Annotated in this window: 85 protein-coding genes (1 of these 85 running past the window's edge); 40 read left to right on the top strand and 45 right to left on the bottom strand. The window is 70.7% G+C overall.

Annotated features, from left to right (window positions below):
• The 4 genes from AWX74_RS23350 to AWX74_RS23335 all read right to left on the bottom strand — a co-directional run.
• Window positions 1–637, bottom strand: the 5' portion of a protein-coding gene (locus AWX74_RS23350) for a sulfate ABC transporter permease (RefSeq protein WP_207550396.1). It extends 257 nt beyond the left edge of the window; 637 of the gene's 894 nt are visible here — the first part of the coding sequence; the start codon lies at window positions 635–637; its stop codon lies off the left edge, out of view.
• Entirely contained in the window at window positions 630–1,478 is an 849-nt protein-coding gene (gene cysT, locus AWX74_RS23345; RefSeq protein ID WP_091280863.1) for a sulfate ABC transporter permease subunit CysT, read from the bottom strand. Before cysT ends, AWX74_RS23350 begins: the two co-directional genes overlap by 8 nt.
• Window positions 1,479–1,482: 4 nt before the next feature.
• A complete protein-coding gene (locus tag AWX74_RS23340) occupies window positions 1,483–2,526 on the bottom strand; it encodes a sulfate ABC transporter substrate-binding protein (protein ID WP_165615750.1) in 1,044 nt (347 codons plus the stop codon).
• Between the two features lie 451 nt (window positions 2,527–2,977).
• Window positions 2,978–3,388, bottom strand: coding sequence for an RrF2 family transcriptional regulator (locus tag AWX74_RS23335; RefSeq protein ID WP_091280856.1), 411 nt, complete (start codon window positions 3,386–3,388; stop codon window positions 2,978–2,980).
• A gap of 343 nt (window positions 3,389–3,731) precedes the next feature.
• On the opposite strand from AWX74_RS23335, the gene AWX74_RS23330 reads away from it, so the two are divergent.
• Window positions 3,732–4,679 (top strand): TauD/TfdA dioxygenase family protein, encoded by a 948-nt coding sequence (locus tag AWX74_RS23330; protein ID WP_091280852.1) that lies wholly within the window; start codon window positions 3,732–3,734, stop codon window positions 4,677–4,679.
• Between the two features lie 88 nt (window positions 4,680–4,767).
• Here the strand turns inward: AWX74_RS23330 and AWX74_RS23325 are convergent, their stop codons facing one another.
• Entirely contained in the window at window positions 4,768–5,862 is a 1,095-nt protein-coding gene (locus tag AWX74_RS23325; RefSeq protein ID WP_226931309.1) for a sensor histidine kinase, read from the bottom strand.
• A gap of 47 nt (window positions 5,863–5,909) precedes the next feature.
• The gene (locus AWX74_RS23320; RefSeq protein ID WP_091281017.1) at window positions 5,910–6,572 is read right to left on the bottom strand and encodes a response regulator transcription factor; all 663 of its coding nucleotides are present in this window, start codon (window positions 6,570–6,572) and stop codon (window positions 5,910–5,912) included.
• Between the two features lie 86 nt (window positions 6,573–6,658).
• On the opposite strand from AWX74_RS23320, the gene AWX74_RS23315 reads away from it, so the two are divergent.
• From AWX74_RS23315 to AWX74_RS23295, 5 genes are all read left to right on the top strand, one after another.
• Window positions 6,659–7,594: an ATP-binding cassette domain-containing protein gene (locus AWX74_RS23315; RefSeq protein WP_091280849.1), complete on the top strand. Its 936-nt coding sequence runs from the start codon at window positions 6,659–6,661 to the stop codon at window positions 7,592–7,594.
• Entirely contained in the window at window positions 7,591–9,210 is a 1,620-nt protein-coding gene (locus tag AWX74_RS23310; protein ID WP_091280846.1) for a DUF1349 domain-containing protein, read from the top strand. The genes AWX74_RS23315 and AWX74_RS23310 overlap by 4 nt, the downstream gene beginning before the upstream one ends.
• Window positions 9,207–9,923, top strand: a complete 717-nt coding sequence (locus AWX74_RS23305; RefSeq protein WP_091280843.1) for an ABC transporter permease — start codon at window positions 9,207–9,209, stop codon at window positions 9,921–9,923. Before AWX74_RS23310 ends, AWX74_RS23305 begins: the two co-directional genes overlap by 4 nt.
• A gap of 575 nt (window positions 9,924–10,498) precedes the next feature.
• The gene (locus AWX74_RS23300) at window positions 10,499–11,626 is read left to right on the top strand and encodes a hypothetical protein (RefSeq protein ID WP_193209842.1); all 1,128 of its coding nucleotides are present in this window, start codon (window positions 10,499–10,501) and stop codon (window positions 11,624–11,626) included.
• Window positions 11,607–13,130 (top strand): toll/interleukin-1 receptor domain-containing protein, encoded by a 1,524-nt coding sequence (locus AWX74_RS23295; protein WP_091280837.1) that lies wholly within the window; start codon window positions 11,607–11,609, stop codon window positions 13,128–13,130. Before AWX74_RS23300 ends, AWX74_RS23295 begins: the two co-directional genes overlap by 20 nt.
• Here AWX74_RS23295 and AWX74_RS23290 read toward each other — a convergent pair.
• The 4 genes from AWX74_RS23290 to AWX74_RS23275 all read right to left on the bottom strand — a co-directional run bounded on the left by AWX74_RS23290 (window position 13,058) and on the right by AWX74_RS23275 (window position 16,790).
• Window positions 13,058–13,936: a toll/interleukin-1 receptor domain-containing protein gene (locus tag AWX74_RS23290; protein ID WP_091280833.1), complete on the bottom strand. Its 879-nt coding sequence runs from the start codon at window positions 13,934–13,936 to the stop codon at window positions 13,058–13,060. The two genes, AWX74_RS23295 and AWX74_RS23290, sit on opposite strands and share 73 nt — an antisense overlap.
• A gap of 114 nt (window positions 13,937–14,050) precedes the next feature.
• A complete protein-coding gene (locus tag AWX74_RS23285; RefSeq protein ID WP_091280829.1) occupies window positions 14,051–14,857 on the bottom strand; it encodes a DUF4097 family beta strand repeat-containing protein in 807 nt (268 codons plus the stop codon).
• Between the two features lie 17 nt (window positions 14,858–14,874).
• Entirely contained in the window at window positions 14,875–15,522 is a 648-nt protein-coding gene (locus AWX74_RS23280; protein WP_091280827.1) for a response regulator, read from the bottom strand.
• Complete coding sequence (locus tag AWX74_RS23275) at window positions 15,510–16,790, bottom strand: sensor histidine kinase (RefSeq protein WP_091280823.1); 1,281 nt, start codon at window positions 16,788–16,790, stop codon at window positions 15,510–15,512. Before AWX74_RS23275 ends, AWX74_RS23280 begins: the two co-directional genes overlap by 13 nt.
• Window positions 16,791–16,947: 157 nt before the next feature.
• Here AWX74_RS23275 and AWX74_RS23270 point away from each other — a divergent pair, with 157 nt between their 5' ends.
• A complete protein-coding gene (locus AWX74_RS23270; RefSeq protein WP_091280820.1) occupies window positions 16,948–17,625 on the top strand; it encodes a uracil-DNA glycosylase in 678 nt (225 codons plus the stop codon).
• A 54-nt stretch (window positions 17,626–17,679) separates the two neighbouring features.
• Here AWX74_RS23270 and AWX74_RS23265 read toward each other — a convergent pair whose 3' ends face one another.
• Window positions 17,680–18,993, bottom strand: coding sequence for a GDSL-type esterase/lipase family protein (locus AWX74_RS23265; protein WP_242666373.1), 1,314 nt, complete (start codon window positions 18,991–18,993; stop codon window positions 17,680–17,682).
• A gap of 496 nt (window positions 18,994–19,489) precedes the next feature.
• Between AWX74_RS23265 and AWX74_RS23260 the strand changes: the two genes are divergently transcribed.
• Window positions 19,490–19,915: an ATP-binding protein gene (locus tag AWX74_RS23260; RefSeq protein WP_207550395.1), complete on the top strand. Its 426-nt coding sequence runs from the start codon at window positions 19,490–19,492 to the stop codon at window positions 19,913–19,915.
• A 5-nt stretch (window positions 19,916–19,920) separates the two neighbouring features.
• A complete protein-coding gene (locus AWX74_RS23255; protein ID WP_091280812.1) occupies window positions 19,921–20,256 on the top strand; it encodes an STAS domain-containing protein in 336 nt (111 codons plus the stop codon).
• A 168-nt stretch (window positions 20,257–20,424) separates the two neighbouring features.
• Here AWX74_RS23255 and AWX74_RS23250 read toward each other — a convergent pair whose 3' ends face one another.
• On the bottom strand, window positions 20,425–23,091 hold the full coding sequence (locus AWX74_RS23250; RefSeq protein ID WP_131799521.1) for a polyprenyl synthetase family protein: 2,667 nt from the start codon (window positions 23,089–23,091) through the stop codon (window positions 20,425–20,427).
• 105 nt (window positions 23,092–23,196) lie between these two features.
• Window positions 23,197–24,981, bottom strand: a complete 1,785-nt coding sequence (locus AWX74_RS23245) for a serine/threonine-protein kinase (protein ID WP_091280804.1) — start codon at window positions 24,979–24,981, stop codon at window positions 23,197–23,199.
• A 138-nt stretch (window positions 24,982–25,119) separates the two neighbouring features.
• Between AWX74_RS23245 and AWX74_RS23240 the strand changes: the two genes are divergently transcribed.
• Window positions 25,120–25,539 carry a type II toxin-antitoxin system RelE/ParE family toxin gene (locus AWX74_RS23240; RefSeq protein ID WP_242666372.1) on the top strand — a complete coding sequence of 140 codons (420 nt, stop codon included), beginning with the start codon at window positions 25,120–25,122 and terminating at the stop codon, window positions 25,537–25,539.
• A complete protein-coding gene (locus AWX74_RS23235; RefSeq protein WP_091280797.1) occupies window positions 25,532–25,828 on the top strand; it encodes a helix-turn-helix domain-containing protein in 297 nt (98 codons plus the stop codon). The genes AWX74_RS23240 and AWX74_RS23235 overlap by 8 nt, the downstream gene beginning before the upstream one ends.
• Window positions 25,829–25,953: 125 nt before the next feature.
• Here the strand turns inward: AWX74_RS23235 and AWX74_RS23230 are convergent, their stop codons facing one another.
• The 6 genes from AWX74_RS23230 to AWX74_RS23205 all read right to left on the bottom strand — a co-directional run bounded on the left by AWX74_RS23230 (window position 25,954) and on the right by AWX74_RS23205 (window position 32,163).
• Complete coding sequence (locus tag AWX74_RS23230) at window positions 25,954–27,258, bottom strand: amidohydrolase family protein (protein WP_091280794.1); 1,305 nt, start codon at window positions 27,256–27,258, stop codon at window positions 25,954–25,956.
• A gap of 4 nt (window positions 27,259–27,262) precedes the next feature.
• Window positions 27,263–27,610, bottom strand: a complete 348-nt coding sequence (locus AWX74_RS23225; protein ID WP_091281012.1) for a DUF4286 family protein — start codon at window positions 27,608–27,610, stop codon at window positions 27,263–27,265.
• A 67-nt stretch (window positions 27,611–27,677) separates the two neighbouring features.
• Complete coding sequence (locus AWX74_RS23220; RefSeq protein ID WP_226931310.1) at window positions 27,678–28,421, bottom strand: SDR family oxidoreductase; 744 nt, start codon at window positions 28,419–28,421, stop codon at window positions 27,678–27,680.
• A gap of 143 nt (window positions 28,422–28,564) precedes the next feature.
• Window positions 28,565–29,839, bottom strand: coding sequence for a cytochrome P450 (locus tag AWX74_RS23215; RefSeq protein WP_091281009.1), 1,275 nt, complete (start codon window positions 29,837–29,839; stop codon window positions 28,565–28,567).
• Window positions 29,840–30,062: 223 nt separating this feature from the next.
• The gene (locus tag AWX74_RS23210) at window positions 30,063–31,214 is read right to left on the bottom strand and encodes an MFS transporter (protein ID WP_226931311.1); all 1,152 of its coding nucleotides are present in this window, start codon (window positions 31,212–31,214) and stop codon (window positions 30,063–30,065) included.
• Window positions 31,215–31,326: 112 nt separating this feature from the next.
• Window positions 31,327–32,163: an alpha/beta fold hydrolase gene (locus AWX74_RS23205; RefSeq protein ID WP_091280787.1), complete on the bottom strand. Its 837-nt coding sequence runs from the start codon at window positions 32,161–32,163 to the stop codon at window positions 31,327–31,329.
• A 185-nt stretch (window positions 32,164–32,348) separates the two neighbouring features.
• Here AWX74_RS23205 and AWX74_RS23200 point away from each other — a divergent pair, with 185 nt between their 5' ends.
• The gene (locus AWX74_RS23200) at window positions 32,349–32,561 is read left to right on the top strand and encodes a 2TM domain-containing protein (protein WP_091280784.1); all 213 of its coding nucleotides are present in this window, start codon (window positions 32,349–32,351) and stop codon (window positions 32,559–32,561) included.
• Window positions 32,562–32,671: 110 nt separating this feature from the next.
• Here the strand turns inward: AWX74_RS23200 and AWX74_RS23195 are convergent, their stop codons facing one another.
• Window positions 32,672–36,253 carry an ATP-binding protein gene (locus AWX74_RS23195; RefSeq protein WP_091280781.1) on the bottom strand — a complete coding sequence of 1,194 codons (3,582 nt, stop codon included), beginning with the start codon at window positions 36,251–36,253 and terminating at the stop codon, window positions 32,672–32,674.
• 73 nt (window positions 36,254–36,326) lie between these two features.
• A complete protein-coding gene (locus tag AWX74_RS41485; protein ID WP_226931312.1) occupies window positions 36,327–36,959 on the bottom strand; it encodes a hypothetical protein in 633 nt (210 codons plus the stop codon).
• Between the two features lie 554 nt (window positions 36,960–37,513).
• Between AWX74_RS41485 and AWX74_RS23185 the strand changes: the two genes are divergently transcribed.
• Window positions 37,514–38,212: an alpha/beta fold hydrolase gene (locus AWX74_RS23185; RefSeq protein WP_091280778.1), complete on the top strand. Its 699-nt coding sequence runs from the start codon at window positions 37,514–37,516 to the stop codon at window positions 38,210–38,212.
• 138 nt (window positions 38,213–38,350) lie between these two features.
• Here the strand turns inward: AWX74_RS23185 and AWX74_RS23180 are convergent, their stop codons facing one another.
• Window positions 38,351–38,662 (bottom strand): antibiotic biosynthesis monooxygenase family protein, encoded by a 312-nt coding sequence (locus tag AWX74_RS23180; RefSeq protein WP_193209843.1) that lies wholly within the window; start codon window positions 38,660–38,662, stop codon window positions 38,351–38,353.
• A gap of 313 nt (window positions 38,663–38,975) precedes the next feature.
• Here AWX74_RS23180 and AWX74_RS23175 point away from each other — a divergent pair, with 313 nt between their 5' ends.
• The 3 genes from AWX74_RS23175 to AWX74_RS23165 are packed head-to-tail and all read left to right on the top strand — an operon-like array spanning window position 38,976 to window position 44,733.
• Window positions 38,976–40,451 (top strand): protein kinase family protein, encoded by a 1,476-nt coding sequence (locus tag AWX74_RS23175; RefSeq protein ID WP_242666370.1) that lies wholly within the window; start codon window positions 38,976–38,978, stop codon window positions 40,449–40,451.
• Entirely contained in the window at window positions 40,451–43,456 is a 3,006-nt protein-coding gene (locus AWX74_RS23170) for a DEAD/DEAH box helicase (protein WP_091280772.1), read from the top strand. Before AWX74_RS23175 ends, AWX74_RS23170 begins: the two co-directional genes overlap by 1 nt.
• Complete coding sequence (locus AWX74_RS23165) at window positions 43,453–44,733, top strand: hypothetical protein (protein ID WP_091280768.1); 1,281 nt, start codon at window positions 43,453–43,455, stop codon at window positions 44,731–44,733. Before AWX74_RS23170 ends, AWX74_RS23165 begins: the two co-directional genes overlap by 4 nt.
• A gap of 31 nt (window positions 44,734–44,764) precedes the next feature.
• On the opposite strand, the gene AWX74_RS23160 is transcribed toward AWX74_RS23165, so the two are convergent.
• Together AWX74_RS23160 and AWX74_RS23155 are read right to left on the bottom strand one after the other, a co-directional pair.
• Window positions 44,765–45,481 (bottom strand): response regulator, encoded by a 717-nt coding sequence (locus AWX74_RS23160; protein ID WP_091280764.1) that lies wholly within the window; start codon window positions 45,479–45,481, stop codon window positions 44,765–44,767.
• Window positions 45,469–47,280, bottom strand: coding sequence for a sensor histidine kinase (locus AWX74_RS23155; protein WP_114476411.1), 1,812 nt, complete (start codon window positions 47,278–47,280; stop codon window positions 45,469–45,471). The genes AWX74_RS23160 and AWX74_RS23155 overlap by 13 nt, the downstream gene beginning before the upstream one ends.
• Before the next feature lie 176 nt (window positions 47,281–47,456).
• Here AWX74_RS23155 and AWX74_RS23150 point away from each other — a divergent pair, with 176 nt between their 5' ends.
• Window positions 47,457–47,996, top strand: a complete 540-nt coding sequence (locus tag AWX74_RS23150; protein ID WP_131799520.1) for a hypothetical protein — start codon at window positions 47,457–47,459, stop codon at window positions 47,994–47,996.
• A gap of 432 nt (window positions 47,997–48,428) precedes the next feature.
• Here AWX74_RS23150 and AWX74_RS23145 read toward each other — a convergent pair whose 3' ends face one another.
• From AWX74_RS23145 to AWX74_RS23125, 5 genes are all read right to left on the bottom strand, one after another.
• On the bottom strand, window positions 48,429–49,256 hold the full coding sequence (locus AWX74_RS23145; protein WP_091280755.1) for a TetR/AcrR family transcriptional regulator: 828 nt from the start codon (window positions 49,254–49,256) through the stop codon (window positions 48,429–48,431).
• Between the two features lie 2 nt (window positions 49,257–49,258).
• Window positions 49,259–50,092, bottom strand: a complete 834-nt coding sequence (locus tag AWX74_RS23140) for an ABC transporter ATP-binding protein (protein ID WP_091280752.1) — start codon at window positions 50,090–50,092, stop codon at window positions 49,259–49,261.
• Window positions 50,093–50,494: 402 nt separating this feature from the next.
• Window positions 50,495–51,487, bottom strand: a complete 993-nt coding sequence (locus AWX74_RS23135) for an ABC transporter permease (protein WP_091280749.1) — start codon at window positions 51,485–51,487, stop codon at window positions 50,495–50,497.
• Entirely contained in the window at window positions 51,484–52,419 is a 936-nt protein-coding gene (locus AWX74_RS23130; protein ID WP_193209844.1) for a TauD/TfdA dioxygenase family protein, read from the bottom strand. Before AWX74_RS23130 ends, AWX74_RS23135 begins: the two co-directional genes overlap by 4 nt.
• Entirely contained in the window at window positions 52,416–53,420 is a 1,005-nt protein-coding gene (locus tag AWX74_RS23125) for an aliphatic sulfonate ABC transporter substrate-binding protein (protein ID WP_226931314.1), read from the bottom strand. Before AWX74_RS23125 ends, AWX74_RS23130 begins: the two co-directional genes overlap by 4 nt.
• A gap of 434 nt (window positions 53,421–53,854) precedes the next feature.
• Here AWX74_RS23125 and AWX74_RS23115 point away from each other — a divergent pair, with 434 nt between their 5' ends.
• Window positions 53,855–54,601, top strand: coding sequence for an SDR family oxidoreductase (locus AWX74_RS23115; protein ID WP_091281003.1), 747 nt, complete (start codon window positions 53,855–53,857; stop codon window positions 54,599–54,601).
• Between the two features lie 28 nt (window positions 54,602–54,629).
• Here the strand turns inward: AWX74_RS23115 and AWX74_RS23110 are convergent, their stop codons facing one another.
• Complete coding sequence (locus tag AWX74_RS23110; protein WP_091280744.1) at window positions 54,630–55,829, bottom strand: cytochrome P450; 1,200 nt, start codon at window positions 55,827–55,829, stop codon at window positions 54,630–54,632.
• Window positions 55,830–55,837: 8 nt separating this feature from the next.
• Window positions 55,838–56,440 (bottom strand): TetR/AcrR family transcriptional regulator, encoded by a 603-nt coding sequence (locus AWX74_RS23105; protein ID WP_091280742.1) that lies wholly within the window; start codon window positions 56,438–56,440, stop codon window positions 55,838–55,840.
• 50 nt (window positions 56,441–56,490) lie between these two features.
• Between AWX74_RS23105 and AWX74_RS23100 the strand changes: the two genes are divergently transcribed.
• From AWX74_RS23100 to AWX74_RS23070, 7 genes are all read left to right on the top strand, one after another.
• Window positions 56,491–57,240, top strand: a complete 750-nt coding sequence (locus tag AWX74_RS23100) for an SDR family NAD(P)-dependent oxidoreductase (RefSeq protein ID WP_091280739.1) — start codon at window positions 56,491–56,493, stop codon at window positions 57,238–57,240.
• Between the two features lie 625 nt (window positions 57,241–57,865).
• The gene (locus tag AWX74_RS23095) at window positions 57,866–60,922 is read left to right on the top strand and encodes an ATP-binding protein (RefSeq protein WP_131799519.1); all 3,057 of its coding nucleotides are present in this window, start codon (window positions 57,866–57,868) and stop codon (window positions 60,920–60,922) included.
• Window positions 60,919–62,547, top strand: coding sequence for a ribonuclease domain-containing protein (locus tag AWX74_RS23090; protein WP_091280733.1), 1,629 nt, complete (start codon window positions 60,919–60,921; stop codon window positions 62,545–62,547). The genes AWX74_RS23095 and AWX74_RS23090 overlap by 4 nt, the downstream gene beginning before the upstream one ends.
• Complete coding sequence (locus AWX74_RS23085) at window positions 62,544–63,032, top strand: barstar family protein (protein ID WP_207550394.1); 489 nt, start codon at window positions 62,544–62,546, stop codon at window positions 63,030–63,032. The genes AWX74_RS23090 and AWX74_RS23085 overlap by 4 nt, the downstream gene beginning before the upstream one ends.
• Window positions 63,033–63,276: 244 nt before the next feature.
• Window positions 63,277–63,816, top strand: coding sequence for an NADAR family protein (locus tag AWX74_RS23080; protein ID WP_242666369.1), 540 nt, complete (start codon window positions 63,277–63,279; stop codon window positions 63,814–63,816).
• A gap of 14 nt (window positions 63,817–63,830) precedes the next feature.
• Complete coding sequence (locus AWX74_RS23075; RefSeq protein WP_091280731.1) at window positions 63,831–64,526, top strand: endonuclease V; 696 nt, start codon at window positions 63,831–63,833, stop codon at window positions 64,524–64,526.
• 336 nt (window positions 64,527–64,862) lie between these two features.
• Entirely contained in the window at window positions 64,863–66,836 is a 1,974-nt protein-coding gene (locus AWX74_RS23070; RefSeq protein WP_091280729.1) for a hypothetical protein, read from the top strand.
• Between the two features lie 250 nt (window positions 66,837–67,086).
• On the opposite strand, the gene AWX74_RS23065 is transcribed toward AWX74_RS23070, so the two are convergent.
• Together AWX74_RS23065 and AWX74_RS23060 are read right to left on the bottom strand one after the other, a co-directional pair.
• Window positions 67,087–70,089, bottom strand: a complete 3,003-nt coding sequence (locus AWX74_RS23065) for a GAP1-N2 domain-containing protein (RefSeq protein WP_091280726.1) — start codon at window positions 70,087–70,089, stop codon at window positions 67,087–67,089.
• A gap of 78 nt (window positions 70,090–70,167) precedes the next feature.
• Complete coding sequence (locus tag AWX74_RS23060; protein WP_091280720.1) at window positions 70,168–72,240, bottom strand: tetratricopeptide repeat protein; 2,073 nt, start codon at window positions 72,238–72,240, stop codon at window positions 70,168–70,170.
• A gap of 901 nt (window positions 72,241–73,141) precedes the next feature.
• Between AWX74_RS23060 and fxsT (AWX74_RS23055) the strand changes: the two genes are divergently transcribed.
• The gene (gene fxsT, locus AWX74_RS23055) at window positions 73,142–75,703 is read left to right on the top strand and encodes an FxSxx-COOH system tetratricopeptide repeat protein (protein ID WP_091280717.1); all 2,562 of its coding nucleotides are present in this window, start codon (window positions 73,142–73,144) and stop codon (window positions 75,701–75,703) included.
• 29 nt (window positions 75,704–75,732) lie between these two features.
• Here the strand turns inward: fxsT (AWX74_RS23055) and AWX74_RS23050 are convergent, their stop codons facing one another.
• Genes AWX74_RS23050 through fxsA form a run of 3 tightly spaced genes read right to left on the bottom strand, consistent with a single transcriptional unit; the run spans window position 75,733 to window position 78,988 of the window.
• Complete coding sequence (locus tag AWX74_RS23050) at window positions 75,733–77,553, bottom strand: HEXXH motif domain-containing protein (RefSeq protein WP_091280714.1); 1,821 nt, start codon at window positions 77,551–77,553, stop codon at window positions 75,733–75,735.
• Complete coding sequence (locus tag AWX74_RS23045) at window positions 77,550–78,788, bottom strand: FxsB family cyclophane-forming radical SAM/SPASM peptide maturase (protein WP_091280710.1); 1,239 nt, start codon at window positions 78,786–78,788, stop codon at window positions 77,550–77,552. Before AWX74_RS23045 ends, AWX74_RS23050 begins: the two co-directional genes overlap by 4 nt.
• A 29-nt stretch (window positions 78,789–78,817) precedes the next feature.
• Complete coding sequence (gene fxsA / locus AWX74_RS23040) at window positions 78,818–78,988, bottom strand: FxSxx-COOH cyclophane-containing RiPP peptide (protein WP_063793230.1); 171 nt, start codon at window positions 78,986–78,988, stop codon at window positions 78,818–78,820.
• Window positions 78,989–79,448: 460 nt separating this feature from the next.
• Between fxsA and AWX74_RS23035 the strand changes: the two genes are divergently transcribed.
• Both AWX74_RS23035 and fxsT (AWX74_RS23030) read left to right on the top strand, forming a co-directional pair.
• Window positions 79,449–80,867 carry a TIR-like protein FxsC gene (locus AWX74_RS23035; RefSeq protein ID WP_091280706.1) on the top strand — a complete coding sequence of 473 codons (1,419 nt, stop codon included), beginning with the start codon at window positions 79,449–79,451 and terminating at the stop codon, window positions 80,865–80,867.
• 5 nt (window positions 80,868–80,872) lie between these two features.
• Window positions 80,873–84,826, top strand: a complete 3,954-nt coding sequence (fxsT, locus tag AWX74_RS23030) for an FxSxx-COOH system tetratricopeptide repeat protein (protein WP_242666368.1) — start codon at window positions 80,873–80,875, stop codon at window positions 84,824–84,826.
• An 82-nt stretch (window positions 84,827–84,908) separates the two neighbouring features.
• Here fxsT (AWX74_RS23030) and AWX74_RS23025 read toward each other — a convergent pair whose 3' ends face one another.
• Window positions 84,909–85,094, bottom strand: a complete 186-nt coding sequence (locus AWX74_RS23025) for a hypothetical protein (RefSeq protein ID WP_054569401.1) — start codon at window positions 85,092–85,094, stop codon at window positions 84,909–84,911.
• 415 nt (window positions 85,095–85,509) lie between these two features.
• On the opposite strand from AWX74_RS23025, the gene AWX74_RS23020 reads away from it, so the two are divergent.
• On the top strand, window positions 85,510–87,012 hold the full coding sequence (locus tag AWX74_RS23020) for a catalase (protein ID WP_091280703.1): 1,503 nt from the start codon (window positions 85,510–85,512) through the stop codon (window positions 87,010–87,012).
• 127 nt (window positions 87,013–87,139) lie between these two features.
• Here the strand turns inward: AWX74_RS23020 and AWX74_RS23015 are convergent, their stop codons facing one another.
• Window positions 87,140–87,859 carry an SDR family oxidoreductase gene (locus tag AWX74_RS23015; protein ID WP_242666367.1) on the bottom strand — a complete coding sequence of 240 codons (720 nt, stop codon included), beginning with the start codon at window positions 87,857–87,859 and terminating at the stop codon, window positions 87,140–87,142.
• Between the two features lie 113 nt (window positions 87,860–87,972).
• Between AWX74_RS23015 and AWX74_RS23010 the strand changes: the two genes are divergently transcribed.
• On the top strand, window positions 87,973–88,422 hold the full coding sequence (locus AWX74_RS23010) for a MarR family winged helix-turn-helix transcriptional regulator (protein WP_091280696.1): 450 nt from the start codon (window positions 87,973–87,975) through the stop codon (window positions 88,420–88,422).
• A 195-nt stretch (window positions 88,423–88,617) separates the two neighbouring features.
• The gene (locus tag AWX74_RS23005; protein WP_242666366.1) at window positions 88,618–89,784 is read left to right on the top strand and encodes an LLM class flavin-dependent oxidoreductase; all 1,167 of its coding nucleotides are present in this window, start codon (window positions 88,618–88,620) and stop codon (window positions 89,782–89,784) included.
• On the opposite strand, the gene AWX74_RS23000 is transcribed toward AWX74_RS23005, so the two are convergent.
• Together AWX74_RS23000 and AWX74_RS22995 are read right to left on the bottom strand one after the other, a co-directional pair.
• A complete protein-coding gene (locus AWX74_RS23000) occupies window positions 89,781–90,713 on the bottom strand; it encodes a glutathione S-transferase C-terminal domain-containing protein (protein ID WP_091280692.1) in 933 nt (310 codons plus the stop codon). The genes AWX74_RS23005 and AWX74_RS23000 overlap by 4 nt on opposite strands.
• Window positions 90,714–90,799: 86 nt before the next feature.
• Entirely contained in the window at window positions 90,800–91,579 is a 780-nt protein-coding gene (locus AWX74_RS22995) for an SDR family NAD(P)-dependent oxidoreductase (protein WP_091280689.1), read from the bottom strand.
• 814 nt (window positions 91,580–92,393) lie between these two features.
• On the opposite strand from AWX74_RS22995, the gene AWX74_RS22990 reads away from it, so the two are divergent.
• From AWX74_RS22990 to AWX74_RS22980, 3 genes are read left to right on the top strand one after another with little or no spacing between them, the layout of a single operon-like run.
• Entirely contained in the window at window positions 92,394–93,578 is a 1,185-nt protein-coding gene (locus tag AWX74_RS22990; protein ID WP_091280685.1) for an LLM class flavin-dependent oxidoreductase, read from the top strand.
• Window positions 93,575–94,966 carry an LLM class flavin-dependent oxidoreductase gene (locus tag AWX74_RS22985; protein ID WP_193209846.1) on the top strand — a complete coding sequence of 464 codons (1,392 nt, stop codon included), beginning with the start codon at window positions 93,575–93,577 and terminating at the stop codon, window positions 94,964–94,966. Before AWX74_RS22990 ends, AWX74_RS22985 begins: the two co-directional genes overlap by 4 nt.
• Window positions 94,963–96,312 carry an LLM class flavin-dependent oxidoreductase gene (locus AWX74_RS22980; RefSeq protein ID WP_091280681.1) on the top strand — a complete coding sequence of 450 codons (1,350 nt, stop codon included), beginning with the start codon at window positions 94,963–94,965 and terminating at the stop codon, window positions 96,310–96,312. The genes AWX74_RS22985 and AWX74_RS22980 overlap by 4 nt, the downstream gene beginning before the upstream one ends.
• Window positions 96,313–96,532: 220 nt before the next feature.
• Here AWX74_RS22980 and AWX74_RS22975 read toward each other — a convergent pair whose 3' ends face one another.
• The gene (locus tag AWX74_RS22975; protein ID WP_091280677.1) at window positions 96,533–101,203 is read right to left on the bottom strand and encodes a caspase, EACC1-associated type; all 4,671 of its coding nucleotides are present in this window, start codon (window positions 101,201–101,203) and stop codon (window positions 96,533–96,535) included.
• Window positions 101,204–101,307: 104 nt separating this feature from the next.
• Window positions 101,308–102,036 (bottom strand): effector-associated constant component EACC1, encoded by a 729-nt coding sequence (locus tag AWX74_RS22970; protein WP_131799517.1) that lies wholly within the window; start codon window positions 102,034–102,036, stop codon window positions 101,308–101,310.
• A gap of 83 nt (window positions 102,037–102,119) precedes the next feature.
• Here AWX74_RS22970 and fxsT (AWX74_RS22965) point away from each other — a divergent pair, with 83 nt between their 5' ends.
• From fxsT (AWX74_RS22965) to AWX74_RS22955, 3 genes are all read left to right on the top strand, one after another.
• Complete coding sequence (fxsT, locus tag AWX74_RS22965) at window positions 102,120–104,708, top strand: FxSxx-COOH system tetratricopeptide repeat protein (protein ID WP_091280670.1); 2,589 nt, start codon at window positions 102,120–102,122, stop codon at window positions 104,706–104,708.
• Window positions 104,709–104,890: 182 nt separating this feature from the next.
• Window positions 104,891–106,144, top strand: a complete 1,254-nt coding sequence (locus AWX74_RS22960) for a DUF7802 domain-containing protein (RefSeq protein ID WP_091280666.1) — start codon at window positions 104,891–104,893, stop codon at window positions 106,142–106,144.
• The gene (locus AWX74_RS22955; protein ID WP_091280663.1) at window positions 106,131–107,036 is read left to right on the top strand and encodes a metal-dependent hydrolase; all 906 of its coding nucleotides are present in this window, start codon (window positions 106,131–106,133) and stop codon (window positions 107,034–107,036) included. The genes AWX74_RS22960 and AWX74_RS22955 overlap by 14 nt, the downstream gene beginning before the upstream one ends.
• Here AWX74_RS22955 and AWX74_RS22950 read toward each other — a convergent pair.
• Window positions 107,009–107,731: a TetR/AcrR family transcriptional regulator gene (locus tag AWX74_RS22950; RefSeq protein WP_193209848.1), complete on the bottom strand. Its 723-nt coding sequence runs from the start codon at window positions 107,729–107,731 to the stop codon at window positions 107,009–107,011. The genes AWX74_RS22955 and AWX74_RS22950 overlap by 28 nt on opposite strands.
• Before the next feature lie 262 nt (window positions 107,732–107,993).
• Here AWX74_RS22950 and AWX74_RS22945 point away from each other — a divergent pair, with 262 nt between their 5' ends.
• The gene (locus tag AWX74_RS22945; protein WP_091280656.1) at window positions 107,994–109,142 is read left to right on the top strand and encodes a thiolase family protein; all 1,149 of its coding nucleotides are present in this window, start codon (window positions 107,994–107,996) and stop codon (window positions 109,140–109,142) included.
• 114 nt (window positions 109,143–109,256) lie between these two features.
• Window positions 109,257–110,018 carry a 3-hydroxyacyl-CoA dehydrogenase gene (locus AWX74_RS22940; protein ID WP_091280653.1) on the top strand — a complete coding sequence of 254 codons (762 nt, stop codon included), beginning with the start codon at window positions 109,257–109,259 and terminating at the stop codon, window positions 110,016–110,018.
• 290 nt (window positions 110,019–110,308) lie between these two features.
• On the opposite strand, the gene AWX74_RS22935 is transcribed toward AWX74_RS22940, so the two are convergent.
• Both AWX74_RS22935 and AWX74_RS22930 read right to left on the bottom strand, forming a co-directional pair.
• The gene (locus tag AWX74_RS22935) at window positions 110,309–110,974 is read right to left on the bottom strand and encodes a response regulator (protein WP_091280651.1); all 666 of its coding nucleotides are present in this window, start codon (window positions 110,972–110,974) and stop codon (window positions 110,309–110,311) included.
• Window positions 110,971–112,392: a sensor histidine kinase gene (locus AWX74_RS22930; RefSeq protein ID WP_131799516.1), complete on the bottom strand. Its 1,422-nt coding sequence runs from the start codon at window positions 112,390–112,392 to the stop codon at window positions 110,971–110,973. Before AWX74_RS22930 ends, AWX74_RS22935 begins: the two co-directional genes overlap by 4 nt.
• 165 nt (window positions 112,393–112,557) lie before the next feature.
• Between AWX74_RS22930 and AWX74_RS22925 the strand changes: the two genes are divergently transcribed.
• The gene (locus AWX74_RS22925) at window positions 112,558–114,948 is read left to right on the top strand and encodes an MMPL family transporter (RefSeq protein WP_091280645.1); all 2,391 of its coding nucleotides are present in this window, start codon (window positions 112,558–112,560) and stop codon (window positions 114,946–114,948) included.
• Window positions 114,949–115,343: the final 395 nt, after the last annotated feature.

Below are 115,343 nucleotides of genomic sequence, written 5' to 3'. Positions count from 1 at the left end.
GCAGGGTGATGCGGCGGAACGTCTGGACGGCGTTCGCGCCGAGGCTGCGGGCGGCCTGCTCCTGGTCGTCCCCGATCTCCTCGAGGACGGGGACCACCTCCCGGATCATCAGCGGCAGGGCGATGAAGGTGGTGGCCAGGATCATGCCCGGGGTGGCGAAGATGACCTGGAGACCGGCATCTTCGAGGGTCGGCCCGAACCAGCCGTCCCGGCCGCCGTAGACCAGGATCAGCGCGAGCCCGACCACGATCGGCGACACCGACAGCGGGACGTCCAGCAGGGCGTTGAGCAGCCGCTTGCCTGGGAACCGGTAGCGGACCAGGAGGAACGAGATGCCCACCCCGAACACCGTGTTGATGATCACCGAGACGACCGCGATCGTGAGGGTGAGCCGCAGCGCGTGGACGGTGTCGGGGTCGTCCAGGATGGCGCGCAGGTCGTCGAAGCCGTCGTTGAAGGTGTTCTTCCCGACGAGGTAGAGCGGCCACGCCACGAGCAGGAACAGATAGGCGATCACGACCAGCCGCAGTGCGTACCGGCCCACGGGCGGCCGGCCGCGCCGCCGGGCCCGGCCGGGCCGCGGCGTGTGCTCGGCCGGGTGGTCGGCGGTCGCTTCGATCGTGGGTGTGTCAGCCACGGCGCACCATCCTCCGCTGCAGGACGTCCACCGCGACGATCACGACGAACGAGATCGCCAGCAGGACGACCGCGACCGCCGCCGCGTTCTCGGGATTGTCGTTCTCGATGCTGCTGAGAATGCGCACCGACGCCACCTCGGTATGCATCGGCAGGTTGCCGGACAACAGCACCAGTGAGCCGTATTCGCTGACGCCGCGGGCGAACGACAGCGCGGCTCCGGCCGCGATGGCCGGGGTCAGGCCCGGCAGAATGATCCGTCGGAAGATGGTGAACCGCCGCGCGCCCAGCGAGGCCGCCGCCTCTTCGGCCTCCCGGTCGAGCTCGGCCAGCACCGGCTGCACGGTGCGGACGACGAACGGCAGAGTGACGAACAGGAAGGCGAGGAAAACCGCGGTGCGGGTGTTGGCCACGTTCACACCCAGTGGGCTCTTCGGGCCGTAGAGGGAAAGCAGCACCAGCCCGGCGACGATTGTCGGCAGGGCGAACGGGATGTCGATGAGGATTTCCAGGACACGCTTGCCGGTGAACCTGTCCCGCACCAGCACCCAGGCGATCGCCGTGCCCATCACGATGTTGACCAGGGTGACGAGGAAGGCGGTCCCGACGGTGAGCTCGATCGCGGCGGCGGTCTGTTCCTGGGTGACCGTGCGCCAGAACTGGCTCCAGCCACCTTCCGACGCCGTCACCGCGACCGCCGCCAGCGGGATGAGAACGAGCAGGCTGAACCACAGCATCGCCACACCGAGGCCCACACCGGACACCCGGGTCAGCGGCAGCCCGCCGGGCGCCGACCCGCGGTCTCCCGCGGATCGGCGCCCGGTGACGGTTGTCGATGTCACAGTGCTACTTGGCCTTGCCCGAGGCGGCGATCACCTTGACCACGATGCCGGTGTCCTCGGCGAAGAACTTCTTCGACAGGGCCGACCAGCTCTCGAAGTCGTCCTTGACGGTGAGCAGTTTCTTCGGCGTCGGGAACGGGTTCTTCGGATCGAGCGCGCCTTCGACCTCGTCGACCTTGACTCCGTCGATGACCGGGCGGAAGCCCTTGAGCGCGAACTGGCGCTGGCCCTCCGGGCTCAGCACGAAGTCGTACCACTCCTTGGCCTTCGGGTCGGCCTTGGTGAGGACGGCGCCGGGGTTCTCGATGAGGATGGTGGTGTCAGGGACGACCCAGTCGAGTTCCTCGCCGCTCTGGCGGGCCAGGATGGCCTCGTTCTCGTAGGCGAGCAGCACGTCGCCGGTGCCGCCCAGGAAGGCGGTGGTGGCGTCACGGCCGCTGCTGGGCAGCGAAACCACGTTCGCGAAGAGCTTGGTCAGGTACTCCTCGGCCTGGGCGTCGGTTCCGCCGTTCGCGGCGATGTGCCCCCAGGCGGCCAGCGCGTTCCACCGGGCGGAGCCGGAGGAGGCCGGGTTGGGGGTGACGATGCCGATGCCCGGCTTGATCAGGTCATCCCAGCCCTTGATGTTCTTCGGGTTGCCCTTGCGCACGGCGAGCACGACGACCGACGACGACACGATGCCCTTGGTGGGGCCGTCGTCCCAGGTGTCGGCGACGAGCCCGGCGTCCACCAGCCGGGTGACGTCACTGGCGACGGAGAAGTGGACGTAGTCGGCCTTCAGGCCTGACACCACCGCGCGGCTCTGGTCGCCGGAGGCACCGTAGGACGTCTCGAACTTCACGCCCTTGCCGGCCTCGGTCTTGTTCCACTCGGTGGCGATGGCCTTGTTCGCCGCCTCCGGCACCGCGAAGCCGACGATGTGCAGCGTCGTGGACGAGCCCGAACCGCCGCCGCTGCCTGCTTCGTCGTCATCGCCTCCTCCGCAGGCGGAGATCGCCAGGCTGGCGACTAGGGCCAGAGCCGCCACCGCTCTGAACCGGTTCTTCATGGGAAACCTGGCCTCCTCTGGCGCCTGCTGTGGCACCTGTCTGCGCGCGTGCGAATCTCCGAGCCCGAGGCTCGGCAGAAACTGGATCATGATGGTGTGGATGGACACGGGGAGCTGTCCGTAGGGCCGCGTTGCCGCGGCCCGCGCTGGTGGAGCGACAGGCGAGATGACGGTGCCGCGCAGGTGCACCTCGCGGTGTACCTGCGTGACAGATCGGCTCGCGTGCGCTGACCAGGACTACATATCCCACTTAATCGACCGACTTTCAAGAGTTGGTCGGTAAGGATGTGAAGCTAGGTTTCCAGTGGTGGCGAGTCGGGTGCTGTGGGTGATGCAACCCCGCCATTTGATGGGGCGAGATCGTGTTCGGTAGTGATTAGACCACCATGGCGGCGATCCGACCCCGTTCGGGTGGCCTTGGCGCCAGGTGTCTGGCGTGCGGCGACTTCGCCTAGATGGAGACCTTGTCGGCCAGCACGTCGGCGAGGGTGGCTCGATCGAGAACGTCGTGGATGGCGGCATCCACGGCCAGCCAGACCCGGCTGAGCCCGCGGGCGGCCCCGTCGTAGGTGGCTCGCTCGGCCGGCTCGCCGCGAACGCTCGTCAGGGCTCCGCCGGTGGCCCGCAGGATGTCACCCACGGTGATGCTGTCGGTCGGGCGGGCCAGGCTGTATCCGCCGTCCACTCCCCGTCGGTTGAACAGCAGCCCGGCTCGACGTAGATCCAGCAGGATCGCCTGCAGGTAGGCGAGCGAGATCTCCTCGCTCGCGGCCAGTGCGGGGGCGGCGACCCGGTCCGGGTGCGCGACAGCGAGGGCCAGCATCGCCCTGATGGCGTACTCGGCGCGAGCGGAGATGTACACGGCTGTACTCCTCGCGTGGGTTGTTCATGATCACCGGTGATCAGGCTGGCATGGCCGCCAGCCTTGTCTACTTATTCGATGCATATACTAAATATTGCTGACCCGTCGGTGTCCCGCCTGTCAACCCGCAGGTTGCTGCAGTCCTGTGACGGCCAGGGGTCCGTGACCTCCCGGACCTCGTCGTCGACGGTGTCGGCCCGGTGCGCACGGGTATGGCCCATCGGTGCCGGTGTGGACGGCTCGCGGCCCGTCGACGGTGGTGGCGCAATCTTGACTAATCCGATCGAGATAGCGGAATATTTTCCGACCCGGTCCCCGGCCGGCCGACCAAGGAGATCAAGCCATGACTCTCACAGCTGACACAGGCACCGGCGCAGGCACGGACACCGCGGGCCAGGAGCAGGCCGCGGCCGCGACCGCGGTGGCCGAGCCGCTGTTCGAGATCGTCCCGCTCTCGGGCAACATCGGCGCCGAGATCCGGGGCCTCGACGTCCGCGCGCTCGACGAGCGGGAGGTCGCCGCGGTGCGGGCGGCCTGGCTGCACTACAAGGTCGTGTTCTTCCCGGGCCAGCACCTGACGCCGGCGGAGCACCTCGCGTTCGCGCGGCGCTTCGGTGAGCCGACCGAGGGCCACCCGGTCATCCCCGGTCTGGACGGGCAGCCCGAGGTGTTCGAGATCGACTACAGCAAGGCCAGGGAGCTGGCCGCGGCCTACGGCAGGGTCGGCACCGTCTCGCGCGGACTGGACTGGCACACCGACGTCACCTTTGTGAAGCGCCCGCCGCTCGGCTCGATCCTGCGGGCGGTCGTGGTGCCCCCGGCCGGCGGCGACACGCTGTTCTCCAACCAGGAAGCCGCCTTCGCCGCCCTCAGCCCCGCGCTGCAGGAGTTCCTGGGCACGCTGACCGCCGTGCACAATGGCGAGGCCCAGTTCAAGGGCATCCTCGACCTCGTCGGCGAAGGGCGCTGGGAAGGCGAGACCTTCGTCAGGCTCGAGCCGGCCACGCACCCCGTCGTGCGCACGCATCCGGAGACCGGGAAGAAGTCGCTGTTCGTGAACCCGGGCTTCACCTCGCACATCGCCGAGCTCGACCGCGCGGAGAGCGATGCCCTGCTCGCGTTCCTCTACCAGCACTCGGTGCGTCCGGAGTTCACGGTGCGCTACCACTGGCAGGAGGGGACCATCGGCTTCTGGGACAACCGGGCGACCCAGCACGCCGTCGCCGGCGACTTCGGCGACGCGCACCGCGTGATCCAGCGCGTCACGCTGCGCGGCGACGAACCTCGTTGATCCCCGCGCGACGATGCCGGCCGGGCGAGATACCGGGCGGCAGCGGGCGGACCCGGCGGGTCAACAGCAACCGGCGGGTCAACAGCAGCTAGTCGTTCCGCGCGACGTCCTCGCCGCCGGCCCCGCGGTCGGGGAACGTGGTCTCGATGTCCAGCCCGCCGGTCGGCCGGGCCGTCGCGACCAGGGTCGCTCCGTGCGCGTCGGCGACGGCCCGCACGATCGCGAGGCCCAGGCCGTGCCCGTCGCCGTGCCGGATCCGCCGGCCGTCCAGCTGCTGGAACGGCTCGAAGAGCCGGCCCACCTCCGTCGGCGGCACGACCGGCCCCGAGTTGCGGACGATCAGGCTGGCCCCGCCCGCGGTGGTGGACGTCCTCACCTCGACCAGGCCGCCCGGCCGGTTGTAGCGGATCGCGTTGTCGACGAGGTTCGCCAGCAGGCTCTCCACGAGCCTCGGGTCGCCCGAGACCAGTGCCGAGCCCAGGGACGCGGTGACAGTCAGCTCGGCGGGCCGGATCGCCGGCCGGCGGGAGAGCACCTGCCGGGCGAGGTCGGCCAGGTCGAACGACTCCGGCCGCTCCACGCCCTGCTGACCGCTGGCCAGGGTGAGCAGCGAGCCGATCAGCTGCTCCTGGACGGTGCCCAGTCCCAGCACCTCCTCGCAGGTGGCGCGCAGCGAGTCGACGGTCGTGCCGGGGTCGGCGAGGGCGACCTGGAGCACGGTACGTTGCGCTGCCAGCGGCGTGCGCAGCTCGTGCGACGCGTGCGCGACGAAGCGCCGCTGTGACGCGAACGAGGCCTCCAGGCGTGCGAAGAGGTCGTCGAGGGTCGCGGCGAGCTCCGCGAACTCGTCGGTGCGGCCGGTGGGCCCCAGCCGGCGATGCAGGTTGCTCGCCGAGATGTCCCTTGCGGCCGTGGTGATCGCGCGCAGGGGCCGCAGGAACCGTGCCGACACCAGCCAGCCCACCCCGATGGAGGCCACGGCCAGCACGATCATGATCACCAGCCAGACGAGGAACGGGAACTGTGTCGTCGTGTCCGGCCGCGCCGCGGGCCCGACCCCGACCGGCTCACCCGCCGCGGGCGCGGGCACCGACACCCTCGTCCCGACCAGCGCCGCGGTCAGCAACGTCGCCCCGGACACGAAGAAAGGGACGGCGTAGAGCAGCATCAGCTGTGTCCGCAACCGCTGTGTCCGTATCAACGGTGCCCACAGCCGCCGGCGCCGGGTCATCAGGGCTCGCCGATCCGGTAGCCGCCCTCGCGCACCGTGTGGACCACCGGCGGATCACCGAGTTTCGCCCGCAGCCGGCGGACCGTCGTCTTCACCGCCGTCGTGAACGGGTCCGCCGCCTCGTCCCACACCCGTTCCAGCAGCTCCTCGGCAGGCACCGGACGTCCCGCCGCGGCGAGCAGGCACTCCAGCAGCGCGAGCTCCTTGGGGCTGAGGTCGAGGCGCCGCCCTGCTCGCGACGCGACCCGCCGGCCCGGGTCGAGGGTCAGATCCCCGTGTTCCAGCACCGGCGGAACCAGTGCGGTCGGCCGGCGGGCCAGCGCGCGGACCCGGGCCACCAGCTCCGCGAAGTCGAACGGCTTCGTCAGGTAGTCGTCGGCACCCAGACCGAGCCCGTCGACCCGGTCCCGGACCGTGCTCGACGCGGTCAGCATGAGGACCCGGCTGGCCGGGCACGTGACGACGATCCGCCGACACACGTCATCGCCGTGCGTACCGGGAAGGTCGCGGTCGAGCACCACCACGTCGTACCGGGTGGACGCGAGGCGCGCCAGCGCGTCGTCGCCGTCGGGCGCGACGTCGACCGCCATCCCCTCGCGCCGCAGCCCGCTCTGGATCGCACGGGCCAGGATCTCGAAGTCCTCCACCACCAGGACGCGCATCGCACCACCATCCCAGGCGGGCGGTGTCAGCCCGGTGTCGTCCGGCGGCACCGGCCTGACACCGCGGGGTGGCTAGAACTCCCTCTATGATCAACGTGAACGGCCTACGGAAACGGTTCGGTGCGGTCACCGCGCTCGACGGGATGACCTTCACCGTCCCGGCGGGGCAGGTCACCGGCTTCGTCGGGCCCAACGGCGCAGGTAAGTCGACCACGATGCGGGTCATCCTCGGCCTCGACACCGCCGACTCCGGCGAGGCCCTCATCGGCGGGCGCCCCTACCGCGAGCTGCGCAACCCGCTGCGGCACGTCGGCGCGCTCCTCGACGCCTCCGCCGTCGGCCCCAGCCGCACCGCTCGCAACCACCTGCTGTGGCTCGCGCACTCCCAGGGGCTCGGCGCGCGCCGCGTCGACGAGGTTCTCCAGGAGGCGGGGCTGACATCAGTCGCCCGTCGCCGGGTCGGCGGATTCTCCCTCGGCATGCGGCAGCGGCTCGGCATCGCCGCCGCGCTGATCGGCGACCCGCCCGCGCTCATGCTCGACGAGCCGTTCAACGGCATGGACCCCGAAGGAATCATCTGGATGCGCCGCTTCACCCGGGCACTCGCCGACGCCGGGCGTGCGGTCCTGGTCTCCAGCCATCTGATGAACGAGCTGGAGGACATCGCCGACCGGGTGGTCGTCGTCGGCCGCGGCAAGGTGTTCGCGGACGCCGGCGTCGCGGAGCTGCTGGCCGCGGTGTCGGACGGCCGGGTCACGGTGCGGACGACCGCGGGCGGCCCGGCGGCTGCGGTCCTGGAGGCGGCGGTCCTGGCGGCCGGCGGCGGCTCCGTCACGCCGGCCGGGCCAGACGCCCTTGTGGTGGCCGGTCTGTCGGCCGAGGAGATCGCCGGGCTGCTCGGCCGGCACGACGTGCCGTTCTCCGAGCTCACCGCCCACCGGGCGACGCTGGAGGACGCCTACCTGAACCTCACCCGGGACGCGGTCGAGTACCGGGCCACCGTGGCGGGGGAGGGACGGTGAACGGCTTCGCGAACACGCTGCGCGCCGAGTGGACGAAGTTCCGGACCGTCCGTGGCTGGGTACTCGCCACCGTCGCCGCCGCCGGGCTCATCGTGGCGCTCGGGGTGATGCCCGGGATGGAGGGGACGTGTGGAAGACACGGCCCCGGCTCCGGGTGCGAGCTTCCGCTGGGTCCCGGCGGCGAGGAGGTGACGGACAGCTTCACGTTCCTTCACCAGGCACTCGCCGGGGACGGCAGCATCACCGTCCGGGTGACCGGCATGACGGGCATCCTCCCCGGCGGTGGCCCGAACGGCCGCGATGACAGGGGGGATCCGAACAGCGGGAACGGCACCGGGGACCCGGGCAGCCCCAGCGGCCGAGGCGGCGCGGACGGGCCGAGGCACGGGGTCGCGCCGTGGGCCAAGGCCGGCCTGATCGTCAGGGCGGACACCGGCCAGGGCTCGACCTACGCCGCGGTCATGATGACCGGTGCCCATGGCGCCCGGATGCAGTACGACTACACCCACGACCTCGCCGGCGGGCCGGATGCCGCCACCGCTGACCACCCGCGCTGGCTGCGGCTGAGCCGGGCCGGGGACACCGTCACGGGTTCCGAGTCGGCCGACGGCGTCCGGTGGGTCACCATCGGCACCGCCCGGCTGCCCGGCCTGCCGGCGACCGCCCAGGTGGGGCTGTTCGTCACGTCGCCGCAGTACACCGAGGCGGTCCACGCGGGGCTGGCGTCCGGTGCCATGGGCGGGCCGAGCCAGGCGACGGGAACCTTCGACCACCTCTCGACCGGGGACGGCTGGACCGGCACCGCCTGGCAGCCGGACGTCATCGGTGCGGCCGGCGACCCTGGCGGTGCTGGCGACCCCGGTGACGGGCCGACGAGCGGTGCCGAGGGCTTCGAACGCGACGGCGACACCCTGCGCCTGAGAGGCTCCGGCGACATCGCCCCCGCCGTCGCGGGTGCGGCGGGGCTCGGCGTGTCGATCAGCCAGACCCTGGTCGGCACGTTCGTCGGGCTGATCGTGGCGGTTGTCGTGGGCTGCGTCTTCGTCACCGCCGAGTACCGCCGCGGGCTGCTGCGGACGACGTTCCTGGCCAGTCCCGGCCGGGGGCGGGTGCTGGCCGCGAAGGCGGCTGTCGTCAGCGGGGCCATGTTCGTGACGGGCCTCGCCGCCGCCGCGGCCGTCGTCACCCTCGGGCAGCGGGTGCTGCGGGGCAACGGCGTGTACGTCCACCCGGTGCCGATGCTGACGGAGCTGCGCGTCGTGGCCGGCACCGCCGCCCTGCTCGCCCTCGCCGCGATCCTGGCGCTCGGCCTCGGCACGTTGCTGCGACGCGGCGTCACGGCCATCACGGCGGCGGTGGTCCTCGTCGTGCTGCCGTACCTGCTCGCCGTGACGATCCTGCCCGTCGACGCGGCGCGGTGGCTGCTGCGGGTCACCCCGGCCGCGGGGTTCGCGCTGCAGCAGTCGGCACCGGAGTACCCGCAGGTCGCGAATCTCTACACGCCGGCGGACGGGTACTTCCCACTCGCGCCGTGGGCGGGTCTGGCGGTTCTCGCCGGTTGGGCGGTGGTGGCACTCGCCGTGGCCGCGGTCGCGCTGCGCTGGCGGGACGCATGAGGTACGCGCTGCGCGCCGAGTGGACCAAGGCGTGCACATCACCCGGCCTGCCCGCGCTGCTCGTCACGATGGTCGTGAGCATGGTCGCGCTCAGCGCGGCGGTGGCCGCGGCCACCGACCCGCTGCCCGGCACCGACCTGCCGAAGCTGGGCCTCACCGGGGTGCTGCTCGGCCAGGCACTGGTGGCGGTCTTCGGGGTGCTGGTGATGGGCGACGAGTACGCCACCGGCCTGGTCACGGTGACGTTGACGGCTGTTCCCCGGCGCAGCTGTGTGCTGGCCGCCAAGGCGGTGGTCGTCGCCGGCGTGCTGGCAGCCGCGGCGACCATCGCGGTGGCCGGTTGCCTCCTGGCCGCCCGGCTGGCGCTGCCCGCGGACGCCGTCGCCGCGCGCCCGGCCGTCGGCTCGGTGCTCTACCTGGTTCTCATCGGACTGCTGAGCCTCGGCATCGTGACCTGCGTACGCAGCTCCGCCGCCGGGGTGGGCTCCGTCCTCGCGCTCCTGTACGTGCTGCCGGTCGTCACCGCCGCGGTCGCCGACCCGGCCTGGCAACGGCACCTGCGCCAGATCGGCCCGGCGAGCGCCGGGCTCGCGGTGCAGGCGACCGGCGCCGACCTCGACATCGGCCCCTGGACGGGCCTCGGGGTCCTGGCACTGTGGGCCGCCGGCGCACTGCTCGCCGGCGCGGCGCTCCTGGAACGCCGCGATGTCTGACGGGCCCTGCAGCTGTCGGCGGGGCCCTGCACCTGTCTGCCGGCGGAGTATCCGTCGTGGCGTACCCACCCGGAGGCCGGCGAGAATATCCTGCGAACTCCACCGGAAACCCTCGCGGCGGCCTACCGGTAGCTACTCGGCAAACGTGGTGCGCTCTGCCCCGGTCAGGTGTTGCTGTGCGGCGTCATCGGATCGGCTCGGGTGTCGGCTCGGCGTGGGTGCGTAGGGCCTTGATGGTTACCGGGCCTGCGACCTGCGGGCATGCGTTCGACGGACGGAAGCCGCCGATCGGGGCCGCCGCGTGGGGCTTCGGGCATTCGGGTCCGCCGCCGGCAACGCGCGGGTGTATTTGGTGGTGGCCTCGACCGTGCTCGGTCTGACAATTTCCGGCGGTGCGAATCCGCTCACCCGGCCCTCGTGGCGAGTGTGTTCAGAAAGGGACGTAAGGTCGCGACATCGGCGATCGGTCCGTCAGCGGCCGGATCGCCTGATCGCAGGTGGAGCGACTGACGTGGAACGGGGCCACAATGGTCGATCAGCAGGGTTCGCAGTCGGATGTGCCGCCACGGTGGGCGGTGCCGGTCCCAGGCTGGGACGGCGGCAATTCTGACGTCGCATATCTCGACAAGACGCTCAGGTATGGCGATGTCGAAACCGCTCTGGACGAGAGCGTGAGCGTTCGGGTGCTGGTATGGATGGGGCTGAACGCCGCCGTCGCGAGCGCAATTATCTACCTGATCTTCCTTGCTTTCGCGGTGTTCGTGGCGGTTGCTGGCAGCGAGAGCACGGCCGCGGGCCTCATGCTCTTCGGAGCGCTGGTTTCCGTTGTCAGCTTCGCTGTGGTGCTGCTGGGAATGCGTGTTCCCGAGCCGGTCGCGGAATGGCGGGTTCTTCTCGCTGACCGGGCCGACAGCGCGGCGTCCACCTACAGTCAGATCGCCGGCGCGCTTCGGATGCGCAGGATGCCGATCGGTCTTGAGGTGAGGCCGTTCGAAACCGGTTCGCCGCGTGACGGTGTGCGCTACCGTCTCGTGCTGCAGGAGAACTTCTACGTCACATACGTCTCGGTCTTCGCCTACGGCACGAGCCTGTATCTCGGCTGGATGATGTGGCGCTCGCGCCGCGGCGGGCAGTTGATCTGGCAGTTCTATTCCGATCTCCTCGCTGGCGTGCTCGGGCGCATCAGTCCCGAACTGCGCATGCTGCGCACCGAGCGCCCACGGGCCATGCGGGAGGCTGTGCACGCCGCCTGCCGGGAAGGGCTGTTCGTCGCCTACGAGCAGCGCGACGTGCCGCTCGAGTTCGGCTTCCCGCACCCGCAGGAACGCAGCGGCATTCCGACGGCGCCGAGCATGGCACCGTCGCCCTTCCAGCCGCCTCTCGTCCAGCCGCCTCTGGTCCAGCCGGCGCCTCGACCGTCACAGCAGGCCCACCAGTCGGGGCCGAGCTGGCCGGGCACATCACACCAGGCGGCGACGTACGCTCCGCTGCCGCAGCATGATCCCGTCACGGCTGACCAGCAGGCCTTCCCACCGCCGCCGTTCCCGCCGCCTCCGTCCCAGCCTCCGAGCGAGGTACCGGAAGGCGGGCCCGGGTGGGCTTTCGAGCGTGCCTCCAGCTGGCCGCCGAGCGCCCCGGCCGGGCCGGATACCGGCAACGTGTTCGGTCGCGGGAACGACGGCGATGACTACCGGACGAGATGACGGCGTCCACGTGGTCTCCGGCGCCGCGGGTGGCCACTGGGCCTGGGCCGCCGCGGAGGTCGAGCCGGTCAGGCCGGTGGGGGTCGGCGCCGCAGAGGCGGCTGCGGCGGAACAGGTGTGGCTGGCCGGGCTGTGGGATGTCGCCGGCCCCATGCGTTTCGAGGTCCGGTACATAGCCTTCCCGGGCTCGGAGTGGCTGACCTGTGTTCTGCTCGCGCAGACCTACGACCTTGACCGGCGCTCCGCCGTCCGCCGGGCACTGACGCTGCGGGACCGGCTGGCCGGCGCGCCGGCCCATGTCCGCGTCACGCCGGTGCTCGACCCGGCCGCGGTCGCGTACCTGCTTGCTCCACTGCACCCGTGCGGCGAGGGAATGGTCGAGATCCGCAAGGCTGTCGCCTGGTCCTGGTCGCGGCGGGCGGAGCGCAGGGTGTGTGTCGCCGTCTCGCCCTACACCGGCGGCGGCGACTGGCAGGCGGTCTGGGAACAGCTGCTGGCCAGGCCGGAAGGCACGCTGCTGGGCGTCTGTATCGAGCCGTACCGGCTGAAGCCGGGCGAGAAGGCGGCGTTGACGACACTGGCCGGCCAGTACGCCGCCCTCTCCCGGGACGCCACGTCGCCGGTGAGTCCGCGGCCGTTCCCCGCGGACCAGTTCGCCGTGGCGGCGCGGCCGCTGTACGAAGCGGCGGTGCGCCGCTACGTGGACCAGGTCTTTCGCGTCCGGATCTCACTGGCGTCCGCCGCGCCGATCGGCTCGGACCTGGGCGAGCGGGCTGCCGCGGCCATCACTCCGGCGGTGGCGGGCACCGGTTTCGCCGGCGGGGCGGCGGTCGCCCGCCCGCTGGGCGACGAGCTGCACACAGCATGGACCAACATCACGACTATGAGCCTCGACTGGCTGAACCGCACCTATGACCTGGGTGTCCCGCCGGGCACCATGGCCTCGGGGGAGCGCTTCCTCACGGAGATCGCCGACCTGACCGAGACCGCGGCCGTGTTCCGGTTGCCGCACGAGGCCGCTGGCCGCCGCCCGCTGTTCGACGGGCCGCTTCGGCGCCGGGCGGCGGCCGAAGGCGTCGGCGCTCCCTTCACCGTGGTCATCGCCCACGACGAGTCCGACGAGCGGGCGGCCAGTCTCGTCGAAGGGCACCTGACGCTGGCGGGTCTCCACCCGTGGCGGGCGAACGTCGATCTGCTCGCAGGGGCGGATCGCCGGCTCGAGATGCGGCGGACGATCCGGCAGAGCGGCTTCGTCCTGGTGTGCCTGTCCACGAGATCCGTCGACCGGGCCGGGGATCTGCATCGGCAGCTCCGCCTGGCACTCGACGTGGCCGAGGAGATGCCGGAAGGCCGGATCTTCGTCATACCGGTCCTGCTGGACGAGCACTGCGCGCTGCCCGTCCGGCTCGACCATCTCGAACCGGTTCGGTTCTACCGGCCCGACGGCCCGGAACGCCTGTTGCGGGCGCTCGGTGTCGGCGCGCGCAGTGCCCGGGTCAGTTGACGGAACCCATCCGCCGTGAACAGGTCGACCCACCGGTACTCCTGTAGAGCCGATGGGGGGTCGCACTCGTCGAGCCGTGCGGGCACGATGAACACCTCGTGGTCGGGGAGTTCGTCCGCGTGATCGAGCGCGATCCTGATCTCCCGGTGGAGCTGGCTGGGCCGGGCCAGCGCGGTGGCTGACAGGCACGGCACGAAGAAGTCGCAGTCCAGCACCGCCCGGCGAACGGCCAGATCCCGCCGAGAGCCTCCGGTCACCTGCTCGGACCCGAGCCACGGGGTGAGGCCTGCGTCCGTCAGCAGGTTGGCCAACGCCTGGACCTTGCCCTGGTCCGCCCGGTCATGCGACAGGAACACCGTCGGCGGGGACGGCGTCGGCGCTGGCAGCGGTGTGGACGCCCCGGCCGGGACGGGTCGTGACCCGGTGGCGTCCGCTCGCCGCCCGGCCACATGGCGGTCGTGAAGATCGAGGAAGACGCGATTGGCCGGGTAGCGGACGAGGACAGCCGCCAGCAGGCGCCGGCAGGGCTGGGCGACCACTCCGGCCTCAAGCGTCTGGAAAACCTCGAACCAGGCGTGCTCCGGGGTGCTGTGGAACGACGGCAGGCGTGTCCGCGGGACGTCGATCTCGCCGAGCAGCATCTCCGCCGACGTCCGGTCCGGCGCCACGGCTGCCAGCGCCGTCCGGAACCGTTGCAGGTCCTCCCGGCTCAGCGGGAGATCGTCAGCTGGCCAACCAGCGGGCGGCGCCAGGGGCGGGGGAGCCGTCTGCGGGAAGTCCGGCGTGCCCGGCAGGTTCGTCGTCACGATCTCACCGTTCTCCCGTCAGCCTCGCGCAGGCAGCCCGGCGCCTGATGCCAGTATCGGGTGAGAACGGGACGGATCTCCGACGGCAGCCTCGTTTCGCCTCCCGGCAGGTCGTCAGTCGCGCGCGTCGTCCGGGTAGCGCACGGTCACGCCACCACCGCTCGAACCGACGTCGATCCGGCTCGGGCTGGACGGATCATGGCGAACCTCGCTGGTGCGCACCGATCCACCGCTCGACGAGGCGCGGATGTTGTACGGCTCGCCGGTGTCGGGCACCACCACGGTGACCCCTCCGCCCGACGACCGCACCACCGCGTCGCTCGGGGCCGAGGCGAAGGTGAGGCGCACACCGCCGCCGCTCGACGACACGTCGACCATCTCGGACCGCAGGCGCTGGCCGGTGATCCCGCCGCCACTGGAGCGTAGGCGCAACGGCCCACCCACATCGTCGACCCGCACCCCACCGCCGGACGACGACACGTCGATCGCGGAGTCGATCCCCTCGACACGTACCCCACCACCAGAGCCGCGGACGTGGACCGCGACGTCGGCGGGCACCCGGATCGTGTAGTCGACGCCGCACCACTGGCTGAGGAAAGGGTGACACGAGGCCTGGACCACGAGCTTCTCACCGTCGACCCACGACTCGTTCCTCGGTTTCCGCAGGCCGTAGGTGACCTTCGCCTCGACCACGATCTCATCGGCGTCGGTTGCCACGATGCGCGTGCTTCCCGCGCCGTTGTGCACGTCGAGCGAGCGGACATCCTGAGTGAACACGCCACGCGTGTTCGAGCGGTCGAAGGCCCACAGCTGCATGAACGAGACGGCGCCGTAGACGAGCGTCGTGACGGCGACGACGCTGCCGAACGCGATCCACGCCGCGCGTGCACCGGAGCGATGCGGAGGTCGCGGCGCCGGCACTGGTCGTGTTTCTGTGATCACGGGGCCCCCAGCCACTGGAGTACGGCGAGCACACGGCGATGGTCGTGGTCGGTGGGTGCGAGGTCGAGCTTCGCGAAGATGCCGCGAACGTGCTTCTCGACCGCACCGTCGCTGACGACGAGGTGATGAGCGATGGCGCTGTTGGTGCGGCCCTCGGCCATGAGCTGCAGCACCTCGCGCTCGCGGGCGGTGAGCCGGTCGAGCGGATCGCGGCGGCGGCTGCGCGCCAGCAGCTGCGCGACGACCTCGGGGTCGAGGACCGTGTCGCCGTCACCGACCCGCCGCACCGCTTCGACGAAGTCGCCCACGTCGGCCACCCGATCCTTCAGGAGATAGCCGAGCTTCCCGTTGTCGCCCGTGAGCAGGTCGGTGGCGTAGCGCTCCTCGACGTACTGCGACAGCAGGAGGATGCCCACGCCGGGCCAGCGGCGACGGACCTCGATCGCGGCACGAACGCCTTCGTCGGCGAACGTCGGCGGCATGCGCACATCGACGATGGCCAGATCGGGGGCGTGCCGCTCGACCGCCTCGATCAGCTGCGCGGCGTCTCCCACCGCGGCGATCACGTCCTCGCCGGCGTCTGCCAGCAGGCGGACGAGACCGGCGCGCAGCAGCACCGAGTCCTCCGCGATCACGATCCGCATGGCAGCTCGACCAGAACCGAGGTCGGCCCGCCTGGCGGGCTCAGCACCTGCATCCATCCGCCGAGCCCGCGCACCCGTTCGTCGAGGCCCTGCAGGCCGGTTCCCCCGGCCAGGGTGGCGCCACCGCGGCCGTTGTCGCTGATGTCGATCACGAGCAGGTCGCCGCGCCGGGCTATGGAAACCTTCGCCGCCGAGGCCTGCGAGTGTTTCGTGACGTTGGTGAGTGCTTCGGCGACGATGAAGTACGCCGCGCTCTCGACGGTGGACGGTGGTCGGGGGTCGACCGTGATGTCGAGTTGAACGGGGATCGGGCAGCGGGCCACCACCGCGGACAGTGCCGCGTCGAGGCCGCGGTCCTCAAGGATCGCCGGGTGGAAGCCCCGGACGAGATCACGCAGCTCGGCCAGCGCGGCCTTGGCTTCCTGGTGTGCGTTGGTGACGAGCTGGCGGGCGCGTTCGGGGTCCCGGTCGAACTTCTCCCGGACCATGCCGAGGTCCATCGCCAGCGCGACGAGTCGTTGCTGCGCCCCGTCGTGCAGGTCACGCTCGATGCGTCGCCGTTCGGCCTCGGCGCTGTCAACCGCGGCGGACCGCCCGGCCTCGGCCGAGGTGCGGCTGGCCTCGAGCCGGGTGACCTGCTCGCGCAGCTCGGTCTCGGGAGAGGGACCGAGGAGCGCGCGAACGATCAGACCACTGGCCGTCGTGAGCGCGACGGTTGCCCAGGGTGCGGCGACGAGCAGCCCGATGGCCCCGGTGACGCTGCCGGCGAGCGCACCACTGACACCAGACAGCTCGAACAGGCCGAACTCGGCGCTGTCACCCGGCAACGCACCGAGGTAGAGCGGCAGGATCAGCAGCGCGAAGGATCCGCTCCACACCGTGGTCAGCACCGCGAGCCTGATCACTCCGATGGGCATCAGCAACAGGCAGTAGGCGATCTCGCGCCAGCGGCTGGCGGACCTGGATCGCTGACCGAGGCGACTCAACCAGTTGCGGCTGGTGAACGGCGCGTGCGGTGACGGTAGATGGATGTCGAGCAGGGCGGCGGCCCGCGACCGCTCCAGTGCTCCGATGACGCTGGCGCTGACGAACAGCGACCAGATGAACGGCAGTGCCACCGGAAAAATGATCAGCAGCGAGGCGGAGACCGCCAGAAGCGTGATCACAAGGACGAACGAGACCGTGCCGATGAACAGGTCGAGCACGCCGTGCACGACGCCGTACCACGTACGCACCGTTCGCCACGGCGAGAGCAGCTTCCTGACCATGTGCTCACCGTAGGGAAAACGCTCACCACCACGCCATCCCGCCTGCCGCCGTCATGGGAGTAGGGATTTCCCTACTCGCGGATGCCGGCCCGGCCCCGCCCGGCCCCGCCCGGCCCGGTCCCGTGACGGGAGGCGGTGCGACGTAGGCTGATCAGCCATGTCGGCGCAACCACTGCAGGAACTTGTCGAACCAGGCTGGGCCCAGGCTCTCGAACCGGTCGCCGACCAGATCGCGGCCATGGGTGACTTCCTACGCGCCGAGATCGCCGCGGGCCGCACCTACCTGCCGGCCGGACCACATGTGCTGCGGGCCTTCCAGCAGCCGTTCGACGAGGTGCGGGTGCTGATCGTCGGGCAGGATCCCTACCCGACGCCGGGGATGGCCATCGGCTACAGCTTCGCGGTGTCCCCCGAGGTGCGCAGGCTTCCCGGCAGCCTGCAGAACATCTTCCAGGAGCTGAGCGCGGATCTCGATCTGCCCAGGCCCGCCAACGGCGACCTGACCCCCTGGACGAGTCAGGGCGTCCTGCTGCTGAACAGGGCGCTGACGACCGCGCCGCGCCAGCCCGGCTCGCACCGGGGCAAGGGCTGGGAGCAGGTCACCGAGCAGGCGATCCGGGCGCTGGCCGGGCGGGGCAAGCCGCTCGTCGCGATCCTGTGGGGTCAGGACGCACGTAGCCTGCGGCCGTTCCTGGACGGTGCGGCGGTGATCGAGTCCACGCACCCGTCGCCCCGCTCGGCTGACCGTGGCTTCTTCGGGTCCCGGCCGTTCAGCCGGGCCAACGACCTGCTGCTCCGGCAGGGCGCACAGCCCGTCGACTGGCGCCTGCCGTAATCCTGGCCTGCCTCGGTGGATCCGAGGCAGGCCAGGCTGTCAGGTCAGACCAGGTCAGCAGCTGGTCGCGGCGAGCAGGTCGAGCGAGACGGCTTCCGCCATCTCCTGGTAGCCGGCGAGGCTGGGGTGCAGGTTGTCCGGCGAGGCGTAGGCGGGCAGCAGCTGGGACGGCTTCGCCGGGTCGCGCACGGCGGCGTCGAAGTCGACCACGCCGTCCGCCAGGGTCTGGGTCCGGACCCAGGTGTTGATCTGCTGCCGGTAGTTCTCGCTGTTCGGCGCGAGGAACGTGCCGTCGACGATCGCGTTGGCCGCGGGCGTGATCGTGCCCAGCCAGATCTTGAGGCCGGCGGCGTGCGCCTTTGTGATCAGCTCGGTGTAGGCGTCCGTGATCTGCTGGGGGGTGACGCCGTTGCCGAGCCCGAGGTCGTTGATGCCCTCCAGCACCAGGACTCCGGCGACACCGGGGATGTCCAGTGCGTCGGCCTGGAAACGTGACAGTCCGCTGGGCCCGGCGAAGGAGATCAGGGTGCCGAGGAGCTGGTTGGAGCCGATTCCGGCGTTGACGACCGAGACGGGCAGGCCGGCCGCGTTCACCCGGCGCTGCAGATAGTCGGGGTAACGGCCGTTCTTGTCGGCCACGCTCTTGTCCGCCGGAATGCTCACCGGGCTTCCGCCGACGAAGCCGTCCGTGATGGAGTCACCGAACGCCACGACCGACCGGGCGCTGGCCTGCACGTCGAGCCCACTGACGTAGAACCAGCTGAGCGTCTTCTCGGTGAAACGCGAGTCGCTGGTCTGGATCGTGAGGTCGCCAGCACCCGCCCTTGTGTAATAGGAGGTCGCGTTCGCGTTCCAGTGCCGGGTCGGCGGGCTGGTGGTGGCGGGCAGGTACATGCTGATCGTCAGCGGTGTGAACGTCTCGACCGCCAACGCGACCGGGTCGCTGACGATCTCCTGGCCCGCGGGCACGGTCACCGAGGCCGCGCCACCGAACGTGACCTCCACCGGAGTCCCGATCGCGGCGCCGCTCTGCTGCCGCGCGGCTGTCACGTGCGCGAAGGTCAGCGGACTGGTGCCGAACCGGTTGCTCAGGTGGATCCGGGCCGATGACCCGCTCAGGTGCGGTGTGATCACCGTCCGCAGCGTCTGCCTGGTCAGTCGCTCGGGAATGATCCCGAGGGACGGGTCGACGAACGACGAGGCGTCGGTGGGGCTGGCGGCCCAGCTGGCCACCCACTGCTCGGCCCCGCAGGTGCCGGCGGGGGCAGCGGAGACCGACGTGGCGCCGGCACCGGTGGCCGCCAGTCCGGTTCCCGCTACGGCTAATCCGAGGGCCGCCACGACGATGGCGGCCTTTCGTGACCTCATGCGCATGCTCACTGTCTCCTTCTCGCGCCTGCCGTCTGATGGGCGAAGGCTGTTTGATGGCCGCCAGCCGCGTCCGGAGCGCAAGGGCTAGTGGGCCGAACAACCATGCCAACGGCCGGGGATGCTCCGTTTCACCATCCCCGCGTCCGGCATGGAAGCTATTACCGCCGAAATTTTATCGTCAACACCAACTACCCGTTGGTGCCTGAATTCTTGCAAGCATGGCGGAGCTTGCTGCATGTCTACTTCGGTGCGAACAGGCGGTAGTGCGTCCCATCGGGAAGAAAAGTGGGACGTGAGCATCCGGAAAGTCTCACAATTAAATCGAGCCTCGGTCATCTCGATTTCGACCGCGGTCAATATGGAAGGATATCGAGCGGCATGAAGGGACAGGGCGGTCCCGGACTTCGAGTGATCACGTTGGATGCCGGTCGTCATGCGCGGTGGCGCATCGGTTACTAGTCTCGCGCCCGTGGGATGGCCGGCGGCGGGTGCGGTGCTGGGCGGGGAGAGCGATGTGCTGCGGCTGCCGTCCGTCGTAACCAGTGCTGACGTTGCCGAGCGATGGGTGTGCCGGCTGGCGGTGGAGTCCGGCCTGGCTGCCGACGACTGCGAGTGGCTGGCGCTGGCGGTGCGCGAGGCCGTGGTCAACGCGGTGATCCACGGGAATCGTCTCGATCCGGACCTGCCGGTTCGTCTGCTCCTCGACCGCGCCGAACGCCGGATCACCGTGACTGTCAGCGACCGGGGCTCGGGTTTCACCCCTTGCGTGGCGAGTGATCGCGAGGTGAACCTCACGCCTTCGGGCCGGGGGATGATCCTCATCGCCCACGGCGTCGATGCCCTGGACGTCATTCGCCGCACCGATCCACCGGGATGCGACGTGGTCCTGGTGAAACATCTACCGGAAGGGCAGCCCTGATACCCATGAAGATCAACCGTCGCCAGCAGAACGGCGTCACGATCCTCGACCTGTCCGGCGCGATCACTATCGGGGAGGGGGACATTGTGCTTCGTGAGGCCGTCAACGACGAGATGGAGAACGGCACCCGCAACCTCCTGCTCAACTGTGCCAGCGTGACCGGCATCGACAGCTCCGGTATCGGCGGGCTCGTCAGCTCGTACACCACGGCCCAGAAACATGGCGGGAGTCTCAAACTGCTCAACCTGACCCAGAAGGCCGGTGATCTTCTGGTCATCACCAAGCTGATGACCGTGTTCGAGATCCACGACGACGAGAAGGAGGCCGTCGCCAGCTTCTGAGCCTGGCGGGTCTGCTTCCTCGGACTTTGGTTGCGGCAGAGCAAGAGTGGAGGATTTTGGTCGTTCCGACAGCCGAAATCCTCCACTCTTGCGGGTCGTCAAATGACTCGGCGCCCCGTTTGTCCCTCTTGAGCTGTATTGCCGGTGCGGCGCGACGGTGCCGGACCGTCAGCGGCGGCGGGTGGCGAAGTGGTGGGCCATGGCCTCGAGCAGGCGGGTGTCGAACCGCAGGTCGGCGCAGGCCCCGACGGCCTCGGTGAGGTGGTGGTGCATGAGCCGCTCCGCCTCCGCCCGGCCGAAGGCGCGTACGGCGTTGACCTTGTCGGTGTCGTGGCCGGTGTCCTTGCCGAGCAGGGCGTCGGTGGCGGTGAGGTCGAGCAGGTCGTCGCGGATCTGGAAGACGATGCCGGCGTGGCGGGCGTACCGCTCGACCAGGCCGATCTCCCGATCCGACCGGCCCAGCAGCATCATCAGCGGGACCAGCGCCGCCTCGATCGACGTCGAGCTCTTCAGCCGGTACATCTCCAGGATGTCCGTGCCGGTGATCGGGCGGTCGTCGGCACGGCGGGCGAGATGCAGATCCAGGTTCTGGCCGCGGCACAGGCGCTCGGGGCCGAGGGTGGAGCCGGCGTAGGCGACGACCTCGACGACCCGCACCGGCGGGAAGTGCTCGTGAAGGCGGGCGAGCTGACCGAACCCCGAGGAGATCATCGACACGGCGGCGAGCTGCACGCTGCCCTCGTCGAAGACCCGGTGCGCGGTGGGCCGTCCGCGCCGGGTCGTCGCGTCGTCCTGGGCGGGCAGGTCGTCGAGCAGGAGGCTGGCGGTGTGGAACAGCTCCGACGCCACCAGGAGAGGCTCGATGGCGCCGGTCGGCACCCGCAGCCCCTCGGCCAGCATGAGGGTGAGCACGGGGCGTAGCCGCTTGGCATGCCCGCCGAGCGCGTAGGCCCGGATGGCGTCCAGGTCGTGGGGTGGCGCCTCGGCGGGCTGGCCGGTGTCGGTGGGCTCGCGTGTGTCGGTGGGCTCGCGTGTGTCGGAGGGTTGGCTGGTATCGCCTGGCTGACTGGTACCGCTCGGCTGGCTGGTAACGCTCGGCTGGCTGGTAACGCTCGGCTGGCTGGTACCGCCTGGCTGACCTGGGCCGCCGGGCTGACCGGTGCTCGCGGGCTGGTTGGCTCGGCGCACGATGCGGTTGATGTGGCCGAGCCGGTCGGCGGTGAAGGTACGGACGTCGACAGCCGAAGGATCCCGCCGGCTCAGGATCTGCTCGCTGCGTAGCCGCAGCCGGGTGTCGCTCGTCTCCAGCGCACGCACAGCGGAGGCCCGCAGGCCGGTCGCGGTGCGCAGGAACCGGGCGATCTCGGCGGTGACGTCGTAGCGGCGCAGGAGCCGGGCGGCACGAGCCGGATCGGCGGCGAAGTACTCGGCGAACTTGCCGGCGCCGAAATGCTCGAGCGCGTCGCAAACCCCCGGATCGGCCTGGAACACCTCGGCGGCGACATAGGCCCGGTAGGCGAAAAGGTCGTACAACGGATCGCTGTCGGTCACCTCCGGCGGCGCGGTGAACGGGGTCAGCCGGCCGGCCGCCGTGTCCTGTTCGACGTCCCGCAGGTCGTCGCTGAACTGGCTGAGGAACTTCAGGAGCAGGGCCCGCGTGTAGAAACCGTCCGGCAGCTCGCGGCGGCCCAGAATGTTCGCCACGATCCGGCTCATGCCAGCCTTGATGAAGATGTCCGGATACAGGACGCGTATCCCCTGGGCGCGGACGTCGTCCGCGGTGCGGGCGGCGTCGCGGTCCTGGGCCAGATACATGGCCTGGGCGGCGCGGTAGAGATTCCGGTGTCGGTCGAAGGGATAGTGCGTACGCATCAGGTCGTAGAGGCCGCACAGTTCCTCAGCGAGCGGATGGTCGGGCAGGGTGGCGCTGTCGACGTCCTCCCCGGTGGCCAGGGCGTGGGTCAGCAGCCGGTGGTAGCGCTCGCGGTCGGACGAGGGGAGCCGGTCGTGTGGCACGTCGTGGAACGAGTCGTCGACGATCGCGTACGCCGCACCGTAGGCGTAGCCGGCGGCCAGCAGCCGGGTCAGGTGGGCGACGCGGACAGGCTGGTCCGCGTCCAGGGTGTCGTAGGCGCCGATGGCCAGCACCCCTGCGAGCGTCCGCACCACCTTGCCCATCGCCCCGGCCGCGACGACATCCTCGGGCAGCGCGTGCTGAAGCCGGTTCAGCCGTTCGGTGAGCCAGTCGACCTCCGGGACCCGGTCGAGCTCGGGCAGGTGGCGTACGAGTGACCGGGCCACGCCGTGAACTCCATGCCGCTCGTCGATGTCCGCGACGATGCGGCGCGCACTGGGCAGGCGGACGTGCGTCCCGTTGACGATGCATGCCATGACCTCGGCGGAGGGCACCTCGGCGAGGTTGTAGACGGCGAAGTAGTTCACCTCGTGGGTCAGCCGCTCCCGTTCGTCGGCGCGCCGGCGCGCGGACGGCCGCGTCGACCACCGCTCCGGCACCAGGGCCTGCGGTGCGCGGACGAGGTGGTGGCGGCGGTGGCGGTCGGCGACGCGTTCCAGCTCACGGGTGCAGGCGTTCACATGTTCGGCGACCCGGTCCGGGTTGCGGTCACGCCAGCGGTAGTAGTCGTCCAGAGTCCGGCGGACCCCGGTGTCCAGCCGCGGCGCCGCCAGGTCGTCCGGGCCGAACAGGTACGGCGCGACGATCCCCGGCGACGCCCCGCCCGACCGGGCCGCCGCCGGTTCCGGCTTCGGTTGCGGTGCCGGTGCCGGTGCCGGTGCCGGTGCCGGTTCCGGTTCCGGTTCCGCCTGTTTGTCCACACAGCCCATGCTGGGGACCTCGCGGCCTCCGGTCCCCGGTTTACCGAACCTGGCGGCCGTCACCCGCGGCGACCGTCGCGAAGCCCGGGTTCATGCCGGGCCGGGTCAGCCGGTGAGGACGTAGCCCTGCGCGCCCTCGACGGTCTGGCCTTCGCAGGCGGCGTCCGGGGAGACGAAGTGCTCTCCGGCGGACGTCCTGCAGCGGATGATCGCCCTCGTGGCCGGTGCCGGCGGCTGGGAACCGAGGACCCAGCCGAGGACGCCCACGACCTGCTGTCCCTCGCAGTTCGCGCTGCCCGAGGTGAACGAGTCGCTGCCGATCAGGCAGGCGTACAGCGGGGAGGTGCCAGGAACGTCACCCGACTGGTAGATGGATCCGAGGGTGCTCTCAGCCCAGTAGCCGGCTGGCGCGGGCCCGGTCAGCACGGTGTGATCCGCGCCGTTGTAGTAGCGGACGAGGGCGACCGTCGCAGGGGCGGGAGCGGCGGTGGGAGCGGGGTCGGGCGACGGCGCCGTGGTGGCGGCCGGTGACCCGCCGGCCTGGTTCGTCGCGGTGGCCGATCCGGGGGGCTCCGACGGAGTGGCCGCGCTCTCGGTGCCTGTCGGCGACGCGGCCGCGTCGGACGTCGTCGCTGTCGGTGGGGTGGCCGTCCCGGGCTGTGGCGAGCTGAGGGCGGCACTCTCCGCCTGCTGGTCCGCGCCGTCGCGGTTCGCGGCGACCGTGCCGGCGGCGATCGCGCCGGCGAGGAGTACCGCGGCCAGGGCGGCCCCGGCGGTGATGGCGGGCCGGCGGGCTCGGCGCCGGCCGGCCGGCTGACCGGGATCGACCTGGGTCGGGTCCAGCGGTCCGGCGGCTGGGTCAGCGGCCTCCACACCGGTGCGCGCCATCGCCGGGACGCCATCGGCGGACCAGCGCGGAGGCATGGGCGAGGACGTCCGTACGGGCGCGGGCGGCTGCGGCGGTGCGGGCGGCTGCTGTGGTGGGCCGGGCAGCGGCGATGTGCGGAGCAGCGCGGATGTGGCCGGCGACCAGAGCCGGTCCACGGTGTGCTGGGTGAGGTCCTCGGCCGCCGCGAGGCTGGTGATCTCGGCGCCGAGGATCGCGGTGAGTGCCTCGTCCGCGCTGGGCCGGCGGGACGGATCCTTGTCGAGCGCGCGGGTGAGCAGCCCGAGGAGACGAGTCGGCACACCCGTCAGGTCGGGGGAGTCCCGCAGCATCCTGATGGCCGTCGCGGCGGGTGCCTCGGCGGGGAACGGATGCCGGCCGCGTGCCGCGTAGACCAGGCACATGGCCCAGGCGAAGATGTCCGCCGCGGGCCCGGCCCGCTCGCCCAGCAGCTGCTCGGGAGCCATCCAGGCGACGGTGCCGAGTACCGCGCCGGTGCCGGTGTGGGCGGTGCCGTCGAGCGCCCGCGCGATGCCGAAATCGATGATCTTGGGTCCGGTCGGGCCGAGCAGGATGTTCGACGGTTTGAGGTCACGGTGCACCAGGCCGGCGGAATGGGCTGAGAGCAGGGCGGCCGCCAGGCCGCTGCCGATGGCGACGAGCCGGGCCTCCGCCAGGCTGCCATGGGCGCCGATCTCGGCGGCGAGGCTCACCCCCGGGACGTACTCCATCGCCAGCCACGGGGATGCGGCATCGACGTCGGCGTCCAGGAACTCGGCGACGAACGGGCCGCGCAGCCGGCGGGCGGCGGTGACCTCGCGCCGGAACCGCTCGCGGAGCTCGGCGTCGCTGACCAGGTCGGGCCGGATCACCTTGACCGCGGCCGGCCGCCCGCCCGCGTCGCGCCCCAGGTAGACGGTTCCCATGCCGCCGGAGCCGAGCCGTGCCTCGAGTCGGTACCGCCCGACGACGGCTGGGTCGGAAGCGACGAGCGCCGCCAGCATCCGGGCTCCTCACACGACGGACAATCAGGGCGGTATGCAGCCTAACCGCCCGATCCGCGGTGGACCCTCCGCAGGTAGACGGGGCTCGTGGCGCGGTCGAGTCGCTCCGGATGCTCGCGACATGTAGTGGTCTGACCGGTGGCCGCGTCGCGCGGGACCGCCTGGTCGCGACTGGCGGAATATAGCGTCAACGCTATGATCTGGGGTACCGTCGAGCTGGAACCGGAAGTCCGGGACTGGCTGGGGCGGCTGCCGACCGCGCAGTTCGCGACGGTCGCCTTCTATGTCGATCTGCTCGCGGAGCAGGGTCCGTTGTTGGGCGAGCCCTACACGCGGCAGCTCGATGGCAAGCTGCGGGAGCTGCGCTTTCACCTGGACAGCCAGGCGGTCCGGGTGACTTACTGGATCGCGCCGGGGCGGCGGGTGGTGCTGTTGACGGTGTTCGCCAAGACGCGGATGAGGGAGGTCGCCGAGGTGTCCCGGGCGCGGCGTGCCTTGGCGCGTTGCATGGCCGAGTCGCACACGGTGGCAGGAGGGGAAGGGGGCGGCGATGGATGAGCGGGAGGGCTGGGCGGAGCTGCGGGACCGGCGGATGGGCGAGCCGGGTGCGCGTGAGGCGTATCAGGCGGCAAGGTTGGCGTTCGAGCTGGGCCGGTCGGTGCGGGAGCTACGCCAGCGGCGCGGCTGGAGCCAGGAAGAGCTCGCTCGCGCGGCGGGCATGACACAGTCGGCGGTGGCGCGCTTCGAGGCCGGGGGCACCGTACCGACGCTGCCGGTGCTGGAACGGCTTGCCGAGGCTCTTGACGCCGACCTTGACGTGCGGGTCGTCCCGCGTTCCGCCGCATAGGAGACGGGCGGGTACCGACCTCGTCCGCCTGGGCGGTGGGCGCGAGATCGGTAGGCCAGCGGTCGGGTGCGCTCAGACGAGGGCGGCAGGCCTGAGCACACCCGCGTTGGCGGGACCAGGTAGGTCTACCGACCCGTGGTGGCTCCGGCGACGGCGGCCCGGGCGCGCTGGCGGAACTGCTCGAGCTTGTCCTGCGGCTGGACGATCTGATGGCTGCGCGGCTGGACGCTGATGTCGTGCCCCTCGGCCGCCCGGCGCAGCGCGCCGACGGTCGCGTCCTCCTTCCTGATATGCGCGAAGGGATCGAACGAGTACCAGCGCATGGCGTTCTCGTACGTGATCTTGTTGATCTCGTCGGCCGGGACGTTCCACTTCTGGAAATCGGCCCACAGCCCCTCGGGAGCGGTCGGCCAGGCCGAGTCGCTGTGCGGGTAGTCGCACTCCCAGGTGATGTTGTCGATGCCGATCTCGTGCCGCAGCCCGACCCCCAGCGAGTCGGTGATGAAGCAGGTCAGGAAATGCTCACGGAAGACCTCCGACGGTTTCCTGCCGCCGAAGTCCTGCATGGTCCAGGTGGCGTGCGTCTCGAACGTCCTGTCGGCCCGCTCCAGGAAGTACGGGATCCAGCCCGTGCCGCCCTCGGACAGCGCGATCCGCAGCCCCGGAAAGTCCTTGAGGACCCGGGACCACAGAAGGTCCGCCGCGGCCGAGACGATGTTCATCGGCTGCAGCGTGATCATGACGTCGGGCGGTGAGTCGACCGCTGGCACGGCGATCCGCCCGGACGAGCCGATGTGGATCGACAGCACTGTGTTCGTGTCGCACAGTGCCTCCCACAGCGGGTTCCAGAACTCGTCGTGAAAGCTCGGCATGCCCATGACGGCGGGGTTCTCGCTGAACGTCAGCGAGTGGACGCCGCGCGCGGCGTTGCGGCGGACCTCGGCCGCGCACAGCTGGGCGTCCCAGATCACCGGGATCGTCATCGGGATGAACCGGCCCGGATAGGCGGCGCACCAGCCTTCGACGTGCCAGTCGTTGTACGCCCGCACCAGCGCCAGCGAGAAGTCGACGTCCTCGGTGACGAACAGTCGGCCGGCGAAGCCCGGGAATGACGGGAAGTTCATCTGGGCCAGCAGGCCGCCAGCGTTCATGTCCTTCACTCGTTCGTGCACGTCGTAGCAGCCGGGGCGGATTTCGTCGAGGCCCTGCGGCTCGAGGCCGTACTCCTCCTTGGGTCGACCGGCGATCGCATTGAGCGCGGCGTTCGGGATCACCGTGTCACGGAACTTCCAGACATCGGTCCCGTCGTCACGGTGCACCAGCTGGGGTGCGTCTTCCTCATACTTCTTCGGGAGCCGGCCGACGAACATGTCCGGCGGCTCTATGACGTGGTCGTCGACACTGACCAGAATCATGTCGTCGAGATTCATGGCACTATCTCCTCGGCTTCTCGTATTCGAACGAGACCCGCATGAGGCGCATCTTCGGGGTCGGGTTCATCTGCAGGGTCTCGGACATCTTCAGCTCACCGGCGGCCGAGGCGGCCTTCACCCGATCGAGGATCACCTCCGGATCTCCCTCGATCACGTACTGCGCGATGTACGGGCCGTCGTCGCCGACCGGCTCAAGCCGTCGACCCGAGAGATAGCCCTCGAACGCGACCATCTCCGGAACGTGCTCCTCGTCGTACCAGCGGTTGAACTCGGCCAATGTCTCCGGATCCCGGTTCACCGGACTCGACTCGATGTGCAGGATCCAGCGGGGGAGCTGCTCGGTCGCCACGATCTCCTCGTTTCTCGGCTCGGCTGCGGACACGGGTGCGGGTGTGGGTGTGGGTGTGGGTGATGCGTCAGGTGCGGGGGATCCAGCCGCCGTCGATGTTGAGGGTGTGGCCGGTCACCCAGTCGCTGCCGGGACCGACCAGGTAGAGCAGGCCGGGGACCAGCTCCTCGGGGTCGCCGAACGGGAACGGGATCGACTTCTCGATCACCGCCCGCACGGCCGGCGGTGCGACGATCGCGCCGGCCTCGGTGTTGACATAGCCCGGCGCGATGGCGTTCACCCGGATGCCGAACGGCGCGAGCTCACGGGCCAACGACAGGGTCATACTGACCACGCCCAGCTTGGAGATGCCGTAGGCGTTCGCACCCATGAACGCACCGCCCGACGACTGGTTCACGATCTTCCCGTAGCCCCGTTCCTTCATGTGGGGCAGCACCGCGCGGACGCACAGCAGCGGGCCGGTGAGGTTCACCGCCATCGTGCGCTCCCACAGGTCCAGCGGCATCGTGGTGAGCGTTCCCCGTCCGACGACCTCGGCCATCAGCGCCGCGTTGTTCACCAGGATGTCCACGGACCCGAAGCGTTCCGCCGCCGCGGACGCCATGGCGTTCACGCTCGCCTCGTCGGCGACGTCGGCCCGCACCGCGAACGCCTGGTGCCCGGCCGCGGTCAGTTCCTTCGCGGCGGTATCGGCGTTGTCGAGGTTGATGTCGGCCAGGACCACCGCGGCACCGGCCTCGGCCAGTCCCTTCGCGTAGGCCTTGCCGATACCACCGCCCGCGCCGGTGACGATCGCGACCTTTCCCTGCAATGCGGCGCCCTCGGAAATGGTGAATCCTCCTCACAGCCAGTACCGGGAGAGTTTCGGACGGCGGCGCCGTCCTCGGCGAGCCTTTTCCGTCGCACGTCTGTCGAGCGCTGTGGCCACGGGCCGGGGTCGACGGCGGAAAGGGCTCAGTCGTCGCCCTTTCCCAGCAGCATGGGGAAGGAGCCGATGGACCGGACACCCGGCGTGAAATCGAGCCGGGTTCCCGGCCTGATCCGGTAGTGCGGGATACGTGCATGCCATTCACGGAGCGCGACGCGCAGCTCCATGCGGGCCAGATGGGAGCCGAGGCAGCGGTGTACCCCGCCACCGAAGGCGATGTGGCGGTTGGCCGTGCGGTCGAAACGGACCTCGCCGGCGTCGGCGAGCTCCTCCTCGTCGAGGTTCGCCGAGCCGATGTACACGTAGATCTCGTCGCCCCGGTGCACCGGGCAGCCGACGAGATCGGTGTCAGCCATGGCGACCCGGGAGACGAGCATGACCGGCGACTCCCACCGGAGCAGCTCCTCGACGACGTTGTCGATGTTGCCGGGGTCTGCGACGACCTCGGCGCGGCGCTCGGGGTTCTCCGCGAGGTAGGCCATGAACGTGTCGAGGGACGCGGAGACGGTGTCGAGGCCGGCGGTCAGGAACAGGAAGCAGATGTCGAGGAGCTCCTCGCGGGTCAGCGTCTCCCCGTCGACCTCGGTCGAGAGCAGATGGCTCAGGAGGTCGTCCCGAGGTTCCCGCTCCCGCTCGTCGAGCACCTTGTCGTAGTAGGCGTAGATCTCCTGCGCGGTCCTCGTCTTGAGCGCGGCGACGTCCGGATGGTTCACCGGCAGGTCGAGCAGCACGGACGGGCGGACGATGCCGTCCTTGAGCCGGAGGAACGTGGGGAGGTCGTCGAGCGGCAGCCCCAGCAGGGTGAGGAAGATCTGGGACGGCAGCGGAATCGAGAACTGCCGGGAGAAGTCGATCTCCTCGGCGCCGGCGAAACCGTCGATGAGGTCGTGGACGAGTTTCCGGACCGGCTCCTCCCACCGTTCGATCGCCTGCGGGGTGAAGATCGGATTGATGAGCTTGCGGTACTTGCGCTGCTCCGGCGGGTCGTACTCGATCGGGATGAGGGGCCGCACATTGCCGAGGCGGCCGGCATGCGCCGCGGAGGAGTAGACCTCCGGATACCTGAAGATCTCGTCGACCGCCTGCCGCCCGGAGGCGATGACCGCCGAGCCGAACATGCCGACCGTCCGTCGGGCCCGACCGGCGTCCCGCAGAGCCTGGTAGGTCGGCTTCGGATCCCTCGCGACGTCGATGGTCATCAGTTCGACGATGCTTCCGCCATAGGCGCCACCCGAGGCCGCGGTGCCGCCGACGGTGCCGCCTTCGACGGACCCACCGTCGCGGGCTAAGTCGTCAACCATTCTCCGCTCCTTGTCCGTCAGACCGATCGGCCCGGCGGCCTGTGGCCCGGTGGGGCCGAAGAATCCCGGCGGCGTGATGCCGGCCGCCGTCGGACGGAACAATATAGTTGACCCAGTCGTCTGTCTACGCGAGCGGTCGCGGGAGCACGCGGAAGCGCCCCGGCTGCCGACAGCCGGGGCGCAGGGTGCGCAGGGCGCAGGGGTGAGTCGAGGCGGAGCAGGCTCAGGCGGAACGCGGGACCGGTACCGGCTTCGCCCGAGCGACGGTCGCGGCGTACAGGAACAGCCCGGCCGTGGTGAGCGCGAAACCGGCCCAGACCGTGGAGAGGGTTCCCCAGCCGGCGTCGAGGGCTACCGCGCCGCCGATCGCGCCGAGCGAGTTGGCCAGGTTGAGGGCGGCCAGGTTGAGCGCGCCCATCAGCGTCGGCGCGTCCGGCGCGAAGCTGGTCAGCCGGACCTGGATGGTGGGGATCGCGGCCATCATGGTGGCACCGACGCCGAACAGGCACGGCAGCAGGACCACCAGGTCGTCGCCGGCCACGCCGATCAGGGTCAGGAAGACCAGAACGCCGCCGTAGCCCCAGAGCAGGCCGCGGTTCTCATAACGGTCCGCGATGCGTCCGCCGAGGTGGTTGCCGACGGCCATGCCGAGACCGAAGATCGCCAGTGCGACCGGGATGAGGGACTCGTCGCGTCGCGCCGCGTCGGTGATGAACGGGCCGATGAACGTGTAGACCGCGAAGATGCTGGAGATACCCAGCGCCGCGACGGTGACCATCACCCAGACGCCCCGTCGGCGCAGGCCGGCCAGCTCGTCCGCGACGGAACCGCCGCGCAGGTCGTCCGTGCGGGGCAGCCAGGCGACCAGGGCGGTGCCGGCGAGCAGGCCGACGGCAACCACCGTCCAGTACAGGGCCCGCCAGCCGGCGTGCTGGCCGATGAGGGTGCCCAGCGGCGACCCGGCGATGGTCGCGACGGTGAGCCCACCCATCACGGTCGCGAACGCCAAGCCGGCGCGCCCCGGGCCGTACACGTAGGCGGCGACGACCGCCCCGGCACCGAAGAACGCACCCTGCACGCTGCCGGCGACGAACCGGAAGAGGACGAGCAGCGCGATGTTCGGTGCGACCGCGGAAAGCCCGTTACCGATCAGGAAAAGCCCGATCAGGCCGAGCAGGAGAGTGCGCCGGTTGGCCCGGGCGGCGAACAGGGTGATCATCGGCGAACCGATGATCACCCCGACGGCGTAGGCGGTGATCGCATAGGTCGCGACCGGAATCGACACGTTCAGGTCGGCGGCGAACAACTGGATGACGCCATTGCTGCCGAACTCGCCGGTGCCGATCGCGAAGGTGCCCAGCGCCAGCGCGAACAATGCCAGCCTCGGATTGCCGACAGATGGGCTCTCGGGGGTGCGCCGATTCTCCTCGGCAGTGCACTGAGCTTTGTAGGCGCGTCTATGCATGGGATCGGGCTCGGCGGGCGCGTCAGCGCGCGGCGGCGCGTCTGATGAGGTCGGCCGTCGCGGCGGGCTGCGCGATCATCGCAACGTGCGAGGCACCGACCTCGACGGTGCGCGCACCGGCCCGCTGGGCCATGAACCGCTGCGCCGCGGCGGGCAGCACCCTGTCGTCGCGGGCGACGAGGTACCAGGAGGGAATGCTCCGCCAGGCCGGGGCGCCGGACGGCTCCTGCAGCGTGCGCACGTCACCGGGCCGCTGGCCGGCCCACATCAGATCGGTGGTCGCCTTCGGCACGTCGCCGGCGAACACGTCCCGGAAGACCTCCTTCCTGATGTACCCGTCGACGCCGTCACCGTGGGGACGGAAGTCCAGGGCGGACTCGTCGAGCCGGCTTCCGGGGTACTTCGTCTGCAGGCCCAGCAGCGTCTCGCCCTGGTCGGGGGCGAACGCGGCTACGTAGACCAGTGCTTTCACGTTCGCGTTGCCGGTCGCGGCGTTCGTGGCGAGGATCCCGCCGTAGGAGTGCGCGGCGACGACGAGCGGACCCTCGAGGGTGGCCAGGATGCTGGCCAGGTAGGCGGAGTCGGCGGCCACGCCGCGCAGCGGGTTCGGCGGGGCGATGACCGGGTAGCCGTCGCGAATCAGCCGGGTGGCGACGTCGTTCCAGCCGGAGGCGTCGGCGAACGCGCCGTGCACGAGGACCACGGTGGGCTTCTGCCCGCCGTCGCCGCGGGTGTGTGCCTGCGCGGCGGACGCTGCGAGCGCCGCGCTGGCAGTGAGGACCGAGCCGGCCGCGAATGCGGAGCCGGTCGCGACAGCGGCCGATCCGGCCAGCAGCGTCCGGCGAGTTGCCGTCGTCAATGAAGATCCTTCGATCTGGAACCGTCGATGTATGTCAATCTCGACCGCGTCCTCTTTGCCTGGTCGCGACCGACGGCCAGCCTAGGGTGGGATACTTGACGGGCACTGAACAGGATCGGGTGTTTTTGGCGCGGGTATGAGCGACTGTCAACTTCTCATCAAGTACATTGACCTAGTCTGCTTCAATGAAGGCGAACAAGAGCGCGGCGGCCGTTAAGTGGGGCCTTTGGAGCCATGTCATCTCCTATGTCGTGATTGTTCTGGTGCAGATTGTGCTGTGGGCGCTGCTGACTCCCGACATCTTTTTCTGGCCGCTGTGGTCGATAGTGGCCTGGGGAATCGGGCTGGGATTTCACGTCTGGGCCGTGCGCTCTCGGTTGCTGCCTGGCAGGACCTGAGGTCCGTGGTCGCCGGAACGACCGAAATCCTCGGATCCTCGGATCCTCGGATCTTCAGGCCGCCGCCGCTGCCGCCGCTGCCGAGTAGGACCTGGGGTCCGCGGTGTCGATCAGGTTCCGGCTGGCGTCCGCGGCAGGTCGGCGAGCAGTTCGTCGGCGCGGCGGGCGAACAGATGGGCCTCGCGTTCGATGGCCAGCGCGCGAGCACGCTCGGCGATGGCCCGGACGTCGGCCGCGGGCTCGTCGCATGCCTGCATCAGCTGTGCTCGCACCAGCAGGATCAGGCTCTCGGGGTAGCGCTGGCCGTAGGCGTCGAGAACCTGCTCGGCCCGGTCGAGGGCGGTGGTGGTCTCGGCCAGCAGCCCGGCCGCCAGCCACATCTCGGCGAGCAGCCCGTACCAGGTGGCCAGGCCCGAGCGCGGGGGGTCGAGCAGCGCCGCGTCGATGATCCGCTGAGCCTCGCGTGCCTCGCTCGCCGCGCCGACCGGGTCATGGCCGGTCACGGCCCGTGCCCAGCAGCGAGCCAGCCGCTGGTAGCTGCCGAGGAAGAGGTAGGAGAACTCCGGGTCCACCGCGATTCCCCGCTCTGCCGCGCGCAGTGCCCAGGGCGGGTCGCCGGCAAGTGCCGCCGCGGTGACGGCGAAGGCGGCCCAGACCGTGATCGCGTAGGGGTCGTCGCCCGCGGCTGCCTCCAGCTTGTCGAACAGGTGCCGTGCCTGCTCGATGTCCCCGTGCAGCGCGGTGTTCAGCGCGAACATCACCGGCGAGAGCAGCTGCAGGTCGTGCCGGAGCGGATCCTCCTCGCGCACGGGCGAAGCGGCGCCATCGGCGGCGGCGCAACCGGCGGCCGCGCCATCGGCGGCGGCGCCGTCGGAGCTGGTCGAGCTGGACTGGCCCAGGTACCGCACCGCCTCGCCGATGTTGCCCACGTCCCACTGGTGGATGCCCCACGCGTGCCGACCGTAGGCGCGGATGACGGGGTCGGTGGACATCTCGCCCTCCTCGAGCAGCTGGCGGGCCAGCCGGCCGCCGCGGTCGAGCTGAATGCCCTGCGAGTTCGCGGCCCATCGGGAGAAGAGGAAGTCGGCCGCCTCCCGCTCCCGGCCGAGCAGGCGCGCCAGGTACTCGGCGCGCTCCAGCAGGTCCGCCGCGGAGCCGACGTACCCGGACTGCATCCCCACCGCCGCGGTGAGCTGCGACAACGCGGACAGTTCCAGCTCCGCCAGACTCGCCGTCCGCGCCACCCGGGCGGCTGACACCAGCTGTCGCGCGGCGGCGTCGAACGCGGACTTGGCCGCGGCGCGTCGACCGGCGCGTTCCAGCGCGTCGGCGGTACGCGCCGGATCGGCGAGCGGGCCGGCGGCCCACAGGTGATGGGCGAGACGTTCGGCGATGGACTCGCTGTCCGCGCCGGAGCATTCCAGTGCGTCGGCGATGCGCAGGTGCAGCCGGGTGGCCCGTGACGGGGTCGTCGTCCGGACGACCGACTCGCGGACCAGGTCGTGGGCGAAGCGGTACGAGAACGGGTCCGCGGGCTGGTGTTCGAGCAGGCCGAGTGCCTCCAGGGGTTCGAGCCGGTCGATGCAGGTCTGGACGTCGAGGTCGGCCGCGCGGGTGAGCAGGCCGAAGTCGACGTCCCGTCCGATCAGCGCGGCGAGCTGCAGCAGGTCCCGGGTGCCGGTGTCGAGGCCGGCCATCCGGTCCCGGACGATGTCGCGGACGCTGGACGGCACCGCGGCCCGGGCCGCGGCCTCCTCGGTGAGATCCCCGCCGTCGGCGAGCAGCCGGGACAGTTCCCGAACGAAGAACGGGTTGCCCGCGGTACGGGTGTGGATGCTGTGGGTGACATCGGTGCCTGGGGTCTGGCCGGTCTCGATCCGGACGAGCTCGGCGACCTCGGCCGGGTTGAACGGGCCGAGGCGGATGCGGCGGTGCTGGGGGAGTCGGCTGGCCGCGGCCAGCAACCGGGCCAGCTCGGAGCCGGGTACGGGCGCGCGGTCCCGCAGCGCCCCCAGGATCGCGCTGCCGTGCGGCATCCGGGCGGCGAGGTGGCTGAACATCTGCAGCGAGGCGAGGTCGGCCCACTGCAGGTCGTCGACGACGATCACCACCGGCCGCCGCGCCGCGGCCTGGCTGACGAGCGCGACAGCTCGCTCGAACAGCCGGAACTGGGCGCCGCTGTTGGGCAGCACCACGGTGTCCGACATGGCCGGCGCATCAGGTGGGAACGTCGTATCCGGTGCGAACGGTGCATCAGGTGAGTGCGGTGCGTCCGGTGGGAGCGGCACCGCGGGGGTGGCACTGCGGCGTTCCACCAGACGGCCCAGCTCGCTCGCCAGCCATTCGTCCCGGGCCGTGGGCGGCAGCTCGTCGAGCAGTGTGCCGACCGCCTGTACCCACGGCCACATGGAAGGCGTCCCGTCGCCTTCGAGGCAGCGGCCCCAGACGACGAGCGCACCACGCCGACTCGCCTCGGAGCTGCCGTGCTCCAGCAGACAGGTCTTGCCCGCGCCCGGCTCACCTTCGACGAGGACGAGCCCCGCGTCCCCGGTGAACGCCGAGTCGACCGCGTGGCGCAGCACCGTGAGTTCCTCGGCCCGACCGATCAGACCGTCGGAGGACGGCATCCCGAGTGCTCCGACGGCAGGCGGCCGTGGCTGCTCGACGAATGCCGGCACGGTGCGACCGATCAGCGCGGGCGGCTCGGTCGATGCCGGCGCCGCCGAATCCGCCGCCGCCGCTTGCAGTGCCGTAGGTGCCGTCGGTGCCGCATCCGCTGCCGATGGCTGTGCTGCCGCCGCTCGGCCCGCCGCCGGCGCCGCGGGACCGTCGCCGCCCGCGCTGGTGGCGGCGCCTGCGCTGGTGGCGGCGCCTGCGCTGGACGCGGCGGCGACCGGCAGCGGCTGGCCCAGGACCTCCAGCTGCGCGGCCCGCAAGGCCGGTCCCGGATCGATGCCGAGATCCTCGGCGAGCCGGGACCGGACCGTCTCGAACACGGACAGTGCCGCAGCCTGCTGGCCGGCGGCAGCCAGCGCACGGATGAGACTCGCCTGGACGGGTTCGTGCAGTGGCGCCATCCCCGCCGCCAGCCGCAGCGGCGGCAGGACCCGCGCGGGCTGGTCGCGGGCCACCGCGAGCTCGGCCGCCGCCACGCACGCGTCGAAGAACTCGCCGTCCAGCGCCGCGAACACGGGCATGGCGCCCGAACCGTGCGCCAGCCCGCCACCCGCGGGGCCGTGCCAGAGCGCCAGCGCCTCCAGGTAGCGGTCGAGCGCCACGTCGTGGTGCTGCTGGGCGAGGCCTGCCCGCGCCGTCTCGACGAGCTCCCGGAACGCGGCGGCGTCCAGCATGCCGGGGCCGGCCGCGAACAGGTAGCCGCCACCGTGGCGCAGCAGGTACGACCCGGCTCCGCGGGTGGGTAGCGCGGGTTCCAGCAGGCGCCGCAGCGTACCGACGTACTTCTGGAGGATGTTCACGGCCGATGCCGGGATGTCGTCGCCCCAGATCAGGTCGATCAGCTCGCTGGTGCTGATCGGCCGGCCGGCGCGGACGAGGAGCAGCGCGAGCAGGTACGCCTGCTGCCGGGGGCCGGCGTCCAGCTCGACGCCACCGCGCCAGATCCGCAGCGGGCCGAGGATCTGAAGACACAGCTGCCCACCGGAGGACGGCCGTACTGCCACGCCTGTTCCCATTCCCGAAGGGATGAACGCCGCGCCCGGCGTCCTCCGCGAAATCCTAATATTTCGGTCCCCGATGTTCGGGTGGTTACGCCGCGCTGTCGGATTGTGTGCCGGTCGTCGGCGCGGGACGCGGATCGGGCGGGTCGGGCGGATCAGGCGATGGGTACGGGCCGTTCGGTGCTTCCGGCGCCTCCGGCGTCTCGTGGAGGCCGTGCCGGGCGTGGAAACGCCGCAGCGGCGCCGGTGCCCACCAGTTCGTGTTGCCGAGCAGGCGCATGGTGGCCGGTACGAGCAGTGCCCGGACGATCGTCGCGTCCACCACGATCGCGATGATCATCGCCACGCCGATCAGCTTGATGAACGTGATGCCGGAGATCGAGAACAGTCCGATCACGACCCAGTAGGTGATCGTCCTGGTCACGACGTCGTGGGGGAGCGCGTCCAGCCTCTCGGTCACGGCCTGCTCGTAGGCCGGGTCGTCGACCGTCATGCTCGTGCTGCGGTAGAGCACGACGAGGTCGTTGCCGGTTCGCCCGAGCGCCGCCTCGGCGCGTTCGAGGGCCCGGGAGCTCTCACTGGCCGGGTCGTCGAAGCCGCTCGTGGTCAGCTCGCCGAACACCTGGGTGCCCCAGACACCGCCGAACACGAAGAACGCCCCGGCCAGGCCGAGCACCCACCACCGGCGACGGAACACCGTCCGCCCCAGCCGCTCGAACATCACTGCTCCCTCGGGCATTCCGCGTGGCGCCTGACCCATGGCACATGGCTCATGGCCGGTTACCTGTCGCTGGTGACTCGTGACCGCGATGCGGAGCGCGAAAATGCGCTCGCCCGGTCTTCGTGGGTGCGTCTGCCGGCCGCTGGCTGTTGGCCGTCGGCCGTTTCCGGCTGCCACGGAGCCGTTGGCAGGACGGATCCGCGGCGGCGAACCACACCCGGGTGCGCCCGCTTGCTTCGGGCCACATTAGGGCCACGTTCTTGACGGGAAGTGGACGTCCAGTGGATCGAGCCTTCTCCGTCGTCGGCTCAGACGTGCGGATCCCTGACCGATGGCCCTTGAGACGGAAAGGGCTCGCACGTCGCCGGCCGTCTGCCCGGCGGATTCCCAACCGGGGGGGGCCGGGGCGCGGCGGCCACGGAAAGCGGACCGAGACGGCGGCGCCTGACGTGCGACGTAAGGCCCGGCCACGGGAACAGTGGTACTACACAGATCGTCAACTAGCCGGTGATGTACTCGGCCCTCACACCACCGATCAGGGGAGCCCGAAGAGCATGCCGCAGCCCACTGTCGTCCTCGTCCACGGTGCGTTCGCCGACGCGTCCAGCTTCGCCCGGGTGATTCCCGAGCTGCTCGCCGACGGCCTGCGTGTGGTGGCGCCGGCAGTGCCGAACCGCTCGCTGGTCGGTGACGCCGAGTACGTTGGGTCGGTCCTCGCGGCGATCGACGGCCCCGTGGTCCTCGTCGGCCATTCGTACGGCTGCGCGGTGGCCACGGTGGTCGGAGCGGCCCCGAATGTTCAGGCGCTGGTCTATCTCGCTGGTTTCGTTCCCGCGCAGGGTGAGGACCTCGGCGAGCTCCAGGGCCGGTTCCCCGACTCCGACCTGGGTCCGGCGCTGATCGCCACACCGTTCCCCGGCGGCGTCGATCTGACGGTCGACGTCGAGCGGTTCCCGGCGGTCTTCGCGCACGACGTCGACCCGGCCGCCGCCGCGGTGCTCGCCGTAACGCAACGGCCGCTGTCCGCGGCGGCCTTCGGGGAGAAGGCACCCGCGGCCGGTTGGCAGACCACCCCGGCGTGGGGTCTCGTCGCCACCGCGGACCACACCATCAACCCGGAGGTGCAGCGTTTCGGCTACCAGCGGGCGGGAGCCGACACGATCGAGGTCGACTCCTCGCACCTGGTGATGTTCTCGCGTCCGGCCGAGGTGGCCGACCTGATCAGGAAGGCCGTGGCGGCGGTGTCCGCCTGATCCGACGGTGGTGCCTGCCTGATCGGACGGCGGGTGCGTGCCGCGCCCTGTGCGCGGCGCCCCGCCGCCCGGATGCGTGTTCTGCCCTGACCTGGCTCCGGCCGGCGGGGCAGGCCGGGCCAGCGGTGGTCAGGTCGGTCAGGAGCCGCCGGCGACCGAACGGTGGACGACCTCGAACTCCAGCAGGGACGCGCCGGAGGCCACGGGACGGGCACGCTCCCCGGCGTGTGCCTCCATGGCCGGGCCCTTGAGCCATGCCTGGAAGGACTCCTCGCTGTCCCAGTGCGTCACGACGAAGTACCGGTTGTCGCCGGCCACCGGGCGCAGCAGCTCGAACGACTCGAAGCCGGGCTGGCCGTCCACGGCGTGCAGCCGGTTGGCGAACCGCTTCTCCAGCTCGGGGCCGGCGCCCTCGGGAACCTCGATGGCATTGATCTTCACGACGCTCACGCCGTTCAGCGTATGACCAACCGGAGGCCGGGCGGAAGGACAGCAGCCATCCGGGCGGGTGACGAGGGCCGCGTGTGGTCGGAGCAGGGTGGGCGGCGGTTTCCGTGTCGCAGGTGCCTTTGCGGCCCCAGGCGCGCGTCAGGCTGAGCCACTGGCATCTCTTTCGGCGCGCCTGGTCGCAAAGGGGAACGCGGGCGCCTCCGGTCTGGGCAGCCCGAACGGTGCTCTGGCGCGTGGTTGATTCCCGCCAGGGGGATGATGTGTACGATTTATCGCGGCATCCTGCTCCCTGGCCCGAGGAGGAGCGACCGGCGTGTCAGGACCGCGTGAGAACCTTGTGGTCAACTTTCGTGCGCATGAGCTGAACACCGGCAGCGCGGCGGGCGCCCGGGCTGACTTCGAGCAGATGGTCGCCCAGCTGGTGGACGTTTTTTACCCCGGTGCCCGGCAGGTGAGTGCCAACCCGGGGGACGGCGGCATCGATGTCTTCCACGGTCGGCTCGACGGCCGGATCATCGTCTGGCAGTCCAAATACTTCATGCCGCAGGTGGTGCGGTCGCATCGCGACCAGATCAGGGAGTCATTTGCTTCCGCGCAGAAGAATGCTCGCGCGCACGGCTATGTGATCGACGAGTGGATACTGTGCGTCCCCAGCTCCATGGATCATCCGACTACGCTGTGGTGGGATGGATGGCGCCGCGCGCAGGAGGCCGAGACGTCGACCAGGATCGATATCTGGGACGAGACCGGTCTGCGGAGCAGGCTCGCCCGGCCCGCGGCGGGTGCGGTGCTCGCGGCGTACTACCCGGCGTACACCAGGTCGCGCACATCGCCTCCGGGCACGGAGGCAGGAGAAGGCATCCCGGCTTCCGTCCGCGGGGCTTGCGACGCGCCGGAAGCCCCGCTCACGACGGACCCCTTCTCGGCCGACCGGCGTCCACGCGCCGGCGAGACAGCTCGGATCGCCGGATGCGACTGCCTTCTCCAGGGCGACCCGCAGGAGTCGCGGGGCGACGGCTGGGTGCTGCGAACAGGCGCGGCGGTGGTGATGTCCGCACGGCCCGGCCCGGCCTGGTTCCGTCAGGTGCTGATCCGCCGGCACGACCCGCAGGCGGACGAGCAGGCCGCGGCGATCGAGATCCAGCTGCGCCTGCTCGACCGGATCGGCGGCCGTAACGGCCTGCCACGGAAGGCCGCGGGCCGGGTGGGTCCAGGCGAGGCCGCGGTCGTCTCGGCTCGGCCGGCTGGCCGGACCTGGCGGGACGTGTTCGGCCCGGTGGCTCCGGCCCGAGCGCGGCCGCTGGACCGGGTGACCGCCGCCGCGCTTCTCGCTGTCGCCGCGGCGGCGGCGGACGTCCTGACCAGGCTGCACGACACGGGGCACAGCCATCGCGCGCTCACCCCGGACGCGGTGGTGCTCCCCGGACCCGGGGGTGGCGCCGCGCTGCGTGACCTCGGACTGGCCGCCGTCGCGCGCCAGCCGGACGAGGGCCCTGCCGAGTACCGTGCGCCCGAGCAGGAGCGGCTCGGGTTCCACGGAGCCGAGGTCGGTTTCCGCACCGACGCCTGTCGCCTCGCCGCCATGACGTACCACTGTCTGACCGGACGACCTCCGGCTCTCGGGAGCCCGCTGCCGTTGCGCGCCTTCGGTCTCGACCTGCCGGATGACCTGGAGGAGATCCTGAGCGCGGCGCTGGATCCGGATCCGGGCCGGCGGCCCGCCGTGGCGGGCCCGCTCGTCACGGCGTTGCGGGCCGGTTCCGACCACCTCGGCCGGGTCGGGCGCTGATGGCGACCGGTGCGGTCACGCTGCCCGCAGGGATCGCCCTCGTGCCGAGCGCGCGAATGGTCGAGAAGATGGCGAGTGCCCGCGTCCGGGGCGAGGACGACCTCGATCCCGAAGGTTTCGTCGACCAGCTCCGGAGAATGTCCGCCGGCGTCCCCGCCCGGCTGGAGACGAAAACCGGGCAGGCCACAGCCACGCTGCGGCTGTACACCGATACCCATATCGCTCTGCTGCGCCCCACGAACCGCAACGACGGTTATTTTCTGAATCATGTCGGCCGGTGGTCGTTCCAGGACCACCGAAGCCTCGCCCAGGGTTTCCTGAGTGTCCGCTGCCCGCGATGGACCGTTCATTCACAGGTCAGGAACATCCCGGCGGGCAGCAGCAGCCATATCGGGGTGCTGACCGATGCCTGGACGACGCTTCGGACGTCCGGATCGCCGGCCGGCCGAATACCCGGGCGGCACCAGGAATACCTCGACACGGTCGAACGTATAATCCTGCGGACCAGGGATCTCGAACGGGACCGGCTCGCCGTCACGCCGATTCTCTACCGCGCCCGCCGGGCAACCCGGGAACAGCGCTTCTCCGCCCGCGGGGTCTACGAGTTCCGGCTGGTCGAGAGATGTCAGATCGCCGAAGGGACGCAGGTTCAGGTCAACGGCGACCGAGGCCTGCGCGGTGTGGTTCTGCGGAGCGAGAACCTGGACATGACGATCCGGTTCGACGACGTTCCGGACTTCGCCCGCATCCCGGCACAGGGTGCGCTGACGGTGCTGCCGAGCGACGTCGTCTACCGGGCTCAGCTGGGGGCGGTGGCGGCCCTGCGCGCGGGCGAGGCGGTCAGCCCCCGTCTGCTGGCGACGCTGGCCGAGCACCGCATCCAGCGCTCCGCTCCGCCGGACCGGTCGGCGGTCCCGGGCCGTGACCTGGAGCGCAGTCAGCTTGACGCGTTCCAGCGCGCACGGGGCGAGCCCGATCTGCTGCTCGTGCTGGGGCCCCCGGGAACCGGCAAGACCTGGACGATCACCGAGATGGCCATTGCCGAGGCGGCGGCTGGCCGGGCGGGCGAGGGCCGGGCGGGTGAGGTCCGGGCACGCCGTGTCCTGGTCACGTCACAGAGCAACCGGGCCGTGGACAACGTCCTGCGGGGCCTGGCCGGCCAGCTGCGGTGCGTTCGCGTCGGCAACCCGGAGGCGCTGACCGGGCCAGCGCGCGAACTCACCGCCGAGGTCCAGGTAGAGGCGCTGAAGGATGACGTCCTGCGCAACACCGAGCCGATCATGTCGGCCCTGGCACCGTTCGCCGACGTCGGCGCCACCCAGGACGACGCCGGAGCCCGGCTTGGGCTGCTGGGCGCGCATCTCGCCGAGGCGCGGCAGGCAGACCGGGACGTCCGAGCCCGGGACGCCGAGCTGGACGACATCACCCGGCGGCTTCGGGCGCCGCTCGAACCGGAGATCGCCCAGGCCCAGGCCGAGATCGATCGGCTGAACGTGGTGGCGGAGCGGCAGCGGGATCGTCACGCCCGGGCCCGGGACCGGTACGAGAAGGCAGCGGCTCGGCGTGTTCCCAGATGGTGGGCAGGGATCCGCCGCCGCGGCCTCGACCGGCGCGACCGGGCGGTACGGGCTGCCGCCGAACGGGTCGACGCCGCGGAGCAGGAACTCGCCACCGCTCGGGCGTGGCATGGCGGCCTGCTGGAACAGGTCGCACTGCTCGTGACCCAGGACAGCGTCGGCGGGCGGCTCCTGGCGGAACGGGAGCACGCGTGGGGACGCCGTGAACGGGCGCTCACCCACACCGCGCGGACCGCGGAGCCGCTGTACGCCGAGCTTGAGCTGGCCGGGTGCGGCCTCACCCGTCCGGACGGCGAGACCGACGACGTCGCGGGGTGGGAGCAGCGGGAGCGGAAGCTGCTCGACGCGGTCGGTCTCGCGCGCACCCGTGCGGCCCTGCTGGACGACTGGCGTGGCCGGATCCCCAGCGCGGACGAGGAGCTCAAACACGAACTGGTCAGCTACGCCGATGTCATCGCCGCGACCTGTATCGGGGTCTCGACGAAGAAGCTGGTCGGTGGGCTGGACTTCGATCTCGCCATCGTCGACGAAGCGGGCCAGATCGCCCTGCCCGACCTGCTGGTGCCGCTCGTCCGGGCACGCCGCGCGGTGCTCGTCGGCGATCACAAACAGCTGCCGCCCTATCTGGACAACGACGTCGCCCAGTGGTCGCGGGAGCTCGTCCCGGGAACGGAGATCTCCGCCTCGGCCGTGGCCGAGACCCGGGACATCGTCGGGCGCAGCGAGTTCGAGCGGCTCTTCGAGCGGATCGGGGCGGAACACGGGGTGACGTTGACGACGCAGCGCCGAATGCCGGAAACGGTCGCAACGTTCATCTCGAACGCCTTCTACGGCGGGGTGCTCGCCACGATCCATCCCGGCTCCGGGCCCGACCCGCTGTTCACCAGCCCGCTGGCGTTCGTCGACACCTCCGATCAGCCGCCGGCACGGCGCGGCGAAAGCCGTGCCGGCGCGAACGGGGGAATCAGCAACCGGCTGGAGGCGGATCTCATCGCGGCGCTGCTCGCCAGCTACGGCGGCCACCATCGTGACTGGGCGGTGATCGTCCCCTATCGGGAGCAGGTCCAGCTCCTGCGGCAGACGCTCGTCCGGCGGCTGGGTGGCCCCGTGAGTGTCGAGGACAACATCGGCACGGTGGACGCCTTCCAGGGCAACGAACGCGACCTGATCATCTATGGCTTCACGCGAAGCAACCGCAACGGCACGGTCGGATTCCTCAGCGAGCTACGCCGCCTCAACGTCGCGATGACGCGGACTCGCAGGCAGCTCGTACTCGTCGGCGATCTCGAAACCCTCGGGAGATCTCAGGATGAGGGCTTCCGCGCCCTCATCGGCGAGCTGCGGGTCACCCTGTCGAGGGTGGGTGACCTGCGTGGTTCCCGGGAGATCGAGACGTGGCTGCATGACACCGCCGGGCGCACGCAGTGAGCCGCCCGTCCACCGGCGCGTCGGCCCGCATACCCGGCGCCCGCACCCCCGGCGCGGGCGGAGCAGGCCTGGGCGGAGCCGGCCTGGGCGGGGCCGGCCTGGGCGGGGCCGGCGAGTGGCTGGTGTTCCCCGACTACCGGGCCCTCGAGCTGGTCATGGCGATGCCGGAGATCCGCCCGCTGCGTGTCTTCTCGGTGCGCTGGCCGCTGTGGCAGGTCGAGGCACAGGCGACCTTCGAGGACAGCCAGCCCTTCGACGTCGTCGACCACTTTCTGCTGCGAGGCATCGTCGACGGCCTGCTACGCACGACGGACGAGCTTGCCCGTTTCCTCGGGCTGTCCCGGTCGCTCGTGACCCGAGGGGTCGAACATCTCGTTCACATCGGCCATCTCGTGGCGGACGGCCCGGAGCCGGGTGTTCTGCGGCCCACGGAGCTGGGCAGCGCTTCGGTCCGGGACGGGGTGCGCTACGTCCTGAAGGAGAGCCGTCAGCTGCTGATGTTCGACGCCTTCACCCATCGCCCGTTCCCCCGGGTCCACTACGACCCGGCGGTGCGCGTCGTCGCCGACGCGGAACCGAATGCGGGAGACCGGCGTGCCTGGTTCAGGCCGCTGACCTCCGTGCGCCCGTTCGAGTTCGACGCGGTGTGGGCGTTGGGGTCACGGCCGGACCGGGAGCGGTTCAACGTGCCGAGCAGGTTGCGGAACCTGCATCCGGTCGGCGCCGCGGCGGCCTGGCTGCCGGCCCACCTCGTCCTCGTGGAAGGTGGCGCGGTGCTGGCCTTCACCCAGGCGGCCCAGGAGCGCGACCGGTTCGTCGAGGAGCTGTGTGGTCAGACGCCCCAGGTCGTGCACACCCTCCTGGGCGAGCGTGGCGTCGACGCACGCCAGACCTGGGTGGAATGGCTACGGGCCCACGGTCTGGGGCAGGGCATGCTGGCCGAGCTTCCCAACGGCGTCTGGCGGGCGACGCTCCCGGCCCGTATGTTCGGCCAGCCGCCCCTGCAGCCTCTGCACCGGCTCGGCTCCTTCCAGGTGAAGGACACCCGTTTCCTGCAGCTGTGGTGCGACGACGAGCAGACTCGGGCGAACGCGGTACGCCGTCGCGCCCTGGCGATCTCCCGCCGGTACGGGATCACCCGCACGGAGTTCGACGACTCGGTCGCCGCCGTGGCGAACCTGCTGGAGGTCCTGGTTCCCACCTTCGACGAGCTGCTCGAACATGCCGCGGAGTCGGGCGCCACCGCGCAGCTGCGGTCCTTGGAAGCCTTGCGGTAGGCGCGTTGGCGCCCGCCGGCCGGCCGGAAGGTCAGACCGTTGTCGGCGGCGGGACGCGTTGACCCTGGCCTGGGCGGGCCTCGGTGGTGGTGTTGCGCAGGTAGGTCAGCACGGCGAGAACACGCAGGTTGAGATGGCCCGGGTCGTCCGCGCCGCGCAGCTGCAGCTTCGCGGTGATCGCCGAGAGATGCTTCTCCACGGTGGCGACGCTGCATCCGAGGGCGGCGGCGACGCCCCGGTTCGCTCGTCCTTCGGCGACGAGGGACAGGACCCGCTGCTCGTGGGGGGTGAGCCGGTCGAGAGGGTTGTCGCGGCGGCGGCGGTCCAGCAGCCGGCGGACCACCGCGGGATCGATGACGATGCCACCCTGATGTACCTGCTCCAGGGCGTCGACCAGGCCGGACAGTGTCGCGACCCGGGCTTTCAGGAGATAGCCGATCGCCTGGGTGTCGTCCTGCAGGCCCAGCAGGCGTTCGGCGTAGACCGCCTCTGCGTGTTCGGACAGGACAAGAAGGCCGATGCCCGGATGCGCGGCGCGGATCTGTTCCGCGGCACGGATTCCCTCGTCGGTGAGCGTCGGCGGCAGGTGGATGTCGAGCACCACCACGTCCGGCCGGCGCCGGTCAACGGCCTGGAGCACCTCGGGCAGGCTGCCCGCGAGACCGACGACGTCGACTCCGCGTTGCCGCAGGGCCGTGCTGAGGGTGTCGAGAAGCAGCCCGTTGTCCTCGGCGATCACGACGCGCACGGTTTCTCCAATGGGTACGGCTTCTCCGGGGGGTACGGCTTTTTCAGGGGGAGTCGAACGCGTACCCGGGTGCCTGCTCCGGCCGGGCTGTCCATCTGGACGTCCCCGTCGACGGTCGCCACCCGGTCCTGCAGATTGCGCAGGCCCGAGCCGCCCCCGGGACGGGCGCCGCCGCGGCCGTCGTCCGCGATGAGCAGGCACAGGGATCCGTCCAGGCCGTCCACAGTGACCTGGACCTCCGCGTGCGTGGCCTGCGCGTGTTTCCCGACGTTCGTCAGCGCCTCGGCAATGACGAAGTACGCGTTGACCTCGACGTCGCGGTTCCACCGGTCGGGCGGGATCCGCGCGGTGACGGGCAGCGGTGCGTGGTCGACCAGCGCCTCCACGGCAGCGGCGAGCCCGTGCTCGACGAGGATGCTCGGGTAGATGCCCCGCGCGAGGTCACGGAGCTGTGTGACCGCCGTCGAGGTCTGCCGGTGTGCCCTGGTCACCAGTTCCGTGGCCAGGCTCGTCGCCGGGCAGCGGGCGTCCGCCCTGGACAGCGCGTGGTGGGCGCTGTCGAGCAGGACCAGCCCGGCGAGCAGCTGCTGTTGCGCACCGTCGTGGAGATCACGTTGTATTCGGCGGCGTTCGTCGAACGCCGCCTGCGAGAGCCGTCGGCGAGAAGCACGGATATGTGTGATCTGCGCCTGCACACTGGCATGCAGGCGGGCGTTGTCCAGCGCCAGGCCGGCGGCGGCCAGGACGGCGTCGAGCAGCGGCCGTTGCCGGGAGAGCGCGGGGTCGTGCGTGAGGATGGCCAGGTCCTGGCCTCGCCGGTGCACGACGGTGCGGTGCCGGTGCCCGTCGGTGGCGACGCAGGTGGGAGACGGGAGCGGCCGGCCGGTGATGTCCACCCAGCCGGGTGCGTCCGGGAGCCGGTAGGCGACCTCGAGTGTGGGGTCGCCGAGAACCTCGGCCATGGCGTCCCGCAGCCGGTGCGGGTCCGGATCTCGCTCCAGCTCGACGATGAGGCGGGCGACGCGGCCACGTGCCACCAGCACTCGCCCGAGGCCGACCAGTGCCGCCGCCGGCAACGTGGCAGCGGCGAGGGCGGCCACGCCGACAAGACCGAGCCGCAGTTCGGGTGAGCCGTCGACCAGGCTGGTGATGCCGCTGCCGACAGCGAAGGCCGTGCCCAGCAGCAGCACGATCCACAGCGCGGCGGTCATCCGGCGCAGCGGCCTGCTGGCGCGGGCCCACCGCACGGCGAGCCGCGCCGCGACCGTCGACGCGAGTACGCAGTAGGTCAGGCTTGACGCCCGTGCGAGCGGTGAGTTGCGCGGTCCGTCTTCCAGCCAGGGCCTGCCGGCGTGGTCGACCAGGTAGCACGCGATCTGGGTGCCCACGCAGGCGGCGTAGGAGAGGCCGACGAGGATCCGGTCGAGGCGGCCGTGGAGCTGGCCGGTCGGCAGGGCGAGCGCCAGATGGGCGATCAGCCCCGCGTAGAGGTAGGCGAGACAGGCACCCACCGCGAACACGGCCGGGTTCTCGCTGTAGGTCAGGTCCCCGAGGAACATGCTGAGGCCGCTGGCGACCAGGAGCCGGGCGACCGCGGGCGTGACGGTGGGCCTGCGGGCGAGCAGGCCGGCCAACAGCAGTGAGAGGCCGCCGGCGCGCAGCGGCAGGCTGGTCACCCCGGGGGAGCCGGACAACCCGAGCATGGTCGCGAGCAGCAGCGCGGCGCCGAGCGGGGCGACAGCCCGGCGCCACCGTGCCCGGACGGGACACGGCCGTGGCCGTGGCATCAGCTCGCTCATCGGCGGCTCCGCGCCCAGAACTGCGCCGATCCCGGAGCACGCCGTCATCCTGCTACCCCTACGACCGCCTAGAAGGTTCCCCTCCCGAGAGGGTCCGGAGATCCCGGATGTTGCCCAGTGTGATCGATCAGAGACTTGTTGTCGTTGGTTGATCGCAGTCAAGGAGAGGACATCCCATGATCTTGATCAGGGCTTCCCGGTTCCGTCGGTGCGTGCGGGCCGCCACCGGTGTGCCGCTGCTCGCGGCGGCTCTCGCGCTCGCGGGCTCGTCACCCGCGCTCGCAAGGCCGATCGGCGAGTGCGCACCGTTGCGCTCGTTCCAGGCCGACCTCGGCTCGGGCGAGGACGACCTCCGGGGCAACTCGGAGGTGATCATCTCGCTGGTCACGAGGTCCCGCGGCGGTGTCGACCTCGCGCACATCACCGGTGGTGTCCCCAGTTACGAGCACCGCCTGATCACACTCGACTACGGCAGCCCGACGATCCCCGTCGACTCCTGCGACGTCGCCGGCGTCACTGTGCGCATGATCTCCCACAACGGCGTGTTCGAGACCACCGACAACTGGGATCTGGACCGGTTCACCCTGAAGGGATTCGACGGCCCATCGTTCTGGGGGTTCCCGCTCGGCAGAACAGGCCTGTCGATCTCGGATCAGTCGTTCCCCCTGCTGCACCGGTTCACCGGGCATGATCCCTTCTGGCAGTTCCTCGACTAGGGGATCCGGTGCGAAATCGCGCCGACCGGGATCGGTAATCGGGAGAGCGCGGTTGAGATCGCCGCTGACGGGTGAACGCGGGTTGTTCGGTCAACTCGGAAGATCTGAGGATTATGGTCGTGCTGGAGCGTGTGGCAAAATCCCGAGAAGCGGTGGATTCGGAGCCCCTGAAACTGGCCTGGCGGTCCGTGCCCGCCCACCCGCCGGGAATCCCGCACCGTCGTCCAGCATCAAAAATACACATTAAGAAGGACAAAAGGGGTGCAGGGTCACCCGGCAATCCGCAAGAAGGAAGGATTTTGGCTGTTGGGACGACCAAAATCCTTCGCTCCTCGGACTCGCCAGTCGATGATCCGGCCGGAGCCGGAGCCGGAGCCGGAGCCGGAGCCGGAGCCGGAGCCGGAGCCGGAGCCGGAGCCGGAGCCGGAGACGTCAGGCGTGGCCGGATGCGCTCCGGGTGGTGGTGGAGGAGGTGGAGATGGTGGATGCGGGTGCGGTGAGCGCCGCGGCCGCCAGATCGAACAGATCGGCGACGTAGATCTCGTAGGAGACGTTGACGCCGGCGCCCGGGTATGGATTCCCCGGGCCTTTCGGGTCCTCGGCGAGTCCGGAGTTCTGCGCGGGGAACTGGCCGTACTCGGCCAGGGCGGTCAGGCACAGGCGGACGAGGTGCGACAGCCGCAGTGGCCGCAGCGATTCGGGAACCCTCGACAGCAGCTCCAGAATCGCCAGGGACACCTTGTGCCCGACCGCTCCCGCCGGCCGTCCGCCGGCCCACCACGGGTGCAGCTGCGGTGGATGGGCGCTGAACCGGCTGAGGAAGCCCACGTACCGGCTGTCCGGCCGGCGTGCCTCCTCCGCGAGCGGGCGCATCAGGACGTCGAACAGCCCCCGCACGGTCTGGTCCTCGCCGCGGGATCGGGCCGTGGCCAGCAGTTCCGCTCGGCGCCGGTCGAGCGGCGGGACCCGGTGGGCGACGATCGCGGCGAGCAGGCCCCGCTCACCGCCGAAGTGGTACTGCACGGCGTTGTTGTTGCCGTTGCCGGCGGCCCGGCAGATGTGCCGCAGCGAAACCGCTTCCAGCCCCTGCTCGGCGTAGAGCCGCTCCGCCGCGAGCAGGAGCCTCAGCCGCGCGTCCTGGGCCCGCGGCGCAGCGGTGACCGTCCGTGGGTCGACCTCCACCGCGGTCGGCGACGAGGGGAGCGCCGTCGGCCCTGCCGGCGTGGCCGGGGGCGGAGCCGACGGCGATGTCGGCGGCACGGCTACCGGCCTTCGACCCGCTCGATGTCGCCCCGCCCAGAGCCGTCCTGCTGCTCGGTGTCGACCTGCTCGGCCTCGTCGTCGGCCACACCGAGCTCGGCCAGCAGGCGGGCCCGCAGGGCGGCGAACTCGGGGTTGGCGCGGGTGCGCACGTCCCCGAGCCGGACCGGCTCGTCCAGCGACAGCCGACCGTCGGTGAGGACGGCGACCCGGTCGGCGAGCAGGATCGCCTCGTCGACGTCGTGCGTCACCAGCAGCACTGCCGGCCGGTGGCGCCGGCACAGGTCGCGCAACAGGCTGTGCATCCGGATGCGGGTGAGCGCGTCGAGCGCGCCGAACGGCTCGTCGAGCAGCAGCAGGCCGGGGGAGCGGACCAGGGCCCGGGCCAGCGCCGCCCGCTGGGCCTCGCCGCCGGACAGCGTCGCCGGCCAGGCCCGCTCCTTGCCGGCGAGGCCGACCTCGGCCAGTGCCGCGGTGGCCTGGGCACGTGCGTCACGGGCCCGCAGGCCCAGGACCACGTTGTCCAGCACCCGAGCCCACGGCAGCAGCCGCGGGTCCTGGAAGACGACGGCGCCCCGCTCGGGGACGATCGCCTTCCCGGTGGCGTCCGTGTCGAGACCGGCGAGGATGCGCAGCAGGGTGCTCTTGCCCGAGCCGGACCGGCCGAGCAGCGCGACGAACTCACCCGCCGCGATGTCCAGATCGACGCCGGCCAGCACCTGCCTGCCGGCGAACTCGCGACGCACCCCGCGAACCCAGACCGCCGGACCGGACGGACCGTTGCTCCTGGGCGTGACGGCAGCTGTGCCGGTGCTGGTGGCGACCGCAGTGGTCATCGAAACCCCTGGGAGATGCCCTGGCTTTCAGGCCGGGGAGGAAGCAGGTCTCCCGCGGAGTGGGGGAGGGAAAGCCGATCCGCCCGGATCGCCTTTGCGGAGAGCGTGCCCGGTGGGGAAACACTTAGGACACGGGGAGGCACAGTTTTCCTGGCAGGCATGCAGGCATCCCTTCGGTAGGGTGTGGCTTCGGAGCTGCGCGAGAGCCAAGCGTGGTTCCGGTGTATTGACTGCGAGTACACGCGCCGACGTGGGCGTGAGTGTTACAGCGAACATCGCCGCGGGGCGCGCGGTGACTGCGCGGGGAGGCATTGGGTTGCCGGTGCTGGTGAACCGTGAACCTCGACTACGCGAAGCAACTTTCGTGTAGCGAAATCCTCCGTGTTCACACGGAGGAGGACGTCAAGTCGCCTCCAGGCCGCGGCGCCAGGCCAGCGCGCGGCGTTCGAGTAGCCGGACAAGGGCGTCGGAGAGCAGACCGAGGACGCCGTAGACCGCGAGACCGACGACGATGACGTCGGTCTGGCCGAACGTGCGCGCCTGGTCCATGAGGTAGCCGATCCCGCTGGAGGCGTTGATCTGCTCGCTCACCACGAGGATCAGCCAGGAGATCGTGAACGCGAACCGCAGGCCGACGAGGAACCCGGGCAGCGCGCCGGGCAGCACCACCCGGCGGATCAGTCCCAGGCGGCCGAGCCGGACGGTGCGGGCCAGCTCCACGAACCGGCTGTCCACGCCGCGGATCGCCGCGAAGGTGTTGATGTACACCGGGAACGCGGTGCCGAGCGCGACCAGGAACACCTTCACCTGCTCGCCGATGCCGAACCAGACGATCGCCAGCGGCACCAGGCCGAGGATGGGAACCGCCCGCAGGATCTGCACGGGTGCGTCCACCAGGTCCTCGCCGAGCTGGAACAGCCCGGACACCAGGGCGAGCACCACGGCGACACCCACCCCGAGCGCGAGCCCGAGCGCGACCCGGCGCAGGGAGATCACCAGGTTCTCGCCCAGGGTGCCGTCCGCCGCCAGGTCGTAGCCGGTGTGCAGCACGGTCCACGGCCCGGCGAGGATGTCAGCCTGGATCAGCCCGGTCGACGAGCCGATCTGCCAGAAGACGACCAGGAGCACCGGCCCGAGCATCCGGCGCAGCCATTTCGGTACCGGCCTGCGGCGGGCGCGGTCCGGGTCGGCGAGCGCGAGCGCGACACGGCCCGGCCCCGCCGCACCGGGAGCCGGAGCGGCGACGACCACCCCGGACGTCGCCACAGCGTCACCGGCTCCGCCGGCCGTGTCTCCGCCGGCCGTGGCCCGGCCGGTCCCTGTCCCGGCGGCCCCGGTCCCGCTCCCGGCCTCGGCGTTGCCGCCGCGGCCACCGAGGACGAGCGAGGTGCTCACGCGAAGGACTCGCCTTCACGCGACTCGGACCGGCTGCCGTCCACACCGACCGGGACGTCGCCGGCGATCGTGATCCGGTGCATCACCCGGTCGAAGCCGAGGTGGCCGTAGTCGGTCGGAACCAGGTGGGCGGTGGCACGGTTGTCCCAGAAGGCGATGCTGTCGGGCTGCCACCGGAACCGGACGGTGAACGCCGGTGTCGCCAGGTGGCTGAACAGCAGGTCGAGGACCTGCTGGCTTTCGGTGTTGGAAAGCTCGACGATCCGCTGGGTGAAGTTCGGGCTGACGAAAAGGACCCGCTCGCCGGTCTCCGGATGAACGCGCACCACCGGGTGCACCGTCTCGTAGGACGTCCTGGTGAACATTTTCTGCAGTTTGCTGCCGTCACCACGCTCCAGAATGATCTGGTTGACGTGCACCGCGTGCAGACCGTCGATGAGGTCCCGGATCGGCTTCGACAGCGTCTCGTAGGCGACGGCCAGGTTCGTCCACTGTGTGTCGCCACCGTAGGGCGGGATGACCACGCCGCGCAGGATGGAGCCCATCGGCGGGTTGTGCACGAACGTCACGTCGGTGTGCCAAAGGCTGCGGACCTGGTATTCGGACGAGACGTCCGCGTAGGCCCGGGAGTCCAGCGGGAAGACCTCCGGGTGGCCTTCGAGCGTCGGCAGGGTCGGGTGCCCCGGGGTGACCTGGCCGAAGAGCCGGCCGAAGGCGATCTGCTGGGCGGGGGTGATGTGCTGGTCGCGGAAGAACACCACCTTCCACTTCAGCAGGGCGGCCCGGACCTCGGCGACGACCTGGGGCTCGATCGGCCCGGTCAGGTCGATTCCGAAGATCTCGGCGCCGATGTAGCCGGACATCGGGCGGATGTCCAGGCCGACCTCCGACCGGGATTCGTCCACGTTCGCGGTTTCGCTGGTGATGGTCACTTCTGGGCCTCCTTGACCGCCGAGTTGTAACGGGCGTCGAAAACCTTCGAGATGTCGACCTTCTTGGGCAGGACGCCGCTGCTGTAGAAGAGGTCGGCGAGCTTCTGCGCGCCGCTGATGCTGGTCGCGTCGATCGGGACGAAGGTGGAGGGGACGCCCGTTCCCACCAGCACCTTCGCAGTGCTGACCGGCACCTTCAGCTGCTCCACGTAGTACTTGTCGATGTATTCCTCGGTGTGGCTGTCACGCCAGTCGACGGCCTTCATCCAGCGCTGGATGAAATCACCGAGCGCGGCCTGCTTCGCCGGGTCGGACAGCACCCTGCGGGTGGTGATCAGGTACTGCACCATCGGCGAGGCATCGGCGCCGTCGATCTTGTGCGCGGTCGGGTTGGCCTGCAGGTAGGCCGTGGAGAGCGGCTCGACCGTCACACCTGCGTCGGCGTCGCCGCGGGCCAGCGCGGCCGAGATGTCGGTGATCGCCAGATTGACGATGCTGACGTCCTTCTGCTCCAGGCCCACGGAGTCCAGCGACCGCAACAGGTAGGCCTGCAGGATTGTCCCGGTCGTGATCGCGACCTTCTTGCCCTTCAGGTCCGCGACCGAGCGGATGGGGCTGCCGGGCTTGGTGGTGAGGGCCAGCTGCCCGGGCGGGTTGTTCCAGGCGGCGATCACCGCGAGGTCCTGCCCGGAGGCCGCGGCGATCACCGGCGGCGTGTCGGCGACGACGCCGATGTCCACCGCGCTCGCCCGGAACGCCTCCAGCAGCAGCGGTCCGGAGGCGAACGTCGACCAGTCGACCTTGTACGGCGTGCCGGTGCTCTGGCCGGCCAGGTCGAGGGTGGCCTTGAGCTGGTTCTGGTCGCCGACGCGCAGCGTGGTGTTGGCCGGGATCGTGGTCGGGTAGCTGGTCACGGCCGTCGTCGGTGCGTCCGCCGAGCCGGCTGAGTCGGCGTCCGAGCCGCAGGCGGCCAGCGCGAGGACGGCGAAAAAGGTGGACATCACTGTCAGAACCGCAGTGCGGCGTGGCCGGCCTCGGCCAGCCCGGAGGGCAGGCGGGAACACGGGACTCCTCGTGAACGTGGATGGCCGCGCGCGGCGCCCTGCGCGACGGAGAAGGGAGAAGGGGAGGGGGAGTGGCGGCCCCGAGGGGGCCGGGCTGGCGCCGTGACCTGCTCACTGAAGCATTTAAGTCAGCTGTTTGTCAACTTAGTTGGTGGAAAAGCTGTACTTGGTCGGCGGTCCGCGCGCGCGCCCGCGTCAGACTCCGCCGGTCGCCGGTCGCCGGTCGCCGGTCGCCGGTCGCCGGTCGCCGGTCAGTGATGAGTGGTCCGCGGTCCGCGGTCTGTCGGTCGCCGCAGACGGGTAGTCCTGCCGTGACGGGCGCCGCCCGCGTGGCGGCCGAACGTCGTCCCTCGACCAGGGAGGCACGGGAGATGAAGATCGCTGTCTTCGGCGGCACCGGGCTCATCGGTTCCCAGGTGGTCCGGATCCTGGCGGCGGGCGGGCACGAGGCCAGGTCGCTCTCGCGCTCCACCGGCGTGGATCTGACTACCGGGCAGGGCCTGCCCGAGGCCTTGGAAGGCGCCGACGTCGCGGTGAACCTGACCAACTCGCCGACGTTCGACGATGCCTCGCCCGCGTTCTTCCGGCGGACGATGGACACCATGCTGACGGCCGCCGAGGCGGGCGGCGTCGGCCACGCGGCCATCCTGTCGATCGTGGGAGTCGACCAGGTGCCGGAGGTGGCCCACTACCGCGCGAAGGTGCTGCAGGAGGACATCCTCAAGGCGGGGCCTGTCCCGTACTCCATCGTCCGCGCCACGCAGTTCTTCGAGTTCGTCGACACGGTGCTGTCCTGGACCGCGGACGAGAGCGTCGTGCGGCTGCCGGCAACACCCGTCCAGCCCATCGCCGCGGCGGACGTCGCCGATGCGGTGGCCGACGTCTGTGTCGGCGCTCCGTTGCGGGGCACTCGCGACATCGCCGGCCCCGAGGTCTTCGCGCTCGATGAGCTCGGCCGGATCACCCTGGCGGCGCACGGCGACCACCGCGCGGTCATCACCGATGACCGCGCGGGCCTGTTCTCCGCGGTGCCGGGGGACGCCCTCATCGCCAGGGAGGGTGCGATCCTCGCGAAGACCACCTACCGCGAGTGGCTTGAGCACCGAGCCGGGTGCTGAGCCGGGTGCTGAGCCCGGTGCGCAGCCGCTACTTCCGCAGGACGATCGGAAGCTTCTCCCAGCCGCGCACCGTCGAGGTGCTCGCGAGCCTGGCGCCGTCCCAGTCGACGTCCCACCCCTTCGGGAAACGCTTCACCAGCTCCTCGAGAACGATGCGTCCCTCCATGCGGGCGAGGTTCGCGCCGAGGCAGTAGTGCAGGCCGTAGCCGAAGCTGCGCTGCTGCGTGATGTCCCGGTGGATGTCGAGGTCGTCGGCGTTGGCGAACTTGGTCTCGTCCCGTCCGGCGGATCCGACGATGAACAGCGCCGTGCTGCCCTCGGGGATAGTCTGGCCGTGGAACTCGACGTCCTTCGTCACGTAGCGGCCCACGGCCTGGCCGACCGGCTCCAGGCGGAGGATCTCCTCCACTGCCTGGCCTGCCAGTGACGGGTCGGCGACTACCTCCTGGTACTGGGCGTGGTTCCTCTCCTCGCCGAAGATCTTGCCGATCCATCCCATGAGCTGGCCGGTGGTCTCGTTCCCCGCACCGGCGATGACGGCGCAGTAGACCAGGATCTCGTCGCGGGTGAGCTTTCGGGTGGTGCCGTCGTGGTCCTCGAACTCCACGTTGAGGAGTTTGGTCATGATGTCGTCGGAGGGGTTGGCGATGCGCCAGTCGAGGTAGCTCTCGAAGATGTCGGTGGAGATCTGCGACGCCTCCGCGTCCAGCTTGCCGCCCTCCTCGGTCTTGAGGTGGGCGACGGTCTGGTCACGGACCGACTGCTGCATCTCCTCGGGAATCCCGACGAGCATGCCGATGACGCGCATCGGCACCTTGTCCGAGAGAATGTCGATGACATCGAAGCCGTCGCCGCCCTGCACCGGGTCGAGCCGGCCTGCGACATATTCACGGATCTTCGGTTCCAGGGCCTTGACGGCGCCCGGCGAGAACAGGCGTGAGACCAGACGGCGGTGGATGCCGTGGCTCGGCGGGTCCTCGAAGATCACACTGCCCGGGGGCATCTCGATACCGGACTTGATGAACTCGTAGATGTTGCCGCGGGCGTTGCTGAAATGCTCGACGTCAGGCAGGCCGCGGTCGACGTCGTCCCAACGCGCGAAGGCGTAGAAGTCGTGCTCCTCGTTGTAGTAGACCGGGGCCTCGTTACGCAGGCGCTTGTAGACGGGGTACGGGTCCACCCAGATGTCGTGGCGGAACGGGTCCCAGTAGAGGTCGGTGGCGGTCATGCGTCGTCTCATTCCTTTACCGGGGTGGTGTTGGCGGCGAGCCAGTTCTCGATCCAGGTACGGGTCTCGTCGTGCCCGTCGGTCAGACCGATCAGACGGTCGTGCGCCTCGAGCTGCGCCAGGCCGGTGGTGAGCAGGAGGATGACCACCGGCGGTATGTGGTCGGCAGCGAGCGACTCGCGGGCGAGGGCGGCGCGTGCGAACTCGAGCTGGGCTGCGCGGAAACGTCGCGCGTAGGTCGCGATCTCGAGTCGCAGTGCGGGGTGACGCTGGGCCAGAGCGACGAACTCCACCATGACTCTACTGGCACCGGCGTCGGAGTTGACCTTCCAGAACCTGCGTAGTGATGCCTCGCCGTCAGTGATTTCGGCCAGGCGCGCGAGGTTTTCCTCGGCCCCGCGCCGGAACGCATCGATGAAGAGATCCTCCATCGATGCGAAGTAGTAGTGGACGAGCTGGTACTTCACGCCGGCGACCTCTCCGATGCGCCGTGTCGTGATGCTGCCATACCCCTCTCGGGCCAGGAGCTGGATCGTGGCATCGACAATCCGGTCACGTGTCTCGTGCGCGCGGGAGCCCCGCGCCCGGATCTCTTGCCCCGCCCCGCTCATGGACGTACTTTTACACGCGTCAAAACTCGGTGTCCAGTAGGGAGAAACGCATGGCTCGGGTCGCAGTCGTCACAGGCGCCGCCGAGGGCATCGGCTCTGGGATCGCCACCCGGCTGGTGGCGGACGGTCACCAGGTCGCGATGCTCGACTGGCAGGGGGACAAGGTCGAGAAGCTCGCCGCCGAGCTCACCGCGGCCGGTGGCACCGCCCTCCCGCTTACCGTCGACGTCTCCGACCGTGCCTCGATCGAGGCCGCCTACGCGACGGTGCGGGAGACGTTCGGGCCGATCCACATCGTCGTCGCGAACGCCGGCATCTCGAACATGGTCCCGTTCGTGCAGCTCGACCAGCAGACCTGGGACAGGATGATCGCGGTGAACCTCACCGGCGTCTTCCACACGATCCAGGCCGCGGTGACGGACATGATCGAGGCGAAGTACGGCCGGGTCGTCACGATCTCGTCCTCGAGCGCGCAGTCGGGCGCGCCGGCGATGGCCCACTACGTCTCGAGCAAGGGTGGGGTCATCGGCCTCACCAAGGCGTTGGCCCGGGAGCTCGCCGAGCACCGCATCACCGTCAACACGATTCCGCCGACGCTTGTCGATACCCCGATGTCGCACCGCGAGGCGGGTCAGGCCGGCGGTGCGGAACAGTTCCTCGCGGCGGTCAGCAACATGGTCCCGCTCGGCCGGGCCGGCACGCCCGCCGACATCGCCGGCGCCGTCTCGTTCCTCGTCTCCGACGACGCTGCCTACATCACCGGCCAGATCATCGGCGTCAACGGTGGCATGTACATCTAGTACGCCGCCTCAGCGCCTATGGCGATCACTCGCCTCCCGGGGCCGAGTCCGTCCAGAGAGCCGAGGATCTGGATTGTTCTGGATCATGTAGCAGGCTAATGCGGACAATTGCGGCACGGAGTCGCTTGGCAATCCGCAAGAAGGGAGGATTTCGGTTGCTGTAGCAGCCAGAATCCTCTCTTCTTGCTCGGCGACAACCGTCGCGGCGGCGGCGGGAGACATGGTGCCGCAGCCTGGCAGCCTGTGACCAGGTCCAGCCCGATTTCCCGGGATCACTCTGTGGAACAATCTGGATGCATCGGCCGTTGTCTCCCGTGCTTGCCAGAGTCCACAGTGAGGATGCAGGTCGGGCTGCAGATGAGGCGCCACGGTGGCGCTTCGGGCGCGAAGGCCAGGATTGCGGGGGCATCATGGTCGTCAGACAGGTACGCAGGTCACGCCACTGCAGGGGCGGTGGCCTGGCGTGTCCGGCCGGCTGATTCCGGGCCGGGCGGGGGGCCGGCCCAGCGCCGGAGGTGTTCTCGGTGGCGTCCGGGCCTACCGCCTGGTCTCCGCACCTCGGCCGCCTGAGGATCCGCAGGTTCGCGATCCGGCCCCCGCGCAGCTTTTCGCCGCGGTTACCTCCATGCACGCCACATTCCAGAGCCTGACCACGTCCGGGGCCGACGTCGTCGACGTCATCGACGGCCCTGATGACCCCGCCGGCCTGGACGAGTTCGCCGGTTCCGATGAGTTCGGTGCCGGTGTGCCGGGGGCGCGCAGTCCGCTGTTCTTCGCCGCGTGGTTACGCCTGCCGGAGAAGCCGACGAAGCCGGCGGAACCGACGGTGCGGACGGCGCAGGCCGCCAGGTCTGGTCAGGAACGGTTCGTCTTTCTGCTGGGAGGCCGGCCGTTCCTGCCGGGAGCGGCACCCGGCCCGGCCCGGGTGGACGGCACCCGCGGGCTGCTCTTCCCGCCGGGCGCGAGCGGCGTCGAGGCCACCGGCGGCGAGGTCGACCGGCTGCTCGCCGAGTTCCCGGTGTGGCTGCCCTGCCTGGGCGCACCCGACGCCCTCTGGTCACTGTCCGACGAGGAGGTCTGGCAGCATCGCCGCGGCTCGTTCGACGAACATGCCGCACATCTCGCGCACCCGTTCGCCTGGATGGTGCTCGCGCAGCCACGGCCCGCCGACCTCGTCCAGGCGGACAAGGACCGGCTTGAGATCGGCATTCCCATGCTGCGCGAGGCGGCGCAGGGGTCCCGGTGGGCGGAGCTGGAACGCGCCGAGGCCCGCTACCGCGAGCTCGCCCGCTACGGCGGCGCGGGGATGTGGGACGTCCGGGTGCTGGTCGGGTCCGACACGGCCGCTGGTGCGGGGGCCGCCGCGTCACTGTTGTGCGGTGCCGCGGAGCTCGGTGGCCTGCCGTACACCCTGGTCCCCTCGGGCCGTCCCGGCAGCCTGGCCGAGGCCGCTGCCGAGCCACCGGGGCATGACAGACCGCCGTACGCCGCACAGGGCGGCTGGCAGCCCGGGCCGCCGGACCCGTTCGACCTCGCGGACATCTTCGTCCCCACCGCACCGTTCGCCGCCTCCAGCGAGCTGCTCGCCGCACTCGCCCGCCCGCCGGCCCGCGAGCTCCCGGGCGTCCGCCTGCTCACGCCGCACCGGTTCGACGTCACCCGCGACCGCACCGACGACGACGGCTTCCCGATCGGCACGGTCCTCGACCCGGCCTACGCCGACGCCGGAACGTTCGTCGTGACCCGCCCGACGCTGAACCGGCATGCCTTCCTCTGCGGCGCGACGGGCTCGGGCAAGTCCCAGACCGCCCGCACGCTGCTGACCGAGCTGTCCGCTCCCGAGCGGCCCGGTGACCGGGTGCCGTGGCTGGTCATCGAGCCGGCGAAGGCCGAGTACGCGCGGATGGCCGGCCGGATCCGCGCCGACGACACGGTGACCGTCCTGCGCCCCGGGGTGCCGGACGATCCGCCGGGCTGCCTGAACCCGCTCGAACCCGAGCCCGGCTACCCGCTGCAGAGCCACGCCGACCTGGTCCGCGAGCTGTTCCTGGCCGCGTTCAACGCCGACAACCCGGTGCCGCAGATCCTTTCGATCGCCCTCGCCGAGGTCTACGCGAACACCGGCTGGGACATGGTCACCGGCGAGCCGCGCCCCGGGCGGCGCCCGAAGCTGTTCGTCGACGAGGTGCCCCGCGACGTCCGTGCCCGCTACCCGACCCTCGGTGAGCTGCGTGTCGTCGCGCAGCGGGTCGTCGACGACATCGGTTACGGCCGGGAGGTCCGCGACAACGTCCGCGGCCTGGTCGACGTGCGCCTGCGCGGGCTGCGTGAGGGCACGCCGGGCCGCTTCTTCGAAGGCGGGCATCCACTGGACGTCGGTGCGCTGCTGCGCGGCAACGTCGTGCTGGAGCTGGACCGCGTCACCAGCGACCAGGACAAGGCGTTCCTCATGGGCGTCGTCCTGATCCGCATCGTCGAGTATCTGCGGACGAACCCGCCGTCGCCGGGCGACGACCGGCTCCGGCACGTCCTGGTGATCGAGGAGGCGCACCGGCTGCTGCGCCGCGACGCCGACGGCCCGGCCGGCAACGCGGTCGAGCTGTTCGCCGGCCTGCTCGCCGAGATCCGCGCCTACGGCGAAGGCGTCGTGGTCGTCGAGCAGATCCCCTCGAAGATCATTCCGGACGTCCTGAAGAACACGGCGCTGAAGGTGATGCACCGGCTGCCCGCCGCCGACGACCGGGCCAGCGTCGGGGCGACCATGAACCTGCGCGAGGAACAGTCCGAGCATGTGGTCGCGCTGCCGCCCGGCCAGGCGGCGGTCGCCCTGGACGGCATGGACCGGCCGCTGCTGGTGCGGATGGGCCACGGGGAGCGGTCGGAGTCCACCGAACGGGCGAGCCACCTGCCACCGCTGCGGGCGGCGCGCAGCGACCTGTGCCCACCGGACTGCCGGACGGCCCCCTGCACACTGCGCGCGATGAACGAGGCCCGGCACGACTCGACGTCCCCGCTGCTCGTCCTGTGGGTGGAGGCGGTCGTCGCCGCGACCGTCGCCGGGGTGCATCCTGTCGACCCGGCCCCGGCGCTGTCGGACTGGCTGCTGCGGCTGCCGCCGCGCCAGCGTGACTGCGCGTTGGCCCATGCGGTCGAACGGGCCGTCGACGCCCGCCGCCCGCTGCTGCGCCGCTGGCTCGACCCCGCCGACCTCGCCGACCACATCCTGGCCGACCTCACCGCCCGGCTGGGCCTGCGCCCACCCCCCACAGAGGACCATCGCCGCTTCCAGGCCGGCGTCTACCGGTGGCATGACGTCCGAGGCCATCTGGACGCCGCTGTCGCACAGGCCGAGCCTGGATCCCCCGGGGGCCCGCATCCACACACCGAGCGGTGGGCTCGGCGTGGGCTGATCCTCGACGGCGCGGACGTCGTCGAACAGATGCGGGTCTTCCGGGAGCATCCGGCGAATGCCACCGGCAGCCACCGGGTGGCGGTAGGTGATCCCGACGCGAGCGGGCTCACGGCGGCGCAGGTCGAGGTGGCCGGCGCGACCGGCAGGCTGTACCTGCGCCGGGCCTTCGCCCGCGCCTGCGTCGGCAAGCTCGACCCGATCGTCCGGCTCTTCGAGAAACCGCCGGCTGGCCGCGGGCGAAAGGGCCCGCAGGCGGAGGCGGAGACATGACTGTCGAAGGTGTCGGTGACCTGGCGGGCCTCAGTGACTCGGCGGGCCTCGTCGAGGAAGGGTGGGCTGGTCCGGAGGGCGATTTCGGCACCGACGAGGATTCCGTCGGGCCGGAGGAGAGCGATTCGCAGGCGCTTGCCGACCTGCTCGCCGGGGATTCCCGCGACCTGAACGTTCCTCCGGAGGACACCGAGTCCCCGGCAGTTCGGACCGATGCGGGCACCACCGAAGCATTCATCGACGCACAGCCCACCGAGGCATCGCAGCTCACTGAGACACCACAGCCCACCGAGACGCCGCAGCGGACGGAGACGCAGCACCTCGCCGAAGGACCGCCCACCGGGGCGCACGGCGGCGAGACGGACGCCACCGACACATCGCAGGACGGCGAGTACGACGAATCCGTCGATGGTGAGGCCGACAGCTCTGTCGTGATGAGCGACTCGGAGGCGTTGGCCGAGTCGATCGCCGGCGACGCGCGCGGATTCCTCGACGACCCGGACGACCCGGACGGCCCGGGAGCGGACGGTCCGATCTCCGCTGACACCGCCACCGTCACCTCCACCGGCACCGGCACCGGCGAGATCGAGGACGCGGCGACGCCCGAGAGTGTTTTCGACGACGCCCCGGTACCTGAGGCAACCCCGACCGAGGGACCCGCCGAGCCGACCGACGGACCCACCGAAACGCGCACCGGCGAGACCCTCGACAACGCTGCCGACGACTCAGCCGCCATGAGCGACTCCGAGGCGTTGGCCGAATCGATCGCCGGCGACGCACGCGCATTCCTCGACAGCCCGGACGACCCGGGAGCGGATGACCCGGTGGGCACGGAGACTCCCACAGGCGAAGATGATCCCGTCGGTGACGGCGGGGTCGGGGACGAGTCGACATCCGACGGTGATGCGAGCGACGTTTCAGCGCAGGAGAGGGCACTGCCCGAACGACCCGCCGAAACACGCACTGGCGATTTCGGCGACGGTCAGCCCGACGGTGCTGCTGTGATGAGTGACTCTGAATCGTCGGCGGAGGGAAACGCCGGCGAGGCGCGTGGGTTGTCTGAAAGCCCCGACGGTCGGATGACCGACGGTCCGGCGGACGGAGACACTCCCACCGCTCAGAGCACGGGTGATCAGGAGATCCGTCCTGAAGTGACCGACGACCTCGGCCGGCAGACCGACACTTCCGAGGCACCGGCCGAGCCTTCCACCACTCAGGACATGGCTGATGCTCTCGACCGCACCCCGGGAGCCGCCGACCAGGACAGCCATGACGCGCCCACCACCACGGACACCGAGGGCGACGGTGGGGACATCCCCTGGGGTGGGGTACCTGACGTCACCGGCCCGGCCGGCGACGTGGCGGGTGTCAGGCGGGAGGCGGTTCCCAGAAAGCCGTACTCCGGCCTGCAGCCCGGTGAGTACTCCGGTGGTACCGAGTACAAGAACAGGTCCGAGCCGCGGCTTCCCGAGACGACCGAGGACGGTACACCCATCGCGTACACCGAGTACGACCGCGACCCATACGACGGTGTGCAGCGTAACGACCGAAGATTCGTCGTCGGGGACGATGGATCGCACTACCGCACCGACGACCACTACCAGAGCTGGAAGAGGTTCCGTTGACACAGAACCCCATAGAAGTGATCGCAGGCGGCGTGTTTGGTGGTGTTTATGCGGTACCAGTCGATGGGCTGGCAGCCGCTGGCCGGCTGGTTGCCGAGCTTTACCACAAACTGGATCTCGCCGCAGCCCCGCCGCGTGTGCGGACGCTGCACGTGCGCGGTTCCCGCTGCCGTACCTCGGCTGGTCTCTTCGATGAACTCGCCGCCGTCCTCCAGTTCCCCGCCTACTTCGGCGGAAACTGGGATGCCCTGCACGACAGCCTGTACGACTTCCAGGTGCCGGCTGACGCCGTCATCCTGGTTTTTTCCGATTTCTCCCAGGTGTTGTCCCAGGCCAGGCAGGAGGAGCTCGGCTGGCTCGTCGAAGAGCTGACCGAGCTGTGTGGCAGCGCTCATACACCGGCGCAGGGTGAGCGGACCGTGACAGCTCTTCTCACCGACCATGCGGAGGCACTGTCCGCCTTCTCGGGCCTGCTGGCGGTCTGAACTGTCCACGCCGGAACTCGTACGTTCCGGGACTTGATGTCGTTCCGGGAGCTGCCGCCGTTGCACCGTTGGTAGGCGTGAGCGCCCCTCGTACCCGACGGATCGGCCCATCCCGGTAGGTTTTCCGCTCGGTTGGTTGGAATGGGGGAGTAGCGCCATGTCGATGTCGGGGGTTCCGTCCGCAGCCGAGCCGAGAAATCCTCCTCGGTCGGTGGCCGAACTGGTGGCGGCCGAGGAGGCTGGTGTGCCACTGGCGTTCCGGTACTTCTGGGGGCATCGGCGCCCGGCGGGCGGTGGGGTCGGGCCGGGTTGTCTGAGCCAGTGGTGGGCGGTCGAGTTCACCGTGGAGGGCCGCCGGTACGCCAGCGCCGAGCATTTCATGATGGAACGCAAGGCCAGGCTGTTCGGGGACGACGAGACGGCGGAGGAGATCCTGGCCGCGCCGGACCCGGGGCGCGCGAAGGCGCTCGGCCGTCGTGTTCGGGGATATGACGATGCCCGTTGGGAGCGGCACCGCCACGACGTCGTCGTCGCCGGCAACACGGCCAAGTTCGGCCAGCACGACGACCTTCGCGGGTACCTCCTGAGTACCGGGTCCGACATCCTCGTCGAGGCCAGCCCGCTTGACGCGATCTGGGGTATCGGCCTGGCCGCCTCCGATGAGCGGGCCGGTCACCCGGCGCAGTGGCCCGGCCTGAACCTGCTCGGCTTCGCGCTGATGGACGTCCGCGGCGTGCTCGCCAACCCCGGCCGGCCAGCCGTCACCCGGCAGCCCGGGCGCTGAGGGAGACCGGGCCGGTGAGCTCCCGTCATGCGTCGGTCGAGACGGTCGAGGACGCCGAGGCACTGCAGGCCGAGCTGCGGCGGCTGGTGGAGGCCGACGTGCCCGGGCCGGAGCAGGTCGCGACGGTGGCCGGGTTCGACGTCGCGTACGACACCGACACGGATCTGCTCGCGGGAGCGGTGGTGGTCCTCGCCGCGCCGCGCTGGGAGCTGATCGCCTCGGCGACGGCAGCGGGGCGGGTGACGTTTCCGTACGTTCCGGGGCTGCTGTCGTTCCGGGAGCTGCCGCCGTTGCTCGAGGCGTGGGAAGCGGTCCTGCCTCAGCTGGCGGCGCCGCCGGACCTGCTGGTGTGTGACGGGCATGGCATCGCGCACCCGCGGCGGTTCGGTCTGGCCTGCCATCTCGGCGTGACCGTGGGTCTGCCGACGATCGGCGTGGCGAAGACCCCGTTCGTGGGCGAGCACTCCGCCCCCGGGCCGCACCGGGGCGAACGGGCGCCGATCATCCTTGGCGGTGAGGCGGTGGGTGCCGCGTTGCGGACACAGGACGGTGTGCGGGAGGTGTACCTCTCGGTCGGTCATCGGACCAACCTCGACTCCGCCTGCCGGTGGGTGCTTGATCTTTGCCCCCGCTACCGGCTGCCGGAGACGACCCGTACGGCGGACCAGCTCAGCCGCGCGGCACTCGCCGAAGCCCGCCTCACGGTTTGATCAGCCCAGCCCAGCCCAGCTCGGCTCGGCCCAGCTCAGCCCAGCTCGGCCCAGCTCGGCCGGCCTGACCGTCAGGCGGGTGGTGCCGCCCGGGGGGACTGTCAGCGCGAGAGCCTGCGATGCCTTTTCTGGAACGGGGCAGTCACGCGCATCCGTGGCGTTGAAAAGATATTGCTTGCCGCCAAATATCCCGCGGGGACGGGGATGTGTTTCGCGGATTGATCGCGGCGTGGCCGCATGGCAGGAAATTGTCGGGATGTTTTCTCTTGCGTCGGTCAGAATGTCAATGGTACCCAGAAGGCAGCCGGGAATGAATCCTGTCATCGGAGGTGGCGCGTGACGGCGCTCGTACCTGGCAAGGCCGGCGAACTCGCGCAGATGCGGCGGCGCGAGCTGGCCCAGCGGCTGCTGACGCAGAGCGTGGACAGGTTCCAGTGGGGATGGGAGTTCGTCCCCGCCGAGCGGCCGGTGCCGGATCCGCTCGGCCGGCCGGTGCTGGCGCCCGAGCATTTCGGGGGCGCGGCAGACGCGGCGGCGCTGGGCGCGACGGCCAGGGCGTGCGCGGTCGGCGGTGTCGTTCTGGGCGGTGCGCTGGGTGTCCTCGGCCTGGCGACGGGCGCGTCGCTGGCCGTCCCGGCGTTCGCCACGGCCGGTGTGGCCGTTGCCGGTGGTGGGCTGACGTCGATGTACGCGCGCTGGCGCGAAGGCGTCGGGCGTGAGCGGGAAGGCGCGTGGATGGACGCGCACGACCAGCAGCGCCACGGCGGCTCCACCGAGGCCGAATCCCGGGATCAGTGGCGCCCGGTGCAGGGACCTCCCGATGCGACCCGGGTGGATGTCGTCTGCGGCACATGGGATGGCTGGGCGGCGATGATCGCGACAACCGCGGGTTCGCTGATGCGTGCTGACCGCAGCGTGGTCGTGCTCGACCTCACCAGTCACGAGGTCGCCGAGGATCTGATCCAGCTGGTGTACAGCACGGGGCAGCCGGTGCCGTACGGCCGGTTCCCGACCGACCTCAGCCTGGTCGACCTGTTCCAGGAGCTCAGCCCGGAGGCCGTCGGTCGGGTGATCGCCGACGCGTTCGCCGTGCTGCCGGGTCGTAGCGGCGCCGCCGAGATCCGCCGGCGCGACGAGGCGATCGTGCGGACTGTCGCCCGCCTCATCGAACCGCCCTGGACGTTCCGCCGGCTCGCCGCGGGTGTGCGGGTGCTGCAGCGGCTCAGCGAGACGAGTGCCGGCAGCGGCCAGGCCGGCGGTGTGCTGAGCCTGCGCGAGCAGAAGGACCTCATGAAGGTGAGCCACGAGTTCGGCCAGACGCCGCAGGAGAAAACCGAGCTGACCTATCTCGTCGACACCTTCGAGATGCTGGCCGGCAACGACGATCGGCGGCACGTCGACCGCGCGGCACCCGACGACGCGGCACCCGACGACGCGGCACCCGATGACGCGGCATCCGAAGATGCGGCGCCGGACGGCACGACGCCGGACGGTGCCGACGAGTCCGTCGCGAGCCCGGGTCGCGGGCTGTGGCGGCCCGGTCTGACGGTGCTCGCCGCTCCCACCTTCAACAATGATCAGGGTGCTTCGGCGCGCATCCTGCTGTACCGCTTCATGGAGGATCTGCGCCACGGCGAGCCGCACCGCAGTGATGACCTGATCGTCGTCGTCGGTGTCGACCGGCTGGGCCGGGATGTGCTCGACGAGTTCAGCCAGCATGCCCGCAACGCCCGGGTCCGGACGATGTTCCTGCACCAGCATGTCCCGGCGCGCGAGGACGCGCAGCGGATGCTGAACACGTCGGGCAGCGTCACGCTGCTGATGCGCACCCACAACGCCCTCGAGGCGCAGGCCGCGGTGGAGCTGGTCGGTGCCGAGTACCGTTTCGTGCTCAGCCAGGAGACGCAGAGCACCAGCGAGTCCCTCGGCTGGAGCCGTGACGAGACCACCGGCGCCGCCACCAGCACCTCGACGGACAGTTCGCACGGCTGGAACATCCAGGTCGGGGTGCGGCGGGGTGAGCGCCTGCCGGTGTTCAACCGCAGCAGGAACGGGTCGCGGGGCACGGCGCGGACCGTCCAGTGGTCACGCTCGCGCGGCCAGTCGGGGTCGACGGAGAAGGCCACATCGTCGGCCACGAGCCGGGTGTTCGAGCCGGCGGTGGAGCCGGTCGAGGTCGAGACCCTGCCGGAGACCGCGTTCATCGTCCTCAACAAGGTCCACTTCCGGCAGCCGGTGCTGGGCGACTGCGACCCGGGGCTCTGCCAGCATCCACTGGCCACCGTTGCCCTGCGCAAGGCGACGGGCTAGCGCAACCCGCCGGCCGCCTGGTGGACCACTCACCCGAGGACGAGGAGGGCCACCAGGCCGCAGGGGACGGCGATCAGGGCGAACACCGCCACGACGTGGAGGCCCAGCAGCACCCTGCGCTGCCGGCGCACATGCGCCGGAACCGGTTCGCCGGCAGGCGCGGGCGCGGGCGCGGGCGCGGGCGCCGGGGCGGGGGCAGAAGCGGGACCGGGACCGGGTTGAGCGGCGGGCGCCGCGCGGCGGAACATCCTCATCGTTCGAGACCCGCGTAGTGCGCCCGGTGCGTCGGATCCCGCAGCGCGGGATGCCGACTGGACTGTCGCGCCTTCTGCTGCCGGATGATCAGGCGCCGGAACCCGCGTGCGCTCGCGCCCAGCATCCACAGCACCGGTTCGGCCGCGGCAATGCGTTCGGCCGGGTTCACCGTCCCGTTTCGGCCGCGGAGACAGTCCGCGGCGCTCAGCGCCCAGTAGCGGGTCTCGGTGAACTCCTTCGACGGTTCCTGGCCGAGCTCCGGCAGCCGTGCGGGCTGGTTGAGCCAGTAGCGCACGAGGCCGTCCTGCTGCTCCGGAGTGAGCTCTGGCAGGCGTAGGACCGATGGGAGCCCGCGCAGCCAGTCGGTCTTGCTGACCACCACGGCGAGCCGCAGGGCGAGGCGGCCACCCCGCCGAGGCAGCGACCTGTCCGCGTGCAGCACCCGGATCAGCCGCCGCATCGTGTCGTAGGTCGGCTCGGCCGCGGGGTGGGCCGCCGAGTTCGCCGCCGCCTGCTGTTTCGGGGTGAGCTGGTCGAGCAGCGCCGGCTGCGCCGACGGGTCGACGACGAGCAGCGCGTTGTGGGTCCGCTCCAGGTAACGGTGCGTGGTGCGCAGGGTCTGCTGGTCGGTGTAGAGGTCGCCGTCCGGGTCGAAGAAGAACACGATGCGCCGGGGCCCGCGGGGAATGCCGACGGTGACGACGAGCGCCCGGGGATTCGGGGTGGCGGTCGACTCCAGCCACCCGCCGTCCGCGACCATCTGCATGCTGCGCCGGTACCAGGCCTCGTCCGGCCGGAACGCGAACGACAAGGTGAGATCACGCTGGTATGCGAGGTCCTGCAGGCCGGCCAGGGTGGCGACCAGCATGGTCGTCTTGCCGGACGCAGGTGGGCCGATCAGCGCGATGTGGACGATCGGCAGGTGCCCGATCCCGTCGGGCAGCCGGCCTTCGCACGAGCCGCAGTAGCTGGCGAGGCGGCCGCGCCGGCCGGGCGCCCAGGTCCGCAGCCGTGTCCCGCAGGCGCACACCCGGTACAGCAGGCCGCCGCGGCCCGGCCGCAGGTCGTCGTGCCGGCGGTGGCAGTCCGTGTTGGGGCACTCGTAGAACGGCCGGCCCAGTGGGCGGGCGCAGTCCGGGTACGGGCAGTCGGCCCCCAGTTCGCCGAGGCGGCGGAACATCGCCAGGGTCGGCCTGGCCGGGCGTGTCTCGCGGAGCAGCCAACGCGCCGCCTCCGCGAACCGTAACGCCGCACCCGCCAACCGCAGCACCGCGATCGTGGTGATGACAAGCGTCCTGTGCACGGCGTACGCCGTCCGGGCGAGCCCCCCGGCCACGGCGACGCCGATCGCCGTCCCCGCCCTCCACATGCGCCAGCAGCGCCGCGCCGACGCGCTCTGCCCCAGGAACGGGCCGGGCCAGCGGGCCGGACCGGCCGCGGCGAACTCCGGTCCGGCGGTGCGCAGCGCCTCGGCCAGGGCATCCCCGATCGCGCCGAGGTCGACGATCGCCTGGCCGGCCGGAGTGAAGTACCCGGGGTAGGCGGCCTCGTCGCCGGCCGGGCGCAGCACCGGCGGACCGGCCGCCAGCGTGCGTGCCGGCAGTGCGAGCAACCGTGCGCCGAGCTGACCAAACGCGATCGCCGCACCGGCGCCGAACAGCGCCGCCCCGCGTGCGTATCCACCGGGCCGCAGAGCCTTCACCACAGCTCTGCGCCGCACCCGTCCCCAGCCCTCGGCACCCGGCGGCAGCGGTGCTGGCGCCGGGCCCACAGCCGGGGACTGCGCGCTGCCGGGCGCCGGATCACTGGGCGGTGACGCCAGCGGCACGCCGGCGCCCGCAGCCACGGCGGCGAGGCGCTGGGCGGCGTCGGCGTCGGCGAACGACGTGCTGGCGGCCGCGAGCGCGAGCACATCGGGTCTCCCCGCGGCCCACACCCGCGCGGCCACCTCCCCCCAGGACACGTCCGCCCGGTGCTCGTCCGCCCGGTGCTCGTCCGCCCGGGCGCCGTCGGTACCGGCCGGAGCACCGACGTCCCGCGGCGCGGTGCCGCCGCCCGCGCTGCCGCCGTCGCCGGCTCCGGGCTCAGGGCCAGCCCCGCCGTGCAGGCGATGAGTCTCGAACCGGACGCCGAACGGGATGGCCGCGGGGTCGAGGTCGGCGCCCACCGGCACGCCCACCAGCACGTGGCGGGACTGCTCCGGATGCCCCACCGGGACACCGAAGGTCATCGCCAGGGCCGATGCCCGCGGCAGCGAGCCGGTGACCAGCCGGATCGTTCGCACCGTGGCCGCCGGCCCCTGCTCCACCAGAACGATCCGCACGGCACCGCCGCCGCGCGCGGCGCTGCGCACACTCGCCAGCAGGGCTGCCAGCCGACCGTCGCCGTACAGTTCCTGCGCCCGGGCGATCGCTTCGTGCCAGGGCATCGGCGAGTCGACGACGAGACGCCCGACAGCTGGAAGATCACCGTCGGCTGGCCGGTCGGCCCAGCCCGGCCACCACCACAGGTCGGCGGGAAGCAGGCCGCCGAGATCACGGTCCGGCTCGGTGAGCAGCAACGCGTGCTGAAAGACGTTTCCCGGGCGGCCGGCGAAGTCGACGCCGGTGCCCACGGTCCGGCAGATCACCGCGGCACCGTCCGCCAGCAGCGAGTAGCTCAGGCTCAGCCCGGCCTCGCGCTGCCCGGCGGAGGTCCAGGGCCCCTGCGTTGAACCGGCGTCGGATCCGGGTAAGGGCCCGAAGCCGGACTCGCCGCCGCGCCGCTGTGGTCCGCTGTGCGGCTGCGGTCTGCTAAGCGGCTGCGGTCTGCTAAGCGGTTGTGGTCCGCTGTGCGGCTGTGGTCCGCTGCGGCGTGCGTCCACGGCGAGTTCGGACGTCAGCAGACCGACGATCTGCTGACGTCTCCCGTCGCCGAGCCCCGGCGTGTACGCGGTGACCTGCCAGCCGGGCCGGTCCGACGCCGCCGCCGACGTGCGATGAAGCTGGTGGATGGTCAACGGACGTCTGCCTCCGCACCCCGTGGCTGCCCTCCGTGCTCAGCATGGCAGACCTCAATGCACTGGGGCGCAGTACTTTCAGGCCATCGCGCCGGACCGTCGCAGCAGACGCAGGACCTGGGACTGCTGGTGCGGCAGCAGTGCGGGTTCGGCCGCGTCCAGGGCACGCCGCAGCAGGCCGTCAGCTCCCTCGTCGTCGCCGCGTGCGCGGATGACCTCGGCCGCGTGCCACAGTACCGGGCCGCTGTCCGGTGCCTCGCGCAGCGCCACAGAGGACTCGTTCGCGGCCTCGGCCACCTGCCCCCGCCGAGCCAGGGCCACCGCCCGGGCCGCGCGCATCGACGGCTGGGCCACGACCTGCGCCGCCGACCGGGCTAGACGCTCGAAGTCCTGCATCGCGGCGGCGTCGTCACCCAGCTCCACCCGCAGGCGCGCCCGCCCGGCCAGCGCGGCCCCGGAGTCCGGCGCGAACGTCAGGACGGCCGAGAAGATGGCCGCCGCCGCCCACGGCTGGCCTGTGCGCCACAGCGCGTGCGCCAGCGCGGCCTGCACCTCGGCGTCACCCGGCAGCCGTTCGCTGGCGGCCTGGAGGTCCTCGATCGCCCGGGTGGTCTGGCCGGACTCGAGCAGCACCCGGCCCAGGGCGGCGAGCATCCGCCCGGAGGACTCGGTGTCCGACAGCGACTCGTAGATCTCCGCGGCCTCCCGGTAGCAGGCCTCGGCGTCCTGCCAGCGCCCCTGCATCTCGCACATCTGCGCGCGCAGCGTCTGCGCGCCGGCCCGGGTGAGGGAGCGCCCCGGGTCACGGCGCAGGGCCTCCTCCACGTGGGTGCGGGCCGTCGGCAGGTCGTGGTCCGCGAAGCTCACCTGGGCCGCGCGAAGATGGTCGTCCGCATTCGCCTCGGCGGCGGTTCCGCTGACGGCCCATTCGGGGAAGCCACGCTGGAGCGGCTCGATGAGCCGGTCGTCGAAGAGCTCGAAACGACGCGAGCCCGACCGGTGCTCGCAGCGCAGGACGTAGCGTGCCGTCAGCGACTCCAACACGGCGGTCGGCAGACCAGCCGTGGTGGTGAGCCCCTCATCCGCGACACCGCGTCGACCGCGTTCGGTCACGAACGTACGGGTGAGCCAGGCCCGCAGCTCACCCTCGTCGAGATCGTGCTCGCGTGCCACCGTGACCAGCACCAGGGTCAGGTACTCGGCCAGCACCGCGGTGACGTTCCCGGCCGGGCCGAGACGGGACGTGATGACGGCATCCGCGCCGGGACGGGCCCGCCACATCGCGGTTGCCACCAGCTGCAGGAACACCGGCTGGATGGCGTTCGCCACCAGCAGCGACTCGGCGCCGGTCGCGTCGACGAACCGGCTGGTGGCGAGGTCGTCGACACAGGCCTCGGCCGCGCCGGAGGCGAAGTGCGTACCCGTCGCACGCAACGGCTCGACGAGCGCGGCCTGGGCGGAGCGTGGCTCCAGCGCGGCGACGGGCACCTCGGCGACCGACGGGGTGGCGGGGCCGCCGCCGGAGCCGGCCAGCAGAAGCCGCAGGTAGGGCTCGAGCGTGGCACGGTGATCGGAACGGACCACCAGCAGGATACGCAGCGTCGGCAGCGCGGCTGCCGCCTGCGCGAGCAGGTCGAAACACTGCGTCCGTAGCTGGTCCAGTTGGGCCAGCTGGGCCGATCGGGCTGCGAAAAACTCCTCGACCTGGTCGATCGCCACCAGGATTGGCCGGGTCGAGCTGTGCGGCCGGCGCCGGGCGGGGTGGTCACGGATCGCGTCGAGCAGCGTCGGCGTGTCGGTTGGGGAGGACCAGCACCGCAGGAGGGCCTGAACGAACGGATTGCCGGCACCGAAGGACGCCTGGGAGCCAGCCGGCTCATGCTCCTCCTCGGAGGACTGCCCGGTCGGCCCCGAGGGCCGTGCCACCGGCAGGACGTCGGCGTCCGTCGACGGTGCGCTCGGCAGCACGCCCGCCCGCAGCAGCGAGGTCTTGCCCACACCGGTCAGCCCGTGCGCGACCACCACACGACAGCGCAACCACTCGGCCAGCAGCGCGTGGGCGGCGGCATCCCGGCCGAAGAACAGCTCGGAGTCCTCCTCGGTGAACGGGCGGAGGCCGACGTACGGGCTGGTCGCCTCGGCCTCGATCACCGTTCTGCTCCGCCCAGGGCCGGGCGCGTCGAGAGCGGACACGTCCGCACCGGGGGGGCCGAGATGTCGAGTAGTGATTTGGTGTCCCTGGTTGGGAGTTCGTCGAAAATTACTGGACGGTATGCCTTCAACGGAACCGGAAGCCTTTCGGCGTTGACGCGACCGGGCCCGAGAATCGTATCCGCCGGCCATGGCCCCACCTCCGGTGGCACACGGTTCTGGACCGCCCAAGATTTTCCGTCAGATTTTACGGCCAATGCGGGCCGACCGCGGCAAAGTAACAGGATTTTTGCGAGACCGGTGCTCTTCGTGTGGCCGCCCTCGCGGGCGGAGGGTGGTGGGGCACTGGCGATGGCTCCGTGGGCATGCCTGCCCGTGCGGGCCACGGTCTGTGCCGGGGCGCACTGCCCGGCCGTCAGGCGCGGTGCGTGGTGCGAGGTGCGAGGTGCGAGGTGCGCGAGAGTGGTATCCACGGTGTCCGTGGCGCGACGCGCGGGCGGGGTGGGTGCCGACTCCACGGTCGAAATCGCGAAACTGCAGGTCACGAGTTATGGGCGGGTTGGTTGGCGGATGTGTCGGCGGGCCGGTCGCGGAACCTGCTTCAGAAAACGCCGACAATACAGGGGCATCCCGGTGCAGGTTCGCGGCGCCCTCACGAGAGTGGGTGCCACAACTCGTGCCACAATCCGGACTTGTGTCGTCCTCGCTCGCCCGAGTCCGCGCGAGTGGCTAACGTGCAATGGCAAGTGTGTCGACGCGAGTGTTACGATCAGTGGAACGGTATGATTACGCGGCGCGCCGGCGACGCGTGCACTCCGCGCCGTCGGACGCTGCACTACCGTCGGTTGGTCCGTGCCGTCGCGCCGATGTCCGTACTTGACGAGCGGCGGGGGTTGTTATCGTGGCTTCGGTGGTGGAGTTCGATCCGGTGAGCGGCCCGGGTCGGGGGGTTCCGACGATCTGGGGTGGAGTGCCCCAACGGAACAAGAACTTCACCGGGCGGGAAAGCCAACTGACCGAACTGCGTCGTCGGATCGCCTCCGACGAGGGCGAGGTCACGGCGGTCCTCCCGCATGCCCTGCAGGGGCTGGGCGGTGTCGGGAAGACGCACCTCGCCATCGAGTACGCGTACCGCTATCAGGCGCATTATGACCTGATCTGGTGGATTCCCGCGGACCAGCCGGTCCTGGTCCGATCCACGCTGGCGTCACTGGCGCCGCGGCTGGGCCTGTCGGAGGGCGGCCTGCTGCGGATCGACGACTCGGTGGCCGCCGTCCTCGAGGCGCTGCGCCGTGGGACGCCCTACCGTCGCTGGTTGTTGATCTTCGACAACGCCGACCAGCCTGAGCTGATTCGCGGCCTGATGCCGCACGGGCCGGGCCATGTCCTGGTCACCTCGCGCAACCGTCGGTGGCAGAGCATCGTCGACACGATCGAGGTGGATGTCTTCGACCGGCGGGAGAGCCTGGAGTTCCTGCACCGCCGCGTGCCGGGTATCGCCGAGGTCGACGCCAACAGCCTGGCCGAGGCGTTGGGGGACCTTCCGCTGGCGCTTGAGCAGGCCGGAGCGCTGCAGTTCGAAACTGGTATGGACGTGCGTGAGTACCTTCAGCTGCTGAAGGACGCCTCCAGCAAGCTACTCGCCGAAAACCCGCCCGCCGACTACTCCCGGCCGGTGGCAGCCGCGTGGAGTCTTTCCGTGGCGCAGCTGCGGGAGCAGGCTCCATTTGCGCTCGAGCTGCTCCGTCGATGTGCATTCTTCGGCCCAGAGCCGATCTCCCTGGAAATGTTGGACCGCGGAAAGTACACCCTGGACTCGGATTTCGGTCTGTCCATGCAGGACCGGCTGATGGTGAGCCGCGCGATGCGGGAGCTCGGCCGCTACGCGCTCGCCCGGATCGACAACAGCCGCAAGACGGTGCAGGTACACCGGCTGGTCCAGATGCTCATTCGGGACGAGCTGCTGCCCGAGGAACAGGAACGGATGCGGGACGAGGTCCACGCCCTGCTCGTCGCCGCGGACCCAGGGGATTCCGAGACGCAGAACCGGGCCGGCTTCGAGAACCTTCTCCCGCACATCGTGCCGTCCGGTGTGTACGCGTCCACAGCGGTCCGGGCACGTCAGCTCATCGAACACCTCATCGGCTATCTGTACAACGCCGGTGACCTCACGACGGCGTTGAGCGAGGCGGACCGCGCACTGGACCGTTGGCGGGCGGATTCCGGCGATCGTGACCCGGACGTTCTCGTCCTCCAGGGAATCAAGGCGAACGTCCTCTGGGCCCTGGGCAGGTACCGGGAGGCCTATGAGCTCCGGCGCGGCACCCTCGACGCGATCACGGAGGTCCTCGGTGCGGACCACGAGGAAACCCTCATCATTCTGAACGGCCACGGCGCGGACCTGCGGGCCCGCGGTGAATTCCGGGCCGCGCTCGAGCTGGACGAGGACGCGCTGCCCCGCCATGAGCGGGTCTTCGGACGGGACAACGCTCAGACTCATCACGTCGTGAACAATCTCGCGCTCGACTGCAGCCTCAACAGCGCTTATAAGCGGGCATTCGAGCTCGACCAGGACAACCTCACCAACCGGCGGGACATGTGGGGCGGTGACATCAATCCCTGGGTCGCCGCCTCGCTCGCCGCCGTCGCCCGCGACCAGCGGCAGGAGGGTCACTACCTGAAGGCGCGGGAGTCGGCCGAGTACGCCTACCGGGTGTTCGAGGAACTCGTGAACAGGCGGGAGCTCGCGGTCGACCATCCCTTCGTGCTCGCGCAGGCCAAGGATCTCTCGGTGGCCCGGCGCAAGGCCGGGTTCTTCCGCGAGGCGCTGGAGCTCGCCGAGCAGGTGTACGAGCGCTACACGTCGAGCCGCCAGTTCGGCAACGAGCACCCCGACGCCCTGGCCGCCGCGATCAACCTGGGGAACGCCCAGCGGGTGGCCGGCGATCCGAACGAGGCCGCGGAGCGCATCGAGAAGACCGTGAACCGGTACCGGGACATCTTCGGGGCTGACCATCCATACACCTACGGCTGCCACCTGAACCTGGCGCTAGTCCATCGCCAGCTCGGCCGGGTCGACGAGGCGGAGCGCCTGCTGAAGGACGCGCTCGCCGGGCTCGAGGGCAGGGTCGGCGCCGACCACCACTTCACCCTCACCTGCCTGGCGAACCTGGCGACCGCCAGGTCCGCGCAGGGGCTGGTGGCGGAGGCGTTGGAGATCGGTGAGAAGGCGCTCGCCCGCTTCGGTGAGCTCCTTGGCCCCGATCACCCGCATGCGCTGGTGTGCGCGACGAACGTGGCCCTGGACCTCTCCCAGACCGCCGGTCGGGAGGAGGAAGGCCGCAGGCTCGCGACGGAGACCTCGCAGCGTTATCGCCGGGTGCTCGGTCCGGACCATCCCGATGTGCAGGCAGGCGAGCGGGGCGAGCGCCTAGACTTCGACTTCGAGCCGCCGCCGCTGTAGGAGCGTCGCCGTAGGGCATCGCTGCGCTGTCAGCGGGTGGTCTGCGACATCCAGGCTGCGAGTGCGTCGGGGTCGACCTGGTCGCTGCTGAGTTCCTGTACCTGCCGGCGCAGGTGCAGGACCACCTCGGGGCGTGCGGTCAGGACGTCGGCCCCGGGCTCGCCGCTGCCGCGTCGGCAGAGGACGAGCCCGGCCCAGGCGTCGAGCCGGTCAGGCTCGCGAGCCAGCTCCTCCTTGTAGCCGTCGGCTGCGGACCTGACGTCGCCGAAGGCGAGAGCCTGGTCCGCAGCCGTCACGGAGCCGTCGAGGACATGGGGAACGCCCTGCCGAGCGGCCTCGAAACGCTTCGGGTCCGTCAGACGCAGCAGGGTGAGGGCGAGCCGCTGGTTGTACACAAGCCCGCGGTGGCCTGGAAGGGGGCGGGAGCCCGCCTCGCTCGGTGGTGCGATGTCCTTGTCCATCCAGGCCCGCGCCAGCGCGGTGATCCATGTTGGCGCCGGTTGCAGGTTCCGTAGCCGCCAGGTGATCCAGGCATCGGCCGTGGTCAGCTCCGCCAGCGCCTGGGGGCCGGTGGGGACGGCGGCCTGCCGATGCCGTGCGACGACGCTGCGCATGCCGTCGAGGAAGCGCAGGCCCAGCGGAGTCATCGCGCCTGAGAGCCGCAGCGTGCTCAGCGCCCGCCACACCTCCTCTCGCCACCGGGCGAACTCGAAATGCGCGTATTCGCCGCCGTCCTGGTGAAGCCGCCGGAAATCCCAGAACGTGGTCAGGCCGAGGTAGGCGTAGGCACCCTGAAGAAGGCCGGCGACCGGCCGCGGGTCGCTGCGCCACGGAGCGTAGTAAAGACGGTCGTGAGCGGTATCGGTCAACGCAACGAGGTCGATCAGCGCGGAGAGCTTCGTGTGTTGGAACTCGTGCACCAGGCCGGCCGCGAAGGAGACGCCGTCCTTGGGAAGGGTCAGCGCCACGGCACCGAACGCCTCCCCGGACGATGCGCTCAGCTCCGCCGCCCGCTCCGTCGAACGCAGTGGGTAGACCCAGCCCAGCCCGGCTGCCACCGCAGCGGCTGCCGAAAGATCGTAGTGGCAGAGAATGCGCCAGCCCTCGTCGAGGCGGTGCTGCCAGGTATCGATCTCCTCATCCGCGACGCCGGGTGACATCGGAAGATCCAGCAGCGTGCGCGCGGGATCCGTGTCGTCCAGCGCAAGTTCGATCTCCTGGCCCCACCTCGAACTCGACAGGGTGCGCAGTGGGAGCCATTGACGCGCCCGGTCTCCTCGCCCGAAGCTGGCAGCCGCGATCACATTCACTCGCGGGGTCGTCTGCGGGTCAGCGGCGGCGTGAACTGTCACTGCTCCGCCTTGGACCCGAGCGACGGCCCACCCTGGGTTTCCGGTCCGGATACGGCCCAGCGAAGGCACGACGAGGTCGCCACCCCGCAGGAAAACCCTGATCTCCGCGTCCAGGCCGGTCCGCAGGGCGGCCGCGACCGCGAAGGCCGCGAGCATGTTCAGATCCTCCGCGAGTGGCACAGCCGGCTTGACGGTGCCGCGGATCCGGCGCATGCAGTGCATCGCCCACAGGCCGAGCCCAGGCGTGAGCAGGAGGCTCTCGACCGGGCCGGGATCCTGACGTTGGGCGGTGGACAACACACGGAAGGCCTCGGCGAGCCCGCTGCGGGCGAAGTCGTCCGGAGCCTGCTGTGCGGCGTCCTCCAGCACCGCGCGCAGCGCGAGCAGCCGCTTGCTGAGCTGGGTTCGCCGGAGATAACGGACGAGATCAGCGTGGCCGCCACCGGAGGCCAGTTCATCGAAATCGGCCAGTGCGAGCCGATGAAAGCCCACGTTCACTTCGAGCGCCGCACCTTGTCGATATCCGGTTGGATCCGCCGGTGGATCCGGTTTATCAGAGCAAGCAGATCCGGACAGTACACGGATCGGTTCTGGAAGCCGCTGCCGGCCCGGTAACGATGGGGGTAGTACCCGCCACCGCAGACCCGATGAACCGGGCAGGCGGCACAGTCGGCACCGAGCGCCGCGGCACCGATTTGACGGGCCAGGATGCCGGGATGGTGGAACGCCTCGTCGAAGTCGTCCCGCAGGACGGTGAGCCCGGTGGCCGCTGCCCCGGGGTAGGCCGACTTGAGCGCGTCGACCTGTTCGACCGTGCCATCCGTCTCGATGACGAGAACACTCGACGGCGAAAGCCCCACGGTCTCCACCTGGCTGTCTCCACCGAGAAGAAGAACGATGATCTCCAGGAACAGGCGGATGTCGGTCTCGTCCTCGGGCGCGGAGTACCAGCGCTCGAAGAGGGCGCCGAGCCAGTCGCCGTAGGGCGTCAGTCCTTCGTCCTCATCCCGGCCGGGCGGTCGGGATGTCCAGTTCCCGTGGGGAAGGAGAAAGTCCATCGCCGGAGGTTGCCAGGCCAGCAGGTTCTCGTAGACCGTGACCGGATCACTGTGCAGGTCAACCACGCACAGCAGGCCTGACAGCAGCGGCCGGAACCGTTCGGAGGTGAGCAGGCGCAGACCTGCCTCGACGCTGGCGTGGCTCCCACCGCCGTCGTGACGGACCCGCCGCCGGTCATTGTCTGCCGGGCCGCCGTCCACGCTCACACCGATCTTCATCCCGACGTCCGCGCATAGCGCCAGGAAGGAAGGTGTCAGAAGTGTGCCGTTTGTCTGAACCGTGAGCTCGACGTCCGTGGTGGGGGCGACCGCGGAACGGATCTGCCGGGCCACGTGATCGAGGAAGGCGGCGCCCGCCAGCAGGGGCTCACCGCCATGGAGGATCACCTCCACCCGGGTGAGCTGGTGGCGTGCCGCGTGCGCCGCGATCCTGCCGGCCGTGGCCGCCACGACCTCCCGGCTCATCGTCACCGGCTGCCGACGCCAGCTCTGGTCCGCCAGGTGATACACGTAGCAGTAGGTGCAGGAGAGATTGCACCTGCTGTTCACCTTGAGGACGAACTGGCGAAAGGGCACCGGCTGCCATCCTCGGCCGGTCAGCCGTGTGAGCGTGAGCTCGTCGCCCGGCCATTCGCCCGCGCGCCCGCCGACACCCTGGGCGGAGGTGGTATTCAATTCGCTTGCACCATCCGGTCTGGCGAGGATCAGGCAGAGGATGTAAACCCGGCCGTGGCCGAACCCAGCCTCGTGGCCTCCCGCGCCAGCCGGTGCCGCACCTGCCGCAGGATCCTGTTCTCGTGGCCGGCCAGCTCGTCGAGGTAGCAACCTCCGACATCAGGCAGGAGCGTCTCGATCTCGGGCGACGATCGGTCCATCTGGTACCGCCTCCTCCACCTTGGATCCTCCAATCTAGTCGGTTAGGGCGGCAGGCGCCGCTACCGCGCATGAATCCGTCGTCGCCGCGCCGTACCCGCAGCTTGTGGGCTGGTGGCGATCCCATCGTTTGCTGGTTTTGTCTGCCTCTTCGCTGTATTTGCGGCCGCCGGGATCGAGCCAGCCGTTTCTTGCGAACTCCGGGGGTGCGCCAACATCCTCCGCACGTGTGCGGAGGACGTCGTAGAATCTGTTGCCACCCCCCTCGGGGCGGTTCAACTCGGCTCAGGCAGACCGATCTGGGCCTGTGTACGCAGTGCGGTGGCCCGACACCGCGGGAGAGGGGCCAATCGATGCCGGGCAAGAGCGTCGGTCGGCAGGGCGTCCTGCATGCACCCGGAGCGGCACCAATGCCCGTGCGGCCTGGTCACCCGGGCAGCCACGACGGGCCGGGAAACACTGGTGCCCGCAGGAGTGCCTGAGGAGGAGGAACCCGAGGCCTGGCCGCTTTACTTCTTCCTCAGCTATGCGCGGGCGGACGGCGGCGACGGGCCCTATCTCGAGCGGTTCCACCAGGATCTCAGGGCCGAGGTGCGCCTTCGGGTCGGGGCCTCGGACGCCAGCACGGTGGGGTTCTTCGACCGGCGTTCCATCGAGCCGGGCCAGGACTGGTCGGCGGAGCTCGGTGCGGCTCTCGCGCGATGCCGCACCTTCGTCGCGATGTGTTCTCCTACGTTCTTCGCGAGTGTGTACTGCGGCCGTGAATGGACGGTGTTCGACGGGCGCCTTCGCGCCGCGGCTGCTGGTGGGCAGGGCAGCCCCGCCGTACTGCTACCGGTCATCTGGACGCCCTTGCGTGATCCGCCCAAAGTGTTCCTCCGGTTGCAGTACGATCACCAGGAGTTGGGCACGACGTACGCGCAGAGGGGTCTTCGGTACCTTCTGCAGCTGGATCGCAACCATGACATGTACCAGGAGTTCCTGGTGGCGCTGGCTACCCGAATCGTCCGGCTCGCCCACGAGTCACCGTTACCCCCGCATCCGGAAGTCATCGACTTCGACCAGGTTCCCAACATGTTCCAGGTCCGGCCTCTGGCGGGCGACGGCGGGGAACCTTCCGGGGCCTCGAAGGAGATTGGGCCATCGGGGTCGCCGGGATCCGCTGAGCCGCAGCAGCCTCCAGTCGATCCGGAGCCGAAGCGGGAGCTGACGCCGGATCCGCACCAGGAGCCGCACCGGCACCGGCACCGGCAGCCGCAACCGCGTCCGGAGACGCAGGGGGGTGGCCCCAGCCGCGTGACCTTCGTTCTGGCCTCCACCTCGCGCGACGAGATCGCCGTGCTGCGGGAGCACCTGGACTTCTATGGAAGTGATTTCGACGAATGGACGCCCTACCGCCCGCTGCACGACGACCGGGTGTGTGTGCTGGCTCAGATGGTCGCCGCGCGGCAGGGGATGACCTCGGCAGTGACCCGGTTGGACGACGGTGTGGCGGATCTGCTGGAGCGCTCCACGGCCCGCAACGAGATCGTGATTCTACTGGTCGACATGTGGGCGGCCAAGCTTGACGAATTCCGCCTTGCGCTGACCCAATACGACCGGCGCAACGAGCCGACGTCGGGCGTGCTGGTTCCCTTTAATCCCGACGATCTCGAGACGCATGAGAACCTTCAGCACCTGAAGGAGACGCTGGCGAGCGCGCTTCGGAACAACGTGATGCGGCGGGACAGGTTGTTTCGCGAGGAGATTCGTTCCCGGGAGGAGTTCGATCGGGCCCTGATCCAGATCATCGTCGACTCCCAGGCGCGGATCTTCGAGCACAGGCGGATCTTCAGAGCGCCGAAGACCGCGCGTGGCCTACCGCGTCTGGCCGGGCCGTGATGAGGGTGTCCGAAGAGGGGGTCTCCGAAGAACAGGTGCCCGCGGAGGCGTCCGGTACGGTCGTCACCTTCTACTCGTACAAGGGGGGTACGGGGCGCTCCATGGCTCTTGCCAACACCGCCTGGCTGTTGGCAAGCAACGGATCCCGCGTCCTCGTCGTGGACTGGGATCTCGAAGCACCTGGGCTGCACCGCTACTTCCATCCGTTTCTGCATGATCCCGATCTTCGTTCCACCCGCGGAGTCATGGACATGATCTGGGATTTCGCGATCGCGGTGATGTCACCGCAGGGCCCGGGAGAGGAGGAATGGTTCGCGAGGTCCACCGAGGTCATGCAGTATGCGGTGTCGCTGACCTGGCCCTTCGCCTCGGGCGGAACCATCGACTTCGTCTGTTCGGGCCGCCACGATGCCGCCTACGCGCAGCGGGTCAACACCTTCGACTGGAACACCTTCTACGAGCAGCAGGGAGGGGGTGATTTCATTGACGCGCTGCGGGCCGACATGCGCTCGTCCTACGACTGGATTCTCATCGACAGCAGGACGGGTCTGAGTGACACCGCGGGAATCTGCACGGTGCAGCTACCCGACGTCGTGGTGAACTGTTTCACCCTGAGTAGCCAGAGCATCGATGGTGCCGTATCGGTCGCGCGTTCCATCGACGCGCAGGGGGACGGCCGGACCATCCGCCTGCTCCCAGTTCTCATGCGGGCGGACGACGGTGAGCAACGCCGGCTGGAGCTGGGGCGTGACGTGGCGCGGGCCGCGTTCAACTCCTTTCTCCGGGATATGGACGACCTGGAGAAGGAACGGTACTGGGGCGACGTGGAAGTTCCATACAAGCCGTATTACGCCTATGAGGAGATACTGGCCGTCTTCGGTGACCGGCCCCGTCAGGAGGGCACCCTGCTCGCCGCCTACGAGCGGCTGACCTCGCATCTCACCCGCGGGGTGGTGAGCGAACTGCCCCCGCAGGACGAGCTGCGGCGACGCGAGACTCTGGAGGTCTTCGAGCGGGCCCGGGTGACGATTCCCACCGAGGTCGTGCTCAGTTACTCGTCCGCCGACCGTCCGTGGGCGGACTGGGCCGCTGCCGAGCTGGAGGAGGCGGGCTTCCGCGTCATCGCGGATCCGATCGACTCGACTACCAAGGTCACCGGCGGCCCGCTGGAGGGGGCGGTCGGGCGCCGCCGCCTGGTGGCGATCTTCTCCCGGACCTACCTGCAGCTGCCCGCGGCGCTCGAGCGGTGGCGGCGCATGGTCGTGCTCGATCCCGACGGTGCACAACGCCTGCTCGTTCCGGTGCGGGTTGAGGAGATCCGGCTGTCGCCGGAGATCGCGGGCCGGGATGTGGCTGACCTCGTCGGCCTCGACGGCGCACGCGCGCGCCGAGCACTTGCGGCGGCTGCGGGCAAGCCGTCGCAACCGGCGCCGGCGACCATCCTGACGTCCAGGTTCGGGGAGGAGGTCCGCTTTCCCGGGGCGCCGCCGCGCGTCTGGGAGGGAGTGCCGGTGCGTAACCCGGCCTTTGTCGGCCGCGAGGAACTGCTCGCGAGCCTGCGTGACAGTTTCCTCGGTCTGGACGGGCCGCCGGTGCACTGCCAGGTGCTGCAGGGGCTCGGTGGAGTCGGAAAGACCCAGCTGGCGGCCGAGTACGTCTTCCGGTTCGGTGCCAGCTACGACCTCGTCTACTGGTTCGGGTGTGACCAGATGGCGCTCGTCCGCACTGGGCTGAACCGCCTGGCCGTCGATCTGGGCCTGACCACCCGGAACGGTCGGGAGGGCGGCGCGGATGTCGTTGACGCGCTTCGCCGCGGAGTGCCCTACCGGCGGTGGCTGTTGGTCTTCGACAACGCCGAGGTCCCCGGCGAGATCCTTCCGCTGATTCCGCCCGGGCCCGGCCATGTGATCGTCACCTCGCGCAGCCGCGACTGGGGCCAGCAGTCTCTGCTGGAGATAGACCTGTTCAGCCGTCGGGAAAGCATCGGCCTGCTGCTGCTGCGTGCTCCCGGGCTGACGGAGGAGACCGCGACTCGGCTCGCCGAAGCGCTGGGAGACCTGCCGTTGGCTCTTGATCACGCTGGGGCGTGGCATTCCAGGACCGGCATGCCGGCTGAGCGGTACCTGCAGCTCCTTGAGGACAGCCCTGGGCCGTTGCTGTTGGACGAGGAGGCTCCTGTCTATCCGCCGCGGGTTTTCCGCACCTGGTTGCTGTCGATGCAGCGCCTGCGTGACCGGGCACCCGCGGCGGCGCGGCTGGCACAGCTCTGCGCCTTCTTCGGCCCCGAACCGATCAGCCTCGATCTTTTCGCAAGCGTCGGGCTTGCGGTTCTGGCGGATGCCGACGACCAGCGCTTCCGTGACGACATCATGCTGGGGGAGGCCGTCCGGCAGCTGGTTGACCACGCGCTTGCGAGGCTCGATCCGCAGCGGCGGACCCTGGTGATGCACCGCCTCGTCCAGACGGTCATCCGGGAGGATCTCGCATCCGAGCAACGAACGCTGACTCGTGCACGGGTACATGCGCTCCTCGGCGCAGCGGATCCGGGTAACGCCGACGACCCGGCCAACTGGCCGCGTTATGACCAGATCAGGCCGCATCTGGAGCCCTCGGGTCTGATCTCGTCCCGGGACGAGACCGCGGCCCGAGTGGTCCGCAACCAGGTCCGCTATCTCTACATGCAGCGCGACCACGGCGGTTGCCGTGATCTGGCGCAGCGGACTCTGGAGGTCTGGCGAGGCCAGTTCGGTGCGGACGACGCGCGGACGCTGGAGCTCTGCCTGGACCTGGCGGACAGCTACCGCGCGCTCGGCGAGGCCGAGCAGGCCCACGAACTGGACCGGCGGGCGCGCGACAGCCTGGACCGTCGCTTCGGCCCGAGCGACCCGCTGGCACTGCGTGCTGCCATGGCGCTGGGCGGCGACCTGCGCGGAACAGGTAACTACCAGGAAGCCCGCGAACTCGACGAGGCCACGTATCACCGCTATCACCAGATCTCGGGCCTCGACAGCAGGGAGAAGATCAAGTCGGCGAACAACCTTGCCGTCTCCCTGCGTTTCGTGGGCGATTTCAAACATGCGCTTGTGACGGGGAAGGAGGCCTACGACAGACAGCGCAGGATGTACGGCGACGACGACATCCTGACGCTGCAGTATGCAGACAGCTATGCCCGTGATCTGCGGGAGCTCGGCCGGTACCGGGAATCAGCCGAGTTGCTGGAACAAACCTTGGGGAACAGCCGCCGCGTCCTTGGCGAAGACCATCCGGATACGCTGCGAACCATGGCCAACCACGCGGTCTCGCTGCGCTGGGTGGGGCAGCTCGGGCGTTCCCTGAGCCTCGCAGGGGAAGCTTTCGGGAAACTTCGTCAGTATGTCGGGGAAAACCAGCCGATCACTCTGGCGTCCGCGGTGGGTCTGGTGAACTCCCGATGCCTCGCGGGAGCGGCTCCGCAGGCCCGTGAGCTGGCGTCGGACACCGTTCGGCGCGCGGACGACAGGCTCGGGGTGCGCGACCTGTCCGCTCTCGCGGCTGCCAACGGCCTCATCATCGCGACCCGGTTGTGTGGGGAGCCACGCTCCGCGCTCGACCTGGCGAACCAGACGAGGCAACGGATTCGCGAATCACTGGCGGAGAACCATCCATTCGCGGTCGCATGCTCGGTGAATCTGGCGAACTGCCTGTTCGACCTTGGCCAGTTCGCCGCGGCGCGACAGATCGACGAGGAAGCGGTGCGGCAGCTCGGTGCCCGGCTGGGCGATGAGGCCCCGGCAGCCCTGCTGGTGTCCATCAATCTCGCTGCGGATCATCAGGCGCTGGGTGACGAGGCCGGTGCCCGCGCGCTGCGCTCGACGGTCCTCGCCGAACTCGCGACGAACTTCGAGGAAGACGACTCTCTGCTGGCAAGCCTGCGATCGAACGGTCGTGCCGACCTCTGCATCGACCCGCCGCCGCCCTGACGGCCCTGGGAGCCTGCCCGGCATCGCAGCACCGCCCGACAGCCGCACCCGCCCGACGGCTTCACACACCCGCCCGACGGCTTCACGCGCTCGACGCGAAGCCGGCTACTGCGCCGTCCGGGTTCAGCGCCGCGGTGCGGAGCCGGCTCAACCCGCGGGCCAGGATGGCGTTGCCGACGGCGTCGCCCGGGGCGGCCTCCAGGGACGCGAGATCGAGATCGGTGAGGTCCGGCAACGTCGACTCGATCTCGAACGCTGCGTCGCCCATGGCCTGCTCGCTTCCATCCGTCCCGGCTTGGTGTGACAGGTGTCCGCGCCGGGACCGTGGTGCCCCCGCACGTCATGTGCAGCCTACGGCCGCCCTCCGGTCGGCCCGTCGCCTGCCCGTTGATTCACCCACGGCGGCCTGGTGTCGCGGGCCGGCGGGTGGCCGCGAATGCCGGTGCTCACGGGTCGCGGCGATGGATCAGCGCGGTGGTGTGTGTGACGGCGGTGGGCGGGTAGGCGCAGGGAGCGGTGCGATCCGCGGTTCCTGGCGGTCTGCTCCGCGGCTCGGTCCGCTCCGAGGCTGGTGACGGGCTGCGGGGCGACTGATCGACTGCGGGACGACAACGTGGAGCCGAGTCGGGCGGGCGGCGAATCGACCCGATCAATGCAGATGTCAGCAGAATGAGGAGTGCGTGGTGACAACACAGAAGCGTCGTCCTACGACCACCGACGCGGGGATACCTGTCGCCAGCGACGAGCATTCGCTGAGCGTAGGGGCGGACGGTCCGCTGCTGCTCCAGGATCATTATCTGATTGAGCAGATGGCGAACTTCAACCGGGAGCGCATTCCGGAGCGTCAGCCACATGCGAAGGGAGGTGGGGCGTTCGGGGTGTTCGACGTCACGAAGGACGTCAGTGCCTTCACCCGGGCGGCGGTTTTCCAGCCCGGGACGAAGACGGACGTGCTGATCCGGTTCTCCACGGTGGCGGGGGAACGGGGCAGCCCGGACACCTGGCGTGACCCCCGTGGGTTCGCGGTGAAGTTCTACACCTCGGAAGGAAACCTGGACATCGTCGGGAACAACACGCCGGTGTTCTTCGTCCGGGATCCGATGAAGTTCCAGCACTTCATCCGGTCGCAGAAGCGCCGCCTGGACAACAACCTGCGCGACCATGACATGCAGTGGGATTTCTGGACCCTTTCGCCGGAGTCCGCCCACCAGGTGACCTGGCTGATGGGTGACCGCGGCATCCCGCGGACCTGGCGGCACATGAACGGCTACTCCAGCCACACCTACATGTGGATCAACGCGGCGGGTGAGCGGTTCTGGGTGAAGTACCACTTCAAGACCGATCAGGGGATCGACTTCCTCGTCCAGGAGGACGCCGACAGGCTGGCCGCGGCCGACGCCGACTACCATCAGCGTGACCTGTACGAGCACATCCGGGACGGGGATTTCCCGAGCTGGACCCTCAAGATGCAGATCATGCCGTTCGACGAGGCGAAGTCCTATCGGTTCAACCCGTTCGACCTGACCAAGGTGTGGCCGCACAAGGACTACCCGCTGCGGGAGGTCGGCCGCCTCACGCTGAACCGCAACGTCACCGACTACCACGCCGAGATGGAACAGGCCGCGTTCGAGCCGAACAATCTTGTCGCCGGTACCGGCCTGTCGCCGGACAAGATGCTGCTGGCCCGCGGGTTCAGCTATGCCGACGCCCATCGCGCCCGGCTCGGAGTGAACTACAAGCAGATTCCGGTGAACACGCCGAAGGTACCCGTCCACAGCTATGCCAAGGACGGGGCGATGCGTATCCAGAACGCCTCCGACCCGGTCTACGCACCGAACTCCTACGGCGGCCCGGTGGCCCAGCCGGAGCTGACCGACGACGGTGGCCACTGGTTCGCCGACGGCGAGATGGTCCGCACCGCCTACACCCTGCGCCGTGACGACGACGACTGGGGCCAGGCCGGCACCATGGTCCGGGAGGTTCTCGACGACGCGGCCCGGACGCGGCTCGTCGACAACATCGTCGGCCACCTCCTCGACGGTGTCAGCGAGCCGGTGCTGGTGCGCGCGTTCGAGTACTGGCGCAACGTCGACAGGACTCTCGGTAATCGGGTCGAGGAGGGCGTGCGCGCGAAGCAGAAGGCCGTGAAGCGGCCGAGCCCAGCGCCTTCGGGCGCACAGGCGTAGGACATCCGGAAATCCGCCAGGCCCGGGGCCCTGTGCGTTTCCGCCCTGACGGGGGATTCTCACCCGGTCCCGGTCCCGGGCGCGGCCTTCGCGGATGATTAGCCCACTACTCAGAATGCACTGTTACTCAGAACGCGCCGCCGCTCGCGGCGATGGACTGGCCGGTGACCCAGCGGCCGCCGGGGGAGGCGAGGAAGGCCACGATCTCGGCGATGTCGTCGGGCGTGCCGAGCCGGCCCAGCGGTACCTCGGAGGCGATTCGCTCCAGCATGGCCGCGGGAGTATTTGCGAGCAGCGCGTCGGTACGAGTCCCGCCGGGGAGCACGCTGTTCACGGTGATCTGCCGCGGCCCGAGCTCCTTCGCCAGGACCCGTACCAGGTGCTCTACCGCGGCTTTGCTCGCGCCGTAGACGCCGGTGCCGGTTCGATGCGTGAGCGTGACCCCGGAGGAGATCACGACGACCCGGCCGTTGTCGCGCAACCGGTTGGCCGCCTCCCGCAGGAGGAAGAATGTGGCTCGGGTGTTGAGGGCGAAGGTCTCCTCGAAATCGTCGTCCGTCGTGGCCGCGATGGGCGCGAACCGGGCCACTCCGGCGTTGCTGACCACGGTGTCCAGCCGGCCGAACCGCTGCTCGGCGCTCTCGAACAGCGCGCATGCCTGCGCCTGGTCGGTGACATCGCCGCGCATCGCCACGGCGACACCGCCGGCGCGGCTGATGGCCTCGACCGTCTCGGTGGCCGCGTCACCGTTCAGGTGGTAGTTGACGACGACGGCACTGCCGGCCGCGGCGAGGCGCTCGGCGATCGCCCGCCCGATTCCCCGCGAGCCGCCGGTTACGAGCGCCACCCTGCGTTCCGATTCCATCGCCTGCTCCAGCGCTTATGGTGAGTACATCGATAGTCGAGATCCTCGACTAAAATAGTAGAGGATCTGGACCATCTGTCGCGTACCCTCGCCGCATGACATCTGTCGGGCGGCCGGATGGCCTCGCCGCCAGCCTGCTTGAGCTGCATCGGGAGATGCGGGTGATCCTCGGATCCGTCGCCCGCGGTGCCGGGCTCACCGTCCAACAGGTCGAGATGCTGTGCCTGCTCCAGCGGCGTGAGCCTTCGTTCGGTGAGCTCGCCGAGCTGCTCGGCTGCGACAAGACCAACATCACCGGCATGGCGGACAGGCTGGTCCGGCGCGGCCTCGTCATCCGGCAGGCCGACTCCGAGGACCGGCGTGTCACCCGTCTGCGGCTCACCGACGATGGCCGGGCCTACGGGCTCAAGCTTCGTGCCGCAGTCACCGATGCGGTCGGCGAGCGGTGGAGCGCCGTGCCGGCCCCGGCTCGTGACGCGCTGGTCGGGCTGCTCGTCGCCCCTGGCGGCCCGCTGTCCGGTGGCCAGGCGAATCGGTCGGGATAGTCGGGGCCGCGCGCCACGATCTGATCCACATCATCTCCGCCCGCGGTAACTATGTGTCGCATGGTGAATGGTGCGGTTTCTTCATTTCTTCTATCGAGATTGACGAAAATGGGCGACCGTGCCTACGGTTGGCCAACAGCCGTCGCCCGCGGACGTGAGCGATCCGCCGCCGCCCCCGACGGGGAGGAGAACCGCGTGCCCGCAACGTGTCGCCTCGCGAGCCGGAACGATGCCATGTACCCGGAACCCACTTCGGAGCGGCCGGGCGGGCTCGCGTCGCTGGCCTTCCTGACCCCGGGGAACTACCCGGACGGCGACCCGTACTCCGGTCTCGAAGCGACCCTGCAACTGTTCGAGCTCGGGGAGCGCCTCGGTTTCGACGGTGCCTGGATCCGCCAGCGGCACCTGGAACACGGCGTGTCGTCGGCCGCGGCGTTTCTCGCCGCGGCGACCCAGCGCACCGCACGGATCGAGCTGGGCACGGCGGTCATTCCGATCGGCTACGAGAGCCCGTTTCGGCTTGCGGAGGACCTCGCGACCGTTGACGTGCTGTCCCGCGGCCGGCTGCAGCCCGGGTTCAGCGCCGGGACTCCGCCGCACGCCGAGCTGCTGGGCGATCTGGTCTTCGACGGCGACTGGCGAAGCCACGACCTGTCGTACGGCCGGATCAGCCGGCTCGTCGAGGTGCTGCGCGGCGCCTTTCTCGGCGACGAGGACACGGTCATCCACTCGCCGGGCAACGTGCAGCGGCCACGCCAGCAGCCGCACGCCGCAGGGCTGGCTGACCGGGTGTGGTACGGCGGTGGGAGTCTGCGGTCGGCCCGGTGGGCGGGTGAGCACGGTCTGAACCTGCTGACGGGAAATGTCATCGACGGGTTCGTCGCGGGCGGCGAGGGCACCGACGACTTCGTCGCCGCGCAGCTCGCGCTGCTGGACGCCTACCGGAAGGCGGCTGGCCCCGGCGGCCCGGCCAGGATCGCGCTGGGCCGCGTCATCGTCCCGACCGACAGCGCTGACGGGGCGACCCGTGCGCGCTACCGCGCCTACGCCGCGAGCCGTCACGAGCGCACACTGCGTGCCCACGGTCCGCGCCGGACGTTGTTCGCTCCCGATCTCATCGGCCCCGCCGAGGAGATCGTCGCCCGGTTGCAGTCCGACGCGGCGGTGGCGGGCGTACGCGAGCTGCGCGTCGAGCTGCCGTATGAGTTCGACCGAGCCGAATACGAGCAGATCCTGCACGATGTCGTCCACCTCGTCGCGCCGGCGCTCGGCTGGCAGCCCGCCACGGTGCGCACCACGTGCCCGGCGCCCGACCCCCGGCGCCCGACCCCCGGCACCCGGCCGGCTAGCCCGGCCGGCTAGGCGTTGCGCGTCGGTGTCACCTCCCAGCCGGGCAGCAGCGTGGACGGATCCGTGAAGGTGGTGAAATCGGTCGTCGCGCGGAAGGCGGGGAGCTGGTAGAGGGCGCGGGCGTAGGACCACAGCTGCGGGAAATCCGACAGCGGTGGCAGGACCGCCGGATCGCCGGCGCGTCCCCGGTAGCGCACCAGGGACACCCACAGCCGCACATCGGCCTCTGTCAGCTGCCCGCCGGCCAGGTAGTCGGTGTCGGCGAGCCGGTCCTCGAGCCGTGCGAAAGCGCTGAGCAGCGTGGCGCGGATGGCTGTGTCCCTGGCCGCCCGGTGCACGCCGTGGTTCACCTGCGGGCCGATCCAGGAGTCGAGCTCGGCGATCTCGGCGCGCAGGTGCTCGGGGTAGGTGTCGGCGCCGTTCGACCAGGCGCCGAACTGGGTCGCGAGGTCGAGCCCGAGCGTGACGAAGTCGTTCGAGACGACCCGGCCGGTCTGCCGGTCCCACAGGGTGGGCACGGAGACGTGACCGTCGAAACCCGGCTCGGTCGCCTCGTAGGCGTCGCGTAGCAGGGTGAACCCGTTCACCGGGTCCGGGCCGTAGGTCTCCCGGAACGCCCAGCCTCGGGCGTCGCGGGTGCCGTCGACGTAGGAGACGCTGATGACGTCCTCGAGGCCGTGCAGGGCACGCTGCAGGAGGACCCGGTGCGCCCAGGGGCAGAACCAGCCGGAGTAGAGGTGGTAGCGGCCGGGTTCGGCCCGGTAGCCGCTGGAGCCGTCCGCGGTGATCCGTCCGGTGAACCGGTAGAGCGGGCGGGGGTCGGTGGGGTCGCGCCTGATCGCGTACTCGCCGTGGGCCGCCACGTCGGTGGGCGTGGCGAACGCCGGCCCGGTGGGCTGGGTGGTGTTCGTGGGCTGGGTGGTGTCCGTGGGCTGGGGCATGAGGGTCCTCTTCCTCCTCCGGTCCGGCTTCTGCGGGCAGTGCGTGGCGGATGGGCGGTCGGTCGGGTGGGCGGTCGGGTGGGCGGTCAGTAGTGGATCGGGCCGGGGGTGCCTCCGCCGGCAGCGATCGACTCTCCCGTGATGGCCGCGGCGACCGGCGAGACCAGGAATGTGACGACGGCCGCCACCTCGTCGGCCGTCACGATGCGGCCGATGGCGACGCGGTCACCGAAGGTGGCGTACTGCTCCTCGTCCAGGGAGATCGTGCCGCCGTGCTGGTCCGTCCTGGTGAACCCGGGGTGCACGGCGTTGACGGTGATGCCACGCGGCCCGAGCTCGTCGGCGAGCGTCTTCGTCAGCGCGACGATGCCGGCGTTGCGGATCGAGCCGCCGACGATGCCGACCTGGCGGGCGGCGAGGCCACCGATGTTGACGATCCGGCCCCAGCCCTGCTCCGCCAGGTGGGGGATGACCTCCTGCGCGGCGCGCAGGTAGCCGAGCACCTTGACGTTGAAGTCGTCGGCGGCGTCCGCGGTGGCCAGCGCCCGGACGTCGCCCGGGGTGCCCGACCCACCGACCCGGGCGGCGTTGTTCACCAGGATGTCGACCCCGCCGAGCTCGCTGACGGTGCGTGCGACCAGCTCCCGCACGGATTCGTCGCTGCCGGTGTCGGCGACGACCGGCACCACGACGCCACCGGCAGCGCCGGCCGCGAGCTCGGCGGCGGTCACCTTGAGCCGCTCCTCGTCGCGTGCGGCGATCACCACCTGGACACCCTCGGCGACCAGCGCGGCCGCGATGGCACGCCCGATCCCGCGGCTCCCGCCAGTCACGATCGCGCGGCGTCCGTCAAGTCCCAGATCCATTATCCGCTCACCTTCGATAGATGTACTCGGCGCGCGGCCGCGCCCACGATGACGAAGAAAGAGCAGCGCGAAACAGCTGTGGTTCGCGGTGGACTCCGCATTAAGCCTTTTCCTTCGTCGACTCGGACCTGTGGCATCCCCGACCGTGCGTTGTGCGGCGTGCGGCAGAAAAGGCTCACTGGCGCGGGAGAAACGGCGGGAGACGCGTTCGCTTCGCCGCGGGCCGGCCGGGTCGGTGCGGTTGCCCCAGCTGTCGGTGCCCCGGTTACCGAGGTCAGCTACCGACGCCGGCTGCCATGGCAGCCGGCGTCCGGTCTCAGGTCGGCCCCGCGCCCATGGGCGGTGGAACCACCATCGGCACTGGTCCCGGGCCTGGCGGCCAGCGGTCGGCGGCCGCGGCAGGGGGCGGTGGTCGGTCTCATGGCGCCAGCATAGTTCATTATCTCGATCGATCTAGTATTAATATGCCTTCGCCGTCATCGCGGGGGCCGAAGCCTCGGGCGGCCCGGCTGGGAGCGCCGTCGCCACGAGGCGGCTGGTCACGATTGAGAAACATTTCAGCAGCATTTTTCCGGAGAATTGCCGGATCGGTTGACGCAGGTTGTTTCGCGGTGCGACGCTCGCAGCCGGACCCGCCGAGAAAACCCGCGCCAGGGAGGTCCGTGAATTCGGTGTGGCCCGGTCGCGTGATGGTGCCGTCCGTGGTGCACGCCCGCTTCGGCCGACATTCGATTCCGGTTGCCTGTGCCACCGGCGATGCCACGCCCGGCGGCCGGCGCGGCGGCCGCCGGGCGCCCGAGGAGAGCGACCCGCCATGGCACTGCACCTGCACTGGTTCCTACCGACGAGAGGCGATGACCGGGGCATCGTCAGTTCGAACGGCGAGGCGGACTTCGCCGCGGACGGCGTGCACAACCCGGGGTTCCGCCCGCCGACGATCGAGTACCTCGGCCAGATCGCCCGCGCCGCCGAACAGCTCGGCTACGAGGCCGTGCTCACGCCGACCGGGCTGTGGTGCGAGGACGCCTGGATCGTCACCGCCGCGCTCACCCAGGTCACCAGCCGGCTGCGATTCCTCGTCGCGTTCCGGCCGGGGCTGATCTCCCCGACGCTCGCCGCGCACCAGGCGGCCACCTTCCAGCGGGTCTCCGGTGGCCGGCTGCTGCTCAACATCGTCACCGGCGGCGACTCGGCCGAGCAGCGCCGCCTCGGCGACCACCTCGACCACGACCAGCGTTACGCCCGGACGGACGAGTTCCTCACGGTGCTGCGCGGTGTCGCGGGCGCGAACCCGGCGTTCAGCTTCACCGGCGAGCACTACGACATCCAGGAGGCGACCGTGGACGTCGCGCCCTGGGGACGACCGCCGATCTTCTTCGGCGGAGCCAGCCCCGCCGCGGAGCAGGTCGCGGCCCGGCGGGCCGACGTCTACCTGGCCTGGGGCGAGACCCCGGCGCAGATCACCGAGCGGCTCGACCGGATGCGCTCGCTGGCCGCGGCGGCGGGCCGGGCGGACGAGCTGCGCTTCGGCATCCGCTTCCATGTGATCAGCCGGGACACCGCCGCGCAGGCGTGGGCGGAGGCCGACCGGCTGCTCGCCGGCCTCGACGACGCGCGGATCGCCGCGCACCAGGCCGTCTTCGCCGCGAGCGAGTCGGTCGGCCAGCGCCGGATGGCCGCCCTGCACGGCGGCGACCGCACGAGCCTGGAGGTGTATCCGAACATCTGGGCCGGCTACGGGCTTGTGCGCGGCGGGGCGGGCACGGCGATCGTTGGCAGCCACGAGCAGGTGGCCGAGCGGATCGAGGAATACCACGCGCTCGGCCTCGACCACTTCATCCTCTCCGGCCAGCCGCACCTGGAGGAGGCCTACCAGATGGCCGAAGGAGCGGCGGAGCTGCTGCGCGCGCGTGGCCTGCTGGCGGCACCCCACGATCCGGCTGGCGGTGTCCCCGGCGGCGTGCCCGGCGGCGAACCGCTGGCGGGAGCGGTCCGGTGACCGTCGGGGAGCGGCCGACCGTGGGGCAGCGGCCGACACCGGGGGAGCGGCCGCGGCGGCTCACGTTCGGGGCGCTGCTGCACGGGTCCGGCGGCCACATCGCGGGCTGGCGCCATCCGTCGTCGCCGCCGGGCGGGCAGCTGGACCTCGGCCACCACATCCGGGTCGCCCGCATCCTGGAGCGCGGCACCTTCGACGCACTGTTCCTCGCGGACGTCGTCGCGATCTGGGGCCACGACCTGGACTCGTTGCGCCGCACCGCCCGGGCCGAGCACTTCGAGCCGCTCACCCTGCTCGCCGCGCTGTCGACGGTGACGGAACGGATCGGCCTCGTCGCGACCGCGACGACCACCTACAACGAGCCCTTCCACGTGGCCCGCAAGTTCGCCTCGCTCGACCACATCAGCGGAGGCCGGGCCGGCTGGAACGTGGTGACCTCGGTCGTCCCGCTGGAGGCGGGCAACTTCGGTCGGGACACCCACCTCGACCACCCGCTGCGCTACCGGCGGGCCGAGGAGTTCGTCGGTGTGGTCCGCGCGCTGTGGGACAGCTTCGCCGACGGCTCGGTGGTCCGCGACCGCGCCGGCGGCCGCTACTACGACCCCGCCGGACTGAGCCCGCCGCATCATGCCGGGGAGCACTTCACCGTGCGCGGGCCGCTGAACATCTCGCGGCCACCGCAGGGACATCCGGTGATCTTCCAGGCCGGCTCGTCGGAGACGGGCCGGGACTTCGCCGCCCGCCACGGCGAGGTGATCTTCACGGCGCAGGTGACGCTGGCGGGCGCCCAGGCGTTCTACGCCGACGTGAAGGCCCGCGCGGCGGCGCACGGCCGCGACCCCGACAGGTTGCTGGTGTGGCCCGTGCTCGCGCCCTACGTCGCGAGCACCGAGGCCGAGGCCCGGGCCCGGCTCGACGAGCTGCAGGAGCTGGTACACGACGACGTCGCACGCCGGCTGGTCCAGGACAACATCGGTGACGTCGACCTGTCGCCATACCCGTTGGACGGGCCCGTCCCGGACGTCGGTGTCACCAACCGCAGCCGGAGCCGGCAGGACCTGCTGCTGGACCTCGCGCGGCGGGAGCGGCTGACGATCCGGCAGCTCGCGCTGCGCTTCGCCGCCGTCTCCTCGGTGGTGGGGACCCCGGAGGCGGTCGCCGACCACATCGAGCGCTGGTTCCGGGCCAGAGCCGCCGACGGCTTCAACATCAGCTTCCCCAACCTGCCCGGGCCCGCGGAGGACTTCGTCGACCAGGTCGTTCCCGAGCTGCGCCGCCGCGGCCTGTTCCGCACCGAATACGAGCAGACCACGCTGCGCGGGCACCTGGGCCTGGGACGTCCCACCAGCCGACCGGCGTCCGTCCCGGCCGAGGCGACAACACGATGACCGCGCAGCCGGGGCCCGCGCGTCGCCGTGAGCTGCACCTGAACGCCTTCCTCAAACCGCCTGGGGAGTTCCTCGCCGCCTGGCGGCACCCGAACGCCGCCGCGGACGCGGGCGTCAACATCCGCCACGTGATCGAGCTGGCCCGCACCGCCGAACGGGCCCGGTTCGACGCCGTCTTCTTCGCGGACCTCGTCGGGGTGCCCTTCGCCGACCAGGAGGTGCTGAGCCGGGTCTCCGTCGTCAACGACTCCTTCGAGCCGACGACGCTCATCGCCGCCCTGGCCACGGCGACCAGCCGGATCGGGCTGATCGCGACCGCCTCCACCACCTACAACGAGCCCTACCACCTGGCCCGGACGTTCGCGTCCCTCGACCACATCAGCGGCGGCCGGGCCGGCTGGAACCTGGTGACATCCCTCAGCGACGCCGAGGCGCGCAACTTCGGCCTCGACCGGCACGTCGACCACGAGCTGCGGTACGAGCGCGCCGCCGAGTTCTTCGCCGTCGTGACCGGGCTGTGGGACAGCTTCGACGACGACGCGTTCCACCACGACCAGATGTCGGGCATCTACTTCGACGAGACGAAGCTGCACCGGCTCGACCACCGCGGAAAGCACTTCGCGGTCACCGGGCCGCTCAACATCGCGCGCCCGCCGCAGGGCCGGCCGGTGATCGTGCAGGCCGGTTCCTCGGACCGCGGCCGGGCACTGGCCGCCTCGGTGGCGGATGTCGTGTTCACCCAGCATGCCGACCTGGCTGGCGCGCAGGCGTTCTACGCCGACCTCAAGGCCACCGCGCGGGCGGCCGGCCGCGATCCGGACCACGTCGTCGTGCTGCCGGGCCTCTCCACGATCGTGGGCCGTACCCTCGATGAGGCGGAGGACAGGTTCGACCGGCTGACATCCCTGCTGGACCCGCGGGTCGCGCTGGCGGATCTCGCCTACTGGCTGGGCGGCGTCGACCTGGCGGCCCACCCGCTCGATGGGCCGCTGCCGGACCTGCCGCCCTCGAACCAGAGCCAGTCGGCCCAGCGGGCCATCGTCGAACGCGCCCGGGCCGGCGGCCTCACCATCCGCCAGCTCGCCCAGCAACGTGCCCGCGACGTCAGGACCGTGGTGGGGACGCCGGAAACGATCGCCGACCACATCCAGGAATGGTTCGAGGGCCGTGGCGCCGACGGCTTCAACGTTATCTTCCCCTACCTGCCGGACACGCTCGACGACTTCGCCACCCTGGTGATCCCCGAGCTGCGCCGCCGCGGCCTGTTCCGCACCGAGTACACCGGGCGCACCCTGCGCGACAACCTCGGCCTACCCCGCCCCCCGAGCCGCTGGGCGCTGCCCTGAACCGCTACATCCGCCGCGGCCACTACGAATTCGGGATCGACATCCACCCGCATCTGAGGCTGGCCGCCGCGACACCGAACTCGCAACCGCAGCCAAACCGACAGCGGCCCCGACCCGCCGGCATGCCCTGCCCTCGGCGAACGCAACAGCGCCCTTGCAACTGATCCTTGTCCGTCAGGTCGTTGGAGTAGCTGGCTGGCACCCGCGACCGCTATCCGCGTTATTTTTGATTCGCGCAGATATCCCGGTAGGGGAAGTCGGGGACGTAGTATTTCCATTTATCGGGAGTAAGGCTGGCGTGACTGAGGGAGCAGGTGATGCGAACAGGATCTTCGCGCACTTCCGCTAGGGGAGATGTATCCCATAGCAGGAGTGTCCCGTTGTTCTCGTTGTAATCGCTGCTGGCCAGCATCTTGCCGTCGGGAGAGAACGCCAGTGAAACCGCCCAACTAGGCCCCAGAAGGAGGGGATGGCCTAGCGGGCGAGTGACAGCCAGGTCGGCGACGTCCCACAGCCTTATCTCGCCGCTCTCGCCGCTCTCGCCGCTCTCGCCGCTCTCGCCGCTCTCGCCGATTCCGCTGTGACTGGCGCTGGCGAGGGTCCTGCCGTCTGGAGAGAAGGTCACCGACGTCACCGAGTCGACATGGCCGGTGAGGGGTTGGTCGAGCAGGCGGGGAGTGGCCGGATCGGTCACCTCCCACAGCCGCACCATGCCTCCATCGCCGGTGCTGACCAGAGTGTTGCCATCCGGAGAGAATGCCACCGACCATACAGGCCCGTAGTAGCCCGAGAGCGGTGGTCCGAGCGGGTGGGGGGCCGTGGGGTCGGTGATGTCCCACAGCCGTACCTCGCCAGTGTGTTGACTGGCGCTGGCACTGGCGAGCGTCCTGCCGTCCGGGGAGAAGACCACCGATTCCACGAAGCCACCCGTGTCGCCGGGAATGAGGTGCTGACCGAGGACGCGGGGTGCGGTGGGGTCGGTGATGTCCCACAGCCGCACGGTGTTGTCATCACCCTCGGTGGCGACGCCGGCCAGCTTCTCCCCGTCCGGAGAGAACGTCACCGGGCCGGAGACGCCGGTGAGGGGTGTTCCGAGCGGGCGGAGGGCCATGGGGTTCGTGACGTCCCACAGCTGTACCTCGTCTGCCTGTTGACGGGTGCTGGCGAGTGTCCTGCCGTCCGGGGAGAAGAGCACCGATTCCACGAAGCCACCCGTGTCGCCGGGAATGAGGTGCTGACCGAGGACGCGGGGTGCGGTGGGGTCGGTGATGTCCCACAGCCGCACGGCGCTGTCATCACCCTCGGTGACGACGCCGGCCAGCATCTCCCCGTCCGGAGAGAATGCCATTGGCCCCAACGGGCCAGTGGCGACGCGGCCGAGCGGACGAGGGATCCCCGGGCTGGTCACGTCCCACAGCCGTACCGCGCCGTCGCCGCTGGCGTTGGCGAGGGTGCCGCTGTCCGGGGAGAACGTTGCCGATCCCATCCAGCCAGTGTGATCGGTAAGGGCCTGGTCGAGGAGGACGGGGCTGGCTGGGTCGCTGACATCCCACAGCCGAATCTCGCCCGGTGTGGTGGCGCCGCCACCGCCGCTGGCCAAGGTTCTACCGTCCGGGGAGAACACTATCGAATCCACCAGGTGGTTCGTCGGGAGCTGGCTGAGTAGGCGGGGGGCGGCCGGGTTGGTCACCTCCCACAACCGCATGGCCCCCTCTCCATCGTCACCGCCGCTGGCCAGGGTTCTTCCGTCTGGCGAGAACGCCAGTACCGCATAGTGCTCCTGACTCGTGTTGCCTGCCTGGGTGATCTGCCCGAGTGGGTTGGGGGCGGTGGGATCGGTGATGTCCCACAGCCGTAGCGTGCTGTCGATACTGTCGGTGCCGACACGGCCAGCCAGGATTTTTCCATCTGGGGACAGCGCCACCGACCCGTTCACGTTGGCGAGGGGCCGACCGAGTGGGTGGGGAGTGGTGGGATCGGTCACCTCCCACAGCTGTACCGTCCCATCGTCCTCCCCTCCGCTGACCAGAAGTCTTCCGTCCGGAGAGAACGCCAGCGGGCCTGCGGTTCCGGCGAGTGTCGGGCTGAGTGGGTGGGGAGCGGCCGGGTCACTCACGTCCCAGAGCCGCACGCCACCGTCGGCAGCTGCACCAGCCAGAAGTCTTCCGTCCGGCGAGAACGCCAGCGGGCCTGCGGTTCCGGCGAGTGTCGGGCTGAGTGGGTGGGGAGCGGCCGGGTCACTCACGTCCCAGAGCCGCACCGCGCCCTCGTCTGCATCCCCCGCATCCTGGCTGTGGCCGCCTGTGGCGAGGATCTTCTTCTCTGGGGAAAATGCCACCCACGACACGTTGTGGTCGGCTTTCAACGGTTGGCCGAGCGGGACGTGACGGGTCGCGGCAATGACGGCAACCAAGGAGCCGGTGACTTCTGGGCTGGCGTTCAGGTCGTGGGCCGCGAGCGCGAGCTGGAGCGCGAGGCGGGGATCGCTGTCCTGAACCGCCCCAGCCTGGACGGACAGGCTACGGGCGACAGCGAGTAGTTGAGCGGATTGGGCGCGGTCCTGCTGGACGAACGCGAAGGCCGCGAGCGCGGTGACGAGGACGAGGAGGCCGACGAGGCCGAGGATGCCAGCGGTGCGCAGGCGGGCGGCGCGGGTGGCGCGGCGGCGGGATGCGGTGAGGAACGCTGCCACCTGGATGTGGTCGGGGGTGCGTCCACGGAGGCGGCCGTTGATTTCGGCGAGTCGGGCGCCGCTGTAGAGAACGCCGAGATTCGTTCGCCAGGCCCACAGCCGCCGGCGGGCCGGTCTGGGGCTGGTCTGCTGGAGGTGCCAGCGGGTGGCGTCGGGCTCGATCTCCTGGGTGATCTCGACGAGTTCGCGGTCGCCGCTGATCCATTCGGCGAGGCGGGGCCAGCCGCCTACCAGTGCCTCGTGGGTGATGGTGACCGAGTCGTGGTCGACGGTGACGAGATGGGCGCGTACGAGCTGGTCCAGGGCGTGGCGGGCCGCGGTCGGGTTGTCGAGACCGGCGAGGAGGTGGGTGGTGTTCAGCCGGCGACGGGTGAGGTCGCTCGCGCGGATCAGGGCGAGGAGGATGAGCCGGGCTGCTGCCTGCTGTTCGCCGGTCAGGTTGGCGTAGGTGGTCTCGGCGGTGTCCCGCAGGGCGCCTTCGATGCCGCCTGTGTCGCGGTAGCCGGTGATGGTGAGCCACCGGTTGGTGCGGCGGCGCCAGGTCTCGCGCAGGGCGTGCGCGAGGAGGGGGAGCTTGCCGGGGTCGTAGCCGCCGTCGCGGCCGGTTCCCAGCTCGGAGAGGATCAGGTCGGCAAGCCCGGGCTGCACACCCAGGCCCGCGGTGCGGGCGGGTTGCTCGATGACGGCACGGACCTCGTCGCCGGTCATCGCTCCCAGGACGAGGGCCTGGTCGCCGAGGGCGTGCGCGAGGGCGGGTACCGCGGCGGCACGCTCCACGAAGTCGGCGCGCAGCACCGCGACCGTGACTCCCCGTGGCCCGTGGCCGTTCGTGCCATGGCTGATGGCGGCGAGGGCGTCGAGGAACGCTCCGCGTCTCTCGTCGGATTCGCAGAGGGTGAACAGTTCCTCGAACTGGTCGACGACCAGCACCATCCTGGCCGCATCCGTCGCATCCGACTCGCTGCCAGCGGCGTGGCCGGCCCGTCTGTCCAGAAGCCGGTCCGCCACCTCACCCACCATCGCCTCGATGTCGGCGGTGGTGCCGGCGAGCCTGCCGGCCAGGGTCGCGGGGTCCAGGCCGGCGGGTCCGGCCAGCACGCGGGCGAGGGCCGCGACGGGGTCGTCGCCGGGGGTGAGGACGAAGTGTGGCCAGCGGGCCGACGCGCCGTCGGCACCCTGACCGCGCCGCAGCGCGGGCAGGAGCCCGGCACGGACCAGCGATGACTTTCCCGACCCGGACGGGCCGAGGACGAACAGCGGACCGCCCCCGTCGACGGCGCGGTGGGCCACCCGGTTGACGAGGTCGGCGACGGCGGTGTCGCGCCCGTGGAAGAAGCGGGTCATGGCCGGGCCGAAGGTCTCCAGACCTGGGTACGGCACGACTGGCCGGCCATGAGGGTCGAGGAGCTCCTGCCCCGGCGGCATGATCTGCTGCGGGACCGTGGGTGGCTGGTAGGCCGGATTGGTGGTGAGGAGCAGGTCACCGATCTGGCCTACAGACCAGTACATCGGTGTGGGCAGGCCCTGTTCGGGCAGGGCGCGGGTCAGGTGGCGGACGAGCTGGTCGAAGGTGATGTCCGGCCCGCTGCCCGGATCGCCGTCCCGCAGCAGGTCGATCGCCGCGCCGGTGAACGCCGTGGTCGTCGCTCCTGGGGGAGCGTAGGACGCGACACCGCGCGGCGAGGAGGCGAGCAGGCAGGAGCCGCTGCCGGCCCGGTCGAACGCGGCCGCCCACCGGCCCGCCGGTACCGCGCCTCCCGCACCGCCGGACGCGCAGGCGTCCAGGACGACCAGAATCCGGTTCGCCGCGCAGTCCTCGGTGAGGCGGGCGCGCAGAAAGCGGTAGGGCAGCGCCTGGAACTCGACCTGCCCCTGGGTCAGGTCGACCATCGCCTGGGTTCCCAGATGCAGCTCGCCGTCGGGGGACAGGGCGCCGTGGCCGACGAACCAGAGCAGGAACACATCCCCCGCGGCCCGCGCCACCCGGCTCACCGTCCGCGCCAACACGAGTGGATCTGACGGGTCGACCAGCGTTTCGATCTGTTCCGGGGCCACCCCGCACCGTGCTGTCAGCACCTGCACGAGCTGGGAGATCGTCGAGGTGACCGACGGAAGGTCGGGATACTTCGAACCCGGCGCGTGGTGACCGGTCCCGACGAGCAGCACGCGGCTACCGGGCCCGGCGAGATCTCCCGACATGACAGCCCCCGCTCGTCACGTGTCGAAAGGTGCACCGTACCGCGCCATCCAACGCCGGAAAGCCGTCCTACCACGGTGTTGTTGACCGCTTCGGCGACCGCGGGTCAGCCCCCTGCGCGGAATGCCGGCTGGCCGGGGTAGTCCTGCGCCGCGGCGCTCAACAGAGCTCGCGTACCGCCCGGCGCGCGACCCAGTTCCAGCTGGTGACCCACCTCGGCCCAGAAACTCACCGCGAACGCGCCCTCCACGAACGCGGGGAACAGTTCGGGTCGCAGCCCGGCCCGGCGCATCAACGCCGCCGCGGCCGGTGGGGAACTGTAGGACGCCGCCAACGCCTCCACCTGCACCCGCGTCAATCCGCCCGCCGCTCCGTTGCCGGTACCGGCACCGTGTACCTCGCCTCCGCCGGGAGAAGAAGCCGACTCCGCCCGGGTGATCAGGTCCTCGAAGAAGGAACGCACCGCCGGGTCCGCGAGACTCTCCGGACTCATCGACATTTCCATCTGCAGGTTCTCCAGGCGGACCAGCACCCGCACCGCCTCCGCCGACCTGCGCGACCGTCCCCAGCCCGCCAACGCCTGGTCCACGGCCCGCACCGACCGGGCAGCCGACGCCCGCAGGCTCACCACCACCGCGTCCGGCCGGGGGCCCATCTCGCCCGGCGCCGGAGGTGCTTCCCGCAGCGACACCCGGCCCCGAAGCTCCGGCTCCTCCAGGAGCCAGGACCGCAGACTCCGCAGCTGATCCCCGGCGGCGTCGCCGATCACGACCAGCTCCACCCCACCCGACGCCGCCGCGCCGCCGTCCATCGGACCCCCCGAAACCGTGCGCATACCCCCACAGCCTGCCACTCACGATCACCACACCGTCAGCCGCGGCGCGCCGAACCCGTCGGCATTCCGCCTGGGCGGGTGGAGTGGATACTGCCCTGGTGTACGGGGGTGGTGTCGCGGCCGGCCGCGATGAGCAGTGGGACTTCTTCGTGTCGTACGCGCGGGCGGACGAGGCGTGGGCCGTGTGGGTGGCGTGGGTACTGGAGGAGGCGGGATTCCGGGTTCTGGTGCAGGCGTGGGACGTCCTGCCCGGAACGAACTGGGTCGCGGGAATGGACGCGGGGGTGGCCCGGGCCCGGCGGACGGTCGCCGTGCTGTCGGCGGAATACACCCGCTCGATGTACGGAGCGGCGGAATGGCAGGCGGCCTGGGCGGCCGATCCGCAGGGCACGGACCGCCGGCTGCTCGTCCTTCGGGTGGCGGAATGTGAACGTCCCGGGCTGCTGGGTCAGGTGATGTCCGTCGACCTGTTCGACCTCTCGGAACAGGTCGCGCGGGATCAGGTGGTGACAGCGGCCCGGCGGGCGGTGACGGGCGGGCGGGGCAAGCCGGAGGTCCCCCCGCCGTTTCCGCCGCGCCCGCGGGCGGTCACGCAGCGGGTGACGTTTCCCGGCCAGCTGCCCCCGGTCTGGAACACCCCCGGCCGGCTGGCCCGGTTCGTGGGCCGCGAGAGCCAGCTCGCGACGCTGACCGGGCAGCTGGGCGCGACCGCGGTCGTGGCGTTGACCGGGCTGGGTGGGGTGGGGAAGACGTCGCTGGCGGTGGAGTACGCGCATCGCCATGCGTCGGACTTCGATGTGGTCTGGTGGGTGGACGCGCAGCAGGCGGACACGGTCCCCGCGCAGATCGGGGAGTTGGGTGAGGCCCTGGGGCTGCCGGTGGGGGCGAAGCCTCCGGAGGTGTGCTCGGAGCTGCGTCAGCGGGGTGGACGCTGGCTGCTGGTGTTCGACAACGCCGAGGACGTCCAGGTGGTGCGGCCGTACCGTCCGGCGGACGGGCGGGGCCGTGTGCTGGTGACCTCTCGGCGGCCCGGCTGGAGGTCGGTGGGCGAGGCGGTGGAGATCGCCCCCCTGGCCCGCGCGGAATCGGTGGAGCTGCTGTCCGGCCGTGTCCAGGGCCTGGACGCAGCCACGGCCGACCAGATCGCCGAGCTGTTGGGCGATCTGGCACTGGCGGTCGAGCAGGCGGCGGCGTACTGCGAGCAGACCGCCACCCCGGCGTCGACGTTCGCGCGGCAGCTCGCCGACCGGCTGGACGAGGTCATCGAGATCGGCGAGGTCGCGGAGCGGCCCGGGATCACGGTCGCCACCCTGTGGGAGTTCTCCGTCGCCCAGCTGGCCGCCCAGACACCAGCGGCGCTGGAGCTGCTGGAACTGCTGGCGTTCTGCGGACCGGAGCCGGTGCCCGTGGATCTGTTCGCCGGGCGCTCCATCCTGCTCGGCGACGGGCCGCTGGCGGCGGCCGCGGCCGACGAGCTGGCCTGGATCCGCACGGTCGGGGCGCTCGTCGCCATCGGCCTGGCCGGCCGCGACACCGCGACCGTGTCGGTGCACCGGCTGGTTCAGACGACGACCCGCCGGCGTACCTCCGACGGCCGCCGGGCGGAGGTGCTGGCGATCCTGCTGTGGCTGTTGCTGACCGACCTGCCGGACGCCCTGCTCCGGTCGCCGCAGGGCTGGCCCCGCTGGCGGGAACTGCTCCCGCACGTCCGCGCCGTTCTCGCCCTGACGCCGGACCCGGCACCCGGGCCCGTGGGTGCTGTGGCGGTGGGTGCCGAGACTCAGGGTGCCGAGACTCCGGGTGCGGTGCCCGTGGGTGCGCAGGCCGCGGCCGGTCCACCGCCCCCGGACGCCGCCCCCGAACTGTCGCTCCTGTGCGTCCAGGCCGGGATGTACCTGCGGGAGCACGGCCGGCCGGCGGAGGCACTGCCGCTGCTGCGACGCGGGCTGCGCGTGAGCGAGAGCGTCTGCGGGCCGCGGCACAGCGTCGTCGGCGGCATCCAGAACAGCCTGGCGCTGGTTCTGCTGGATCTCGGCCGCGCCCAGGAGGCGCTGCCGTTGCTACGCCGCGCCCTGGCTGTCGCCGAGGCCGTGCACGGCCCTCGTGACCCCCGTGTCGCCATCGCGCTGGTCAGCCTCGGCGGTGCCCTGCAGGATCTGGACCGAGCCGCGGAGTCGCTGCCGCTGTACGAGCGTGCTCTCGCCATCGACGAGGCCGCCTACCCGCCCCACCACCCCGAGATCGGCACCGACCTGAACAACATGGGCATCCTGCTGCAGAAGCTGGGCCGCCACCAGGAGTCCCTGCCACTCATCGAACGTGCGCTGGCCATCGCCGAAGCGGCCCACCCCGCCGACCATCCCGAGATCGCGAGCCGACTGAACAACCTTGCCTGGACGCTGCAGCACCTGGGCCGCCCCGAGGACGCACTGCCGCTCTACCAGCGAGCCCTGAGTCTGGCCGAGACCGTCTACAGCCCCGGGCATCCTGTTGTCGCCAGGCGGCTGAGTAATCTCGCGCTGACCGAACGCACGCTGGGCCGGACCGGGCAGGCGGTGCGGACGCTGCGCCGCGCCCTGGCCATCGCCGAAGGCGCCTACCCGCCGGACCATCCCGACGTCGCGATCCTTCGCCGCAATCTCGAGGCCGCCCGGGACGCCGATCGCGGGTGAGCGCACCGTGCGCGAAGTCCGCACCGAGCTCTTGACCATACACATGTCTAACTATGTATGGTGCGGCCTCCCACGGTGTTCAACCGTCGGCGCTCGACGGAGTTCAGGAGCGGCCATGTCGGTGCCAGCGATGTTCGTCAGTGGTCCATCGGAATGGTGGCCCACCCTTTTAGGGGTACTGCATGAGCGCCCCCTGTAGCGCCGCCTTCCGGGCGCTGGCGGAAAAGCTCGGCGGTATCCCCTGCGACCCCGACCCGGTTGCGAGCCTGCGGTCACCCGCTGATCTGGCGAACTGGACCCTGCCGGTCATCGAGATACTCATGATCGGTGGCGCGGTGCTCGCCCTCGCGCACGCCGCGCGGCATCGCCGCCGCACCGGGAACCCCGCGTATCTGGCGTTGTGGTTCGCCCCGATCGTCTACGCGCTGGTCATCGAACCGCCGTTGTACTTCCCCGAGCAGTTCGGCATCGACGACCGCATCGACCTGATCTTCGTGCACAACGTGTTCACCGTGCAGTTCATGTTCGACCGGCTGCCGCTCTACATTCTCGCGGTGTATGTCGCGGTTCCGTATCTGGCCTGCGCTCTCGTCGACCGGGTCGGTGTTTTCGACCGGCGTGGGCGGCTGGTCGGCGCGATCTGCGTCGGGTTCGTCCACCAGTGCTTCTACGAGATCTTCGACCACATCGGGCCGCAGCTGCGCTGGTGGGCCTGGAACCCGGACGCCGCCACCAACGAGCCGGCCCTCGGGTCGGTGCCGCTGTCGAGCACGGTGATCTTCGGCCTGGTGGGGCCCGCGATTCTCGCCTTCCTCTGGCGCGCGCTGATCGCCGAGCCGGCCGGACGTCGCACCCTCGGCAGCCCCGGCCTGGTCGGGCGGGTGGTCGCGGTCGGTGTGCTCACCCCGGTGCTGCTGCCTGTCGCCGGTGCGCCGCTGGGCTACCTGACGACCGCGGAGCATCCCAACCACGCGCTGATGGCGGCCGTGTTCGGCGTGATGCTCGCGGCCGCCGCCGCCGTCGCGCTGCCGGCGCTGGCCCCGGCCCGGCGGCGCCCGCCCCCCGCGGCTCCCGTGTCCCCTGAGGTTCCTGCGGCTGAGGATCCCGCGGAACCAGCAACCCCTGCGGCCCCGGCGGATCGTTTCGTGAACGGCTACGCCGTGCTGTACGGAACGATCTACCTGGCTGTTTTCGTCGTGCTGTGGCTGACCGCCCTGCCGGATCTGCTCTCCGCCCATGAGGGTGTGACCGACGACGGCACCCCGATCGGCAACCCGTACTACGCGCTGGGCTGTGCCGCGGTGTGCGTCTGGGTGGTCGCGCTGGCCGCCCGGAACACCCGTGGCGCCATGTCGGCGCCCACCACCGAAAATGTTCGCGAGCTTCATGAGCTTCGCGAGGAGGAGCAGGAGGTGGCCGGAAATGGCCAATCTTGAAGTTCGTCGGATTCCGTTCGCGTTCGACGACACCGTTCCCTTCCACTGGCAGCCGTCCGCGCCCGACGTGGCGGTCATGCTCAACGCGATCGGTGTGCTGGCGGTCGCGTTCGAGAAGCACATCGTCGCCTCCACCCGAATCGCCATTCCGCTCATCAGGGACAAGGCGGTCGCCGCCGAGGCGGAGGCGTTCCTGCGTCAGGAGGCCCAGCACGCGAACAGCCATCGCAAGCACCTGGCCGCACTCACCCTGAGCCATCCGGGCCTGCAGGGCGTGGTCGACAGGGCGGTCGAACGGTTCGACGCGCTCTCCTTCACCTCCCTGCAGTACCAGCTCGCCTACACCGCCGCTCTCGAGGCGACGTTCACGCCGACGTTCAAGCTCTTTCTCGACCACGAGTCCGAGCTTTTCCGGCCCGGTGACGAACGGGTGGCCTCACTGTTCCTCTGGCATTTCGTCGAGGAGGTCGAGCACCGCAGCTCCGCCCTGGAGATCTACGACGCGGTGGTCGGCAAGCCGTGGTACCGGACGATGGTCGCGCCGAAGGTGTTCCGGCACGTCTTCCAGACCTACTTCCAGATCATCGAGGGCTTCGTCGAATGCGTGCCGGGTGTGCGCGAGGCGATGACTCCGCCGGTCGAGAAGAAGGAAGGAGGCCGGGTCGCGCAGCTGCTGGGCAAGGCACTGGGCGGCGGGCGCCGGTCGTCGCTCTACGACGTGGCGTCGACCCGCGAGCTGCTGACGACGATCTACCGCCTCGGGCTTTCCCAGGCCCCGTGGCACAGCCCCGCCGGGGAGCCGCTGCCCGTCTTCGCGGGCCGTTGGCTGGACGCCTACAAGGCCGGTCGGGACCTCCAGCTCTGCTATTCGGCGGCGGCGGTATCCGCCTGACGGTCGCGGGCGCCGTCGCGGGCGTCGACGGGGTCGAGGACCTCATCGTTGTCGAGGACCTCGTCGTGGTCATGGAGCATGACCACGACGAGGTCCTTCCACATGGCCAGGTGCGGATCGTGGATCGGGTCGCGCTGGTCGAACGTGTAGGTGAGGGCCAGCCCTCGCATGCTGCTGACCAGCAGCTCCCGCACCTGGGGATAGCGTGGGTGGCCGGTGTAGTCCGGCCCGAACATGGCATCGACGCCGTCGCGCACGATCGTGCCGAGGTGCCGTTCGACCGGCCGCAGCGCCACCGCGATCTCGTCGTGGGTCCGCGCCGCCGTCCACAGCTCGAGGGCGGCCCACCAGTGCGGTTCGTGGAAGGTCGTCCACAGCAGCTCGACCATGCGGGTCAGCCGCTGCGGGCCGGCGGGGTGGGTGCGGGCGATCTGTTCGGCCGTTGCCGCGGTGCTGGCGATCCGCCGCCGGGCCAGATGCTCGGACGCGGCGACGAGCAGCGCGTCGCGGGAGGGGAAGTGGTGGAGCAGCCCACCGCGTGAGATGCCCGCCCTCGCCTGGATGCGGGGTGTGGTCGCGCTGGCGTAGCCGCCCTCGATCAGGCAGTCGACCGCGGCGTCCAGGATCCGGTTGCGGCTGTCCTCGCGCTGCTCGTCTCGACGGGCGCGGTAGCTCAGCTCTGCCTCGCTGGTCAACGGTCCTCCCGTGCGGCGGCGTGCGTTCGTCGCGCCCGCTCTCCCGAGCATGCCACTCATCGTCTTCCGCCCTCCGGGGGCGTCAACGCGCCGGGAAGGCGGCCGAGTTGGGCCACGTCCGGGGTCGGCTGTCGCGGTCACCGTCAGACTTGACGGTGACGCTACCTCACCGTCAGCATTGACGGTGACGGTCGAGCGGCCAGTGCCGCCGACCCCCACCGCCACTCGTCGGCGGACCCCAACCTCGACCGAGGAGCAGCGCATGCCGGATGCCGTGATCGTGGAGGCCGTACGTACCCCTGTCGGGAAGCGCAACGGCGGGCTCGCCGGAGTGCACCCGACGGACCTGTCCGCGCACGTGCTGCGTTCGCTGGCCGCCCGGGCCGGGATCGACCCGGTGGTCATCGACGACGTGATCTGGGGCTGCGTCTCCCAGGTCGGTGAGCAGACCCTGGACATCGCCCGCAACGCCCCGCTGGCCGCCGGCTGGCCCGAGTCGGTCACCGGGGTGACGGTGGACCGGCAGTGCGGCTCGTCCCAGCAGGCCGTCCACTTCGCCGCCGCCGGGCTGATCGCCGGCCACTACGACATCGTCGTGGCCGGCGGCGTCGAATCGATGAGCCGGGTCCCGATGGGCAGTTCCTCGCTGGGCCAGGACCCGCTGGGCCCGGACTTCCACGCCCGTTACGGCCCGGACTCCCCGAACCAGGGGATCGGCGCCGAGATGATCGCGCAGCGGTGGGGCCTGAGCCGCACCCAGCTCGACGAGTTCTCCCTCGCCTCGCACGAGAAGGCGGCCGCGGCCCAGGACGAGGGCCGGTTCGACGCGCAGATCGCCCCGGTGACCTTGCCCGACGGCACCGTGATCAGCCGCGACGAGGGTATCCGCCGCGGCGGCACGCTGGAGACGCTGGGCGGACTCAGGACCGTGTTCAAGCCGGAAGGCGGCGTCGTCACCGCGGGGAACAGCTCGCAGATCTCGGACGGGTCGGCGGCGCTGCTGATGACCACCAGCGAGACGGCCCGTGAGCTGGGCCTGACCCCGATCGTGCGGGTACACACCGCGGTGCTCGCCGGCGCCGACCCGGTGATCATGCTGACGGCGCCGATCCCGGCCACCCAGAAGGCACTGCGCCGTTCCGGGCTGCGGCTGGACGAGATCGGCGCGTTCGAGGTCAACGAGGCGTTCGCGCCGGTGCCGCTGGCCTGGCTGGCCGACCTCGGCGCCGACGCGAAGGCGCTCAACCCGAACGGCGGAGCGATCGCGCTCGGCCACCCGCTGGGCGGCTCCGGTGCCCGGCTCACCACCACCCTGGTCCACCACATGCGGGACAACGGCATCCGCTACGGGCTGCAGACCATGTGCGAGGGCGGCGGCCAGGCCAACGCCACCATCTTCGAGCTGCTCTGAGCCGCTTGAGCCGTGCTGAGCGCATCGAGCCGTCCGAGCGCCTCATCCGTCCGGCGTCGTCCGGCTGCACCGAAACAGCAACGTCGTGAAATCAGAGTCTGAAGGGAACAGCAGTTGAACATCACCGACTCGGTCGCGCTGGTCACCGGCGGAGCCTCCGGCCTGGGGCTGGCGACGACGGAGAAGCTGCTGGAGGCCGGCGCCTCCGTAGTGATCATCGACCTGCCGGGCTCCGACGGCGCCGCGGTCGCGGACAAGCTGGGTGAGCGGGTGCGGTTCGCTCCCGGTGACGTCCGCAGCGAGGCGGACGTCACCGCCGCACTGGACGTCGCTGCCGAGCTCGGCACCCTGCGGGTCGCGGTCAACTGCGCCGGCACCGGCAACGGCATCAAGACCGTGGGCAAGGACGGCCCGTTCCCGCTCGACCAGTTCCAGCGGATCATCGACATCAACCTGGTCGGCACCTTCAACGTGGTCCGGCTCGCGGCGGCGCGGATGGCCGCTGCCGAGCCGCTCGGCGAGGAGCGCGGCGTCATCGTGAACACCGCGTCGGTGGCCGCGTTCGAAGGCCAGATCGGGCAGGCCGCCTATTCGGCCTCGAAGAGCGGCGTGGCCGGGATGACCCTGCCGATCGCCCGCGACCTGGCCAGCCTGAAGATCCGGGTCATGACGATCGCCCCCGGCCTCTACGACACCCCGCTGCTGGCCACCCTGCCCGAGGAGGCCCGCGCCTCCCTGGGCCGCCAGGTGCCGCACCCGTCGCGGCTGGGGAACCCGGTGGAGTTCGGCGCGCTGGTCGCCCACATCGTGTCCAACCCGATGCTCAACGGCGAGGTGATCCGCCTCGACGGCGCCATCCGGATGGCACCCCGCTAGGCATCGGCCGCGAGGGCTGAAGCGGCGAGGGCTGAAGCGGCGAGGGCTGAAACGGCGGCGGCCGCCAGGCGCGCCGCCGTTCCTGTCGATTGCCGTCGGGCAGGATCTGCGGTTGCTGTCGGGCAAGATCTGAGGATTTTGGTCGTGAGGACGACCAAAATTCCTCTTTCTTGCGGATTACCAAGGGGCTCTCCGCCCCTTTTGGGCCCTTTGCCGGCGGATTTCTGTCGCTGTCCGGCGGCCCCGGATCCACGAGGACGCCCGGTGCCCGACCGGTGGCGACGCGGTCGTCAGCTGGTGGGATCGATGAGGCGGGCCTGGTAGGCCATGACGACGAGCTGGGCGCGGTCGCGGGCGCCGAGCTTGGTCATCGCCCGGTTGACATGGGTCTTGGCCGTCGCGGGGGAGAGGAAGAGCCGTTCGGCGATCTCGTCGTTGGTCAGGCCTTCGGCGACGAGCCGCACCACCTCGGTCTCCCGGTTGGTCAGCCCGTCCAGCGTGCCCAGAGCGGGAGTGCTGGTCTGGCGGGGCCGGGCGATGTAGTCGGCGATGAGCTGGCGGGTGGCCAGCGGTGAGAGCAGTGCGTCGCCGTGCGCCACCACGCGCAGCGCGCTGACCAGCTCCTCTGGTTCGATGCCCTTGCCGAGGAAGCCGCTGGCGCCGGCGCGCAGCGCCTCGAAGACGTACTCGTCCACCTCGAAGGTGGTCAGGACCAGGACGCGGGTGTCGGCCAGCCGCGGGTCGGCGGTGATCGCCCGGGTGGCGGCGATGCCGTCCAGTTCGGGCATCCGGATGTCCATGAGCACGACGTCGGGCACGAGCTCGGTCGCCAGGCGGATGGCCTCCGCGCCGTCGGCGGCCTCACCGGCCACCTCCATGTCGGGGGCGGCGTCGATGAACACTCGGAAGCCGGCCCGTACCAGCGGCTGGTCGTCCGCGAGCAGCACCCTGATCAATGTTCGGCTCCCGCGGCTCTGACGGCGTCTGTGGTCCTGACGGCTTCGGCGGCTCTGACAGCTTCTGGCGCCACGACAACAGTGGACTCCACCACGGTGCGGCGGGGCTGGCGGGGGTCGTGCTCGTCGAGCGGAGGCGGAACGGGCAGCCGCGCGAGAACCGTGAACGCCCCGTCCGGGGTGCGGCCGGCGCGCAGCCGCCCGCCGAGCGCCGCCGCCCGCTCCCGCATCCCGGTGATCCCGTGCCCGGCGGTGGGGCCGGTCTCGACGATGTCCCGCTCGATCGACCCGAAGTCCGCGAGGCGGTGCGCGATCTGCCCAGCGCCGGCCCCACCCCCGGCTCCTGCTCCAGCACCAGCACCGGCAGGTCCAGTCCCGGAGCCGGCGTCCGCTCCGCCGCTGCGGATCTGGATGCCGAGCTCGTGCTGCCCGTAGGCGAGGCAGAGGGTGGTCGGGGCGCCGCGGGCGTGCTTGTAGGCGTTGGTGAGGGATTCCTGGACGATCCGGTAGGCGGCCAGGTCGATGAGCACCGGCAGCTCCCGGGGCTGGCCATCGCGGTGCAGTTCGAGTGGCAGGCCGGCGGCGGCGAAGCCGGCGGTCAGCTCGTCGAGGTGCTCCAGCCCCCGCACCGGGCCGGACAGGCTCGGCTCGTCCGGGTCGCGCAGCACCCGGACGAGGGAGTTCAGCTCGTCGAGCACGGTGCGCCCGGCCTGTCGGACGTGGCCGAGCGACTCCTCGGCCTTGTCGGGGTCGACGCGCAGCACGTGGGCGGCGACGGCGGACTGCACGTTGATGAGCACGACATGGTGGCCGACGACGTCATGCAGCTCGCGGGCGATGCGCAGGCGCTCCTCGGCGACCTGGCGGCGGGCCTCCTGCTCGCGACCCAGCTCGGCCCGGATGGCACGTTCCTCCACGGCCGCGATGTAGTCGCGCCGGCCGCGCACCGAGTACCCGGCGACCGTGGACAGGCCGATCCAGGTCCACAGGGGCACGATCTCCTTGAGGGCCGGCCCCTGCAGCAGGCTCAGCAACGACATGGTCAGCCCGGCGGCGAGCGCACAGTACCAGGCGGTTGCCCCTGGCCAGCGTGATGCGGTCGTGTACAGCGCGGAGCCGACCGCCAGTGACAGCACCGGGGTTTCCTGGCCCGTCACCGAGCCCACGACGATCAGCGCGGTGATGACTGCGACCACGGCCACGGGCCAGCGGCGGCGGGCGAGCAGCGCCAGTGCGGCGAGGGAGCTCAGCAGGATCGAGAGGGCGGTGAACTCGCCTGCCTCGCCGTCCTGGGCGGTGAGGGTGACCGTGGTCCCCAGACCGAAGACGACCAGCGAGACCAGAACGTCGAGGACAGCGGGACGGGACCGGAAGAAGCCCCGCACCGCCAGCCATTCTGGCGAGAGTCCGTCAGACACCGTCTCAACTGTAGCCGGGAGCGGCCGGGTGTCGACCCACGGTGATGGTACCCCGGTGTACCACGGCTGCGGTACACGGGCGGCTCCCGGCGCCGCGGCTGCGGTAGCGCGAAATGTCCACGCTGGCTGGATGTGCTCACCGCCCGTCGCGACAAGAGTTGAGGCATGGCATTCCACCTTCAACGGCTCGGGCGTTTCGCCTTCCGCCGCCGCGGACTGGTCATCGCCCTGTGGATCGGGGTTCTGGCACTGAGCGGCATCGGCGCGGCGACCCTGTCGGGCCCGACGTCGAACTCGTTCACCCTGCCGGGTACCGAATCCCAGCGGGCGGTGGACCTGCTGAAGGACCGGTTCCCAGCCATGCAGGCGGATGGCGCGGTCGCCCGGATCGTCTTCGCGGTGCCCGACGGGCAGAAGCTCACCGACCCCGCCTGGCGGGCCGCCGTCGCCGACGTCGTCGACGACTTCACCGGCGGGGCCGACGTCGCCTCGGTCACCGACCCGTACGCCAACCAGCTTTCGCAGGATGCCACGGTCGGCTACGCGCAGGTCAGTTACACCGTGGCTTCGGCTGATCTTTCCGACGAGGCGAAGGACACCCTCGAACACGCGATCGACACCGGCCGGGACGCGGGCCTGACGGTGGAGGCTGGCGGTGACGCCGCCGAGGAGGCCTCCCACAGCGGCGCGACCGAGCTGATCGGGCTCGCCGTCGCCGCGGTCGTCCTGGTCATCACGTTGGGCTCGCTGGTCGCCGCGGGCCTGCCGCTCCTCGTCGCGATCGTCAGCGTCGGTATCGCGATGACCGCGATCACCGCCGCGACCGGCTTCATGGAGCTGTCGTCGAACACCTCGACGCTCGCCGTGATGCTCGGCCTCGCCGTCGCGATCGACTACTCCCTGTTCATCATCTCCCGCTACCGCCAGGAACTGGGCCGCGGTCTCGACCGTGAGCATGCCGCCGGGCGGGCCATCGGCACCGCCGGGTCGGCTGTCGTGTTCGCCGGGCTGACCGTGGCGATCGCGCTGGTCGGGCTCGCCGTCGTCAACATCCCGTTCCTGACCGAGATGGGCATCGCGGCCAGTGTCGCCGTCCTGCTCGCGGTCGCCGTCGCGCTGACCCTGGTGCCCGCCATGCTCAGCGTGGCCGGGCGGCGGGTCCGTCCCCGCGCCGAGGCCGCCGCCCAGCACCGGCCGGCCGACACCACCCGCACCCGCCGCTGGGCGTCCTGGGTCACGCGCCACCCCGCGGCCGTCCTCGTCGGCACCGCCATCGGTCTCGGCGTCGTGGCCATCCCGGCCCTCGACCTGCGCCTCGCGCTGCCCGACGAGGGCACCTCGGCGCCCGACACCTCGGCCCGCAAGGCCTACGACCTGCTGTCCGCCGATTTCGGCGCCGGCTTCAACGGCCCCCTCACGATCACCATCGACACCCGGCCCGCCGGCGGCGATTCCGCTGATGGTGCCGCCGCTGATGGTGCCGCCGCCGGGGCGGCAGCGGACCCGGCCGCGGCCGCGGCCGCCGTCGCGAACAGCATCTCCGGGCTCGACGACGTCGCCAAGGTCACCCCGGCGACCGTCAACCCCGCCGGTGACACGGCGGTGTTCAGCGTCATCCCGAACTCCGGCCCGGCGGCCCAGGAGACGTCCGACCTGGTCCGCGCGATCCGCGGCCTGCCGCAGCCGGCCGGTGCCGAGGTCGCGGTCACCGGTTCGACCGCGCTGGCGGTCGACATCACCGACAGCCTCTCCGACGCGCTGGTGCCCTACCTGATCGTCGTCGTCGGTCTGGCAATCATCCTGCTCTGCCTGGTCTTCCGTTCGATCCTGGTCCCGCTCACGGCGGTCGGCGGATTCCTGCTCACGGTCGTCGCCACTCTCGGCGCCACCGTCGCGGTCTTCCAGTGGGGCTGGCTGGACGGCCTGATCGGCATCGAGGGCCAGACCGGGCCGATCATGAGCCTGCTCCCGCTGCTGGTCGTCGGCCTGGTGTTCGGCCTCGCCATGGACTACCAGGTCTTCCTGGTCACCGGCATGCGCGAGCAGTACGTCCACGGCGCGCACCCGACCAGTGCGGTCATCAACGGCTTCGACCACGGAGCCAGGGTCGTCATCGCCGCGGCCATCATCATGATCAGTGTCTTCGCCGGGTTCATCCTCACCCCGGAAGCGCTGATCAAGCAGATGGGCCTCGCGCTCGCTTTCGGGGTCGCCGTGGACGCCTTCCTCGTCCGCATGACGATCATCCCCGCCGTGATGGCTCTGCTCGGCCGCTCCGCCTGGTGGCTGCCGCGCCGGCTCGACCGCATCCTGCCCAACGTCGACGTCGAAGGCGCCAGCCTCGACGGAGCCGGAGCCGGAGCCGGAGCCGGAGCCGGTGCCGGAGCCGGAGCCGGAGCCGGAGCCGGTGCGCAGCAGCTGCCCGGCCCGCGTCACGGCGCGGAGAAGCCCACCGGTTCCGCCGCACCCGCCGGTTCCGCCGCCGGTTTCGCCGAGGAACGGGACGAACTCGTGGCCACGGGCCCGCTGGCCCGCGGTCGACACTCCGACTCCTGACCGCGGGCCCACCGCACGTGCCCCGCGCCGCGGCACACAGCCGGCGCGGGGCACGCCCGTCCGTCGCTGCTCCCGAGCAAGGGTCGCCAGGCCGCTGCGCTGGCCTCCACGGATGCAGGGAAAAATAGGGCCGGGTCGCCTGGTAAGCCGGTGATTCTGTGATGCCGGTGAGCTCGTGAAGCAAGGCTGGCGATGGAGGCCGGTTCCGGGACTACGGTTTGTGCCATGGCAGCCGCCCCTGGCGGCTGCCGGGAGCACGTGTGTCAGATTCGCCCGTTCCCTGGTCTCTCCAGGCGACCCGATGTCCACCGATGGTCATCGGGTCGAAGGGGGCGGCGTTGGGCCGGCAGGACGTCAAGGACGAGGTCATCTACCTGCGGGCGGCCGGCCTGGAT

This window comes from Parafrankia irregularis, from assembly GCF_001536285.1.
GTDB lineage: Bacteria > Actinomycetota > Actinomycetes > Frankiales > Frankiaceae > Parafrankia > Parafrankia irregularis.
This window is presented reverse-complemented; position numbering and strand designations above follow the sequence as displayed.

Bases quoted from the DNA above. Each gene is read 5' to 3' on its own strand.
- AWX74_RS23340 (WP_165615750.1), bottom strand. From the start codon at position 2,526: ATGAAGAACCGGTTCAGAGCGGTGGCGGCTCTGGCCCTAGTCGCCAGC.
- AWX74_RS23330 (WP_091280852.1), top strand. From the start codon at position 3,732: ATGACTCTCACAGCTGACACAGGCACCGGCGCAGGCACGGACACCGCG.
- AWX74_RS23320 (WP_091281017.1), bottom strand. From the start codon at position 6,572: ATGCGCGTCCTGGTGGTGGAGGACTTCGAGATCCTGGCCCGTGCGATC.
- AWX74_RS23315 (WP_091280849.1), top strand. From the start codon at position 6,659: ATGATCAACGTGAACGGCCTACGGAAACGGTTCGGTGCGGTCACCGCG.
- AWX74_RS23305 (WP_091280843.1), top strand. From the start codon at position 9,207: ATGAGGTACGCGCTGCGCGCCGAGTGGACCAAGGCGTGCACATCACCC.
- AWX74_RS23295 (WP_091280837.1), top strand. From the start codon at position 11,607: ATGACTACCGGACGAGATGACGGCGTCCACGTGGTCTCCGGCGCCGCG.
- AWX74_RS23280 (WP_091280827.1), bottom strand. From the start codon at position 15,522: ATGCGGATCGTGATCGCGGAGGACTCGGTGCTGCTGCGCGCCGGTCTC.
- AWX74_RS23275 (WP_091280823.1), bottom strand. From the start codon at position 16,790: ATGGTCAGGAAGCTGCTCTCGCCGTGGCGAACGGTGCGTACGTGGTAC.
- AWX74_RS23270 (WP_091280820.1), top strand. From the start codon at position 16,948: ATGTCGGCGCAACCACTGCAGGAACTTGTCGAACCAGGCTGGGCCCAG.
- AWX74_RS23265 (WP_242666373.1), bottom strand. From the start codon at position 18,993: ATGAGGTCACGAAAGGCCGCCATCGTCGTGGCGGCCCTCGGATTAGCC.
- AWX74_RS23255 (WP_091280812.1), top strand. From the start codon at position 19,921: ATGAAGATCAACCGTCGCCAGCAGAACGGCGTCACGATCCTCGACCTG.
- AWX74_RS23245 (WP_091280804.1), bottom strand. From the start codon at position 24,981: ATGCTGGCGGCGCTCGTCGCTTCCGACCCAGCCGTCGTCGGGCGGTAC.
- AWX74_RS23235 (WP_091280797.1), top strand. From the start codon at position 25,532: ATGGATGAGCGGGAGGGCTGGGCGGAGCTGCGGGACCGGCGGATGGGC.
- AWX74_RS23230 (WP_091280794.1), bottom strand. From the start codon at position 27,258: ATGAATCTCGACGACATGATTCTGGTCAGTGTCGACGACCACGTCATA.
- AWX74_RS23215 (WP_091281009.1), bottom strand. From the start codon at position 29,839: ATGGTTGACGACTTAGCCCGCGACGGTGGGTCCGTCGAAGGCGGCACC.
- AWX74_RS23200 (WP_091280784.1), top strand. From the start codon at position 32,349: ATGAAGGCGAACAAGAGCGCGGCGGCCGTTAAGTGGGGCCTTTGGAGC.
- AWX74_RS23195 (WP_091280781.1), bottom strand. From the start codon at position 36,253: ATGGGAACAGGCGTGGCAGTACGGCCGTCCTCCGGTGGGCAGCTGTGT.
- AWX74_RS41485 (WP_226931312.1), bottom strand. From the start codon at position 36,959: ATGTTCGAGCGGCTGGGGCGGACGGTGTTCCGTCGCCGGTGGTGGGTG.
- AWX74_RS23185 (WP_091280778.1), top strand. From the start codon at position 37,514: ATGCCGCAGCCCACTGTCGTCCTCGTCCACGGTGCGTTCGCCGACGCG.
- AWX74_RS23170 (WP_091280772.1), top strand. From the start codon at position 40,451: ATGGCGACCGGTGCGGTCACGCTGCCCGCAGGGATCGCCCTCGTGCCG.
- AWX74_RS23155 (WP_114476411.1), bottom strand. From the start codon at position 47,280: ATGAGCGAGCTGATGCCACGGCCACGGCCGTGTCCCGTCCGGGCACGG.
- AWX74_RS23150 (WP_131799520.1), top strand. From the start codon at position 47,457: ATGATCTTGATCAGGGCTTCCCGGTTCCGTCGGTGCGTGCGGGCCGCC.
- AWX74_RS23140 (WP_091280752.1), bottom strand. From the start codon at position 50,092: ATGACCACTGCGGTCGCCACCAGCACCGGCACAGCTGCCGTCACGCCC.
- AWX74_RS23125 (WP_226931314.1), bottom strand. From the start codon at position 53,420: ATGTCCACCTTTTTCGCCGTCCTCGCGCTGGCCGCCTGCGGCTCGGAC.
- AWX74_RS23115 (WP_091281003.1), top strand. From the start codon at position 53,855: ATGAAGATCGCTGTCTTCGGCGGCACCGGGCTCATCGGTTCCCAGGTG.
- AWX74_RS23110 (WP_091280744.1), bottom strand. From the start codon at position 55,829: ATGACCGCCACCGACCTCTACTGGGACCCGTTCCGCCACGACATCTGG.
- AWX74_RS23105 (WP_091280742.1), bottom strand. From the start codon at position 56,440: ATGAGCGGGGCGGGGCAAGAGATCCGGGCGCGGGGCTCCCGCGCGCAC.
- AWX74_RS23100 (WP_091280739.1), top strand. From the start codon at position 56,491: ATGGCTCGGGTCGCAGTCGTCACAGGCGCCGCCGAGGGCATCGGCTCT.
- AWX74_RS23095 (WP_131799519.1), top strand. From the start codon at position 57,866: ATGCACGCCACATTCCAGAGCCTGACCACGTCCGGGGCCGACGTCGTC.
- AWX74_RS23090 (WP_091280733.1), top strand. From the start codon at position 60,919: ATGACTGTCGAAGGTGTCGGTGACCTGGCGGGCCTCAGTGACTCGGCG.
- fxsA (WP_063793230.1), bottom strand. From the start codon at position 78,988: ATGGACCGATCGTCGCCCGAGATCGAGACGCTCCTGCCTGATGTCGGA.
- AWX74_RS23025 (WP_054569401.1), bottom strand. From the start codon at position 85,094: ATGGGCGACGCAGCGTTCGAGATCGAGTCGACGTTGCCGGACCTCACC.
- AWX74_RS23010 (WP_091280696.1), top strand. From the start codon at position 87,973: ATGACATCTGTCGGGCGGCCGGATGGCCTCGCCGCCAGCCTGCTTGAG.
- AWX74_RS23000 (WP_091280692.1), bottom strand. From the start codon at position 90,713: ATGCCCCAGCCCACGGACACCACCCAGCCCACGAACACCACCCAGCCC.
- AWX74_RS22995 (WP_091280689.1), bottom strand. From the start codon at position 91,579: ATGGATCTGGGACTTGACGGACGCCGCGCGATCGTGACTGGCGGGAGC.
- AWX74_RS22990 (WP_091280685.1), top strand. From the start codon at position 92,394: ATGGCACTGCACCTGCACTGGTTCCTACCGACGAGAGGCGATGACCGG.
- AWX74_RS22980 (WP_091280681.1), top strand. From the start codon at position 94,963: ATGACCGCGCAGCCGGGGCCCGCGCGTCGCCGTGAGCTGCACCTGAAC.
- AWX74_RS22975 (WP_091280677.1), bottom strand. From the start codon at position 101,203: ATGTCGGGAGATCTCGCCGGGCCCGGTAGCCGCGTGCTGCTCGTCGGG.
- AWX74_RS22970 (WP_131799517.1), bottom strand. From the start codon at position 102,036: ATGCGCACGGTTTCGGGGGGTCCGATGGACGGCGGCGCGGCGGCGTCG.
- AWX74_RS22960 (WP_091280666.1), top strand. From the start codon at position 104,891: ATGAGCGCCCCCTGTAGCGCCGCCTTCCGGGCGCTGGCGGAAAAGCTC.
- AWX74_RS22955 (WP_091280663.1), top strand. From the start codon at position 106,131: ATGGCCAATCTTGAAGTTCGTCGGATTCCGTTCGCGTTCGACGACACC.
- AWX74_RS22945 (WP_091280656.1), top strand. From the start codon at position 107,994: ATGCCGGATGCCGTGATCGTGGAGGCCGTACGTACCCCTGTCGGGAAG.
- AWX74_RS22925 (WP_091280645.1), top strand. From the start codon at position 112,558: ATGGCATTCCACCTTCAACGGCTCGGGCGTTTCGCCTTCCGCCGCCGC.